Annotated in this window: 102 protein-coding genes and 1 pseudogene (1 of these 103 running past the window's edge); 51 read left to right on the forward strand and 52 right to left on the reverse strand. The window is 71.4% G+C overall.

All coding sequences use genetic code 11. The features are described from left to right. Together AB0J97_RS35255 and AB0J97_RS35260 are read left to right on the forward strand one after the other, a co-directional pair. A partial coding sequence (locus AB0J97_RS35255; RefSeq protein WP_364096971.1) for an acyl carrier protein occupies window positions 1–633 on the forward strand: 633 nt, incomplete at its 5' end. A gap of 92 nt (window positions 634–725) precedes the next feature. After that, window positions 726–2,222 (forward strand): AMP-binding protein, encoded by a 1,497-nt coding sequence (locus AB0J97_RS35260; RefSeq protein WP_364096974.1) that lies wholly within the window; start codon window positions 726–728, stop codon window positions 2,220–2,222. A 1-nt stretch (window position 2,223) separates the two neighbouring features. Here the strand turns inward: AB0J97_RS35260 and AB0J97_RS35265 are convergent, their stop codons facing one another. From AB0J97_RS35265 to AB0J97_RS35285, 5 genes are read right to left on the reverse strand one after another with little or no spacing between them, the layout of a single operon-like run. Beyond that, window positions 2,224–2,658: an HIT domain-containing protein gene (locus AB0J97_RS35265; protein ID WP_357709554.1), complete on the reverse strand. Its 435-nt coding sequence runs from the start codon at window positions 2,656–2,658 to the stop codon at window positions 2,224–2,226. After that, window positions 2,655–3,746 (reverse strand): glycosyltransferase family 4 protein, encoded by a 1,092-nt coding sequence (locus tag AB0J97_RS35270; RefSeq protein WP_364096978.1) that lies wholly within the window; start codon window positions 3,744–3,746, stop codon window positions 2,655–2,657. Before AB0J97_RS35270 ends, AB0J97_RS35265 begins: the two co-directional genes overlap by 4 nt. Beyond that, window positions 3,743–4,267 (reverse strand): hypothetical protein, encoded by a 525-nt coding sequence (locus AB0J97_RS35275; protein WP_357709561.1) that lies wholly within the window; start codon window positions 4,265–4,267, stop codon window positions 3,743–3,745. The genes AB0J97_RS35270 and AB0J97_RS35275 overlap by 4 nt, the downstream gene beginning before the upstream one ends. After that, window positions 4,264–4,791, reverse strand: a complete 528-nt coding sequence (dcd, locus tag AB0J97_RS35280; protein ID WP_364096982.1) for a dCTP deaminase — start codon at window positions 4,789–4,791, stop codon at window positions 4,264–4,266. Before dcd ends, AB0J97_RS35275 begins: the two co-directional genes overlap by 4 nt. After that, entirely contained in the window at window positions 4,788–5,750 is a 963-nt protein-coding gene (locus tag AB0J97_RS35285; RefSeq protein ID WP_364096985.1) for a diiron oxygenase, read from the reverse strand. Before AB0J97_RS35285 ends, dcd begins: the two co-directional genes overlap by 4 nt. A 379-nt stretch (window positions 5,751–6,129) precedes the next feature. On the opposite strand from AB0J97_RS35285, the gene AB0J97_RS35290 reads away from it, so the two are divergent. Further along, window positions 6,130–7,938: a glycosyltransferase gene (locus tag AB0J97_RS35290; protein WP_364096988.1), complete on the forward strand. Its 1,809-nt coding sequence runs from the start codon at window positions 6,130–6,132 to the stop codon at window positions 7,936–7,938. A gap of 25 nt (window positions 7,939–7,963) precedes the next feature. Here the strand turns inward: AB0J97_RS35290 and AB0J97_RS35295 are convergent, their stop codons facing one another. The 4 genes from AB0J97_RS35295 to AB0J97_RS35310 form a co-directional block, all read right to left on the reverse strand. Then, complete coding sequence (locus AB0J97_RS35295) at window positions 7,964–9,751, reverse strand: ABC transporter ATP-binding protein (protein WP_364096991.1); 1,788 nt, start codon at window positions 9,749–9,751, stop codon at window positions 7,964–7,966. Then, window positions 9,748–11,574 carry an ATP-binding cassette domain-containing protein gene (locus AB0J97_RS35300; RefSeq protein ID WP_364096994.1) on the reverse strand — a complete coding sequence of 609 codons (1,827 nt, stop codon included), beginning with the start codon at window positions 11,572–11,574 and terminating at the stop codon, window positions 9,748–9,750. The genes AB0J97_RS35295 and AB0J97_RS35300 overlap by 4 nt, the downstream gene beginning before the upstream one ends. Further along, the gene (locus AB0J97_RS35305) at window positions 11,571–13,172 is read right to left on the reverse strand and encodes a hypothetical protein (RefSeq protein ID WP_364096997.1); all 1,602 of its coding nucleotides are present in this window, start codon (window positions 13,170–13,172) and stop codon (window positions 11,571–11,573) included. The genes AB0J97_RS35300 and AB0J97_RS35305 overlap by 4 nt, the downstream gene beginning before the upstream one ends. 236 nt (window positions 13,173–13,408) lie before the next feature. Beyond that, window positions 13,409–14,614 (reverse strand): ROK family transcriptional regulator, encoded by a 1,206-nt coding sequence (locus AB0J97_RS35310; RefSeq protein WP_364097000.1) that lies wholly within the window; start codon window positions 14,612–14,614, stop codon window positions 13,409–13,411. A 527-nt stretch (window positions 14,615–15,141) separates the two neighbouring features. Between AB0J97_RS35310 and AB0J97_RS35315 the strand changes: the two genes are divergently transcribed. Together AB0J97_RS35315 and AB0J97_RS35320 are read left to right on the forward strand one after the other, a co-directional pair. Further along, a complete protein-coding gene (locus tag AB0J97_RS35315; RefSeq protein ID WP_357709585.1) occupies window positions 15,142–15,276 on the forward strand; it encodes a hypothetical protein in 135 nt (44 codons plus the stop codon). Window positions 15,277–15,489: 213 nt separating this feature from the next. Beyond that, window positions 15,490–16,359, forward strand: a complete 870-nt coding sequence (locus AB0J97_RS35320; protein ID WP_364097003.1) for a hypothetical protein — start codon at window positions 15,490–15,492, stop codon at window positions 16,357–16,359. On the opposite strand, the gene AB0J97_RS35325 is transcribed toward AB0J97_RS35320, so the two are convergent. Further along, window positions 16,341–16,982, reverse strand: a complete 642-nt coding sequence (locus AB0J97_RS35325) for a flavoprotein (protein WP_364097006.1) — start codon at window positions 16,980–16,982, stop codon at window positions 16,341–16,343. The two genes, AB0J97_RS35320 and AB0J97_RS35325, sit on opposite strands and share 19 nt — an antisense overlap. A 59-nt stretch (window positions 16,983–17,041) precedes the next feature. Between AB0J97_RS35325 and AB0J97_RS35330 the strand changes: the two genes are divergently transcribed. Genes AB0J97_RS35330 through AB0J97_RS35340 form a run of 3 tightly spaced genes read left to right on the forward strand, consistent with a single transcriptional unit; the run spans window position 17,042 to window position 19,748 of the window. Next, complete coding sequence (locus AB0J97_RS35330) at window positions 17,042–17,803, forward strand: SDR family NAD(P)-dependent oxidoreductase (RefSeq protein ID WP_357709594.1); 762 nt, start codon at window positions 17,042–17,044, stop codon at window positions 17,801–17,803. Between the two features lie 29 nt (window positions 17,804–17,832). Continuing rightward, the gene (locus tag AB0J97_RS35335) at window positions 17,833–18,885 is read left to right on the forward strand and encodes a hypothetical protein (protein WP_364097009.1); all 1,053 of its coding nucleotides are present in this window, start codon (window positions 17,833–17,835) and stop codon (window positions 18,883–18,885) included. A gap of 29 nt (window positions 18,886–18,914) precedes the next feature. Further along, window positions 18,915–19,748, forward strand: a complete 834-nt coding sequence (locus tag AB0J97_RS35340) for a PIG-L family deacetylase (protein ID WP_364097012.1) — start codon at window positions 18,915–18,917, stop codon at window positions 19,746–19,748. A gap of 15 nt (window positions 19,749–19,763) precedes the next feature. Here AB0J97_RS35340 and AB0J97_RS35345 read toward each other — a convergent pair whose 3' ends face one another. The 5 genes from AB0J97_RS35345 to AB0J97_RS35365 are packed head-to-tail and all read right to left on the reverse strand — an operon-like array spanning window position 19,764 to window position 25,038. After that, the gene (locus AB0J97_RS35345) at window positions 19,764–20,948 is read right to left on the reverse strand and encodes an MFS transporter (RefSeq protein ID WP_357709603.1); all 1,185 of its coding nucleotides are present in this window, start codon (window positions 20,946–20,948) and stop codon (window positions 19,764–19,766) included. After that, on the reverse strand, window positions 20,929–21,465 hold the full coding sequence (locus AB0J97_RS35350) for a GNAT family N-acetyltransferase (protein WP_357709606.1): 537 nt from the start codon (window positions 21,463–21,465) through the stop codon (window positions 20,929–20,931). The genes AB0J97_RS35345 and AB0J97_RS35350 overlap by 20 nt, the downstream gene beginning before the upstream one ends. Beyond that, on the reverse strand, window positions 21,462–22,661 hold the full coding sequence (locus AB0J97_RS35355; protein WP_364097016.1) for a type III PLP-dependent enzyme: 1,200 nt from the start codon (window positions 22,659–22,661) through the stop codon (window positions 21,462–21,464). The genes AB0J97_RS35350 and AB0J97_RS35355 overlap by 4 nt, the downstream gene beginning before the upstream one ends. Before the next feature lie 17 nt (window positions 22,662–22,678). Then, complete coding sequence (locus tag AB0J97_RS35360; protein ID WP_364097019.1) at window positions 22,679–23,992, reverse strand: DUF6271 family protein; 1,314 nt, start codon at window positions 23,990–23,992, stop codon at window positions 22,679–22,681. Beyond that, window positions 23,971–25,038, reverse strand: coding sequence for a phytanoyl-CoA dioxygenase family protein (locus AB0J97_RS35365; protein ID WP_364097022.1), 1,068 nt, complete (start codon window positions 25,036–25,038; stop codon window positions 23,971–23,973). The genes AB0J97_RS35360 and AB0J97_RS35365 overlap by 22 nt, the downstream gene beginning before the upstream one ends. A 798-nt stretch (window positions 25,039–25,836) precedes the next feature. On the opposite strand from AB0J97_RS35365, the gene AB0J97_RS35370 reads away from it, so the two are divergent. After that, window positions 25,837–28,536, forward strand: coding sequence for an AAA family ATPase (locus tag AB0J97_RS35370; RefSeq protein WP_364097025.1), 2,700 nt, complete (start codon window positions 25,837–25,839; stop codon window positions 28,534–28,536). A gap of 28 nt (window positions 28,537–28,564) precedes the next feature. Here AB0J97_RS35370 and AB0J97_RS35375 read toward each other — a convergent pair whose 3' ends face one another. From AB0J97_RS35375 to AB0J97_RS35395, 5 genes are all read right to left on the reverse strand, one after another. Then, complete coding sequence (locus AB0J97_RS35375) at window positions 28,565–29,557, reverse strand: cell cycle transcriptional regulator TrcR (RefSeq protein WP_357709621.1); 993 nt, start codon at window positions 29,555–29,557, stop codon at window positions 28,565–28,567. A gap of 502 nt (window positions 29,558–30,059) precedes the next feature. Then, window positions 30,060–31,592, reverse strand: coding sequence for an MFS transporter (locus AB0J97_RS35380; RefSeq protein WP_364097028.1), 1,533 nt, complete (start codon window positions 31,590–31,592; stop codon window positions 30,060–30,062). Between the two features lie 98 nt (window positions 31,593–31,690). After that, window positions 31,691–37,222: a type I polyketide synthase gene (locus AB0J97_RS35385; RefSeq protein ID WP_364097031.1), complete on the reverse strand. Its 5,532-nt coding sequence runs from the start codon at window positions 37,220–37,222 to the stop codon at window positions 31,691–31,693. An 18-nt stretch (window positions 37,223–37,240) separates the two neighbouring features. Then, window positions 37,241–38,527 carry an activator-dependent family glycosyltransferase gene (locus tag AB0J97_RS35390; RefSeq protein WP_364097033.1) on the reverse strand — a complete coding sequence of 429 codons (1,287 nt, stop codon included), beginning with the start codon at window positions 38,525–38,527 and terminating at the stop codon, window positions 37,241–37,243. Between the two features lie 229 nt (window positions 38,528–38,756). After that, complete coding sequence (locus tag AB0J97_RS35395) at window positions 38,757–39,575, reverse strand: alpha/beta hydrolase (RefSeq protein WP_364097036.1); 819 nt, start codon at window positions 39,573–39,575, stop codon at window positions 38,757–38,759. Window positions 39,576–39,634: 59 nt separating this feature from the next. On the opposite strand from AB0J97_RS35395, the gene AB0J97_RS35400 reads away from it, so the two are divergent. Further along, a complete protein-coding gene (locus AB0J97_RS35400; RefSeq protein ID WP_364097039.1) occupies window positions 39,635–40,492 on the forward strand; it encodes a LysR family transcriptional regulator in 858 nt (285 codons plus the stop codon). Window positions 40,493–40,520: 28 nt separating this feature from the next. Here AB0J97_RS35400 and AB0J97_RS35405 read toward each other — a convergent pair whose 3' ends face one another. After that, window positions 40,521–41,834, reverse strand: coding sequence for a hypothetical protein (locus AB0J97_RS35405; RefSeq protein WP_364097042.1), 1,314 nt, complete (start codon window positions 41,832–41,834; stop codon window positions 40,521–40,523). Window positions 41,835–41,994: 160 nt separating this feature from the next. Here AB0J97_RS35405 and AB0J97_RS35410 point away from each other — a divergent pair, with 160 nt between their 5' ends. Next, the gene (locus AB0J97_RS35410) at window positions 41,995–43,974 is read left to right on the forward strand and encodes a histidine kinase (protein ID WP_364097045.1); all 1,980 of its coding nucleotides are present in this window, start codon (window positions 41,995–41,997) and stop codon (window positions 43,972–43,974) included. 40 nt (window positions 43,975–44,014) lie between these two features. Here AB0J97_RS35410 and AB0J97_RS35415 read toward each other — a convergent pair whose 3' ends face one another. Continuing rightward, window positions 44,015–46,810: a LuxR C-terminal-related transcriptional regulator gene (locus AB0J97_RS35415; protein WP_364097048.1), complete on the reverse strand. Its 2,796-nt coding sequence runs from the start codon at window positions 46,808–46,810 to the stop codon at window positions 44,015–44,017. Between the two features lie 134 nt (window positions 46,811–46,944). Between AB0J97_RS35415 and AB0J97_RS35420 the strand changes: the two genes are divergently transcribed. From AB0J97_RS35420 to AB0J97_RS35430, 3 genes are all read left to right on the forward strand, one after another. Beyond that, entirely contained in the window at window positions 46,945–47,730 is a 786-nt protein-coding gene (locus AB0J97_RS35420) for an alpha/beta hydrolase (RefSeq protein ID WP_364097051.1), read from the forward strand. Next, window positions 47,727–48,269: a dihydrofolate reductase family protein gene (locus tag AB0J97_RS35425; protein ID WP_364097054.1), complete on the forward strand. Its 543-nt coding sequence runs from the start codon at window positions 47,727–47,729 to the stop codon at window positions 48,267–48,269. Before AB0J97_RS35420 ends, AB0J97_RS35425 begins: the two co-directional genes overlap by 4 nt. Window positions 48,270–48,605: 336 nt before the next feature. Further along, window positions 48,606–49,103, forward strand: a complete 498-nt coding sequence (locus tag AB0J97_RS35430; protein WP_364097057.1) for a hypothetical protein — start codon at window positions 48,606–48,608, stop codon at window positions 49,101–49,103. A gap of 192 nt (window positions 49,104–49,295) precedes the next feature. Here AB0J97_RS35430 and AB0J97_RS35435 read toward each other — a convergent pair whose 3' ends face one another. Beyond that, on the reverse strand, window positions 49,296–49,652 hold the full coding sequence (locus tag AB0J97_RS35435) for a DUF4440 domain-containing protein (RefSeq protein ID WP_364097060.1): 357 nt from the start codon (window positions 49,650–49,652) through the stop codon (window positions 49,296–49,298). Beyond that, window positions 49,649–50,494: an NmrA family NAD(P)-binding protein gene (locus tag AB0J97_RS35440; RefSeq protein ID WP_364097063.1), complete on the reverse strand. Its 846-nt coding sequence runs from the start codon at window positions 50,492–50,494 to the stop codon at window positions 49,649–49,651. Before AB0J97_RS35440 ends, AB0J97_RS35435 begins: the two co-directional genes overlap by 4 nt. Window positions 50,495–50,565: 71 nt before the next feature. Between AB0J97_RS35440 and AB0J97_RS35445 the strand changes: the two genes are divergently transcribed. Next, entirely contained in the window at window positions 50,566–51,534 is a 969-nt protein-coding gene (locus tag AB0J97_RS35445; protein WP_364097066.1) for an AraC family transcriptional regulator, read from the forward strand. A gap of 15 nt (window positions 51,535–51,549) precedes the next feature. On the opposite strand, the gene AB0J97_RS35450 is transcribed toward AB0J97_RS35445, so the two are convergent. The 5 genes from AB0J97_RS35450 to AB0J97_RS35470 all read right to left on the reverse strand — a co-directional run bounded on the left by AB0J97_RS35450 (window position 51,550) and on the right by AB0J97_RS35470 (window position 55,807). Beyond that, window positions 51,550–51,972, reverse strand: a complete 423-nt coding sequence (locus tag AB0J97_RS35450) for a DUF4097 family beta strand repeat-containing protein (RefSeq protein ID WP_364097069.1) — start codon at window positions 51,970–51,972, stop codon at window positions 51,550–51,552. Continuing rightward, window positions 51,969–52,238 (reverse strand): hypothetical protein, encoded by a 270-nt coding sequence (locus AB0J97_RS35455; RefSeq protein ID WP_364097072.1) that lies wholly within the window; start codon window positions 52,236–52,238, stop codon window positions 51,969–51,971. The genes AB0J97_RS35450 and AB0J97_RS35455 overlap by 4 nt, the downstream gene beginning before the upstream one ends. Before the next feature lie 120 nt (window positions 52,239–52,358). Then, window positions 52,359–53,471, reverse strand: a complete 1,113-nt coding sequence (locus AB0J97_RS35460; RefSeq protein WP_364097075.1) for a polysaccharide deacetylase family protein — start codon at window positions 53,469–53,471, stop codon at window positions 52,359–52,361. A gap of 49 nt (window positions 53,472–53,520) precedes the next feature. Beyond that, window positions 53,521–54,495 carry an AraC family transcriptional regulator ligand-binding domain-containing protein gene (locus AB0J97_RS35465; RefSeq protein WP_364097078.1) on the reverse strand — a complete coding sequence of 325 codons (975 nt, stop codon included), beginning with the start codon at window positions 54,493–54,495 and terminating at the stop codon, window positions 53,521–53,523. A gap of 61 nt (window positions 54,496–54,556) precedes the next feature. Beyond that, on the reverse strand, window positions 54,557–55,807 hold the full coding sequence (locus AB0J97_RS35470; RefSeq protein ID WP_364097081.1) for a deoxyribodipyrimidine photo-lyase: 1,251 nt from the start codon (window positions 55,805–55,807) through the stop codon (window positions 54,557–54,559). A 157-nt stretch (window positions 55,808–55,964) separates the two neighbouring features. Here AB0J97_RS35470 and AB0J97_RS35475 point away from each other — a divergent pair, with 157 nt between their 5' ends. After that, complete coding sequence (locus tag AB0J97_RS35475) at window positions 55,965–57,434, forward strand: SDR family oxidoreductase (RefSeq protein WP_364097084.1); 1,470 nt, start codon at window positions 55,965–55,967, stop codon at window positions 57,432–57,434. 30 nt (window positions 57,435–57,464) lie between these two features. Here AB0J97_RS35475 and AB0J97_RS35480 read toward each other — a convergent pair whose 3' ends face one another. Further along, window positions 57,465–58,142, reverse strand: coding sequence for a helix-turn-helix domain-containing protein (locus AB0J97_RS35480; RefSeq protein ID WP_364097275.1), 678 nt, complete (start codon window positions 58,140–58,142; stop codon window positions 57,465–57,467). Between AB0J97_RS35480 and AB0J97_RS35485 the strand changes: the two genes are divergently transcribed. From AB0J97_RS35485 to AB0J97_RS35505, 5 genes are all read left to right on the forward strand, one after another. After that, window positions 58,027–58,344, forward strand: a complete 318-nt coding sequence (locus AB0J97_RS35485) for an SDR family NAD(P)-dependent oxidoreductase (protein WP_364097278.1) — start codon at window positions 58,027–58,029, stop codon at window positions 58,342–58,344. The two genes, AB0J97_RS35480 and AB0J97_RS35485, sit on opposite strands and share 116 nt — an antisense overlap. A gap of 45 nt (window positions 58,345–58,389) precedes the next feature. Continuing rightward, complete coding sequence (locus AB0J97_RS35490; protein ID WP_364097087.1) at window positions 58,390–58,566, forward strand: hypothetical protein; 177 nt, start codon at window positions 58,390–58,392, stop codon at window positions 58,564–58,566. Between the two features lie 123 nt (window positions 58,567–58,689). Next, window positions 58,690–60,114: an amidase family protein gene (locus tag AB0J97_RS35495; protein WP_364097090.1), complete on the forward strand. Its 1,425-nt coding sequence runs from the start codon at window positions 58,690–58,692 to the stop codon at window positions 60,112–60,114. A 350-nt stretch (window positions 60,115–60,464) separates the two neighbouring features. Then, entirely contained in the window at window positions 60,465–61,304 is an 840-nt protein-coding gene (locus AB0J97_RS35500; protein WP_364097093.1) for a hypothetical protein, read from the forward strand. Beyond that, complete coding sequence (locus AB0J97_RS35505) at window positions 61,298–63,913, forward strand: PQQ-binding-like beta-propeller repeat protein (protein WP_364097096.1); 2,616 nt, start codon at window positions 61,298–61,300, stop codon at window positions 63,911–63,913. The genes AB0J97_RS35500 and AB0J97_RS35505 overlap by 7 nt, the downstream gene beginning before the upstream one ends. A 72-nt stretch (window positions 63,914–63,985) precedes the next feature. On the opposite strand, the gene AB0J97_RS35510 is transcribed toward AB0J97_RS35505, so the two are convergent. From AB0J97_RS35510 to AB0J97_RS35525, 4 genes are all read right to left on the reverse strand, one after another. Then, a complete protein-coding gene (locus AB0J97_RS35510; RefSeq protein ID WP_357707255.1) occupies window positions 63,986–65,287 on the reverse strand; it encodes an MFS transporter in 1,302 nt (433 codons plus the stop codon). Between the two features lie 120 nt (window positions 65,288–65,407). Beyond that, window positions 65,408–66,967 (reverse strand): multicopper oxidase family protein, encoded by a 1,560-nt coding sequence (locus AB0J97_RS35515; RefSeq protein WP_364097099.1) that lies wholly within the window; start codon window positions 66,965–66,967, stop codon window positions 65,408–65,410. Between the two features lie 90 nt (window positions 66,968–67,057). Next, window positions 67,058–67,453 (reverse strand): hypothetical protein, encoded by a 396-nt coding sequence (locus tag AB0J97_RS35520; protein ID WP_364097102.1) that lies wholly within the window; start codon window positions 67,451–67,453, stop codon window positions 67,058–67,060. Window positions 67,454–67,508: 55 nt separating this feature from the next. Next, window positions 67,509–68,012, reverse strand: coding sequence for a carbonic anhydrase (locus AB0J97_RS35525; RefSeq protein WP_364097105.1), 504 nt, complete (start codon window positions 68,010–68,012; stop codon window positions 67,509–67,511). Between the two features lie 105 nt (window positions 68,013–68,117). Here AB0J97_RS35525 and AB0J97_RS35530 point away from each other — a divergent pair, with 105 nt between their 5' ends. Then, a complete protein-coding gene (locus AB0J97_RS35530) occupies window positions 68,118–68,555 on the forward strand; it encodes an NUDIX hydrolase (RefSeq protein ID WP_364097108.1) in 438 nt (145 codons plus the stop codon). 663 nt (window positions 68,556–69,218) lie between these two features. Continuing rightward, window positions 69,219–69,836: a DUF6461 domain-containing protein gene (locus AB0J97_RS35535; RefSeq protein WP_364097111.1), complete on the forward strand. Its 618-nt coding sequence runs from the start codon at window positions 69,219–69,221 to the stop codon at window positions 69,834–69,836. Between the two features lie 24 nt (window positions 69,837–69,860). On the opposite strand, the gene AB0J97_RS35540 is transcribed toward AB0J97_RS35535, so the two are convergent. Together AB0J97_RS35540 and AB0J97_RS35545 are read right to left on the reverse strand one after the other, a co-directional pair. Beyond that, on the reverse strand, window positions 69,861–70,394 hold the full coding sequence (locus AB0J97_RS35540) for a DUF2165 domain-containing protein (protein ID WP_364097114.1): 534 nt from the start codon (window positions 70,392–70,394) through the stop codon (window positions 69,861–69,863). Window positions 70,395–70,621: 227 nt separating this feature from the next. Then, on the reverse strand, window positions 70,622–71,503 hold the full coding sequence (locus AB0J97_RS35545) for a LysR family transcriptional regulator (RefSeq protein WP_364097117.1): 882 nt from the start codon (window positions 71,501–71,503) through the stop codon (window positions 70,622–70,624). A gap of 113 nt (window positions 71,504–71,616) precedes the next feature. Between AB0J97_RS35545 and AB0J97_RS35550 the strand changes: the two genes are divergently transcribed. From AB0J97_RS35550 to AB0J97_RS35580, 7 genes are read left to right on the forward strand one after another with little or no spacing between them, the layout of a single operon-like run. Then, entirely contained in the window at window positions 71,617–72,285 is a 669-nt protein-coding gene (locus AB0J97_RS35550) for an isochorismatase family cysteine hydrolase (RefSeq protein WP_357707269.1), read from the forward strand. A gap of 6 nt (window positions 72,286–72,291) precedes the next feature. Continuing rightward, window positions 72,292–73,116, forward strand: coding sequence for a DUF2877 domain-containing protein (locus AB0J97_RS35555; protein WP_364097120.1), 825 nt, complete (start codon window positions 72,292–72,294; stop codon window positions 73,114–73,116). After that, window positions 73,113–74,636 (forward strand): acyl-CoA synthetase FdrA, encoded by a 1,524-nt coding sequence (fdrA, locus tag AB0J97_RS35560; RefSeq protein ID WP_364097123.1) that lies wholly within the window; start codon window positions 73,113–73,115, stop codon window positions 74,634–74,636. The genes AB0J97_RS35555 and fdrA overlap by 4 nt, the downstream gene beginning before the upstream one ends. Before the next feature lie 23 nt (window positions 74,637–74,659). Next, complete coding sequence (locus AB0J97_RS35565; protein ID WP_364097126.1) at window positions 74,660–76,087, forward strand: DUF1116 domain-containing protein; 1,428 nt, start codon at window positions 74,660–74,662, stop codon at window positions 76,085–76,087. Continuing rightward, window positions 76,084–77,043, forward strand: a complete 960-nt coding sequence (gene arcC / locus AB0J97_RS35570; protein WP_364097129.1) for a carbamate kinase — start codon at window positions 76,084–76,086, stop codon at window positions 77,041–77,043. Before AB0J97_RS35565 ends, arcC begins: the two co-directional genes overlap by 4 nt. Further along, window positions 77,040–77,444 (forward strand): gamma-glutamylcyclotransferase, encoded by a 405-nt coding sequence (locus tag AB0J97_RS35575; RefSeq protein ID WP_357707275.1) that lies wholly within the window; start codon window positions 77,040–77,042, stop codon window positions 77,442–77,444. Before arcC ends, AB0J97_RS35575 begins: the two co-directional genes overlap by 4 nt. A 2-nt stretch (window positions 77,445–77,446) precedes the next feature. After that, on the forward strand, window positions 77,447–78,706 hold the full coding sequence (locus AB0J97_RS35580; protein WP_364097132.1) for a cytosine permease: 1,260 nt from the start codon (window positions 77,447–77,449) through the stop codon (window positions 78,704–78,706). Here AB0J97_RS35580 and AB0J97_RS35585 read toward each other — a convergent pair. Beyond that, window positions 78,703–79,278 (reverse strand): SMI1/KNR4 family protein, encoded by a 576-nt coding sequence (locus AB0J97_RS35585; RefSeq protein ID WP_364097135.1) that lies wholly within the window; start codon window positions 79,276–79,278, stop codon window positions 78,703–78,705. The genes AB0J97_RS35580 and AB0J97_RS35585 overlap by 4 nt on opposite strands. A gap of 288 nt (window positions 79,279–79,566) precedes the next feature. Here AB0J97_RS35585 and AB0J97_RS35590 point away from each other — a divergent pair. Beyond that, window positions 79,567–80,031: pseudogene (locus AB0J97_RS35590) on the forward strand (hypothetical protein); the annotation flags it as partial. A gap of 127 nt (window positions 80,032–80,158) precedes the next feature. Here AB0J97_RS35590 and AB0J97_RS35595 read toward each other — a convergent pair. From AB0J97_RS35595 to AB0J97_RS35605, 3 genes are all read right to left on the reverse strand, one after another. Then, complete coding sequence (locus AB0J97_RS35595) at window positions 80,159–81,511, reverse strand: HAD-IIIA family hydrolase (protein ID WP_364097138.1); 1,353 nt, start codon at window positions 81,509–81,511, stop codon at window positions 80,159–80,161. A 153-nt stretch (window positions 81,512–81,664) separates the two neighbouring features. Then, the gene (locus AB0J97_RS35600; protein ID WP_364097141.1) at window positions 81,665–82,669 is read right to left on the reverse strand and encodes a LacI family DNA-binding transcriptional regulator; all 1,005 of its coding nucleotides are present in this window, start codon (window positions 82,667–82,669) and stop codon (window positions 81,665–81,667) included. Window positions 82,670–82,677: 8 nt separating this feature from the next. Then, window positions 82,678–83,718, reverse strand: coding sequence for a hypothetical protein (locus tag AB0J97_RS35605; protein ID WP_364097144.1), 1,041 nt, complete (start codon window positions 83,716–83,718; stop codon window positions 82,678–82,680). 131 nt (window positions 83,719–83,849) lie between these two features. On the opposite strand from AB0J97_RS35605, the gene AB0J97_RS35610 reads away from it, so the two are divergent. From AB0J97_RS35610 to AB0J97_RS35625, 4 genes are all read left to right on the forward strand, one after another. Then, the gene (locus AB0J97_RS35610; RefSeq protein WP_357707284.1) at window positions 83,850–84,839 is read left to right on the forward strand and encodes an ABC transporter permease subunit; all 990 of its coding nucleotides are present in this window, start codon (window positions 83,850–83,852) and stop codon (window positions 84,837–84,839) included. Beyond that, a complete protein-coding gene (locus AB0J97_RS35615; protein WP_364097147.1) occupies window positions 84,839–85,726 on the forward strand; it encodes a carbohydrate ABC transporter permease in 888 nt (295 codons plus the stop codon). Before AB0J97_RS35610 ends, AB0J97_RS35615 begins: the two co-directional genes overlap by 1 nt. A gap of 61 nt (window positions 85,727–85,787) precedes the next feature. Then, window positions 85,788–87,461, forward strand: a complete 1,674-nt coding sequence (locus AB0J97_RS35620; protein ID WP_364097150.1) for an extracellular solute-binding protein — start codon at window positions 85,788–85,790, stop codon at window positions 87,459–87,461. A 34-nt stretch (window positions 87,462–87,495) separates the two neighbouring features. After that, window positions 87,496–88,749, forward strand: a complete 1,254-nt coding sequence (locus tag AB0J97_RS35625; RefSeq protein ID WP_364097153.1) for a hypothetical protein — start codon at window positions 87,496–87,498, stop codon at window positions 88,747–88,749. Here AB0J97_RS35625 and AB0J97_RS35630 read toward each other — a convergent pair. Then, complete coding sequence (locus AB0J97_RS35630) at window positions 88,707–89,414, reverse strand: Gfo/Idh/MocA family oxidoreductase (protein WP_364097156.1); 708 nt, start codon at window positions 89,412–89,414, stop codon at window positions 88,707–88,709. The genes AB0J97_RS35625 and AB0J97_RS35630 overlap by 43 nt on opposite strands. Before the next feature lie 76 nt (window positions 89,415–89,490). Between AB0J97_RS35630 and AB0J97_RS35635 the strand changes: the two genes are divergently transcribed. The 4 genes from AB0J97_RS35635 (at window position 89,491) to AB0J97_RS35650 (ending at window position 92,900) form a co-directional block, all read left to right on the forward strand. Further along, window positions 89,491–89,931 (forward strand): hypothetical protein, encoded by a 441-nt coding sequence (locus tag AB0J97_RS35635; RefSeq protein WP_364097159.1) that lies wholly within the window; start codon window positions 89,491–89,493, stop codon window positions 89,929–89,931. Between the two features lie 19 nt (window positions 89,932–89,950). After that, window positions 89,951–90,880 (forward strand): inorganic phosphate transporter, encoded by a 930-nt coding sequence (locus AB0J97_RS35640; protein ID WP_364097162.1) that lies wholly within the window; start codon window positions 89,951–89,953, stop codon window positions 90,878–90,880. Further along, the gene (locus tag AB0J97_RS35645; RefSeq protein WP_364097165.1) at window positions 90,877–91,509 is read left to right on the forward strand and encodes a DUF47 family protein; all 633 of its coding nucleotides are present in this window, start codon (window positions 90,877–90,879) and stop codon (window positions 91,507–91,509) included. The genes AB0J97_RS35640 and AB0J97_RS35645 overlap by 4 nt, the downstream gene beginning before the upstream one ends. A gap of 137 nt (window positions 91,510–91,646) precedes the next feature. Further along, window positions 91,647–92,900: a valine--pyruvate transaminase gene (locus tag AB0J97_RS35650; protein ID WP_357707291.1), complete on the forward strand. Its 1,254-nt coding sequence runs from the start codon at window positions 91,647–91,649 to the stop codon at window positions 92,898–92,900. Window positions 92,901–92,937: 37 nt separating this feature from the next. Here the strand turns inward: AB0J97_RS35650 and AB0J97_RS35655 are convergent, their stop codons facing one another. Further along, the gene (locus tag AB0J97_RS35655) at window positions 92,938–94,017 is read right to left on the reverse strand and encodes a Gfo/Idh/MocA family oxidoreductase (RefSeq protein WP_364097169.1); all 1,080 of its coding nucleotides are present in this window, start codon (window positions 94,015–94,017) and stop codon (window positions 92,938–92,940) included. A gap of 90 nt (window positions 94,018–94,107) precedes the next feature. Between AB0J97_RS35655 and AB0J97_RS35660 the strand changes: the two genes are divergently transcribed. The 9 genes from AB0J97_RS35660 to AB0J97_RS35700 all read left to right on the forward strand — a co-directional run bounded on the left by AB0J97_RS35660 (window position 94,108) and on the right by AB0J97_RS35700 (window position 100,964). After that, complete coding sequence (locus AB0J97_RS35660; protein WP_364097172.1) at window positions 94,108–94,710, forward strand: TetR/AcrR family transcriptional regulator; 603 nt, start codon at window positions 94,108–94,110, stop codon at window positions 94,708–94,710. Between the two features lie 143 nt (window positions 94,711–94,853). Next, window positions 94,854–95,438: an RNA polymerase sigma factor gene (locus tag AB0J97_RS35665; RefSeq protein WP_364097175.1), complete on the forward strand. Its 585-nt coding sequence runs from the start codon at window positions 94,854–94,856 to the stop codon at window positions 95,436–95,438. A gap of 3 nt (window positions 95,439–95,441) precedes the next feature. Further along, window positions 95,442–96,353 carry a CU044_5270 family protein gene (locus tag AB0J97_RS35670; RefSeq protein ID WP_364097178.1) on the forward strand — a complete coding sequence of 304 codons (912 nt, stop codon included), beginning with the start codon at window positions 95,442–95,444 and terminating at the stop codon, window positions 96,351–96,353. Between the two features lie 553 nt (window positions 96,354–96,906). Continuing rightward, window positions 96,907–97,284 (forward strand): TetR family transcriptional regulator C-terminal domain-containing protein, encoded by a 378-nt coding sequence (locus AB0J97_RS35675; RefSeq protein ID WP_364097181.1) that lies wholly within the window; start codon window positions 96,907–96,909, stop codon window positions 97,282–97,284. Between the two features lie 99 nt (window positions 97,285–97,383). After that, on the forward strand, window positions 97,384–97,710 hold the full coding sequence (locus AB0J97_RS35680) for a PadR family transcriptional regulator (RefSeq protein ID WP_364097184.1): 327 nt from the start codon (window positions 97,384–97,386) through the stop codon (window positions 97,708–97,710). Continuing rightward, entirely contained in the window at window positions 97,707–98,063 is a 357-nt protein-coding gene (locus AB0J97_RS35685; RefSeq protein WP_364097187.1) for a DUF1048 domain-containing protein, read from the forward strand. The genes AB0J97_RS35680 and AB0J97_RS35685 overlap by 4 nt, the downstream gene beginning before the upstream one ends. A 1-nt stretch (window position 98,064) precedes the next feature. Next, window positions 98,065–98,391 carry a DUF1048 domain-containing protein gene (locus AB0J97_RS35690; protein ID WP_357707300.1) on the forward strand — a complete coding sequence of 109 codons (327 nt, stop codon included), beginning with the start codon at window positions 98,065–98,067 and terminating at the stop codon, window positions 98,389–98,391. 108 nt (window positions 98,392–98,499) lie between these two features. After that, complete coding sequence (locus AB0J97_RS35695; RefSeq protein WP_357707302.1) at window positions 98,500–98,931, forward strand: hypothetical protein; 432 nt, start codon at window positions 98,500–98,502, stop codon at window positions 98,929–98,931. After that, window positions 98,928–100,964 carry a M48 family metalloprotease gene (locus AB0J97_RS35700; protein WP_364097191.1) on the forward strand — a complete coding sequence of 679 codons (2,037 nt, stop codon included), beginning with the start codon at window positions 98,928–98,930 and terminating at the stop codon, window positions 100,962–100,964. Before AB0J97_RS35695 ends, AB0J97_RS35700 begins: the two co-directional genes overlap by 4 nt. Window positions 100,965–100,976: 12 nt before the next feature. Here AB0J97_RS35700 and AB0J97_RS35705 read toward each other — a convergent pair whose 3' ends face one another. The 4 genes from AB0J97_RS35705 to AB0J97_RS35720 form a co-directional block, all read right to left on the reverse strand. Next, window positions 100,977–101,564, reverse strand: coding sequence for an isochorismatase family protein (locus AB0J97_RS35705; protein WP_364097194.1), 588 nt, complete (start codon window positions 101,562–101,564; stop codon window positions 100,977–100,979). A gap of 125 nt (window positions 101,565–101,689) precedes the next feature. Next, on the reverse strand, window positions 101,690–102,967 hold the full coding sequence (locus tag AB0J97_RS35710; RefSeq protein ID WP_364097197.1) for a serine hydrolase domain-containing protein: 1,278 nt from the start codon (window positions 102,965–102,967) through the stop codon (window positions 101,690–101,692). Window positions 102,968–103,077: 110 nt separating this feature from the next. Then, the gene (locus tag AB0J97_RS35715; protein WP_364097200.1) at window positions 103,078–103,410 is read right to left on the reverse strand and encodes a nuclear transport factor 2 family protein; all 333 of its coding nucleotides are present in this window, start codon (window positions 103,408–103,410) and stop codon (window positions 103,078–103,080) included. Then, window positions 103,407–104,780, reverse strand: a complete 1,374-nt coding sequence (locus AB0J97_RS35720) for an MFS transporter (protein ID WP_364097203.1) — start codon at window positions 104,778–104,780, stop codon at window positions 103,407–103,409. Before AB0J97_RS35720 ends, AB0J97_RS35715 begins: the two co-directional genes overlap by 4 nt. A gap of 99 nt (window positions 104,781–104,879) precedes the next feature. Here AB0J97_RS35720 and AB0J97_RS35725 point away from each other — a divergent pair, with 99 nt between their 5' ends. The 3 genes from AB0J97_RS35725 to AB0J97_RS35735 all read left to right on the forward strand — a co-directional run bounded on the left by AB0J97_RS35725 (window position 104,880) and on the right by AB0J97_RS35735 (window position 107,762). Beyond that, entirely contained in the window at window positions 104,880–105,560 is a 681-nt protein-coding gene (locus AB0J97_RS35725; protein WP_364097206.1) for a TetR/AcrR family transcriptional regulator, read from the forward strand. 461 nt (window positions 105,561–106,021) lie between these two features. Further along, window positions 106,022–106,891, forward strand: coding sequence for a hypothetical protein (locus AB0J97_RS35730; RefSeq protein WP_364097209.1), 870 nt, complete (start codon window positions 106,022–106,024; stop codon window positions 106,889–106,891). A gap of 43 nt (window positions 106,892–106,934) precedes the next feature. Beyond that, window positions 106,935–107,762 (forward strand): methyltransferase domain-containing protein, encoded by an 828-nt coding sequence (locus AB0J97_RS35735; protein WP_364097212.1) that lies wholly within the window; start codon window positions 106,935–106,937, stop codon window positions 107,760–107,762. A gap of 19 nt (window positions 107,763–107,781) precedes the next feature. Here the strand turns inward: AB0J97_RS35735 and AB0J97_RS35740 are convergent, their stop codons facing one another. The 6 genes from AB0J97_RS35740 to AB0J97_RS35765 form a co-directional block, all read right to left on the reverse strand. Beyond that, window positions 107,782–108,159 carry a GntR family transcriptional regulator gene (locus AB0J97_RS35740; protein ID WP_364097215.1) on the reverse strand — a complete coding sequence of 126 codons (378 nt, stop codon included), beginning with the start codon at window positions 108,157–108,159 and terminating at the stop codon, window positions 107,782–107,784. After that, the gene (locus tag AB0J97_RS35745; RefSeq protein WP_364097218.1) at window positions 108,156–108,977 is read right to left on the reverse strand and encodes a hypothetical protein; all 822 of its coding nucleotides are present in this window, start codon (window positions 108,975–108,977) and stop codon (window positions 108,156–108,158) included. Before AB0J97_RS35745 ends, AB0J97_RS35740 begins: the two co-directional genes overlap by 4 nt. Window positions 108,978–109,233: 256 nt before the next feature. Then, window positions 109,234–110,643 carry an amidophosphoribosyltransferase gene (gene purF / locus AB0J97_RS35750; RefSeq protein ID WP_364097221.1) on the reverse strand — a complete coding sequence of 470 codons (1,410 nt, stop codon included), beginning with the start codon at window positions 110,641–110,643 and terminating at the stop codon, window positions 109,234–109,236. Window positions 110,644–110,659: 16 nt separating this feature from the next. Beyond that, window positions 110,660–111,727 carry a branched-chain amino acid aminotransferase gene (locus AB0J97_RS35755; RefSeq protein WP_357707316.1) on the reverse strand — a complete coding sequence of 356 codons (1,068 nt, stop codon included), beginning with the start codon at window positions 111,725–111,727 and terminating at the stop codon, window positions 110,660–110,662. A 25-nt stretch (window positions 111,728–111,752) separates the two neighbouring features. Then, entirely contained in the window at window positions 111,753–112,106 is a 354-nt protein-coding gene (locus AB0J97_RS35760) for a nuclear transport factor 2 family protein (protein WP_357707318.1), read from the reverse strand. A gap of 33 nt (window positions 112,107–112,139) precedes the next feature. Next, window positions 112,140–113,834, reverse strand: the final stretch of a protein-coding gene (locus AB0J97_RS35765; RefSeq protein ID WP_364097225.1) for an amino acid adenylation domain-containing protein. The gene runs 5,418 nt beyond the window's last position; the window shows 1,695 of its 7,113 coding nt (coding positions 5,419–7,113); the start codon falls outside the window, past its right edge — the gene reads right to left on this strand; its stop codon occupies window positions 112,140–112,142.

Genomic DNA, 113,834 nt, shown 5'->3' on the forward strand with positions numbered 1-113,834 from the left:
CTGATCCCCCTACCGATCGACCGACGAGCCCTCGCCACACGACCAGACGGCGTCCCCGCGATCCTGCGAGCCCTGACACCCGCCCCCAAGCGCCGTACCGCCGAGGCTGCGCCCGCCCCTGAGACCCGCACACCACTGGAACAGCGGCTGGCGGGGTTGCCGGTGGCCGAACAGGAACAGATCGTGCTCTCCGTGGTGCGCTCGGAGGTCGCCGCCGTGGTCGGGCACGCCTCCGGAGACCAGGTGGACCCGGACAAGTCCCTCAGCGAACTCGGCTTCGACTCGCTGACCTCGGTCGAGCTCCGCAACCGCCTCAGCCAGGTCACCGGACTACGACTGTCGGCGACGCTGGTCTTCGACCATCCCACCGCGGCCGCCATCGCCGAGCACGTCGGCGACCAGGTGCTTCCCAAGAAGGATTCGGTCGAGTCGCGGGCCATGCACAACCTGGACGAGCTGGGCCGGCTGCTGAAGGAGATCTCCGCCGACGGAGAGGCGGCGACCGCTCTCACGGTGCGCCTCCAGAAGCTCATGGACGACTGGCGCGGAGGCCGTCCCCAGGCGAACAAGGACGGCGATGTGCGTACGGCCGATGCGGACGAGCTCTTCACGATGATCGACGAGGGCCTGTGAGGTCTCACGAGTCCGTCGGCACTCAGAGGCCGCACCCCGGCACCATCCATCCGGCAGAAGCGGGAGTCGTAGTGAGCGGCTTGAATCCAACGGTGGCCCCTCCGGCGACGCGGCTCGTGCACCATCTGCTGGACGACGCCGAGGCCGCGAACCCCGACGGCATCGCGGTGCGCGACGCGAAGGGCGGCTGGAGCTACCGGCAGGTGGCCGAGTTCAGTCACGCCGTCGCCGCCTGGCTGGCGGACGCGGGTGTGGAACCGGGTGACCGGATCATCGTGCGACTGCCCAACGTGCGCGAGGTGGTCCCGCTGCTCTATGGCGCCTCCCGCCGTGGCGCCGTCTTCGTGCCGCTGAATCCCGGGATGAAGGCGTATCACCTGCGCTCGGTCCTGGAGGACTCCGCGCCCAAGCTGGTCATCGGGGACGGGGAGGCCATGCGCGCGATCACCGACCTGCCGGTGTACGAGATCGACGACCTCTGGCAGAAGGTGCGGACGCTCGCGGACCAGGGCAGGTCGGCCGAGTCCGCGCAGGTCCGGGCGCAGGACGTCGCCGTCCTGATGTACACCTCGGGCAGCACGGCCGCGCCCAAGGCGGTGGTGTGCCCGCACGCGCAGGTGACGTTCGCGGCCTCGGCCATCAACGCGATGCTCGGCTACGGGCCGGACGACGTGGTCTTCTGCCGGTCGCCGATGTCCTTCGACTACGGGCTCTACCAGATCTTCCTGTCCGCCCTCGGGAACGCCGAGCTGGTGCTGGCCGGCGACGGGCCCGACCTGACGGTGCTGAGGCGGATCCAGGAGTGCGGCGCGACCGTCGTGCCCGTCGTCCCTTCGCTGGGCTCCATGCTCGCCACCCTCGGCAGGCGCGCTCCCGGCGCCGCGTCGGCGGTGCGCATGGTCACCAGCACCGGCGCCGCGCTTCCCGCCGCCACGATCGACGGGCTGCGCGAGTGTTTCCCCGGCGCACGCGTGGTGCGGATGTACGGCGTCACCGAATGCAAACGGGTCACGATCATGGAGCCCGAGCTGGACCGGGAACGCCCCGACTCGGTCGGCCGCGCCCTGCCCGGAACGCGCGTGCTGATCCTCGGCGAGGACGGCACGCCGTGCCCTCCCGGCACGACGGGGGAGATCGTGGTGATCGGGCCCAACGTGATGGCGGGTTACTGGCGCGCCCCCACGCTGACCGCCCGCACCTACCGGCCGGACGGGTCCGGCGGGACGCGCCTGCACACCGGCGACTACGGGCACCTCGACGAGGACGGTTACCTCTACTTCGAGGGCCGGCGCGACGACACGTTCAAGCGCAGGGGAACGCGGATGAGCACCACCGAGATCGAGGCCGCCGCGCTGGACATCCCGGGCGTCCGGGCCGCCGCGGCACTGCCTCCACACGGCCGGCACGATCTGGCGCTCCTCGTCGAAGGCGATCTGGAGCCGCACATCGTCCTGCGCGAGCTGGCGGAGCGGCTGGAGTCCGCGAAGGTGCCCGCGCTCTGCCGCGTCCTGCCCGCCCTACCGCTGACGCTCAACGGCAAGAACGAGCGCACGAAGCTCGCCCGGCTCCTGGAGGAGGGGCGGGAGTAGATCAAGAAAGCGGCGGCAGGGCCAGGCGAGCGCGTACGGGTTCCAGCGAAGCCAGGCTGACGGGTGCGGCCGACCAGGGGCGGTGCAGATGGTCGGCGTCTTCGCGGGGGACGAGATGAAGATGGAAGTGGAAGACGTCCTGCCAGCCAGCGGCGCGATTGGCCTGGAAGAGGGTCATGCCGTCGGGAGCGAGCACCTGCTTGATGCGCGCGGCCATCCGGTGGGCGGTCCGCATCACCGCCGCCGCGTCCTCCGGTGAGATGTCCCAGATGTCGGCTGCGTGGGCTTTGGGGATGACGAGGGTGTGGCCCTCCGTCACCGCGGTGATGTCGAGGAAGGCCATGGTCGACTCGTCCTCGTACAACAGGGCTGCCGGGAGGCGGCGGCCGGCGATGTCACAGAAGACGCATCCGGCACCGGAAAGGGTACTCGTCACCGGCCGGCCTTCCGCAGCAGCTGATCGGACAGCTCCCGCAACTCCCGCGCGGTCCTCGACAACGGGAACCGCGCGGCGTTACGGAACCCGGCCGCACGCAGCTCGTCCAAGGCCGAGCCGTCCTTCGCCAGCCGCATGACGGCCTCCGGCAGCGCGGAGCGGTCCGAGAAGGTGAGAGCCGAGTCGCCCAGCACCTCCGCCAGCCCTGGGACCGGCTGATGGAGCACCGGAAGACCGCACGCCTGAGCCTCCACGGCGACCAGCCCGAACGCCTCCAGCCTCGTGGAGGGGACGACCAGCAGGTCCTGCTGCGCGAAGGCCCGCCACAGCTCCGGGCGGGTCAGCCAGCCGAGGTATCGCACGCCGGACATGTCCGTGACGCGCTCCAACGCCCGGTACTCCGCCACAGGTGCGGCGACACTCAACCGTACGCCCTCGACGCCCGCGACCGCTTCCAGGAGCGCCCCGCCCTTCTCGTCCGTGAGACGTCCCGCGTAGAGCACGCGGAACTCCTCTCCTCCGTACGGCGTGCGCTCGGGAGGGGCCGTGAGCAGGTGATCGGGAATGCCCCACGGGATGTGCACGACGCGGGAGCCGTCGCAGGGGAGCAGCCCGGCCATGGCCGCCGTGGGCACCACGATCGCGTGAGCGGCGGCGACGGCCTCGCGGAGAACGGCCTCCTGACTCGGATGGTCCATGGCGAACAGCAGATCCGTCCCGTGCACCAGCGCGACCGACGGCAGATCGGGAAACGCGCGCAGCAGTGCGGGCGTCGCCCCGAACGCCAGGTGTTGCAGGTGCAACAAGCCGTGCTCGCCCGCCGGGAACCGTTTCCGGATCGCGTCGGCCAGGTCGCCGACGTACGCCCAGAACCCCGGACCGTCCAGCTGCTTGCCGGGGACGTCGAGCAGGACGGGCGACCGCGCGCCTGGATCGTCGCCGAGCATGAACACGTCGGCCGCGATGAGCGGCTCCGGCCCCAGATAGAGGTCGTGCAGCAGTTCGACGCTCCCGCCCGGGCTGCCGTGCGGCAGGTCCAGCCCGGTCAGGATCGCACCGCCGCCACGGGCGGCCGTGCCCTGGGTCACTGGAACTCCTGGTACAGGTGCGAGATGTCGATCCCCCGGGTCTGCCGGTACTTCGTTCCCATGTGCTGGTAGCTGGCCATGGCCCCGTGCGCCACCAGAAAGATGATCTTACCGAACGTCATGTACGGGTAGACGCGCACCGGCCGGGCCACGCGGATCTCAAGGGTCCAGTTGATGGAGTGGCCGGCGTGCCCCAGCGGCGCGGAGACGTGCACCCAGACGCCCAGCCCGCCCACGGTGTGGTTCCCGTTGATCATCTGCGCGTAGCGTTCGGAGGAGGTCCGCTCGTAGGTGACCCCCAGGTAGAGCCGTTCCGGCCGCAGGACCATGCCCTCGGGCGGTATCGGCTCCTCCACGTACGTGGTGACGGCGGCGGCGTCGAACTCCCGGTCGCAGACCCGGATGCGGTCGCCCAGCCGCCAGTCGTAGGCGTTGGGGGACAGGCGCCCGGGGTCGAACGGCTCGATGACGATGTCACCGCAGCGCACGGCGGCGGCGATCGCCTGCCCGGTGAGGATCACAGCGGAGCCATCCGGTCGTGCCAGTAACGGGAGGCCTGGGGGCCCGAGGCCGCCTGGTACTTGCCCGCGTAGAGATCGATCTCACCGCAGGACACGAAGAACATGATCTGACCGATCTTCATGCCGGGGTACACGCGCAGCGGGCGGACCGGGGACAGCATGAGCGTCCACTGACCGTGGAACCCGATGTCCCCGATGGGGGCGGTGATCTCCACGAAGAGGCCGAGCCGCCCGACGGAGGAGCGCCCGAACAGCAGGGGGACGTAGACGTCGGAGCCGACCCGCTCCACGGTGTGCCCGAGGTAGAGCTCGTCGGGCTGGAGGACGAACCCCGTCTCGTCGATCGAGACGGCCTGGGTGCGATTGGCCTCATGGGCGTCGACGACCACGTCCGGGTAGGTCAGCAACGTGTCGCCGAGCCGTACGTTGTAGCTGTTCGGATTGACCTGGTCGAGGCTGAAGGGCGAGATGTCGATGCGCCCGTCCCCGGTCGCCTGGATGATCTCCGGGCCGGTGAGGATCACGTCGTGATCCGGTTCGTCGCGAAGTCGAACTCGACGCGATCCTCGATCTCCAGCTCGCGCACCAGCCGATGCACGCCGGAGAAGTCGGTGACGAGCAGGTCGTTGCCGGGAAGGGACCGGCAGTCCTCGATGATGTCCCTGGCCTTCGGGATGTCGGCGAACTCCAGCAGCTGCGGCCACATGTCGTAGTCCTCGGCGCCGAAGGCGATGATCCCCTGCGGGAGGTTCCTGATGAAGAGGTCCTGCTGCTTCCTGTCGAGCTTGCGGAAGACATCGCGCATGATCTCCAGCATCACCGGCCCGTGCGCGGCCTCGTCCCTCGAATGCAGCCGGGCGACGAGCGCGTGCATCGGCTGGATCGTCTTGTCCGAGGCCATGAGGTCGAGGAACGCGTTGACGCTGATCTCGCCGACGGCCGTCCACAGCAGGTAGAGCAGGTCGCGCTCCCATCGCTCGCCGGCCTGCGCCTCCAGGGCGTACAACGTCCGGTTGGTGATCGCGTGGGAGTACCGCTCGGGCTCGCCGGTGAGCTTTCTCGCCTGCCGGGTCCGGCGCATGGCGAGCATGTGCATGTAGGTGTGCCACACCTCGTCGACATGCGATTGCTGCACCGATTCCCTGGCCGCGTCGCTCTCCACTCCGGGAAAGACGCCATGGGCCAGCATCTCGAATGTCGGATTGGCCACGAACTCCTCGGCGGCGATGACGCGTTCGTTCCACATCAGCCATGCCAGCGTGTTCACCAGCCTTTGCCGGTGCTCGTCGGCCGCCAGGAAATCAGGATGCTCACCGAACGGCAACAGCGACACGGGATAGTCGAACAGTTCCGGATCATATGCCTCGGGGTGAGTCACGTTGTTCAGGTCCGTACGGATGGTCGCCCGCCTCGGCCAGGCGGCGGCCAGGCGGTGGAGCGTGGTGGGGTTTATCGCGCCGAGTTCATCGATTCGGGTCGTCACGTCGACCTCTCCCTGGGCTGCCCGCCCTCTTCGTGGACGATTAGCGCTGGTTCCGGGGTGCTGCTGGACATGGTGCCGGGCGCATTTATTCAGCCCCTGTTGCTATGTGAACAATCCGCGAGCCGAGCTCGCCGAAGGGCCGCACGGCGGAATATCGATGAATTGTCGCGGCGTTCGCGACGCGTGCTCCATGCTCTTCGCGCCCGCAATACCTGTCAAGTCGGGGTGTGCCTTCGAGAAGCGGCTGTGTATCGTTTCGCGAGTATTCGAGCGGGAGCGACATGCGGGAGTTGCGTTGACGCAATCAGGTGGCCAAAATGAAAACCGCGATTCGACGACCCGCTCGATTCCGGGTGCCCGCCGGCTCGTTCAGCGGGGGTTGTTCGCCGGCCCCTCGGACGTCGTCGCCGCCGACCTGTACGCCGCCGTCGTCCGCGGACCCGTCACCCGAACCCGCACGACGCTGAGTCTGGGACCGTCCGCGAAGGTCTCCGGCGACACCTACTTCGGCCGGTTCCCGGCGAGCTACTGGCAACGCTGGACGGACGTGACGGAGGTCCGCGTCGAAGCGCGGGTGTCCGGCGAGGGACGCCTGTCGATCGGCGCCTCCGACACGAAGGGGCCCGCCAGGGTCGTCGCCACCTGCACGGTGCGGCCGGGCATGCGGGACGTCGTGCTGGCCGCGCCGCTGGACAGGTTCGTCGACGGCGGCTCCCTCTGGGCCGACCTGGAGACCGACCCCGGCCAGCGGCTGACCGTGGAACACCTGCGCTGGACGGTCGGGACGCCGCCCGCGCGACGCCCGGCGGCGCTGGTCATCTGCACGACCGATCGCCCCCTCGACTGCCTGGCCACCCTGAACGCGCTGACCTCCGACGAGACCGCGCTGGAGGCGCTCGGCAGGGTGTACGTCGTCGACCACGGCGCCGACCGGCTGGGGGAGTGCGCGGGCTTCGAGGAGGTCGCCCGTCGGCTCGGCGAACGTCTGCACTATCTCGTCCAGGCCAACCTGGGCGGGGCGGGCGGCTTCACCCGCGGTCTCGTGGAGCTGGCGGGCGACCCCGCGACCGAGACGATGAGCGCCCTGTTCATGGACGACGACGTGCTGCTGGAGCCGGACGTGATCATCCGGCTCACCGCGTTCGGCGACCACACGGCGCACCCGATGATCGTCGGCGGGCAGATGCTCAACCTCTTCCATCCCGGGATCCTGCTCGCCGACTCCCAGCAGTGCGACATCGACGGGCTCCAGCCCGGCCTGCCGATGCCGTACGGCATGCAGGACGTGGACCTCCTCCACGACGCCCTGCAGGAACGCCGGCTCGACGCCGGCGCCAACGGCTGGTGGGCGTGCCTGATCCCGCGCGAGGTGGTCGACGGCATCGGGTATCCGCTGCCGTTCTTCTTCCAGGCGGACGATGCCGAGTACTCCTACCGCGCCCGCGCGTACGGCTTCCCCACGATCACCCTGCCGGGCGCCGGCCTGTGGCACGCCGACTTCGCGGCCAAGGACCTGGACGAGCTGAACCGCTACTTCCTGCTGCGCAACTACCTGATCATCTCGGCGCTGCACGGCAGGTTCGGCCGACGCCGGCTGCTGACCAAGCTCGGCGGCGAGCTGGTCCAGCACCTGCTGTCCATGCGGTACGGCCTGGCCGCCACGCTCCTGAAGGCCGTCGAGGACTTCCTGACCGGACCCGAGGTCCTGGCCGACGGCGGCGTCACCGCCCTGTCCGAGGTCCGCGAGCTGCGGGCGGCCTTCCCCGAGACGAGGCCGCATCCGGCCACCCGCCTGCCCGGCGTCGCCTCCGACGAGCTCCGCATCGTCAACGCCGGCCCGAGGCCGCGCCTGGTGACGATCAGGCGCATGGTGGCCGGGCTGTGCGGGCGTCATCGACACGCGCTCGGCGCGATCCCGCACGACGAGGCGTACTGGTGGCATGTGGCGCTCTTCAGGGTCGCGGTCGTGACCGACGCCTCCCAGCGAGGCATGCGGGTCAGGCGGTACGACCGGCGGCGCATGCTCTCCCTCGCCGCGCACGGCGGCAAGGTGCTGTTCAGGCTCCTGACGCACGGCGCGGCCGTCCGGGAGCGGTACCGGCGGGCGTTGCCGGAGCTGTCCAGCCGCGAGAGCTGGGCGCGCATCTACGGTCTGCCCAGGTCGGAGCCGGCCCCGGCGGCCCGTTGACCTGCCGGGAGCCGCGCGGCCCAGGTCAGCGGTAGAGCCTGGCCTGCAGCCCGAACAGCTCCGCGTACAGGCCGCCCGCTTCCATGAGACCCGCGTGGTCACCCGTCTCCGCCGCCCTGCCCTGGTGCAGGACGACGATCATGTCGGCCAGCCGGACGGTCGAGAACCGGTGCGACATGAAGATCGTGATGGTGCCCGACTTCCGCGCGGTCTCGCGGGAGGACGCGGCGTACTGCTCGAACAGCGCGTGCTCGGCCGCCGCGTCGAGCGCCGACGCGGGTTCGTCGAGCAGCAGGAGCAGCGGATCCTCGCGCAGATGGCACCGGCTCAGGCCCAGACGCTGCCACTGGCCCTCGGAGAGCCCGACGCCGTCGCCGTAGCCGTGGCCGAGGAGACCGTCGAGCCCGCCGGGCACCGTGTCGAGGATGCCCTCGATGCCCACTCGGCGCAGCGCTCCGGTGAGCGCCTGGTCGTCCTGGATCAGGTCCGGGCGGCCGAGGCCGACGTTCTCCCGCAGGCGCAGCTCGAACCTGGCGAAGTCCTGGAAATGCGTGGCCAGACGGGCTCGCCACAGTTCGGGGGAGAACTCCCGCAGGTCCACGCCGTCGATGAGGATTCTGCCCGCGGTGGGCTCGTAGAGGCCGCACAACAGCTTGATCAAGGTGCTCTTGCCCGACCCGTTCTCGCCCACGACCCCCACGGTGCCGCCGTGCGGGATGTCGAGCGTCACGTCCCGCAGGACGAGGCGATCGGTGCCCGGGTAGGCGAAGCTCACGTTCTCCAGCCGGATGCCGCGCGTCAGGCGGCGGGGGAGCGGGCGCCGGGCCGGCCGGGTCTCCGTCCGGCCGGCCAGCCTCGCGCGCAGCGTGGCCAGCCGGTCCTGGGTGAGCCCGCTGGTCTGGAGCAGGACCAGCAACGCGAGCGCGCTGGAGACCTGCACGCTGACCTGCACGGCGAGTGTGATCACGAGCACCACCTGCCCGAGGTCGGCCTGGCCGGCGAGCGCGCTGGAGATCACGGTGACGATCGCCCCGCCGTAGGCCAGGGCGAACAGCAACTGGGCCAGGGCGCGCACCAGCGCGCTCTTGAGCTGAGCCCGGGCCAGCAGGGCGGACACCCGCGACCAGCTGCTGCCCTGCCGGTCGAGAAGTTCCCGCTCCGAACCGAAGATCCGCACTTCCTTGACGCTGGCCGGCGAGGTGGCGACGGCCAGGAGATGCGCGGCCAGCCGCGTGCTCTGGCTGCTCTGCTCCTTGGCCGCGTCGACCAGGCGTTGCGCGTGGCCGCCGAGCAGGACCGGCGGCAGCGCGGCGGGCAGCAGCAGGATCAGCCAGGGGTTCAGCCACCCGAGCACGACGGCGGTGACGGCGACCTGGAGCGCCAGGCCGCAGAACTGGAGGAGCGCCTCGATGCCCGCGCGGGTCTGCGCGATCCCCTCACGGATCAGCGCGACGGACCCCGTCACCTGCGGATCGTCGAAGTGGTCGAGCCCCCGCACGCCATGGACGAGCTCGCCGAGCTGCGCGCTGAGCTCGATCTCGACGAGCTCTCCGACCTCGAAGTACGCCAGATGCGCGAAGTGCACGGCCATCAGCTCGACGACCAGCAGGACGCTCACGGCCAGCGCGAACCAGGTGGCCGTCGCGACATCCCCGCCGATCACGGCGTTGGTGAAGGCCATGAGCGTCAGAGCGATCAGTGGCGTGGACAGGTAGCCGAGGAGCACCAGCACCGCCGCCCGCGTCAGCCGCCCACGATCGGCTCGCGCGGACAGGGCGAACAGCGCCCCGGCCGTGCGCACCAGGGATCTCATCGGGTCGCCTCCAGCGAGGGGTCGTGGTCACCGAAGCGCTGAGCCTGCAGGCGGAAGAGGCCGGCATACCGGCCGTCCAGCCGCATGAGGCCGTCATGAGAGCCGCACTCCACGACCTGGCCGCCCTCCAGGACGACGATCTGGTCGGCACGCCGGACCGTCGAGAACCGGTGCGAGATGACGACCGTCGTCAGGCCCTGGGTCAAGGTCAGGAACCGGTCGTAGAACTCGGCCTCGGCCCGGACGTCGAGCTGCGCGGTCGGTTCGTCGAGAATGAGCACGGACGCGCCCCGGTCGACGGCCAGCAGCGCGCGGGCCAGCGAGATGCGCTGCCACTCCCCGCCGGACAGGTCACGGCCGCCGGAATAGGCCCTGGACAGAGGGGTGGACAGCCCGCCGGGAAGGGAGCGCAGCAGCTCGCCCGCGCCCGCGCGCTCGGCCGCCGCCAGCAACGCGGCCTCGTCGTGGATCAGGTCGGGGGCGCCGAGGCCGATGTTGTCGGCCGCGCCGAGCTCGTACCTGACGAAGTCCTGGAAGATCACCGAGAGCGATCGCTGCCATGCCCGAGGGTCGATGTCCCGCAGGTCGACGCCGTCGACGAGCACCCGGCCGGCATCCGGGTCGTAGAAGCGCGCCAGCAGTTTCACCAGCGTGGTCTTGCCCGCGCCGTTGAGGCCGACCACCGCCGTCGAGCGCCCCACGGGGATCTCCAGATCGAGCCCCCGCAGGACGGTCTTCTCGCCGTAGCCGAACACCACCTCGTCGAACCGGATGGCCCGCCGCGGCGGCTCCAGGACGGCCCGGGCCGTCGTCCGCACGCCGGCGGCCCGGGCGGCGGCCCGCTCGAACTCGACCATCGCGTGATACGCCTGCAGCCCGACCTGCGTCTTGACGTCGCTCTCCGGGAAGTAGACGCCGTACCGGATCGGCACGAGCGCGGCCTGGATCGCCAAAGAGAGCTCCAGCAGGCTCAACCCGCCGCCCGCCGCCTCCCGGGCCAGGATGACCATCGTGAGGGCGCCGCCGACCAGCGCGACCAGCGCATACCTGAGGAAGGGCGCGAAGCAGATCCGCCGGCGGCCCGACCACAGCAGCGCCAGGTAGCCGCCCGAGTCGCCGTCGTGCCGGTTCCGCAGCCAGGGCAGGATCCGCAGGACCCGGATGTCCTTGGCCCACTGCGGGGTGGTCAGCAGGCCCCGGAGGTAGACCGCCATGCGCCGCTCGCCGGCCAGGCCGTCCCACAGCTCGGAGAAACGCGCCAACGACCTGCGCTGGCCGGTCCTGATGACGATCGCGGTGGCCGTCGCGATGACGCCGGGGAGGATCCCGAGCACGACGCCGATGAGCACGGCGGCGGTCGCCAGATGCGTGTAGCGGGCGATCAGCGCGAGGGTTCCGGCGACGGCGTCCCCCGGGGTCGGCTGCACCCGGTCGAACCCGTCCCGCGCGTCCGCCAGCCTGTTGGCCGTCTTCTGCTCGTCGAGGGCGCTCATGGGCGCGTCCACCAGCGCGGACAGCATCACGCGCCGGATGCAGCGGCCGTCGACGCGCCGCGTCACCATCTCGGCCAGGGCCAGCTGGAAGGGGACGAGGAGCTGCTGGAGCACGAAGCTGCCGATCGCCAGCCCGATGGCCACGGCCAGGGCCTGGGTGTCGGCCTGCACCAGGCGCTGGAACATGACGCCGGTCCAGAGGATGAACGCGGCAGGCAGCGCCCCGATCAGCACGTTGAGCCCGATCGAGGCCCCGAGCAGGCCGGCACCCGCCTTGGGGGCGAGCTCCAGGATGGCGGCAGCGTCGGCGGTGGCTCTCCCGAACCTCACAGGAGGTCTCTCACCGCGGCCAGGCGCGCCCCCAGATACCGGCGGTTGAGCTGGTCGACGAGCGGTCCGGAGACGTGAGCGGTGAGGAAGTGCAGGCTCTCGGCGAGGCCGGGGAGCCTGCTGGAGACGGGCAGTACTCGATCCATGCTTTCGTCCTCGTCGAGTGCGGTGAGTGCGCGTCGGATCTCGTCGTCGCCGAGCGGGCCGGCCGCGTTCGCGGTGTACTCGGCCCAGAAGGCCGCGCGGGTGCGCAGCCGCGTCCCCGGGGGCCTGCCGCGCAGCGCCAGCAGGTGCCTGGCGGAGATCTCCTCACAGCTGAGGAGCGCCAGCACGGGCAGCGGGGAGGAGCCGTCGCGGTACGGCATCACCGACCGCGTCGGCATCCTCGTGCGCGGCTCCGCCCGGCACCACGGGCACGGAAGCACGTCGAACAGGATCTCCGCCTTGAGGACGTCCATCCTGATCTCGCAGGGCGGCACCGCCGTGACGACCGCCGCCTCGCGCCTGGCCATCCTGCCGATCAGCTCACCGCTGCCCGCGGCGGCGCTGCTCGCCCGGAACCCCGCCAGGCACGTGTCGATCAAGGCAGCTCTGCCCGGTTCGTCGACCTCGTCCTGAGGGGACACGCCGGACTCGACCCACGAGGCCACCGCCGCGCGCAACGCCGGACGGTCCCTTCCGTCCTTCGAGGGGAAGCGGGAGACGTCGGCTCCCAGGAGATATCCGGCGGCCCAGAACTCCAGGCTCACCCGATCCCGGTCGCCGGCGTGCGCGCGCCAGCTCTCGACGACGTGTTCGGCCTCGACGTCCAGCAGGCGGCACCAGTCGCGCCAGTACCAGCCGTAGAGATGGTCGACGGGCTCGCCGGTGCCGGGCCTCGTGAAGCGGATCAGGCAGCGGGAGTCGTAGACGTCCACGGTGAACGGCGGGACGCCCGCGTCGGGCGGCGGCTCGTCCGTCCCGTCGTCCCAGTAGGCCTCGGGCAGCTCCAGGGCGTCCGCGAACACGGTCGCGTGCCGGGAACCGTGGTTGTCGTTGCCGGCGATGCTCGGCAGGTCCGCGTGGTCCAGCAGGTTCGGGACGGCGGCGGTCACCGGTATGCCCTGCTTCCGGCAGAAGACGGTGACGGCCTCGTCGTCGGCCCGGAACTCGTCGGGAAGCGTCCGGAGATACGTCGCGAGGGCCCGCGCGTGGTGCGCCGGGAGCACGAACCCGAGGGTGGGGGTGTACTCGTGCCGCGACACGGGCGCCCAGCACGAGCCGAGGGCCGCCGCCCGCCGTACGCGGTAGGAGTTGCGCAGGCTGACGTGGTTGACGTACAGGGCGATCCCGTGGTCCGGGCGCTGTGCGACCACGGAGCGCAGCTGTGCGGCGAAGTCCTCGGCGATCACCGCGTCGTCCTGGAGGACCAGATGATGGGTCGCGTCGGGGGGAGCGGCGGCCCAGGCGAGCTTCGCGGTCCGCAGCGGGCTGGGGGCGGCGTCCGGGTCCGGATCGCGTACGAGGACCGGTGTGAGGGGCCCGCACCGCTCGGCCAGGGCTTCGGCCCGGCGCGTCCGGCTGGGGTGGTACATGACGGCGAGGCTGATCTTCAGCACATGGAGCTCCTCACGGGCTCAGCCGGAAGACCGAACGAACCCGGTCCCGGCGCCTGCCGGGCGAGCTCGAAGACGGGGTGGACGGCGCGGCGCTCGTTCCGGGCCGCTTCCGTCCTCACGGCCTGCGCCTGCTCCGGACGGGGGGCGACCGAGAAGGCGGTGCTCGGCGTGGGGTTCGGCGACCGGTCAGAGGGCAATCTGCCACAGCGGTCACCAGGACGTCTACATCGCCGGGCTCAACCGCCGAAGAACACCTGCTCGCGTGCCTGCTCGACCGCGACGAGCAAGGCGCCACGCACGACGGGATTGTGCGGGATCCTGCTGGCCTCCACCCGAGGACGGGCCAGGCACATCCCGGCCACGGCCGTCTGCACGCGGCCGGCCAGCTCGTCGCCTCCGGCGGTGCCGACGTCGCTGCCCAGCACCACCAGCTCGGGATCGAGCACGGTGCAGATCGAGGTGACGCCGAGCGCGATCCGCTGCGCCAGCTCGTCGAGGAAGGCGGCCCCCGCGGCCGTGGCGGCCGCCGTGCCGGCCGCCACGGCGACGGCCCCCGCGGCGCTCTCGGCCACGATCCCGTGCTCGGCGGCCAGCTTCTGGACCGCCCGCCAGCCCACCAGTGACTGGAAGGCGGCGCCCACCTCGTGGCGGTTGCGGTCGAACTCGCCGTCGCTCAGGGGCGCGCCGGGGACGGGCATCCAGCCGAGCTCCCCGGCCGCGCCCACCGTCCCGCGCAACAACTGGTCGCCCACCATGGCGGCCGATCCGGGACCGCGCCCGATCCAGACCAGGATGAAGCTGCGGACGTCGCTCGCGGTTCCCAGTGCCCGTTCGGCGATGGCGGCGAGATTGACGTCGTTGTCGATGGTGATGGGCATCCGCAGCTTCTGGCGCAGGAGCTCGTTCACGTCACCCCGCCAGGCGGGCATGTCATAGCAGAAGCGGATGTGGCTGGTCGTCGGGTCGATGACGGCCGGGAGGGAGATCACGCACACCTGGACCTGGGCGACGTCGATCCGGGCGGCCTTCGTGAGGTAGGTGACGATCGACTGGATCGTCCTGGTGGGATCGACGGTGGGGTCGGTCGCCACCGCCGTCTCCGCCAGCACGTCTCCCGAGATGTCGGCGAGAACGGCGGTCGTGGCGTCCAGGTAGACCACGATCCCGACGACGTAGCCGCAGGACGGGTTGAGCCCGTAGAGAGCCGCCGAGGGGCCTCGTCCGCCCTCCTGCACGCCGACCTTGATGAGGAAGCCCCGATCCTCCAGGCGCGACAGGACGTTGCTGGCCGTCACCTTCGACAGCCCGGTCATCTCGCTCACCTGCGCCCGGGTCATCGCTCCCGACGAGCCCAGCAGCTTCAGCGCGGCACGATCGTTGAGCTCACGTAATAGACGCGGACGTCCGGGCTGTGCCTTTATATGTTCCAACCTGCCCCGCAAAGCACTCCCTCGGTCGGCCGAAGCAAGGCGACCATCTCCAGGATGGAATCTTCCCCAAGGGGCCGGGGCGGGAAACGATCACCAGTCGTTCAGGAAAGCGATCTTCGAACTCTATCCCAATCACCTGGCCGTGCCCGGGGGATTCGTGCACGGCGCAGCGCCGGTTCCGGCGCCGGTTCTGTCGGGCCCCGGACGGCCGGCGGCTGGAAGCCGTCGAGTGGCCACTTTTGCCACTTGAACGCCGGTCGGGCCGGTCCGGCGGGCGTTCACGGCTGATCCGGGCCCCGGTGCATAACGGCGTGATCGGTAAGACCGGTAGGTGCCGCATTTCGCCGGCCGCCGTTATGCTGATCTCTGTCGGAGACCGCCGCGCACAAACGTCCATTCAACGGAATGTCCAAAGGCCGCGCGAGTTCTTGGCCGAATTTGCCGCCCAGGGGGCGTGGTAACGAATCCAGGGGTTGTTCGCGCGTGGCGGCGGTCGATATCCATGACGCAATGAGGTCGGTCAGATGTGGAGGTGGTTCATGACGCTCAACGTGAACGAGCAGCCGAACAGCACCTGGCTCGCGGCAATCGACGGCAAATGGGATGACCTGGTAGAGATCATGAAACAGGACGATCTGGAGGCGATGGAGGTCGCCGGCATCCACGCCTGCTGACGTCCGCCGACCGTGCGTCGTTCAGGCGGTGAACGCGGAACGCCCTCCTCGCGGCCCGGCGTGGTGTTCCTGACCCGAGGACACGGGTTCGGTCACGCGGCGCGGGATCTGCGCATCCTGGAATCCGTCCGCGGAATGCTGCCGGACGCCGACATCAGCCTGGCGTCGTCCGGTTCGGGCTGCGGGTATTACGGCTTGCACGGTGTCCCGTTCGTGGATCTCGGGATCCCGGACGACGCCGACATGACCCACGCGGCGGGCCGGCGGGTGTTCGAGTTCCTGACGAGCGCCGGCCGGCCCGACCTGGTGATCGCCGACGAGGTGGTCTGGGCGCTGCCGATCTGCAAGGACGCGCTCGACGTGCCCTGCGTGCTGATCACGGACTGGTTCTTCTCCCAGTGGGGACGCCCGCGGGCCAACGCCCTGCTGAACAAGGCCACGGCCATCGTCGTGCCGGACTTCCGGGACGCGCACGAGGAGCTTCCGCACATCACGGTGCCGGTGCACTTCACCGGGCCGCTGGTGAACAGGTTCGGGAACGACGGGAGCTCGGCACGCCACGACCTGGGGGTCCCGCCGGACGCGTTCATGGCCGTCGTCACCCTCGGCGGCATGACGGATCGGCCGGAGGCCCGTCAGATCGCGGCACTCGCGCTGGAGTCGTGGCGGACGCACGCCGGCCCGCGGGATCGCCTCTTCGTCCTGGCCGGACCCGACGCCGGTGATCCCTCCCCGCACGGCGGCGTCACCTGGGTGGGCGTCACACAGGATCCGGAACCGTACTTCTCCGCCGCGGACGTGGTGGTGGCGGACGCCGCCGGGTTCACCGTCTGCGAGCTGAGCCGGAGCGACATCGCGGTCGTGACGGTGGAGGCAGGCGTGTTGAACGACGCCACCCGCAGACGCCTGCGGCTGCTCGCCGACGCCGGTGCGACGACGGGCGTGACCGTCCGGGCGAGCCCGGACGACCTGTGGCGGCACATGAGGGCTGCCAGGGCGCCGCGTCCGGCCGGTGACGAACCGGTGTGGGCGACCGCCGACGACGTGGCGGCCCGCATCCTGGCCTACCTCGGCGGGACCTGAGGGTCGGCCTGTCGCCGGCCGAGTCGTTCCTCCAGGCAGCGGACGAGTGTGGGGAGCGGCACGGCGGCGCCGCCGTCCCGGCGGTCGGTGGTCAGGCTGATGCCGGGCCGGGGAGGCAGCACGACGACGTTCGGGCGTTCGGTGAGCGTTCGGACATGGGCGCGCAGCGCGGGACTCTCCCATCCACCAGGAGGCAGGGAGAGCGCGAGACCGACGGGAACGGTGGTGCATTGCAGAGCCAGCAGCGACGGGGTGTCCGCCAGGCCCAGCGCCAGGCGCGCGAGAAACTGAAAGGTGGCCGGCCACACGATGACGGCGTCCGGCCATTGCGCCCATTCGACGTGCCGGGCGCCCGTCTCCGCGTCGTCGGACCACTGGTCGGACAGCGCCTCGCGGCCGGAAAGGGCGGTGAGCGCGGCGCGCGTGACGAATTTCTCCGCACTTCTCGTCACCACGGTCCGGCAATCGAGACGCGGATAGGAGACGCGCAGCCAGCTGAGCCAGAATGGCAGGTTGGCCACGCCGATGGAGCCCGTGCCGATCAACAGCAGCCTGGCGCAGCTGAAAGCGGGAGGCCGGGCGGGCGCGGCCGTTTCCCGTGGATTCACGGCATCAGCCGTCACGGCTTCTCCCCGGATCGGCGGACTTTTCAGTGAGGGTACACGTCGTCGAAGGAGAATCGATGGGAGAGCGGTACGCGGGCCAGGCGGTACTCGTGACCGGAGGCGCGTCCGGCATCGGCCGCGCGGTCGCGGCGGCATTCGCCGACGAGGGCGCCGGCGTGATAATCGTGGATCGTGATGAATCGGCTCTCGCCACGACGCTGGCGCAGTTCCGGGAAAAGGGAAAACCGGTCGCCGGAGTGAGCGCCGACATCAGCGCCGAGGCGGATGTCGCCCGTGCCGTGAAAAGCGCGGCGGCCGAGTTCGGGCGTTTCCACGTCGCGGTGAACGCGGCGGGAATTCTGCACGGACGCGGCGAACTGGCGGACCTGCCGGAGAATGACTGGCAGACGGTGCTGAACAACAATCTGACCGGCACCTGGCTGTCGATGAAGCACGAGATCGCGCACCTGCGGTCGCACGACGGCGGGGTCGTCATCAACATCGGGTCGGTCGTGGGCACGCGCGTGACGATCCCCGGCCTGGGCGCCTACGCCGCGACGAAGGCGGGCATCGCCGCGCTGACCCGTACGGCGGCCCTCGAATGCATCGCCGACGGGATCCGCGTCGCGCTCATCGTGCCCGGCCCCATCGACACGGCCATGTCCCGGCTCCCGGGCGAGGGGGACGCGCAGCGGGATGCCCGGACGGCCAGGGAGCTGCCGATCGGCCGGATCGGCCGCACCGGCGAGGTGGCGGGCGCGGCCCTGTGGCTGGCGTCGCCGCAGGCCGAGCTCTTCGTCGGTCACGAACTCGTCCTGGACGGGGGCAGCACGGTCTGACGGCGGCGTGGATCGGGAAGGGGGCGGCCTTGGCCGCGGACGTGGTGCTGTCGGCAACCATCATGGCTCATCCGCGCAGAAGGGCGGACGCGCTGGCCCTGCGCGCCCGCCATCCGGAGATGGGCTTCACCCTCGCGCTCGATCCCGACCCCGGAGGGCCGTCGTCGGCGCTGCGGACCGCGCGGGTCGCGTGGGGCATGGCCCGCGCCGACGCGACCCACCACCTGGTGGTCCAGGACGACGCGCGGTTGTGCGCGGGATTCCTGCCGCTCGTGCGCCAGGCGATCGGGCTGCGCCCTCGGGACGCGATCTGCCTGTTCACCGAATGGGGGTCCGACAGCTCGTACAACGTCCGGCTGGCGGCCCTGGGCGGGAGCACCTTCGCGCAGGTCGTCGATCACTACATCCCCACCGTGGCGCTGGTGCTGCCCGCGGACGCGGCCCGCGAGTTCGCCGGCCGGAGCCTGCCGGACATCCCCGAGGACGACATCGCCCTCCGTCACTTCCTGGACGAGAAGGGCCTCTCGCAGGTGGTGCTCGTGCCCAACCTGGTGGACCACCTGGGCGGGGAGAGCCTGCGGGGCAACGCCGCGATGGGGGAGCGCCGGGCCGCCTGCTTCCTCCCGGCCCCCCGGGGCACGGGCTGGTCCCGGCACGTCGTCGCCCCGGCGGTGCTTCCCGTGCTGTCCACCATGGACGGGGGCATCCCCCGCTGCCTGGTGCGAGGTGACCACGGAGGCTGGGCGCGCCGGGACGCCTTCCACGTACTCAGGTCGCACGGAGTGGACGCGCAGGCGGTCATCTCCCAGGGCAAGGACGTCGTCGAAGGCCACGCCGGACTGGGGCAGAAGCAGCGGAACCTCTTCTTCGGGCTGTGGCTCACCGGCTACAGCCTGGGCCTGATCGCGCGAACCGCCGCGCACGCCCGGTCCGGTCCGCCCGCCGGGCCGGAGGTGACCCGATCCCTGGAGTCGGCCTCCTCCGGGATCCTTCGGACCGCCGGAGACCAGGCCGTTCCGCAGGCGCTGCGCACCGCCATGGCCGACGGTGTGCGCCGGGCCTGGGAGGCCGGCCATGCCTGACGCGGACGCGGTCGAAGGGAACGGCGGCCATGCCTGACGCGGACGCCACTCCACCGAGGGTTGCCGTCGTCTCGCCGCACCTCGACGACGCGGTCCTGTCCATCGGCGCCTCCATCGCGGACTGGACGAGCCGGGGAGCCGAGGTGCGGGTCATCACGGCATTCGCCGGGGACGCGCCGAGCCTCCTGTCACCGGTGGCCCGCGCGTACCACGACTCCAGCGGCCTGGGCGCGGACGCGATGGCGACGCGACGGGCGGAGGACGAGGCGGCGGCCGCGGCGGTGGGCGCGTCCACCTGTCACCTGCCCTTCCCGGACGCCGTCTACCGGAGACGCGAGGACGGGTCGTGGCTGTGTGACGGCATGCGCTCGATGTTCGACTCCCGGCTGCCCGAGGACGGACGGCTGGGTCCGGACCTGGCGAACGCGATCATCGAGCACTGCCGAGGGGACGCCGCTCCGCACGTGCTGGTCACCTGCGCGGGCTTCGGCGGACACGTGGATCACCGGCTGACGCGGCGAGCGGTCCTGGCGGCGGCCCGCGCGACGGGGCTGCCCGCGATGTTGTGGGAGGACCTGCCGTACATGCTGGGGTCGAGGAGGCGGGGGATCGCGGGATCGGCCTGGCCGTACGCCGCCGCCCCGGCCGCCTGGGAGCACAAGTGGCGGGCCGTGGAGGCGTACGGTTCCCAGCTCAGGCTCCACTGGCACGACGACCGATGGCGGACCCAGCTGCACGAGCACGCGGTCGATCGCGGGGACGGGGCCGCCGTGGAGCTCTTCTGGCCGGAGGCGGCCGGAGCGGCCGAGGGGACGGACCGTCCGCCCCCGTGGCTGCGACAGCGCGACGACCGGCCCCGCTGAGCGGGCGGGAGCGGATCAGGGCGCGGGCGCGCTCGTCCCCTCCACCGCCGGGGCGGGCCAGCGGATCCAGGTGGCGCAGACGCACACCAGCAGGGCCGCGACGACGACCGCTCCCATGCCCCACACCAGGCTGCTCGCGCCGGCGATGAACCCGATGATCGGCGGCCCCGCCAGCAGCCCCGTCGTCCCCATGGACGCCACCAGGGCCAGGGCGTCGGTGCCCTGCCGCGCGGCGGCCACGTAGATGCACGGCGTCACGGCCGCGATGCCGATCCCGACGCAGGCGAAGCCGAGCAGGGTGGGGATCAGCCCGCCGGTCAGGAGGGCGAGCCCGAGCCCGACGCCGGCCAGGACGCTTCCGGCGCGGACGACGAGGCCGTCGCCCCACCGGCTGCGCCAGCCGTCGGCGAACACGCGCGCCGTCACCATCGTGACCGAGGCCACGGCCACGCCCATGGGTACCAGCTGCGGCGGCGCGCTGACCACGTCCTTGAGGTACAGGGCCGACCAGTCGGTGATGGAGGCCTCGGTCACGGTGCCGAACACCATCGCGCAGCCCATCCAGACGGTGAGGCGGGTCGGCACGGGCAACCCGCGGCGGGCCTTGGCCGGTGCCGGCTCCTCGGGCGGGGGCGCGTCGGCCAGGAGACCCCTTCGGGCGTACGTCGTGAGCAGGAGGATGAGCGCGGCGGCCAGCACGAAGTGAACGAGGACGGCCGGCGTCAGCGAGGTGGCGCCCGAGGCGAGGACCGCGCCGAGCAGGGCCCCGCCGCTGAAGGTGGCGTGCAGCCTGCTCATGGTGGTGCGCCGGAAGCGGGATTCGAGCGCGGCTCCCTGGGCGTTCATGGCGACGTTCAACGCGCCGGCGCCGATCCCGTCACCGCACATGATGACCAGCGCGGTCGGGTAGTTCGGCGCCACGGCCAGGGCGATCAGGAGGACGCCCATGTACAGGGCCGAGAACAGCGCCAGACGTCGTGACCCGAGACGCTTGGTCAGCACCGGGACGAGAGAGAAGGACAGGACGCCCCCGACCCCGCAGGCCATCAGCAGCAGGCCCACCTCGGCCTCGCTCAGCCCGAGCCGCGCCTTGATGTCGGGCAGCCGGGCCGCCCAGGTGGCGTACTGGAACCCCAGCGTGCAGAACAGGGCGGCGACGGCCAGTTGTGCCCGTCGAAAGTCATGGGGCGCACGCGACATGCGTTTCAGTCCCTCCCGTTGCGGTGACCGGCGTGGACATGTACCTAGAACGCCGGCCGTAGCAGCTCGGGACGGCGATCTCTCGATGGGCGTCGTATCCCTGCGCGGACCAGAAGGGCTCCGTGCCCTCGACGGCGACCAGGGAGATGTGTTCGAACCCCGCCCGTTCCGCGTGCGCGCTCAGGTGGCGCAGGAGCAGCCGGGCCAGCCCCCTGCCGCGGAAGTCCTCGGCGATGACGAGGTCGTGCAGGTGCAGGTTGGCCGAACGGAAACGTTCCCGCTCCGGCCTGGTCAGGTCCGGGAAGCGGAACATCGGGTACGGCAGGGCGATCACGTAGCCGGCCGGCCTCCGCCCGCACTCCAGGAGGAAGCAGGTGTCCGGCGAGACCTCGGCCCGGGATCGGAGCGCGGCCCGGCCCTCCGAGAGGCCCGCGTCGCCGTACACGACGGACTCAAGAGCCGCGATGTCGTCCCAGTCGCCGTCGGAGATGCCCCTGATGCGCACGTCCTGGCTCATCTGCCCTCGCCTTCCGGCGGGAGGTCGCGCTCGCGATCGACGCAGACATAGGGGAGTGGGCTGAAGCCGTTGAAGCCCTGCGTCGTGTAGCTGGTGGCGTAGGCGCCGCAGGACAGCAGCCAGACCGGATCTCCCGACGCGACGGCCCTGGGCACGGGGACCGTGACGCGGCCCTCGTTGAACGTGTCGTGGTTGTCGCAGGTGGGGCCCGCGACGATCGCCTGGACGTGGTCCCTGCCGGGATGGGTGGGAAAGATCATCGGGTACTGCACCGCGTCCATCTCGTACAAGCCGTTGAACTTGCCGCAGCTGAGGTACAGCCAGTACTGGCGCTCGCCGTCGGCCCGGCGTCGTGTGGACAGCCGGCACACGTGCGCTCGCAGGGCGCCGTGGTCGGCGACCAGATGCCGTCCCGGCTCCATGACGAAGTCCAGCGCGTGGTGCGAGATCTCCCGCAGCCGCTGCATCCCTTCCCGGATCACCGCGAACATCTTGTCCAGCGGCGGATTCAGCGGCCCGCCCCCGTGGTCCAGGTAGCCGAGCGCGGGCAGTCCACCGCCGAGGTTGACCCGGGTGAGGGGGATCCCGCGCCGGTTCAGGGCGGCGAGGACGTCCGCCAGACCGGCCAGGGCGCTGATCCACGCCTCGGCCGTCATCTGCTGGGAGCCGACGTGGAGGGAGAGGCCCGCGGGGCTCAGGCCCGCCGTCAGCGCGGCCTCCATGACGATGGGCACGTCGGCGGCCGAGCAGCCGAACTTGTCGCTCAGGCTCCACATCGCGCCCCGGCCGTCGGTGGCCAGCCTGCAGAACACCCGGGCGCCGGGAGCGTGGGCCGCGATCGCCCGCACGTCCTCCACGCTGTCGGTGGCGAAGTCCCGGACGCCGAGCCGGTACGCCTCGGCGATGTTCCGGTCGGACTTGACGGTGTTGCCGTAATGGATCCGGTCGAGGGGTGCGCCTGCCGCGATCGCCTGCGCCACCTCGTTGGGGCTCGCCGCGTCGAAGCCGGAGCCCTTGCGCGCCAGGCAGGACAGCACCTCGGCGACCGGGCACGCCTTGATCGCGAATCGCACCGAGACGCCGGGCAGCTCGCGCAGCAGCGCCGCGTACCGTTCCTCGATGCCCGGGAGATCGAAGACGAACCTGTCCTCGGTGGCGGCCTCCAGTGCGGCCAGCAGGCGGGCCGTGACGTGCATGACGGTTCCTCTTCCGGCTACCGGCTCAGCTGGTGGAAGCCGGCGGTCGAGGCGGCCCGCATCAGCCCGTCCCAGGAGTCGATCAGCAGCGCGAAGTCCTCCATGTCCCGGCGGGCCTCCTCCAGCAACCGCGGGCGGAGGCCGGTCAGCCGGTCGGCGATCGAGGCGTAGCGGCCCCCGAGCCGCTGGAAGGACCGTTCTAGGACGTCAAGGCGTGCCACGTTCTCCGACACGTCCAGCGCGGTGGACTCCCGGACGAGCTCGGCGACGAGGGAGGCGCGGACGGCGCCGTCCTGGTCGAGCAGCGTCGTGCCGGCCGCACCCATCCTCGTGTAGATCCAGTTCAGGTACAGCATCGACAGGAGGAACTTCACGAACGCCATCTGGTAGGACGTGAAGCCGGAATCCGTCCGCCGTTCCCCGGTGTGGAAGTTCACGATGTTGCGGTTGTGCAGGACGCCCGGCAATCCCGCGGCGTGGACCAGGTGGATCAGGAAGTAGTCGCTGCCGATGGTGTCGGTCGCGGGCAGCAGCGGGACACGTTCGTGCACCTGGAAGAAGCTGATGTTGCACATGTCGACCCGCATGGGATCGACGCGGCCGAGGACGGACCGGTCGTGGGTGAACGCCTCCGTCCCGGCGCCCTTGAACGACTCGTCGACCAGCTCGCGCTTCTTCTCCTCGGGCCAGGTCAGGGGAGCCCAGAGGGCGACGATGTCGTGGTAGAGGCCCTGGTGGAGCCGGTGCATCTCACCGAGGTCCACGGACATCTCCCCGATGAAGGAGCCGCCGACCAGCACCACCCGCCTGTCCTCGTGGCAGGGCTCCAGCGCCGTCCGCGACACGTGACGCGCGGCGTCGGACGTGCGTTTCCCGAGGGACAGGAGCTCCTGGTGGACGGGGAAGACGGGCCGGCCGTTCCGGAGCTGGTAGCGGCTGTCGGAGTCCCGGCGGTGGACCGACTCGCACCCGAGCGCGCGGGCGATCAGGAAGGCCCTGTTGGTGCAGGAGCCGTACGAGACCCCTTCGGGCAGCATGAGCGCGAGGACACGTTCGGCCTGCGCCTGCTCGGAGCGGCGGATGATCTCCCGTAGGAAACCGCGCTGCTCCGCCTCGTCCAGGTGATGCACGGTCACGTCGGGCGCCTGGCGGGTGTCGCGTACGGTTCGTGCGTGCTCCGCGAAGGCCTCCCGGCCGGAGGAGTCCAGGATCAGCACGTGGACGTCCACGTCGAAGTGCTCCGCCGCGTGGGCGGCCTCCTGGCTCAGCGCCGACACCATGGCGGTGCAGGCCCTGTTGGTGGGCAGGGTCAGGCAGATCCTCCTGCGCATGCGCTTCCTCCAGTCGAGCGTAGAGCCGGTCCCGCGGTCCAAGAGGTGAGCCCCAGCAGCCGTTCGCCGAGCTCGTTGAGCTTCGCCGGGCCGTACCTGAGCGACTCGTGCAACGTCGCGTCGCCGACCAGCGTCCTGTTCCATTCCGGCGTGCTGAGGGTCCGCCAGGACTTCACCCTGGAAGTCCTCAGGGCGTGGTGCGACTCCAGGGCGGGCATCATGGCCAGGTACTGGACCGCCCGGACGCCGCACTGGGAGCGGTTGGGCGCGACACCGTGTGCCAGCATGCCGTCCCAGATCAGCAGGTCGCCGGCCATGAGCTCGGGCCTGGCCAGGGGGAACCTGTTCCGGTCGGCGTTGGGCCGGTAGGGGTCGCGGTCGTCCGGCTGGTCGAGCTTCCACGCGTCGAACTGGCGGAACAGGTCCGGCATGCAGTGGAAGCCGCCGAGCAACTGCTCGGTGTCGGTGAGCGCGATGAGCCCCTGGACCCTCTGGGGCGGCACGCTGCGGGTGGAGTCCACGTCCCAGTGGAGCTCTATGTCGAACCCCCTGGTCGTGGGGGCGACCAGCCTGCGGTCACGGTTCTTGACGTTGGGCGGGTTGAGGTTGAGCCGGTCGAGGGTGACCCAGAGCTCCGGGCAGTCCCACACGTCGACGAACGCGTCGTACACCCGCTGGGTCTGGCGGCTGTCCCACATGAGCTGGTGATGGTAGGCCTCGACGAAACCGTAGACGTACAGGTCCCGTTCCAGGTCCGAGCGGAACTCCCGGTAGGCGTACCAGCTCTCCGGCTTGTCGGGGTCGAGGCCCTGGAAGTCCCAGGCGAACCCCAGCAGGCGGAGGGCGGCCTCGGTGGTGATCGCCCGATTGACCACCACATAGCCGTTCGCCTGCCAGAAGGCGAAGTCCTCGGCCGAGAGCACACGAAGCGGCAGGGATTTCTTGAGGTCCTTCAGCGGCGTGGGCGCGACATATGTCTCACCGTCCGTGCTGAGGTACGCGATTTCCGAAACGGCTCGGTACGGCTGTTCTTCTGGCGCGGGCATGTGGCGACTCCAAGGTGTGCGTCGTCTTATGAACCGAATCGTGTTGAACGACGTGCCCTCGACGCTTGTTCGAGAAATTCGGCGCTTCCGCCACCGGAGGAGCGGCCGGCCGGCTTTCGTTTCCGGCTGTCCGGTGTCGCTGCTGCGCATTTCGTGCGTGCGCAAAGTTAACTACGCATCCAGGTCCTGGACACCCCTACGTGCCGTGCTCACCCCTACACGGGACGGGTGTATCCGGCCAGGGACGGCCCCTCGGACTTTCGGCGCCGTCGCCGGGCGGGGTGGGCCTGTCAATTCACCGGCTTCTTGGAAATCGGTGCACATAAGGAAAGAGCGGGAGAACGGAAGTTGCGCACACGGTACACGCCGGATCGCGGGGTGTGATCAGGCGTCGGGGGCTCGTCGGTGCTTCCCGGGCCGGCGTCCCTGATCTGTCCCGGTTGTCACCGCCCGCCGCGGCCCGCACGTCCACGCGACCGTCGCGTTCGCCCATATCAAGCACCCGGCCGTACCCGATGGGAGCGTCCACGATCGGCCGAAATCCGCAGGCGGAGCCGTTCAAGATCTTTAAAGATCGGTGTTGTGGATTGTGACCGGGTCCGTTGACAAGGCGAGCGATAGCTTGAAATATCAATCTGGTGTTTGAGTTGACGGGGTCGGCTTGGCTGCGGCTCGGCGGTGGAGCATGAAGGACTGCCATCAAGGGGGACAACCTTGCACGTGGGACGCTCAGCGCACTATGCACTCCGCTTGACGTACCTCATTCGCCCCCGTATTTCGCGGTGAGCGTGTGAAATCATGCATTTAATCGAACGCGAGTACGAGGTCGAACTGCTCAAATATGCCTTGGCCGAGAGCGACGAAAGACGGGGGCATTTCGCTCTCATCGTCGCTCCGACGGGCTTCGGGAAGACGCGCCTGTTGCACGCCCTGAACGACCTGGCGATGGAGTCGGACATCACCTGCATCAGCGCCACGTGCCTGCGGGACGAGCGCGCTGTGCCGTTCGGCCTGGTCAACCAGCTCTACCAGGAGCTGCGCCTGCTGGGCCTGACGGAGGGGTCGACCTCGCAGCGAGGCGGCGGCGAGGCCGAGGAGTCGGGCTCGCTGGACCTGGCCTACGAGTTGTGGAATGCGATGGCCGGTTATGCGCGGAACCGGACCCTGCTGATCGCGGTGGACGACGTGCAATACGCGGATTCGCCGTCGCTGCGAATCCTGCATCATTTCGTGGGGCGTATGCACAACGCCAGGATTTTCCTCGCGTTGACCGCGAACGAGGACGCGACCGGTGTGGCCAGCCGGGTGGAGACCAATTTCCTGTACCACCCGCTGTGTGTGCGCGTCCGGCTGAACCCGCTTTCTCCGGCCGGCGCTTCCCAGATGCTCGTCCAGGACGCCGAAGGGAAATCGGACGAACAATTCGTGGCCGACATGCATCAGCTCACCGGCGGAAATCCGCTGCTCATTCGCGCGCTGATCGAGCAACGGCAGCACGTCGACGGGGACATCTTCGCCGGATCGCTGAGGACGCTGCTGCACCGAAGCGGGCCCACGGCGTTGAGAACGGCTCAAGGAGTCGCCGTCCTGGGCAGCGCGTCCACGCCCCATCTGCTGGCCGAGATGCTGGAGATCGAGATCGCGACGGTCGAACGCATCCTGCAGTGGCTGGAGACCGTCGGCGTGCTGGAGTCGACCCGGTTCCGACATCCCGTCGCCAGGACGGCCGTCCTCGCCTCGCTCGAACGCGCGGCCTCCCAGGATCTGCACTGGCGGGCGGCGAAGGTGCTGTACTCGGCCGGCTGCCACGCCGGCCTGGTGGCCGAGTACCTGCTCGAAGGCGGCGGCCAGCGCGCCGGCTGGGCGCTGGACGTCCTGCGCGAGGCCGCCGACCAGGCCATGGCGAGCCACGAGTTCAACCTCGCGGTGAAGTACTTCCGGGTGGCCGCCGAGCTGTGCGGCGACGGCGACCAGCGCGTACCGATCACGATGTCGCTGGCCAAGGCCGAATGGCTGCTGAACCCCGCCAGGGCCATCAGCCACACTCCGCTGCTCCTCCAGGCCGCCGAGGACGAGCTGCTGCGGGAGAGCGAGATCCATTGGCTGCTCATGTGCATGCTCTGGCACGGCCGCACGGCCGAGGCGGCGCAGCTCTACGAGCGGCTGAGGGCGATGTTCCAGGAGTCGGAGGGGAGTCAGGCGCGCGTCGGCGTCTGGTACCGATCGGCGAGCGCATGGCTGGCCAGCACGTACCCGCCCCTGCTCCGGATGGTGCGAGGGGCTCACGACCCGGCGTACCCGACCGGCGTCCCCCAGGCGCAGCACGGCGAGGACCTGCACGAGCGCGCGGTCGTGGCGCTCAGGAGCAACCTGCGGCACGAAGAGGGCGAGACGGCGCTGAAGACGGCGGAACGCATCCTGCAATCCGTGCAGCTGGACGAATGCATGGTGGAGACCGTCGAGTCGGCCCTGTTCTCGCTCGTCTACACCAACCAGGCCGAGCAGGCCGACGCCTGGGCCGAGGCCCTGTACGGCCGCGCCGAGCGACATCGCGCGCCGACCTGGATCAGCGCGCTCGCCGCCTTCCGCGCCCACATCGCCATCACCATGGAGGACCTGCCGCTGGCGGTCGAGCACGCCCTGAACTCCCTCCAGATGTTGCCGGCCCACTGCCTGGGCGTCCGCGCGGCGCTGCCGCTGGCCAGCCTCATCGAGGCGAACCGGCAGATGGGCAGGCCCGACCAGGTCGAGCGCTACATCCACCGCCCCCTCGCCAAGTCCGTCTTCCAGACCAGGTACGGGCTGCACTACCTGACGGCGCGGGCGAGATACCTGGCCAGCATCGATCAGCCCGACGCGGCCCGCCGCGACATTCTGAAGTGCGGCAAGCTGATGTGCGACTGGGGGCTGGACAATCCGCTGCTGTCCCCGTGGCGTCTGGACGCGGCGGCGATCTCGGTCGAGCTGAAGGACAACGCCTACGCGCTCGCCCTGCTGGACGAGCACGGCTCCCGGTGGCATGCCGAGACGCCGTGGATCAAGGCGGCGTCGTTGACCGTCCTGGCCTCGACGGAGGAGGTCAGCAGGCGGCCGCGGCTGCTGCGCCAGGCCATCGACATCCTGCTGGACGCCGGCCGCGACGTGCAGCTGGTGAACGCGCTGATGCAGCTCGGCTACTCGCTCGCCGTGCTGGGCGAGGCGGACCAGGCCAGCCTGGTGATCCGGGAGGCCGACAGCCTCGCCAAGAAATGCAAGGCCGCGCCGGTCAGGAACGAGGTGTCAGTGATCGCCGAGAACAGCTTCAACGTCGTGAAGAACACCTTGACCCCGTCGGAACACCGGGTCGCCCTGATGGCGGCGCTGGGATACACCAATCGGGAGATCTCCAGCCGGATGCACATCACCGCCAGCACGGTCGAACAGCACCTCACGAGCACGTACCGGAAGCTCAACGTGAAGGGCCGCAAGGACCTGCCGCTCCTGCTCTCCAGCTCGTAGGGGCGTGCGCCCGGGGCCGGTCGAGAGGTCAGGCGGAGGTCCTGTGATCGGGGACAGGGTTCTCGCGCTTCTCGATCGCCTGGGCGAAGTGCAGCCAGGCTTCGGCGCTCGCCCGCGCGACCCGCGCCAGCCGGGTCGCGCAGTGCGGCGGCACGCTGTCGCTGAGCATGGTCCAGTCGCTCGTCCGTGAGGCCATCTGCGCGATGTCCAGCAGGCGGAGGATCGTGCGTCCCCTCTCGCTCATCCGCAGCGACGGGTCGCGTCTGAGCTGTTCGAGCACGGTGGCGATCTCCTCCGGCGGCGCGCTCTGGGGCGCCTTGCGCGGCTGGTCGGCCTGCTGGACGTCGTCGTCGCGCAGCTTGCCGGGGACCGGGTCCTCACCGCGGCGCACCCGTTCGCGGACGTCCCTCGCCGTGGCGAGCGCGATCCCCGCCGCCTCGGCGATCTCGCGGAGGGGGGCCGAGGGCCGCTCGGCCATCAGCCGTCCGGCCAGCTGACGCCCTTCCGACGTGCTCAGGGGACGGGTGCGCCCGTCGCGACCCGTGCGGGCGTTCAACTGCTGGGAATTGCCAGTTGAACGCCTGCGGATGGAGGCGACGGTCGTGTGCGACAGGCCGCTCAGCTTGGCCACCAGCCGATCCGACCAGTCCGAGTGGGAGACGAGGATGCGAGCGGCCGCGGCCGTGCGGTCGGCCCGCGACAGGGGCAGGCCGTGCGCCGAGTTCAGCTTCACCGCCAGCACGAAGGCGTCGTGGTCGCTGCCGTCGAAGAATCTGGCCCTGATCGTGGTGCCGCCACGCAGGCGCACCGCGTTCAGCCGATGCATGCCGTCGATGACCCGCATGGTGGGACGATGGACCACGATCGACGGCAACTCGATGTCGAGCTGGGCCAGCGCGCGCACGTGCAGCGGATCCTGGCCGGCGATCCTGGGCGAGTCTCCCGGCCGCAGGACGGTGACGGGGACGAGCTCGGACTCCTCCGACAGGCTGCCGAGGAACGGATCCGTCTGCTGCGTCACCTGAATTTCACGTTCCGTGTCCGCCGGCGAGCCTGGTTCCGCGCCTTCCTGCAACGTCGCGATGGTGTTCTCGCTCGACGCCGCCAGAGGGTCGAACGCTATCCGTTGCACACGTTCGGAGCAGAAATCGACCCTCTCGGCGAACGTATGCATTTGCCGAATCCTCCCCGTATGAAGACGCTGTGGAGTAGGCGCGTCACCGGCTGGAAGCCGGCCACAGGGGAGAGCGAGGCGGAGGTCGGCCGCTCCCCGGGCCGGTCCAACCATGTGAGGTGACTATTCGATCAGTATAGTTAAGACGCGCAATTTGCCCAGTCAATCGCCGAACTTTCTTCGGCGGCCTGCCGTGCCAAGGCGCGCGACATAACTGACACCCTACTTTGGGGTGTAAACAGTGGTCAGGACGATGTCCGCGGAATAAACACGCGACTTACACAATATGAAGGTCCGTGACCCGCCGGAGTTTTGGTTGAGCCGAAATGCGTCAGGCTTTTCCGCTGCTTCACCGGGCCCCGTAGTCGGCCTTCTTCCGGCGCAGCCCGATGATGACCAGAACGCCCGCCAGCACGGATATGGCCATGCTGGAGACGGCGGCAATGTGCATGCCGTCGACATACGCCGCACGCGCGGCGGCCCGTAAAATCTCGCCGGATTCTCCGGACAGCTTTTCCGCCGTCGCCAACGCGCCGCCGAGGGTTTCCCGCACCGCCGCCGGCGGCACTTCCGGCATTCCCGTCAGGTCGGACCCGAGCAGCGAGCTGCGATAGACCGCCAGCCCGATGCTGCCCAGCACGGCCGCGCCGAGCGCGGCTCCGAACTCGGTGCTGAACTGGAACGTCCCCGAGACGGCGCCGGCCTTGGAGCGCGGCGCCAGCGCGACGACCATGTCGGAGGTCACCGCCGAGGCCGAGCCGATGCCCCAGCCCAGCAGCGCCGTCGCCGCGACGAGCGTCACCGGGTCCGGTTGCGCGTCCAACCGCACGACCTGCAGGAACCCCACCGCCATCGAGAGCATGCCCTGGCCGATGATGAACCCCGGCCTGACCTGCCGGGCGATGCGGGCGGCGAGCGTGGCCCCCAGGATGGAGGTGACGGCCGCGGGCGAGGTCGCCAGGCCCGCCACGACCGGCCGCAGGTCCAGCACCAGCATCAGGTACTGGGTGAGGAACAGCGTCGTCCCGACGAGGGAGAACATCGCCACTGCCGCGGAGGTCAGGGAGAGGCTGAACCCGACGTTGCGGAACAGGCTCAGATCCACCATCGGCGCCGCCAGCCGCCGCTGCCGGCGCAGGAAGAGCGTCAGGAAGACCGACCCCACCGCGGCGCCGGCCACACAGGCGCGCAGGTCCCCGCCGGACGAGAGCTGCTTGATCGCGTACACCAGCGGCAGGGCCGCCAGCAGGAAGAGTGTGCCGCTCGCGATGTCGAAGGACTTGCTCGCATCGAGATCGGGGCTCTCGGGAATCAGGAACGGCCCGACGACCAGCACCAGCGCGACCAGGGGAACGTTGATGAGGAAGATGGATCCCCACCAGAACCTCTCCAGCATCCAGCCGCCGACGATCGGGCCCACCACACTGCCGACGGAGAGCGTGGCCGCCCACAGGGCGATGGCCATCTGGCGTTTGCGGGTGTCGGTGAACATGACCCGGATCAGGGCGAGCGTGCCCGGCATCAGGCTGGCCGCGGCAAGGCCCTGCAACCCGCGCGCGACGATGAGGAACTCCGCGCTGGGGGCGAAGGCGGCGCCGGCCGAGGTGATGCCCAGCACCGCCGATCCGGCCAGCAGCAGGCGCCGCTGCCCGATCCGGTCACCCAGGTTCCCCATGGGGAGCAGCAGCCCGGCCAGCGCGAACGTGTAGATGTCCACGATCCACAGCTGCTCGACCCCGCTCAGTCGCAGGTCGGCCGTGATGGCCGGGAGCGCGAAGAACAGGACGGTGACGGTGGTGGAGGTGATCAGCAAAGGCAGCATGAGGACGGCCAGCCCGGCCCACTGCTTTCCTGCCTTCTTGCCTTCGCCAACGACGTTCACGTTTTGTCTCCGAGCACGGTGATGTCAGGGAAGCGCTGTCGTGAGGGGCGCCTGTGGCGGCGTCGCATGAATCAGATCACAAAGCCGCCCGAAAGTCGCTACCCGCCCAGCGACCTGAGCCAGTCGTCGATCGCCGCAGCCGTGGTCGGGGCCTCGCTTTCGAGAACCGTGAAATGGTCACCTCTGACTTCGCACAAGGTGTGTTCGCCCGGCCAGGTGGCCCGCCACTGCCCTGTCCGGCGTCGTTGTCCGTCGGGGCCCGACGGCAGCGGAGTGTCGGGGGCGAGGCAGAGAACCGGCGTCTTGACCGGTGCCGGGCCGGTGTGCTCGAAGAGCTCCTTGGTCAGGCGGTAATAACGGCCCATCGCGGCCATCCTGGCGTCGGTGAACGGACCGAAACGATCCTCGCGCTCGAACATGCCCTCCGTCATCGCGTCGCCTATCTCGTCGACGACGGTGAGATCGGGGAACGTGTCCAGCAGCACGAGCCCCTCCGGATGGAGGCCGATGCCCTCCAGGTGGGCCGCCGCCGCATAGGCGAAGTTCCCGCCGGCGCAGTAGCCCAGCAGCGCGAACGGTCGCCCGCCGGCCGCCTCGGCCGCGCACTGCGCCCAGAAGCGGACCACGGCGTCCACGCTGTCGGGCAGCGGCTCCTCCGGCGCGAATCCCGGCACGGGCAGCGCGTAGAGATCGCGGACGCCCTGGAACCCGGCCGCCAGCCGCGCGAACTGCGCCGCCCCTCCCAGCGCCACCGGGGTGCTGAAGCAGAACAGCCGGGGCGACTCGGGCCCGGACGCCAGCAGCAGCGGCGCCGGGGCCTTGGCGGGCGTTTCCCCGGCCCGGAAGGAGGGACGCAGCTTCGCCACGGCCTCCAGCATCGCGATCGCCTCGTGCAGCTTGCCGCCGGCGGTCGCCTCGTGCAGCAGCGTGCTGAGTGAGCCGTTGCCGTTAAGGGCGGAACCGGCACCGTCCTGCCCGTAGAGCTCCGCCAGGAGATACCGCGCCAGGTTGGCGGGGGTGCGCTGGTCGAAGACCAGGGTGGCCGGCAGGCGCAGCCCGGTGATCCGGTTCAGGACGTTGCGCAGCTCCACCGCGCCCAGCGAGTCGAAGCCGACTTCGAGGAAGTTCTTGTCCGGCCCCACCGCTTCGACACCGGCCAGCCCGCGGATCTTCACGGCCTCCGCCCGGATGTGGGCGACCAGGGCGTCCTGCCGTGCGGCGGGGGACAGCGGGTCGAGTCTCCTGCGGAGGTCGGTGTCCTGGGCGCCGGCGGCGGCGGTGGTGTCGGTCGCCAGGGCCTGCGCGTACTCAGGGACGGCCGACACCAGAGGGCGGGGGCGCGACAGGGAGTAGGCGGGGGCGAAACGGTCCCACTCGATGTCGGTGACGACGTGCTGCCGATCGGGCGCGGCCAGGGCATGGGAGAGGGCCTCGGCGGCCAGGTCGGGCGGCATGATCCGGACGCCGATCCTGGCCAGCCGATCGCCGACGGCGGCGTCGACCATGCCGCCGCCGCCCCAGGCGCCCCAGGCGATGGACGTGGCGGGCAGCCCGGCGGCGCGCCGGTGCGCCGCGAAGGCGTCCAGGAAGGCGTTGGCGGCGGCGTAGGGGGCCTGGCCGTGCTGGCCCCAGACGGCGGCGCCGGAGGAGAACAGGACGACGACCTCCGGGGAGTGGTCGCGCAGTACCTCGTGCAGGGCGAGCGTGCCCGAGACCTTCGGGTCCGCGATGCGGGCGACGTCAGCCAGGGTCTGCTCGGTGATGAGGCGGTCGGGCGCGGCGACCCCGGCGGTGTGGATCACGGCCGTCAGCGGATGAGGCAGGCGGTCCAGGGCGGCGCGCAGAGCGTCGGGATCGGTGATGTCGCAGGCGACGACGCTCACCGTGCTGCCTGTCGCGGACAGTTCCGCCTGGAGGTCGCCGGCGCCTTCGGCGTCGGGGCCGCGCCGGCTGAGCAGGATCAGGTGGTCGGCGCCCTGAAGGGCCAGCCGGCGGGCCAGCTGCCGCCCGATGCCCCCGGTGCCGCCGGTGATCAGGACGGTGCCGTGCGGACGCCAGGGAGCGGAGTCCCGGTCGTCGGGCAGCGCGCGGATCATACGACGGGCGTGGGAGGCATGGGCGCGGACGGCGATCTGGTCCTCGCCGCCGGCGCCGGCGATCGCCGCCCGCAGGCACGCCAGGTCCTCGGGGTCGGGCAGGGCGGGCACGTCGACGAGGCCGCCCCACGTGGCAGGCTGTTCCAGGGCGGCGACCGTGCCCAGGCCCCACAACCACGCCTGGCCCGGGTCTCTCACCTCGTCGGAGGCGTGGACGGCCACCGCCCCGGAGGTCACCACCCACAGGGGCGCGGTCGTGCCGGCGTCGGACAGGGCCTGCATCAAGGTGACGGTCGCGGCCGCTCCGCGGGTCAGGGGCGGGAACTCCGGATGTGCGTCCTGGTCGAGGCCGAGCAGGGAGAGCACGCCGGTCACGGGGGCGTCGGAGCAGGCGTGCCGGATCTGCTCGGCGAGCCGCGTGCGATCGGCGTCGGCCAGCTCGACGGTGACGAGCTGGGCGCCATGGGCGGTCAGGTCGTCGGCGATCCGGCCGGGCAGCGGGTCGCCCGCGGTTCCGGCGGTGACGGCGACGAGCCATCGGCCCAGGCCGGACGGGTCGCCGACGGGAGAAGGGGGCACCGGGTGCCAGGCCATCTCGTAGCGCCAGCGTCGCAGCACGCTCTCGTCGCGCTGGCGCTGCCGCAGCCGGGTCAGCGCGGGAACGACCGCGTCCACGGCGGAGGCGTCCACGTCCAGGCGCCGGGCCAGGTCGCCGGGGGAGGCGTCCCGCAGCATGGACCAGAACCCGTCGTCGTCCGCGGCCCTGGCCGCGGCGGAAGGCCGCAGCCAGTAGCTCTGGTGGCGGAAGGCGTAGGTCGGCAGGTAGGCCACGCCGCCATCGGGCGGCAGGACGGCCGGCCAGTCGACGAACGTGCCATGGGCGTGCAGTTCACCCATCGACAGCAGGAACCGGCGCCCGCCGCCCTCGTGACGGCGCAGCGACGAGTGCGCGCGAGCGTCGGCGCCGCTCTGCTCGATGGTCTGCTGGACGCTCATGGTGAGCACGGGATGAGGGCTGACCTCCAGGAAGGTGTGGTGCCCGTCGGCCAGCAGACGCTGGATGACAGGGTGGAACCGCACCGGTTCACGCGCGTTGCGGTACCAGTACTCGGCGGTCAGCTCGGCGCCGTCGATCGGCGCGGCGGTGACGGTGGAGTAGAAGGGCACGCGGGCCGGGTGGGCGGCCAGGGGCCCGACGAGGTCCAGGAACTCCTGCCGCAGCGGCTCGACCTCGGCGGAGTGGGACGGGACCGTCGAGGTCAGCGAGCGGGCCTGGATGCGCGCGGCCCGGCAGCGGGAGACGAAGTCGGCCAGCGCCTGCGGGCTGCCGCACACGGCCGAGGCCGTGGGGCTGTTGGTCGCGCTGACGGTCACCGGGACGCCCCAGTCGGCGATGACCTGACGCACCCGGAGCTCGCCCAGCTCGACCGCCGCGATGGCGCCCCGGCCTGCCAGCCGGTCCGCGAACAGGCGGCTCCGCCCCACGATGAGGCGCACGGCGTCGGGCAGGGACAACGCCCCCGCCACGCACGCGGCGGCCAGCTCGCCCTGCGAGTGGCCGACCACCGCCACCGGGCGCACCCCCACCGACTCCCACAACGCCGCCAGCGACACCATCATGGCGAACGTCAGGGGCTGCAGAACCTCGATCCGCTCCAGATCCGGCGCGCCCGGGGCCTGGCGCAGCACGTCCAGCGGTTTCCAGTCGACCAGCTTCTCGATCTCGGCGAAGCAGTCGCGGAGGCGGGCGGCGAACACGGGGCTGTCCTCCAGCAGCTCCAGGCCCATTCCGGCCCACTGCGAACCCTGTCCGGGAAAGACGAACACCGCGTCGCGCCGCCCTCCGGCGGCGACCCCCTCGACGACCGACGCGTGCGAGCGGCCCTCGGCCAGCGCCGTCAGGCCCGCCAGCAGCTCCGTCCGGTCCCGGCCCACCACGACCGCCCGGTTCTCCCAGTGCGTACGCCGGGTCGCCAGGGCGTGCCCGATCGGCTCCGGCTCCAGCTCCGCGTGCTCGCGCACGTGGGCGGCCAGGCGTCCGGCCTGAGCCCGTAAGGCCCGTTCGCCCCGGCCCGACACCGTCCACGGCACTGTCCACGGCACCCGTCCTGGCGCCATGACACCGGAGGCGTGGGAGTCTGCGGGCGGATCGGGGTCGGGGGCCTGTTCGAGAACCAGGTGGGCGTTGGTGCCGCTGACCCCGAAGGACGACACTCCCGCCCGCCGCGGCCTGCCCCGGTCCGGCCAGGGCCGGCCCTGCTCCAGCAGCCGTACGGGCCCGTCGCCCCACTCCACGTGGTGGGTGGGAGCCGACACGTGCAGGGTCCGCGGCAGGTGGCCTTCCCGCAGGGCCATGACCATCTTGATCACACCGGCGACGCCGGCGGCCGCCTGGGTGTGCCCGATGTTCGACTTGACCGATCCCAGCCACACCGGCTCCGCCGCGTCGCCGTCGTGCCCGTAGGTGGCCAGCAGCGCCTGCGCCTCGATCGGGTCGCCCAGCGCGGTGCCCGTGCCGTGCGCCTCCACCACGTCCACCTCGGACGCCGACAGCCGGGCGTCGGCCAGGGCATGACGGATGACGCGTTCCTGCGACGGGCCGTTGGGCGCGGTCAGCCCGTTGCTGGCGCCGTCCTGGTTGACCGCCGATCCCCGCACCACCGCCAGCACCGGATGCCCGTTGGCGCGGGCGTCGGTCAGCCGTTCCAGCAGCACCATCCCGACGCCCTCGGAGAAGATCGTGCCGTCGGCGTCGTCGGAGAACGCCTTGCAGCGGCCGTCTCGGGCCAATCCTCCGAGCTGGCGTCCGATGTCCACGATCTGCGTGGTGGAGAGGATCGTCACGCCTCCGGCGAGCGCGAGCCTGCTCTCCCCGCGCCGCAGCGACGCGCACGCGAGGTGCATCGCCACCAGCGAGGACGAGCACGCGGTGTCCACCGTCAGAGCCGGCCCCTCCAGCCCCAGCGTGTACGCCACCCGCCCGGACATCACCGAGCTCGACGTCCCCGTGCCCAGGTAGCCTTCGGTGCCCTCGGGGAAGGGGCCGCCGCCGATCCCGTAGTCGTTGCCGAACGCGCCGACGAACACGCCGGTCGCCGTGCGTCGCAGGGTGTGCGGGTCGATCCCGGCCCGCTCCAGGGCCTCCCAGCACACCTCCAGCAGCAGCCGCTGCTGGGGATCCATGGCCAGCGCCTCCCTCGGGGAGATCCCGAAGAACGCCGCGTCGAACCCTCCCGCGTCCCGCAGGAAGCCGCCTTCCAGGACGTAGGGGAGGCCGTCGGGGGAGTCGTCCATCGTGGTCCTGAGGCTCCAGCCCCGGTCCTGCGGGAAAGGCCCGACCCCCTGCCTGCCCTCGCTCACCAGGCGCCACAGGTCCTCGGGAGAGCCGACGTCGCCGGGGAGCCGGCAGGCCATGCCCACGATCGCGATCGGTTCGTGCTCCTTCGCGTCGAGCTCACGCAGGCGCTGGTTGGCGTGCTGGAGTTCCTCGGCCACCTGGCGCAGATACTTGAGGAGTTTTTCTTCGTCAGCCATTTGCCGCCTCCTCCGCGCTCATCGCATGGGGGTCGCCTGCCGATGACGGCTCACGAGATCATCAAGGTCCTTGACGATGTCATGCGGAGTGGGCATGGAGAGCATGTCCTGACGGATCTCCGCCGCGCTCCGGGCGAACGTCTGCTCCTCCAGGACCCGCTGCAGTTCCCGGCGAAGGCTCGCCGCACTCACCTGGTCGGGCGGAAGATGCACGCCCGCGCCGCGGGTGGCGACCCCCTCGGCCAATTGGTGGGCGTCGTAGACGGAATGCGGAATGATGATCTGCGGTACGCCGTTCAGTATCGCCGTCGCCGTGGTTCCCCAGCCGCCATGATGAATGATCGCGGCGCAGCTCTTCAGCAGGAAATTGTTCGGGACGAATCCGGCGAATTTAATATTGTCCGGGATCGCCGTCACGGAATCCCCGAAGGGCGGTTCGCTCAGCACGATGACTTCGACGTTCAGGTCCACGATCGCCTCGTAGAGGTCCTTGAGCGCGAAGGTGGCGCCGGCGCGCCACACTTCCTCCAGCGAGACTCCCATGGTGAGACAGACGCGGGGGCGATCCGGAATCGACTCGGACAGCCAGGAGGGGAATGCCCCGGGATTGTTGTGCGCGACATAGCGCATGGGCAGGTGAGCCGACTCCGTCGGATATCTCAGCCAGGACGGGACGGAATCGAGCGTGGCGTGCCCGAGAATGACGCTCTCGTCGTAATCGCAGCCGTACTTCGCCAGCTTGGCGGCCACCCAGTCGCGGACCGGGTCCTCGTCCTCGGCGCCGGGGCGATCCCTGCGCAGACGCAGGAACAGTTCGCGCATGCGCGCCCAGTGGTCCAGGCCGCAGGTCGTCCGGACGTGCGCCGCGCCGCACACGGTCGCCGCCACCGGCCCGGAGAAGGTGACCGAGTCCCAGACGACCAGGTCGGGCCTCCAGTGCCGGCAGAAGGCCACAAGGTCGTCGTACATCGTGTCGTCGACCATGAGGTCCAGCGACAGCGGGGAGGCGAGCGCCGCGAGGGTGTCGCGCGTGTATTCATAGGTGAGGACGTGGGGCCGGGTCTCGGTGATGTCATATTCGGTGCCGTGAATGGTCTCCTCCGGCTGCAGGTTCGCCATACGCTCGGCGAGCCTCGCCTCCTTGCCGACCGCCACGCCGGTCAACCCCGTATTGTTCACCGCGTTGAGGAGATCCGGCTGTGTGGCCACCACCACGTCGTGCCCTGCCGCCTTGAGCGCCCATCCGATCGGTGCGGTCAGGCAAAGATGACTGGTCGCCGCGATTTGAGTGATCACCACACGCATATTCGGGGTCCTTTCGTGGAGCTGCCGGCGGAGTATCCAGACATGCTTCGCAAACCCTCACTGATTCACCCGACATGGTATGCACCAGACCTGGAGCGATATCCCCCTAAGGCCCCCCTACGGCTCCCCTAGGGGGTGCGGCATTCTGTAATGCGCCGCCGGCCATTTTAATTCGATGAAAGGCGCAGGAATTCCCTTCGATTTCAGCGGCGCGGCGAGCGGCGGACCGTCAAGCCAGGAAGAACGCGGCCAGCGTGCGGGCGACCATCGCGGGATCGTTCTCCATGGGGATGTGACCGGCCTTCGCGACCCGCACCAGCGTGGTGTTCGGCACCTCGTCGGCGAACCGCTGCGCGTAGCCGACCTTCTGGAAGGTGTCGTCCTCGCCCCACACCAGCAGCTTCGGCGCGTCGCAGGCGAGCAGGGCGGGCATGAGGTCGAGGGTGTGGCGGCTGTCGGCGGCGCCGGCCAGCGCCATCCAGGACCGCGCCACGCGTGGTTCGCGCCACGGGTCGAGATAGTCGGCCAGCTCCCCTTCGGCGACAGGCCGGGCCAGGGCGGTGGAAACGGCCACGCGCCGGGCGGCGAGCAACTCCTCCACGGTGGTGGCGGCGACCACGGCGGGGTCGCGGTAACGCGCCACGCCGGGCACCGGCCAGGAGTCGTAGCTCACCGAGTTCACCAGCGCCAGCCGGTGCACTGCCAGTTCGCCGCCCACCAGCAACCGCTGGGCGATCGCACCGCCGATGTCGTGGCCGGCCACGCCCGCCGGCGCGTCCATGCCGAGCGCCGCCGCGAACCGCGCCACCCAGGCGGCCAGTGCGGGCACGGTGGCCGTCTCCGGCGTCAGCTCCCCCTCCGAGCGGCCCAGGCCGGGGAGGTCGACGGCGACCGGCCGCAACCCGGCCGCGGCCAGGTCGTCGAGCACCGGCAGCCAGACCCGGCTCCAGTAGGTGCCGTGGAGCAACAGGACCTGCGGGCCGTGCTCGCCCGCCGTCAGACAACTGGCCATGCGGCCGTCGACCTCGATCGTCATGCGTGTGGACATGGCCATAACCATCAGGGAATGGAGCAGCGCCGGTCAAATACCGTTTAGGGTATGGCCCCATGACGTTGACGCAGCTCCGAGTGCTGATCGCGGTCGCCGAGCAAGGCGGCTTCACCGCGGCGGCGGATCTGATCGGCATGTCCCAGCCCGCTGTCAGCCGCGCCGTCGCCGCCCTCGAACGTGAGCTCGGCGCCCCCCTGTTCGTCCGGCACGCCGACGGCATCGCCCTCACCGAGGCCGGACGGCGGGCCCATCTCCGGGCTCGCGAGGCTCTGCGCCACTTCGACCTGATCCGCGCGGAGGTGGCGGCCGCCGCCGGTGAGGTCACCGGGCCGCTCCGGCTGGCCAGCCTGCCCAGCGCCACCGGCACCCTCATCGCCCCCCGGCTGCGGACCTTCACCGACCGCTACCCCCAGGTCCAGGTGCGCCTGTTCGAGGGGGCCGACGACGACGTCCGCGGCTGGCTGCGCGGGGGCGCGGCCGAGGTCGGCGTGGTCACGCTCCCCGCCCCCGGCCTGCACACGATCCCGCTCAGCACCCACGAGATGGTCGCCGTGGTGCCGGACGGCCATCGCCTGGCCGGGCAGGAGAGCGTCCACATCGCCGACCTGGCCGGGCAGCCGTTCATCCTCACCACGGCGGGCTGCCGCCCGCTCATCACCGAAGCGGCACGCCAGGCCGGCGTCCAGCTGGACGTCGCCTACGAGGCCGGCGGCCAGTCGGCCATCCTCGAAATGGTGGCCGCGGGCCTGGGCGTCAGCATCGTGCCCGAGCTCGGCCTGCCGGCCGAGCTCGGACCGGTCGTCACCAGGCCGCTCGAACCACGCCTCACCCGCACGCTCGCCCTGGCCGTCGTGTCGCCGAGCGACCGCGGGCCCGCCGTACGAGCCTTCCTCGACCTGGCCGAACCCGGCTGATCCGGCCTTCGTCGGGGCGCGGAGGTTGTCAGTCCGGCACGTCCAGACCCGCGCTGCGGGCCGCGTCCATCGCCGCGGTGACGAACTGCTCGTACGTTCCCATGCCGTTCTTCAGGCCGAAGAGGTCGGTCTGCCGGTACTCCACGACCACGTGCGAGGCCCGGTACGGCGTCGTCTTCTGCCCCATGGAGTACGTGAACCATTCCGCCGGCCGCCCGGGGAAGGGCTCGTGCGCGGGGTAGCCGCGAGGCGGGGACATCGCGTCGTAGGCGACGCCGCGCGGGCCGTCGCCGCTCATGTGGACGGCCAGCGTCTCGTCGCCCTGGCCGGGGTCGCCGACCTGGATCGACCGCAGCCACCAGAAGAGGGTGAGCTGGTTGTCGCACGTGTGCCGCCCGCCGAGACCGTACGGCCGAGGGCACACCCGGGAATTCTGCTCGTCCTCGGGCAGGGCGTTGACCATGGCGTCGAAAGCGGACCGTTCCACTTCGGTCAGCGCGTTCATGTAGACCGAGCGCAGGTTCGTACGCGGCAGCAGCGCGAAGCCCGCCTTCGGCCCGTCGTCGGAGGTGAGCTTCTGATGGGCGAAGACCCACAGCATGTACTGGATCAGCGTGACGAACCCGATGAGGCTGTCCGTCTGATGGCGTCCCGCCAGCCATGCGTGCACCCGCTCGCTCGGATCGAAGTCGAGCACCCTCAGCCGGTCGGGCAGCTGCACCAGCGGCACGTCGATGGTGGCCTGGACCGTTCCGTGGACGAGGTTCCCGCCGGCGGTCAAGGCCAGGACGTCGCCCGCGGCACAGGCGGTCGTCACCACCGGGTTGCCGGCGGAGTCGAATTCGCACCTCTTGATGGGCGCCGCCAGCGCGACGGTGACGATGTTGCCCACGTTGGTGCCCGGCACGAAGCGCAGGCCGTCGGTCTGCTGGACGTCGTCGTGGGTCCTCAGGTGCCCCTGGGCCACCCGCACGGCCTGCGTCTTGTTGCTCGTCCGGCTCCTGCTCGATCGCCTGGGGCCGGTCGCCGTGTCGGCCTCCTCCTCGTCGGCCTGGAGGAACGCGGCAGGAAGCGCGGCGGGGTCGGGTGAACGGCTCGTCAGCAGGCTCAGCAGCTCGCCGATGAAGACGAGCTGACGGCGCAGGGCCGCCCACGTCGTCACCGAGTCGGTGATGATCTCGACGTCGCCGCCGTCGGACTCGATGGCCACCCCGGGGTCCTGCCAGTAGCAGACCCGTCCCTTGGACGGCAGGGCTTCCTCGGCCTGCCAGCCGTCCCTGGAATTCCTCAGAAACCTCAGCTCAGTACGCTGGAACTGCCATTCGAACCCGATCCTGGGCATGGGCGCCTCCATGGGATGTGTGCGGCCGCCCCTCCGGAGAGTGCCCGGCGCGTCCCAGATACGTGCCCGATGCTCGTCAATCGTGGAAGTGGTCCAGTTTCCTGGCCGCCGGTGCTCCTCGCGGTGATGGCGGCGGCAACGGTGCTCGTAGGCTACGTGGGTGCAAACGTGGGCAAAGTGGACCGTCCTTCTGGTGCTGGCCGGGTTAGCAGGCGTCTACGCGATAGCCGGGTCACCCCTGGCCCTGGCGGTACTCGGCTTACAGGTGCTCTTCACCCGGCGCCGGTCCTGGTGGTTGATCGCGCTGCAGGCCGCCGCCGCCTACGGTTCCGTGTTCGTGTTCGACACTTCGGTCGGCATCCTCGGCTTCGTCGCCGGTTCCCTGCTGCTGACCAGGTCCTGGCCGCTCGCCCTCGTGGTGACGGGCAGCGCGCTGCTGCTGGGACCGGCCGACCCGGTGATCAGCATGGTCCTGATCGCCCTGATCGTCTACGGCCTGGCCACGATGCTGGACCGGATCCAGGAAGTGACCGCCGCTCGCCTGTCGCTGGCGATGACCGCGGCGGCCGAGGAACAGCTCCGCATCGCGGCGGAACTCAACCAGAGCCTGGGCGCCGCGCTCGACACGATCGCGGCCAGCGCCCGGAAGGGCACGCCTGACGTGGAATCGGCCCGGCACTCGCTGAGCGAGGCCAGAGCCGCCGCCGTCGGCTACCGCGCGATGTCGCTGGCCCCCGAACTCACCACCGCCAAGGGCATGCTGATCGCCGCGGGCATCGCCACCGAGGTGCGGATGCGGCACGCGGAACCGCTCGGCCCGGCCGGCGCGCTGCTGGCCACCGTCCTGCGCGAGGCTGTGACCGAGATCGTCCGGCGCCGCGCCGCCTCCCGCTGCGTGATCGAGTCCGCCACAGAAGACGGCACCGTCCGGCTGAGCATCGCCCACGACGGCACTCCCAGCGCCACGGACGAATTCCTGGCCGATCTCCCCGCCCAGGTCACGGCGGCCGGTGGCACGCTCACCACTGGCGTCGACGACAACGCCCAGGTCTTCGTGGAGGTGGCGCTGCCCGGCACCACGCTGCCGGACCCGCCCGCCCTGTCCAGCAAGCTGTCGACGGCGGTGCTCGCGGCGGTGCTGGTCGGGTTCTCGGCCAAGGCGTTGCTGCTGGCCGGCTCATGGTGGCCCCTTCCTCTGCTGGTCGTCATCATCGTCATCCACCTGCGCTCGATCGAGGGCAGGCATCCGATCGCGCTGATCGTCATGGGTGTGCTGACGCTCGCCCCGATCCCGGTGTTCGAGCAGGCCTGGCTGGTGACGACCGGGTTCCTGACCGGGCCGCTGCTGCTGGCCCTGCGGCTGCGAGCGGCGGTGCCGCTGGTGGCCGCCGTCATGGCGGTGGTGGGGGGCACCGGGCTGGTGATCGGCCTGCCGTACCCGCTGGTGGTGAACTACACGGTCAGCACGCTCGTGACGGGGCTGGTCATCTACGGGCTGTTCACGCTGGCGCGGCTGGACCGGGAGCTGAACGCGGCCAAGGACGGGCTGGCCAGGTCGGTGGTGGTGGAGGAGCGGCTGCGGGCCGCGCGTGACCTGCACGACCTGCTCGGGCACACGCTGGCGGCGATCCTGCTCAAGAGCGAGCTGGCCAGGCGGCTGGAACCCGAACGCGCCCGCGCCGAACTGGACGACGTGCTGGCCATGACCGAGCAGGCCATGGGCGACCTGCGGACCGTCTCCGGCGAGCGGGGGAGGCTGTCGCTGGCGGGCGAGGCGGAATCGGCACGTTCGGTGCTGGCGGCCGCGGGCATCGAGGTCACGCTGGAGCTCGGTCACGGCATGCTCGGCACCGAGGTGGAGACCACGCTCGGCGCCGTGCTGCGCGAGGCGGTCACCAACGTGCTGCGGCACAGCTCCGCCCGCCACTGCGCGATCAGCACGAACGCGCGCGACGGCGAAGTACGAATGACCGTACGCAACGACGGCGCGCAGGCCAAGCCGATCCGCCGCGGCTCGGCCGGGATGGGCAACCTGACCACGCGCCTGGCCGCGCTGGACGGGCGGCTGGACCTGGCCCGGGACGGCGAGTGGTTCGAGCTGACCGCGACGGTGCCGACGCGCTCCTGGGTCCCCGCCTAGATCCAGAGTACGAGCACCCACGTGGGTGGGAGCGGACGACTTACCGGTTTCTCCTGCCCGCACTCCTCATCAGTGCGTCGAGGGCGGCGCGGCCCTCTTCGACGCGATGTGGGATCAGCAGGAGGGTATGGGCTCGTTCCAGCCGAGCGTCGATACCCTCCCACTGGGCGACGGAGGCCGCCAGCGCGTCCGGATCCGCGTGGAGCCTGCCGCCGGCGCGAGCAAGGCATGCAGAGGCCCAGTGGTTCTCACCGGCGGTGAGGAGCGCGGCCGCGAGCCGGTCCGGGGCGTCGGGCAGCCCGGCGACGACGGCCAGCTCGGCTCCCGCCGCCTGCGCGTACGCCACGTAACGTCCCATCGAGAACGAGTCGAAAGCCCGCTTCACCAGGGCGGTGGCGTCGCTCAGGTCGCCGCAGTGCAGCGCGGCCCGGGCATCGACGAACGCGCCGAAGGAAGTCAGCCGGGCATGCCCGGCCTGCGCGTGGTCGACCACCACGCCGGCTCTGTGACGCCAGAGCCGGAAACGCGCCCGGTCGTCGAGGAGTCCGTGGGCGAGCGCGATGGCCGACACGGAAGGCAGCAGCCATCCGGCCGGGGGGCGGCCGGCTCGTTCCCAGCCCTCCCACATCCGTTCGCCGTAGCGCAGGGCCGCGCCGAGGTCTCCGGTGAGGACGAGCGCGGGGATCAGCCTGCTGGCCGAAATGTAGGGGTGGTCTCCGACGAGGTCGTCGGCCATCATGAGCCGACCGGCGCTGATCGCCGCGGGCAGATCTCCCGCGACGATCGCGTCGGTGCAGGCCACGTGCAGGGTGTCCACGATCTCGATGGCCGAACGCGGGTCGTCGCGGTCCATCTCCGACAGCAGTGCCAGCCGTTCCTCGGTGTACCCCCGGGCCTCGCGATGCCGGCCGGCCCGTACGGCGGCGGTCGTCACCGCGTCGAGCCCCGCGCTGATGAGCACGGCGTCGCGCGTCGTCCGTGCGATGTCGAGCGCGCGGGCGGCCAGGGTCGGGTCCGGGTCGAAGGCGCCCGGCCGCTCGGTCCAGGCTGCCGCCGTGGCGAGGGCCGCCGCCACGACCGGGTCGCCGGGGTCTCCGGCCTCGGCGGCTTCCGTGAGATCACGGCGTAGCCGTTCGCCGGGAATGCCCTCGGGGAAGGAGGCGAGAAACCTTGCGCCCGTCTCCACCGCACGGGCCAGGGCGACCGCGCGGCCGTTCTTGTCGCCCGCGGCATGGGCCTGTGCCGCTGAGGCGAGCAGCAGGTCGAACACGTTCTGCCCGGAGATGTTGTCCAGGGAGCAGTCGGCCGCGTTCCGCAGGTCCTTGGCCGCTTCGGCGGGGCCGGGCGCTCGTTCGGCTGCCTGTCGGTAGTGGCCTTGGGCCTCGGCCAGGAACCGGCGGGCGAAGGTGAGGTGACCCAGCGAGCGGGCCAGCCGGTGCGCCGCCCCGCCCGGTCCGGGCGGGGCGGCGGCCAGCGCCGCACGCAGATCGTCCGCGACCTCGTCGAACTCCCGCCGCCAGACCTCGGCGCCGTCCTTCTGGCTGTCTCCGATCGGCGCCGCCGTCCCGGCGCCGTGCTGTCTGGCGGCGATCAGCCGCTCCTGCATCGCCGTCGCGGTACCGGCGGCCCACAGCAGATGGAGTTCCCGGGCCGCGTCGTACTCGCCGGAGTCTCGTAACAGGTCCTCGGCGAAGGCTCTGACGGTCTGCAGGAGCCGCCATCGGCTCGCTGTCCCCGGGGCGCGTACGACGAGGCTCTTGTCGACGAGTCGCCCCAGCACATGGCTCACGGCGCCGGGTCGGCGGCCGGCGGTGAGCGCCGTCGCGGCGGCCAGGTCGAAGCCGCCGCAGAACAACGATAATCGCCGGAACAGCGCCTGTTCCTCCTGGTCGAGCAGGTCGTGACTCCATTCGAGCACCGCGCGCAGGGACCGATGCCGCCGGTCGGCGGCCCGTCCTCCGGTGAGCAGCCTCAGCGTGTCGTCGAGCGCGACGAGCAGCCCGGCAAGCCCCAGAGAGGCGCTGCGGGCCGCGGCGAGTTCGATGGCCAGGGGAATGCCGTCGAGCCGGGCGCAGATCTGCGTCAGCAGGGCCGGGTCGGCGTCGAACTCGGGATCGGCCGCGGTGGCCCGGTCGAGGAAGAGCGCCTCCGCGTCGGAGGCCAGGGGCAACGGGCCGATCGGCACGGTACGTTCGCCGGGCACGCCGAGGCGCTCGCGGCTCGTCACGAGGATCCGGGTGCCCGGACAGGCTGCCAGCATTCGCGCGGCGAAGCCGGCAGCGGTGTCCAGCATGTGCTCGCAGTTGTCGAGGACGAGCAGCGCCCGATCACGGCGAAGCCGTTCGATGACGGCGTCCTCCAACGGCTGCTGGGCGCGCTCACTGACCCCGAGCACCTTGGCCGCCGCCTGCGCGACGAACCCGTCCCGTACGGGAACCAGATCCACGAACGCCCCGCCGGCCGGGTACGTGGAGCAGATCTCCACCGCGAGGCGGCTCTTGCCCGCGCCGCCAGGACCCAGCAGGGTGACCAGCCGGGAGGCGCCGAACGCCGCCAGGACCGCCTCGTGTTCTCGTGCGCGCCCGACGAACGAGGTCATCGGGGTGGGAATCCCGGGTTGCGGCGTGTCCGGGATGTCGCGGTCCACGCCGGCCTGCACCGCCTGCTGAGCCAGCTCCTGCCGGTCGGCCACGCCGTACTTGCGCAGCAGCGAGGCGACGTGGCTCTCGACCGTGCGGACGGAGATGCGCAACCTGTTCGCGATCTGCGCGTTCGACAGCCGCGCCGCCACCGCCGCCAGCACCTCGGCCTCGCGCTGGGACACCTTTGCGATCATTCGGACATCATCACGTACGTGTGGACGTCATGGATCTCTCAGTGGCGAATCAGTGGAGTCCACGGATGTCGGACAGCTGCCACGTGAAGCATTCTGATCACGCAAGCGACGAACACGAACACGAGGGAATCGACATGGACAAGGTCATTTCGCAGGACGGCACCGCGATCGCCTACGACCGGATCGGGCAGGGCCCGGCGGTGATCCTGATCGGCGCCGGCCCCAACGACCGATCCGCGACCGCGCCCCTGGCCGAGCTGCTGGCCAAGGACCTGACCGTCTACAACTACGACCGGCGCGGCCGTGGCGACAGCGGTGACACCGCCCCCTACGCGGTCGACCGCGAGTACGAGGACATCGAGGCGCTCATCACCGCGGCGGGCGGGTCGGCGCACCTGTACGGCACCTCCGGCGGTGGCATCATCGCCCTGGAGGCCGCCGCCCGCGGGCTCGCCGTCGACAGGCTGGCGGTGTGGGAGGTTCCCTACATCCTGCCCGGCACCCGTACGCCGGTGCCGGCCGACTACCGCGAGCAGCTCGTGGCACTGCTGGCCGAGGGCCGCCGGGGCGACATGTGCGAGCTGTTCCTCACCGCCGCGGTCGGCATCCCGGCCGAGTTCGTGGCCCCGATGCGCGACTTCCCGGGCTGGCCGGCGATGGAGGCCGTGGCCCACACGCTCGTCTACGACGCCACCATCACCGGCGACTTCTCCCTGCCCACCGATCGGCTGACCGGCGTCACGGCCCCCACCCTGGTGATCGACGGCGAGACGATCCCGTGGATCAGCAGCACGGCGCAGGCCGTGGCCGATCTGCTGCCGGACGTCCGGCGGGCCACGCTCACCGGGCAGCCTCACAACGTGGCCCCCGAGGCCATCGCCCCCGCGCTCGCCGCGTTCTTCACCGAGGCCACAGCGTGAGCACCATCGTCTCGCAGCTGTTCGTGTCGCTGGACGGTGTCGTGGAAGCCCCCGAGCAGTGGCACTTTCCCTACTACGACGGGGAGATGGCCGCGGCCGTCTCCGGCCAGCTCGACGAAGCCGACATCCTCCTGCTCGGACGCAGGACCTACGAGGTGTTCGCCGCCTCGTGGCCTGCCAGAGGGGGCGAGGTGCCGTTCGCCGACCGGATCAACTCGATGCCCAAGCTGGTGGCCTCGACCACGCTGACCTCACCGGCCTGGCAGAACACCACCGTCATCCCCGGCCCGGTCTCCGGCGAACTCGCCGCCCTCAAGCAGGGGCCTGACCGGCACGTCACCATCAGTGGCAGCCTGACCCTGGTGCGATCGCTGCTACGCGACAACCTGCTCGACGAACTACATCTCCTCATCCACCCGGTCGTCCTCGGTCATGGAGAGCGGCTCTTCGCCGGCAGCGGTCCGACCCCGCTGCGACTGGTCCACTCGGCCACCTTCGCCACCGGCGTCCTGCACCTGATCTATCACCCCGGCCCCTGACAAGGCGAAGGCAGGGCGCCCGACAGCCTCAGCGTCTGTGACAGCCTGGACCGTGAGGCGCAATCACAGGCCGCGAGAACGAGGACCAGCAAGTGAAGGGCCAGGGCGGCGACGGCGCCTCAGACCGCCGCACGCTCCGGTCGCCGTTGTGGCGGTGGCGGCGTGAGTGTCGCGCGTGGCCGCGTTCTTGTACGGGGTTGCCGTCGTCTTACCCGTGCCGGACCCGCCCGACGTCAGGCCCGTCACATCTGCGGCTGACAGAGATGGTTACCGTCTCAGGTGCCTGGCGGTCGTGCGTCGTGGAACGCTCGGTGTGAGCCGGCCGTCTAATCGATCATGGACCTGCGGCACCTGAAACGCTCGCCCGCTCTGCTGTGCACTCTGGCCGCGCCGTTGCTGTACGCCGGAGTGACCCTGGTCGCCCTCCAGTCGGCCGCCCGGGCGGGGCTCGACCCCGGGCACGAGGGCTGGAACGACCTGCTGCCGGGCCGGCTGGGCGGGGCGATCGGATCGGCGAGGGGATGGGTGGGCGCGATCGCCCTCGTCCTCGCCGCCGAGGCGGCCGTGCTCGCGGAACTGGGCGGCCGGCTGGATCGCCGATCCACCGCCGGCGGCCTCATGCTGTGCACGGCCACCGGCGTGGTCTACCTGATGAGTCTCGCCCTGGCCGTACTGAGCACTTACGCGATCGTGCTCTATCCTTCCGGCGATGCCGATCTCGGGCCGCTTTTTCCGGGTTGGTACTTTCCTGCACTGATCGTCATCGCCCTCGTGACCCTCACCGGGCTGATCGTCTGGCTGTCCGCCGCGGTCAGGGAGGCCCCTGTCTCCTGATGGTCAACGCTGCGACCACCGCGCCCCCCGAACATGTCCGCAGCCTGCCAACCGGCTCGGTGGGCTGATGCGAGTGTCACGGCTCCACCCCCTCAAGCTGATCTTCTCGAACACGCTCCGAGGATCTTGTCTCGGGGGATGGTGAAGGAGGCGGCAGGGCCTTCGTGGAGGGGCGTGCCGTCACCGACGCCGTCACGGGAGCCAGGTCTCGTGCAGGTGCAACCACGTGGCGGCCTGGAGGACCGCCGTGGACTGCCGGCTCCGATCCGGCTGGACCTCCTGGTAGGTGGCCACCGCGAGGGCGCCGTCGGAGGCGACGATCCGTACGTGGCGGATCTCAATGGTCAGCCCGGGTGCCCTGCCGTGGAGTGCCTCGACCTCGGCGAGGACCTGGTCGCGGGGGAGCGTCCGGCCGTCGGGGGTGATGAGCGTGAAGCCGGGGGCGTGGGCGTCGGCGAAGCGGGCGAACTCCTCCCGCGCGGCGGCACCGGTGAGCCAGCGTTCGATGACCTCGTGGTGGCGGACGATCTCCGCCTCGACGCCGTTCACCGGGTCGCCCAGGGCTGGGCGGCGATCCAGGTGCGCAGCGGCGTCAGCCGGAGGCCCAGCAGGTCGGCCACCTCGGGGTCGGCCGCGAACAGGTCGCGGTCGGCGGCGGCCCAGCGGTAGGTGGCCGCCACCACGGCGGCCGTCGGCGCGCCCAGCGCCATCGTCAGGCCCGCCTCGAACTCGTCCGGATCCTGCGCGGCGTGACGGGCGCCGAAGGCGGCCGCCAGCTCGTCGCCGGTCACCACGTCGGGCCCGCCGAGCCTGAGCACGGCTCCCTCCAGATCGTCACGCACGAGCGCGGCGTGCGTGGCGGCCGCCAGGTCGTCGTGCGAAAGCCAGGGCACCGGCAGGTCGGCGGGCAGCGGGTAGCGCAGCACGCCCTCGGCCGCCAGCGGACCCGCCACCCACGGCGCGGCCAGGTTGTCCAGGTAGACCGGCGGGCACAACACCACGACCGGCAGCCCGGCCGACCGCAGCGCCCGCACCGCCCACCGGCGCGTCTCGAAGGCCGCCACCTGCGTGGTGGCCTCGGGCAACCGGTTGGCGGTGTTGAACACCAGCCGCCGCACCCCGGCCGCCAGCGCGGCGTCGCGCACATGATGGACGTGGGCGGCCACCGTGTCCGGCTCGTAGACCATGGGGAGCGTCACCGAGGCGTGCGTCACCCCGGCGAAGGCCGCCTTCACCGCCTCGGCGTCGCCGAGGTCGCCGGCGACCGGCTCCACCCCGTGCGGAACTCGGCCGCTCCTGGTCAGGCCGCGCACCGTGTGTCCCTCGGCGACGAGCCGCCGCGCGACCGCGCCGCCCTGGGCGCCTGCCGCGCCGATCACAAGAAAGGTCATGCCGGACAGCCTTCACCCAATCGGCGATACGCTCGATAAAGCGAAATATCGGGTTATTTAAGGATCGTCCGGTGGATGGTGACCTGCTGAGCGCTCTGCTGGCCCCGCTGCGGCTGGAGGGCGTCTTCCACAGCCGCTGGCAGGCTGGTTCGCCCTGGGGCGTCGCGGGCGAGAGCGAGGACTGCGCGCTGCTGCACTACGTCCACGAGGGTACCTGTGCCGTCGAGCTGCCCGGCGCCGAGCCCGTCCTGCTGCGCGCCGGGGACCTGGCCGTCTTCCCGCACGGCAGCGCCCACCGGCTGGGCGACCGGCCGGGGCGTCCCGCCGTGCCGCTCGCGGCTGTGCTGCCCGAGCGGCCGCAGGGCGGCGTGAGCACCGTCGAGCTGGGCGGGCCCGGCGAGCGGACCGTCCTGCTGTGCGGCGGGCTCCACTACGACCGGGCCGCCATCTCGCCGATCTACCGGGCGCTGCCACCCGTCCTGGTGCTCGACCGGGCCGCGCTGGAAGGTCACGGGCTGCTCGGCGGCACCCTCGGACGGCTGGCCGGCGAGTGGGACCTGGCCGAACCCGGCGCGACGCTGGTCGCCCTGCGCGCCTTCGAGCTGGTCTTCGTCCTGGCGTTGCGGGCCGCCGTGGGCGAGCTGGCCGAGGGCTCGCCGGTCCTGCGGGCGTTGCGCCACCCGGCGATCGGGACGGCGCTGCACGCCGTGCAGACGAGGTTCGCCGAGCCCTGGACGGTGGAGTCGCTGGCGGCCCAGGCCGGGATGTCGCGCTCGGCGTTCGCGGCGACCTTCCGCGAACTGGTCGGCGAGGCGCCGATCCGGCACCTGACCGCCCGCCGCATGCAGGAGGCCGCACGCCTGCTGAGCGAGACCACCCTCGCCCACAGCCGCATCGGCGAGCGCGTCGGCTACCACTCGACGGTCGGCTTCCACCTGGCCTTCCGCCAGCAGTACGGGACCACCCCCGGCGACTACCGCCGCCGCTCGGCTCGGCACACCGCACTCGGGACGGCGGGCGCGACGCGCGACCCGAGGTAGCGCCCGCCGGCCGGGTCAGCCGCGCAGGACCTCGATGTCGCCCGACCCGGACGTGGCCACGATCTTCCGGGACGCGCCCGGATCGTCGGTCACCGTGACGTTCGTCTCCCCGGATTTCGTGCTGGTCTCGACGTCGTACGGCTCCGCCGGAAGCGTCAGCTTGGCGTACCCCGAGCCGGACGTCACGCCGACCTTGTCCGGCGCGCTCGCGAACGTCAGTGCGATGTCCCCCGAGCCCGTCTGCCCCGTGAACTCCCTGCCGGTGAGCCCGGTCGCCGAGACGTCGCCCGAGCCGACCTTCACCTTCAGCGGACCGCCGAGCCCGCGCAGGTCGACACCCCCCGAGCCGGTCTCGACCTCCACCCGCAGCCCCTCCGGCACCTCGATCACGTAGTCGACCGAGCAGTTGTCCGTGGCCGCCGAACAGTCGTAGCTCATGGTGAGCGTGTCACCTTCACCTTGTGCTCGGCGACCGGACGTCCGGCCGACCAGCGGTGGGTCTCCACGACCCGGACCGCGGCGCCGGACGTCTCGCTGACCCTGACCTCGCCCGCCCCGCCGGCCAGGGAGAGCCCGGCCACCTTCTCCGTCACCTTGTAGGTGACCTGCTCCTGGTTGGCCGCCTTCGTGATGCCCTGCAGCCCGCATCCGGTCAGTACCAGCGCGGCCAGAACCAGGCCGCCCGCCGTTCCCGTCGCCCTCATACCGACGATCCTGCTGGACCGGGGAGCGCGGCACAGTGAGGTACACCCCCCAAAGGGCATGGAGGAGCGCCCGACCACCCGTCCCAGCACCGCCGCGCCCCCGCCGCCGCCTGCCTGCGCTCATGACGCCCCGCTCGCATAGTGGGCGGCGATCTCGTCACTGGTGGTCAGCCACACGCCGGGGTGCCCGGCGATGTAGGCCAGCGCCTGGTCGAGATACTTGGCGCGGAAGGCCTGGCCGATCACGAACGGGTGCAGGGCCAGCGCCATGACCCGCCCGCTCGTGGCCGAGTCCGCATAAAGCTGGTCGAACTGGTCCTTCACCAGTTGCAGGAAGTCCGGCCCTGTCATCCCGTGCGCAGTGAACAGGCCGAGGTCGTTGACCTCCACCGAGTACGGCACGCTCAGCATCCCGGGCACGTTCAACCGGAACGGCTGGTCGTCGCAGGTCCAGTCGAGCACGTAGCTCAGGCCGAGCTCGGCCAGCAGGGCGGGGGTCCGGAGGGTCTCGTTGAGCGCCGGGCCCATCCAGCCGCGCGGCCGGCGGCCGGTCGCCCTTTCGATCGTGGCGACCATCGCGGCCAGTTCGGCGCGTTCCTCGTCCTCGGACATGCCGGACGGCAGGACCGAGTTGGTCCGCCCGTGTGCCACCCACGCCCAGTCGCGGGCCGTACCGGCCTGGATGATCTGCGGGTAGTGGTCACACACGGACGAGTTGAGCAGGACGCTGGCCCGGACGCCGTGGCGGTCCAGGCATTCCGTCACCCGCCAGAAACCCACCCGGGGGCCGTAGTCGCGCCAGCCGTGGTTCAGCGGGTCGGGCACCAGGGCCGAGGTGGCCTCGTTCAGGCTCGTCGACGGCCGGCCGAACAGGAAGTGCTCGACGTTCAGGCCGACGTAGAAGGCCACCCTGGCGTCCCCGGGCCAGCGGATGGGCGGCCGGTCGACGATCGGGTCGTAGGCGTACAGTGCGTTCTCCATGGTTCTTCCTCGTTCTGGTGGGAATTGTGGGCCGGTCGCCGCCAGGGCCAGCAGGTAACCGGCGGTCATGAAGCCGTAGATGTCGATGATCCAGAGGAACTCGGCGCTCGACGGCCGCAGATCGGCGGTCACGAAGGGGGTGGCCGGCCACAGAACGCCCAGGTCCGCGGTGAGCAGCATGGTCGGCGGCAACAGGACGGCCAGCCCGAACCACTGCCGGCGTCCGGCCTTCTGCTCGGTGCGAACCTTCATGCCGGTGACCGTACGGATCACGCCAGGTCCAGCAGGAGGACCGAAGGCGTCAGGAAGGGGACATATCCCGCCTAAGTGCTGCGGGGCCGTGGCCGTACCAGCGATGGATCGCCCGGCGCAGCGCCCGCTGGTCGGCGTAGCCGGTGCGCGCGGCGATCGACTCCACCGTCATGCGGGTGTTCTGCAGCAGGTGCTCCACCCATTGGCGCCGTACCCGCTCGATCTCCTCGCGCCAGCTCGTGCCCTCCTCACGCAGACGGCGCTGCAAGGTGCGCGGCGCCATGCGCAGCCGGTGGGCGACGGCGGGGAGGTCTCCGTCGGGCAGGCTCAGCTCGACCTCCACGCGGAACCGGTCCAGCCAGCCCAGCACCGGCCGGGCGCCGGCCAGCGTGGTGCGCGCGTGGTCGCGCAGGATCGTGGCGAGGGCCGGGTCCGCCCGCGGCAGGGGAGCGCGCGCGTCGGTCGCGGAGAAGGTGACCGAAGGGAGCTCGGCGCCGAACTCCAGGTGCGCCGTGCCGTACGCCTCCATCAGGTAGTCGTGGCGGCGCGGCGCCGCGCCGGGCAGCGTCACGCGCACCGGGGTCAACGGTCGTCCGGCGGCGGAGCGCGCCGAGTTCAGGATCAGCCCGGTGGCGAACTCGGAAATGATCGGAAACACCGGGTGACCGGCGAAGACGCCGCGAAAGTCGACCGTCAGCCGCCCGACCCCGTCGACGGTGACGGTGAACGACTCCGCCGGATCGGTGATCGCGGCGGCGTGCCGGTCGCCCTCGCGGAAGGCGTCGACGAGGGTGTCGGCGGTGGAGAAGAGGTAGTCCCACACCCCCAGCGAACCGGGCTGCCACAACTTCCACGGCAGCGTGCCGCCGCCGCGCTCGCGCAACGCCGTCTTCCATTCCTGCCAGATCCGTACGAGCGAGGCGGACGGCAGGCGGATGCCGTCCTCACCCGCCACGGCCAGCCCGGGGACGCGCGTCAGCCTGCTCCGGTCGAGCCCGGCGGCCCCGCCCGCGAGCAGGATCAACCTCGTGATGTGCGGGGGGCAGGTGTCAGGGGCCATTTCGGGCGGAAAGGCCAGCGAACGGTCAGAGCATCGGACGGGGGTAGCCGCTCGGGGGAGCGTCCAGCCGCCACGGCTGATGGACGTGGGCGGCGGGCACGCCGGCCAGCTCGGGGACGTAACGGCGTACGTAGTCGCCCGCCGGGTCGAATCGCTGGGCCTGGCGCAGCGGGTTGAAGCCGCGGTTGGGGCGCGTGTCGTTGCCGGTGCCGGCGATCCACTGCCAGTTGCCCGAGTTGTTGGCCACGTCGCCGTCGAGGAGGAGCTCGAAGAAGTGCCGGGCGCCGGCCCGCCAGTCGATCCCGAGGATCTTGACCAGGTAGGAGGCCACGATGAGGCGGGCCCGGTTGTGCATCCAGCCCTCGGCGAGGAGCTGGCGCATGCCGGCGTCCACGATGGGGAGCCCGGTCATGCCCTCCCGCCAGGACTGCAGCGCGTCCTCGTCGTCGCGCCAGCGGTGGCCGCGGGGGCGGTAGTCGTCCCGGTTGATCCGCGGGAAGGCGTACGTGACCTGGTGGTAGAAGTCGCGCCAGCACAGCTGGCGGAGGAACGCCTCGCCGCCTGCGGCCAGGTGGGCCAGTTCCAGCGGGGACAGGCAGCCGAACCTCAGGTACGGGCTCAGCCGGGACGTACGGTCACCGGCCAGGTCGTCGTGGCCGTCGGCGTATCCCCCCAGGTCACGACGGATCCACCGCCGGGCACGGTCGCGGGCGGCGCTCTCGCCGCCGGGCACGGGTTCCGGCCGGGCCTGGACCGGCAGCCGCCCGGCGCCGAGGTCGTGGGGCGTCGGCACCTGGCGAGGCGCCGCGAGCAGGGGACGGTTCCGGTGCCGGCTCCAGGCGCGCCAGTACGGCGTGAAGACCCGGTAATGATCCCCGCCCCCGGACGGGGTGAGCGCGCCGGGCGGCACCACCGTGACCCCGGGGAAGAGCTGGTACGAGATCCGTTCGCGGGCCAACCGGTCCTGCCTGCGCCCGGCCAGCAGGCTGACGTCGGCACTGGCGAAGACCGCCTCGGCTCCGGTTTCCTGGACGAACTTCATGGTCTCGGTCACGACGTCGCCGTGCCGGACGATCAGGTCTCCACCGCGTGCCCGCAAGGACGCCCGTAGGTCGGCCAGGCACTCCAGCAGGAAGCCGCGGCGGCGCCCGGCGGGGACGGCGTCGTCCAGCACGAACAGGGGGAGCACGGCGCGGGCGCCCTCGCAGGCGGCCGTCAGGGCCGGATGGTCGTGCACCCGCAGGTCCCTGTTGAACAGGACGATCACCGTGTCCACCGATGGCTCCTTCGCGACGAGAGATGCCCGCGGGCCGCGCCCGCACGCCTGCGGAGCGTGACCGACGCCTCCGGGACGAGGCAAGCAGCCGCGCCGGGCACGGATCGCCCCCGCCGTCCCGAGCATGAGGCGTGGGGGACGGGGCAGGTGCGTGGGCATGGCATTGTGCCTGGTCACCGGGGCGACGGGTTACATCGGCGGACGGCTGGCGCCTGAGCTGCTGGCCGCCGGTCATGACGTGCGCTGCATGGTGCGCTCGGCCGGACGCCTGCGCGACCTGCCCTGGGCGGAACAGGTCGAGGTGGTCGAGGCCGACGCCACCGACGCCGGGCGCACGCGCCTGGCGCTGGACGGGGTGGAGGTCGCGTACTACCTGATCCACGCGATGGGGACGAGTGGCCGGTTCGCCGAGCGGGACCGGCTGGCGGCGAGCACGTTCGCGACGGCGGCGGCCGAGGCGGGCGTGCGGCGGATCGTCTATCTGGGCGGGTTGACGGCGGACGAGCGGCTTTCGCCGCACCTGTCGTCCCGGGCCGAGGTGGGGGAGATCTTCCTGCGGGGCGCGGTGCCGGCGGTGGTGCTGCGGGCCGCGGTGATCATCGGGTCGGGGTCGGCCTCGTTCGAGATGCTTCGCTACCTGACCGAGCGGCTGCCGGTGATGACGACGCCGCGCTGGGTGCGCAGCCGTACGCAGCCGATCGCGGTGCGGGACGTGCTGCGCTATCTGGTCGCGTGGGCGGATGCGCCGGGGATGGTCAATCGGGGGTTCGACATCGGCGGGCCGGACGTCCTCACATATGCCGACATGATGCACGGCTATGCCGCGGTCGCCGGGCTGCCGTCGAGGTTGATCATTCCGGTGCCGCTGCTCACCCCCCGGCTGTCGAGCCTGTGGGTGGGGCTGGTCACGCCGGTCCCCGTGAGCATCGCCCGTCCGCTGGTGGAGTCGCTGCGCAACGAGGCCGTGTGCGGTGAGCACGACATCGTCCACCACGTGCCCGATCCCGAGGGCGGGCTGATCGGCTTCCGTCAGGCGGTGTCGCTGGCGCTGAAGAAGATCAAGGAGGCCGACGTCGCCACGCGCTGGTCCTCGGCGTCCACGCCGGGCGCGCCGAGCGATCCGCTGCCCACCGATCCCGACTGGGCGGGCGGCAGCCTGTTCGTGGACGATCGCAGCCTGCCCGTGCAGGCGAGCCCGGAGGCGTTGTGGCGGGTGATCGAGGGCATCGGCGGCCACAACGGCTGGTACTCGCTGCCGGTGGCCTGGCAGTTGCGGGGCCTGGCCGACCGGCTGGTGGGCGGGGTGGGGCTGCGGCGCGGCCGGCGCGACCCGGCCCGGCTGCGGGTGGGCGACTCGATCGACTTCTGGCGGGTGGAGGAGGTGCTTCCCGGACGGCTGCTGCGGCTGCGCGCCGAGATGCGGCTGCCCGGACTGGCCTGGCTGGAGCTCGGCGTCACCCGCTCCGGCGACCGGACGATCTACACCCAACGTGCCGTCTTCCATCCGCACGGCCTGCTCGGCCATCTGTACTGGTGGGCGATCTCACCCTTCCACGGCCTGATCTTCGGCCGGATGCCGGTCAACGTGGCCGCCGCGGCCCGCCGCGGCGAGCGATCGCCGTCCTGACGCCGGCCCGGCCGTGGGAACGCGCGGGGCTCAGGAACGATGGTGCTCGCCGGGAAGGGGATGCGCGGCTTCGGCCCGCAGGCCGTCGAGGAAGAACGACAGCGGACGGCGCCACGCTCCCGGGTCGGTTCCCATGGACTTCCGGATGACCTGGGACATCGCCCAGATGAGGGTGACCAGATCCTGCGGCCCGAAATCGGCGCGCAGCCGCCCGGAGACCTTCGCCCGCTCGATGATGCGCTCGACGTCGCCGAAGCCCCGGTGGCACACCTGGCTCATGTCCGTGGCGGGCGAGAAGCTCTCGGCCAGGGCGTCGTTGAGACTGTGGTCCTCGGCGTGCAGGGTGAACAGCCCTTCGAGGAAACCGGTGAATCCCGCCCAGGGGTCGGGGTCGGCCAGCGCCACCGTGATGATCTCGTCGAGGGCGGCCAGCCGCTGGGGCAGGACGGCGCCGAGCAGCGCCTCGCGGGTGGGGAAGTGGTTGTAGAGGGTGCCGATGCTGACGCCGGCGCGGCGGGCGATGTGCTCCAGGGGGGCGTCGAGGCCGCCCTCGGCGAGCACCTGCGTGGCCGCGACCAGCAGCTTGTCGCGGTTGCGTGCGGCATCGGACCGCAGCGGTTTCGGTACGGCTGCCGGATACCTGGCCGCCCTGGCGCAGGCGGGGATCGAGGCCGCGTCCTTCGCCGCCGACGTGCGCGACCGCGACAGGTTGCTCGCCGCCCTGGACGCCGTCAACGAGCGGTTCGGCGGGATCGACGTGCTCTATTACGGGGCGGCGTCCACCGACGTGGACGCGCCGCTCCGGTCGATCACCGAGACCACCGCCACGGACGCCCGGGGGGCGATGGACATGTTGTACCCGGCGATCGACGCGGTCGGCCGGGTGCTGCCCGGGATGGTCGAGAGGTGAGGGGGCGGCCTGCTGTTCGCCGGCGGGCTGAGCGCCGTCCTGCCGATGCCCGCACTCGGCGCTCTGGCGTTGTCGTCGGCGGCGCTGCGCAACTACGCCCTGACGCTCAACGCGGCGCTGGCGGAGAAGGGCGTCTACGCAGGCCCGCGTCTGGTCCGGCGGAAACCCGGTGGACCTCCGGGCCGGCGACTGCGAGCATGGCCGGTGATGTACCGAGCCTAGGAACACGTCGATCACCGGCAGGGGGCGGCCCAGGAGCCGTCACCCCCTTGTCGGCATCCCCCTGACTCTTCCCTCAGACGATCGACGTGCGGGCGCCCGAGCGCGCCCGGAGAAGGACTTTCCATGGACATCCATGAGTACGCCAGGTACGACGCCACCGCCCTCCGCGACCTGATCAGGACGGGCGAGGCCGGCGCGGCCGAGGTCGAGACGGCCGCCCGCCAGGCGCTGGCGCAGGTTGACGAGCACGTCAACGGGCTGGCGCTGCCGGTGTTCACGCCGGCGCTCGACCACGCCGCCGACGGGCCCTTCACGGGGGTGCCGTTCCTCATCAAGGATCACGGGCCGGTGGCCGAAGGAGTGCCGTTCACGCTGGGAAGCCGGGCCTATCCCGGCGTCCTGGCCAGGCGCGACACCGACCTGATGACGCGGTTCCGCGCCGCCGGCCTGGTCACGCTGGGCCTGACCACGGTGCCCGAGCTGTGCGTCAGCTTCACCACCGAGCCCGTGCGCTACGGGCCCGTACGCAACCCCTGGGACCTCGGCCGCACCGCGGGCGGGTCGAGCGGCGGCGCGGCGGCGCTGGTGGCGGCCGGGGCCGTGCCGGTCGCGCACGCCAGCGACGGCGCCGGCTCCACCCGGATCCCGGCCGCCTGCTGCGGGCTGGTCGGGCTCAAGCTGAGCCGTGGACGCGGCCCGTGCGGCCCGGAGGCCGGTGAGCTGGTCCTGGGCATGGCCGACGAGTTCGTGCTCACGCGCACGGTCCGCGACGCCGCCGGCCTGCTGGACGCGGTCCACGGGCCGGGGATCGGCGACAAGTACACCGCGCCCCCTCCACGCGGCCCGTACGCGCGGGAGCTCGTGACGGACCCGGGCCGGTTGCGGATCGCCCTGACCACCACGTCCTGGATGGGCACGGACGTGGACCCGGAGGTCGCCGCGGCGGCGACCGCGACGGCCCACGCGCTGGAGCGGGCCGGGCACGTCGTCGAGGAGGCGAGCCCGGCGGTCGACCGGGAGGACGCCATGAGGGCGTGGCTGATCGAGGCCGCCGGGGTCGCCTCCGCCTGCCTGCTCGCGCCACGGCAGCCCGACGAGGCCAGGATGGAAGCCGGCTCGCGCGTGTTCCTGGAGGCGGCCAGACGGGCCACCGCGCTGGACATGCTGGCCGCCTTCGACGCCCAGAACCGGATCACCCGGTCGGCGGCGGCCTTCTTCACTGGATACGACCTGCTCGTCACGCCCACCCTGGGCCGCCTCCCGCTGCCGCACGGCACGCTGCGGTACGACGATCCCGGTCAGACGTTGCGGGGATGGCTGGAGACGTTGTCCGGGTTCGGGCCGTTCACGCAGTTGTTCAACACCACCGGGCAGCCGGCGATCAGCCTGCCGCTGGGGCAGAGCGCGGGCGGCCTGCCCATCGGCGTGCAGCTCGCCGCCGCGTACGGGCGCGAGGACCTGCTCTTCCAGGTCGCCGCGCACCTGGAACGGGCGATGCCCTGGCGGGACAGGGTTCCGCCGGTCTTCGCGGGCCGCCTGCCGGGGTGACCCGGACGCTCTGAGGCCGTGGGCGAGGGCGGCTCGGCGTGGCCGCCCCCGTCCGGAGGCCCTGCCCTGGTTGTACGGCTTCGCGACGAACTTCATCCGCCGGCACCAGCGCGCCGAGATACAGCGCTACAAGGCGGACGCGAAGGTGGGCGCGCTTCCCGACGTGGACGACGCCGCGGAGCAGGCCCTCGGGCGGGCGAGCGCGCCTGCCGTACGCCGCCCGCGTCAGGGCCGGTCGGCGCGAGGGCTCGGCCGGTGGACCGCGCGGGTAATAGTCGGAAGTCGCTCCGTCGTGCCCGTGCGGGTGCCTACGCTGGTCCTGACGACCGGTCTTGGAGGAACGCGTCCCGATGGGCAGAACGCGCCGCAACAAGAGCACGTCCGCCGGCCGCGGCGCCGCGGCCGGACGGCAGGAGGAAGCCGAGGCATCCGCTCCCGCTCAGCCCAAGGGGCCTCTGGCCTGGGTGGCGGGCATCGCCGGCGCCGTGATCCTGGCCGCGTTCGGCGTCGTCTTCACCGACTGGTACAACAGCCACGGCTCCGACACCGTCCAGCGGGTACGCGGCGCCGCCTCGGTCACCGTCGGCCACGTGGCCGTCGACTACGACGAGCGCGACATCGTGCTGCGTGACACGGTGACCACCCCCGAGGACCGGGCGGTCATGGTGGCCACCTACGCCGACGAGCAGCGTGAGGCGATGCTCGCACGCCATCGGATGGCCCTGATCGACAGCATGAACGTCACCGTCGCGCTGACCGGCAACCGCAGCAGCCTGCGCATCGTGAACATCGAGCCGCGCGTCCTCGCCCGCATGCCGGTGTCGAAGGGCGCCCGCCTGATCGCCACCAAGGCCGGCGAGGCGGGCACCGTGGAGCTGGCCGCCGACCTCGACCGTCCCGTGCCCCGCTTCACGACCGGCGCGGGCACCTCGTACTTCCGGAAGAAGCAGATCGACCTGAAACGGGACGAGCCGGTCACGCTCAGCCTGAGCTTCACCGGCAAGAAGGCGTACTACGAGTTCGACCTCCGGGCCACGGTCCTCGCCGACGGCCGTACGGAGGAGATCGTGATCAAGGGGCCGGACGGCGGGCCGTTCCGGCTGACCGGCAAGGCCACCCGCTACCGGGCCTACTACCGGCAGGCGTCGCACGGGGGCTGGCAGCCCTGCGAGGAACGCCGGGCGTGCTGATCGCCCGTTTCCTCCGGGTCCTGGTGGCGCTCACGTCGGCCGCCGCGCTCGCGGTGGCCGACGACGGGCGGCCCCCGATGGAGCTCGTGGGATGGAAGACGGTGTGGTCGGCCCCCGCCGACGAGAAGAGCTCGTTCTCCTTCCTGTCCGGCGAGAACGTGATCATCGCGACGCCGGAGGGGACCGTGACCGTGCGCGACCCCCGCACCGGCGCGATCCGGCTCACCATCCGCGCTCCGGTCTCCGTCCTGAGCGACGCCTGGGCCGTGGACGCCACCCTCGTCGTGGCCGGAAGCCCGAAGGCATCGTCGGACCGGACCCTGTACGCCTACGACCTGGCCTCCGGCCGCCCGCTGTGGCGGTACGAACTGCCCCCGTCGGGGCCGCACATGCGCAACCTGCCCCGGATCCTGGTGTCCGGGCACGGCGTCGTCGTCTTCCACCGGGACTCCGGGCTGCTCTCGCTCGACGTGCGGACCGGCGGCGTCCGGGCACGGGCCGTGGAGGCCGTCGGCTGCCAGGGGGAGCCCGGCTCCACCCCCACGGCCCTGCTGCTGCTGAGCCGGTGCGGGCGAGGCCGCGTGCGGCTCGACTCCTACGATCCGCGCACGCTGCGGCGGAGCTGGACGCGCCCGGTGACCACGTGGCGCGTCGCGCCGGGCGTCGGCGTCCGGCTCTGGTTCAAGGACGCGTCGGAGGGCTTCGTCATCGCGGCGGTGGACGGCGAGGACTTCCCCTTCACACGGGACGGCACCCCGCTGCCCCGATCCCGCCTGGACGAGGCGGTCGCCGAGCGCCCGTCCCCGGCGGTCGGCCGGCATCCCGACGCCGAGGACCGCGCCGGGTTCGACTGGAACAACGCCTGGCCGCTGCCCGCCTACCTCCTCTCGCGGGACACCGGCACTCCCGTCGCGCTTCCCCTCGACAGGCCGCTCACCCACACCACCGGCTATCTGGGAACGACCGCCCGAATGGCCTTCATCCACGGCGACGCCCAGGTCACCGCCCTGCGTCCCGTCTACGGGCATCCCACCGGTCCCGTGGCGCTCGGCGGCGTCCCGCCGGGGGAGTGGCCGGACGCCTGCTCCCTGCTCACCGCGCGCGACCTCGGCCGGGACGTCCGCCGCGTCCCGGGGAGGAAGTCCCTGGGCCGTCTCACCTTACCCAGGCCCGTGACCTGCGACTGGGTGCCGCCCGAGGGCGACGGCGCGGTCGTCTCGCTCGCCGTGAGCTGGGTGTCCCCGGACGCCCCCGCCCTCTTCACCGCCGCCACCGAGCAGACCAGGCGTCACGAGAGCTTCGACCACGACCCCACGGTCCAGGGCGAGGGCATCTTCTCCTACACCGCCCACGGCCCCGGGGGGACCTTCGCCGGGACGCTCGTCAACGTGGGACCGGTCATCGTGCATCTGGCGTCGCCGTCCCGGCTGGCGCAGCGCCTGGCCGCGGCCCGGGTGCGCGACAACCTGACGGCCCGCTACCTGCCGGGGCGGCGCATCCCGCCGCCGGCGCGGACGGGCGGGTGGACCCACCTCGCCGACGGAAGCGTCAACACCGACCCGGTGGTGGACGGCGGGGTCGTCTACGCCGGAGCCGACGACGGCCTGTACGCCCTCGACGCCGCCACGGGCCGGGTCCGGTGGAGATCGCAGCCGGCCACGCCCCTGCTCGTGGACGGCGCCCTCTACGCCGCGAGCGGCGACGGGGTGGCCGCCGTCGACCCCGCCACCGGCCGGACGAGGTGGAGCCGCCGCTTCGACACCCGGTACATGGGCATCAAGGACCTCGCCATCCAGGACGGCGGCGTGTACGCGGGCGTCGGCCTGACCCACGTCGTCGCGCTGGAGGCCGCCACCGGCAGGCAGCGGTGGCGCTTCCGCGTCCCCGGCGACCTGGGCCGCGTGGCCGTGGCCGCCGGCGCCGTCCACGTGACCAGCCGGAAAGGCGTGCTGTACTCGCTCGACGCACGGTCGGGCGCGCTTCGCCGGCGTTCCCGCGTAGGCATCGGCGGCATCACCCCGGGCGGTTACCTGGCCGCGACCGGGAAGGCCGTCTTCGTGATCACCGGCGCGAAGGCGTCCGCGCTCGACCCCGTCACCGGGAGGACGCGGTGGCAGGCCCGCCTCGGCGCCGCCGTCCGGTACGACCCCGTCGTGATCGGCGACACCGTCTACCTCGGCGACCTCGCCGGACGCACGTACGCGCTGGACATCGCCTCCGGCCGGGAACGATGGAGGCTCACCGGCGAGGGCGACAGCGGCCTCTGGAACGTCACCGCGTCACGAGGGAACGTCTATGTCGCCGGCGGGAGCCTGCACGCCCTCGACCCCGAAACCGGGGAGGAACGGTGGAGCGGGCCGTTCACCGCCCAGGTGTCGGTCCACGCCGACATCGTCTTCGCCCGGGACGAGAACGGCGTACTGCACGCGCTGGACGCGGCCACCGGCGTTCCTCGCTGGCGCTTCCAGAGCGGCGGACGCTTCCAGACCCGGCCGGTCGTGGCCGGCGGCCTCGTCTATGTCGGCAGTTCCAACGGCGACCTGTACGCACTGCGCGCCACGGACGGACGTCCCGGGCCGAGCCCGGCCGAGCTCGCCGTGCGCCCGTGAAGCGCCTGGCCGCGAGGTCCGTCCCGAAAGCAGGAAGACCTCCCCGTGCGGGGAGGTCTTCGGATCGTCGCGTCAGTGGTGGTGGGCGGCGGGCGGCGCGTGGTGATGGTGGTCCGCCGGCACGGCGGGCCGCTGGTCCGCCCTCCTCCAGGTGGCCAGGGCGGTCAGCAGTCCGGCCGTGGTGAGGAGGCCGCCGACCCAGTTGACCGAGCTGAGGCCGAGCCCGCCGTCGATGGCCGCCCCGCCCAGGTAGATGCCGATGGCGCTGCCCAGGGTGAAGGCGGAGATGTTGGCGGCGGACGCCACGTCCGGTGCCTGGCCCGCGGCCGTCATGACCCGCAGTTGCAGCGGGGCGACCACGGCGAAGGCCGCGGTCCCGAAGACCAGCATCATCACGACCGTCGCCGGCCTGCTCTCGACGGCGAAGGTCATCGCGAACAACGCGACGGCCAGCGCGCCGAGGGTCGCGATCACGGTGGGCATGAGCGCCCTGTCCGCGAGCTTGCCCCCGAGGTGGTTGCCGAGGAAGAGCCCGATCCCGAACAGCAGGAGCAGCGGCGTGACCCAGCCGGCCTCGAACCCGGTCACCTCGGTGATCTGCGGCGCGAGGTAGACGTAGCTGGTGAAGACGCCTCCGTAGCCGAGCATCGTGGTGACCAGCGCGCCCCACACGGCCGGACGGCGCAGGGCCGCGAGTTGCTCGCGCATGGTCGGCCCCTGGCCGGCGCCGCCCAGGTGAGCCAGCGCGTGCGCGTCGAGCCCTTCGAACTCGGCGCCGGGCCGGGGGTCGTGGTGGTGTTCGTGCTGGACGTCCGCCGTGCCGCGGCGGCCCAGCGAGCCGATCAGGCCGAGCAGCGCGATGCCGCCGAAGACCACCAAAGTCCAGAACGTGAATCGCCAGCCGAGCGCCTGTCCGATCGCCGCCCCGATCGGCGCGCCGAGCACCGTGGAGGCCGTCAGCCCGGAGAAGACGATGGCCACCGCGCGTCCCTTCCGCGACGGGTCGACCAGTTCGGCGGCGTACACGGCGGCGATGCCCAGGAAGGCGCCGTGGGCCATGGCGGAGATGATCCGTCCGGCCATGATGGTGGCGTAGGCGGGGCCGAGGGCGGAGACCAGGTTGCCCAGGAGGAACACGCCCGTGGTGGTCAGGAGCATCGACCGCCGGCCGAACCTGGTGCCCAGAGCCGTGAACACCGGCGCGCCGATCGCGACCCCGAGCGCGTAGACGCTCTCCAGCGCGCCGACGGCCCCGATCGTGACGTTCAACGACTGGGCGATCTCACGGACGACACCGGCGACGATGAACTCGTCGGCGCCCATCGCGAACGCTCCGACGACCATCGCCCAGATCGCCAATGGCAGCTTTCTCATAGCGCGCTCCCTGCGTGGAGGGCCGCCCGCCGGGGGTTCGTGCCCCCGGCGGGCCTTGCGCCGCTGTAAGCGCCATACCCACTGGGGGTATTCCCGATTCCGCCGAAGGGCGGTCGGCGATCAGGTCTGCTGGTAGCCGAGAAGGGTCATCATGCCTGATTCGGCGTGGTAGATGTTGTGGCAGTGGATCATCCAGAGCCCCGGGTTGTCGGCGTCGAACTCGACGTCGAGCGTGCTGCCGGGCAGGACGATCACGGTGTCCTTGCGAACGCCGCCGTCCGCCAGGGCGAAGGTGTGGCCGTGCAGGTGCATGGGGTGCCACATGGTGGTCCGGTTCACGAACGACAGCCGCACGCGTTCGCCCGGCCGTACCGGGGAGATGATCTCCGGGTCGTACTTCTTGCCGTTGATCGCCCAGTCGTAGGCCATCATGCTGCCGGTCAGCTCCAGCTTGACGACGCGGTCGGGCTCCTTGGCCGCCAGCCGCACGCCTTCGGCCGGCCTGAGCTCGGCATAGCGGACGACGTCGCCGTCCAGTTCCCGGGGGCGCAGGTCGGCCTTGGGAGCGGAAGCGCCGTCGCCGGTCCGGATCAGGCCGCGGGCCACGGCGTTCTTGCCTTCGGCCAGGGCGACCAGCGGGAAGACGCCGTCCTTGAGGGTGACCAGCACGTCGTAGCGCTCGCCCATGCCGATCAGCAGCGCGTCGGTCTCGGCGTGCCGGACGGGGAAGCCGTCGGTGTGGGTGACGGTCAGCCGGTGTCCGGCCAGGGCCATCCGGAAGGCGGTGTCGCCTCCGGCGTTGATGACGCGGATGCGCAACCGCGTTCCCGGCTTGGCGCGGAAGGTCTCGGCGGCGGCGGGGACGCGGCCGTTGAGCAGGAAGTGCGGGTAGCGCACGTCGCCGGCGTCCCCGCCGAGCAGCGGGCTCGTCGCGCCCATGAGCATGTGCTTGGCCGGGCCCGAGGAGGGAGCGGAGGTGGCGCCGTGGTTCATTCCCGGCATGTCGCCCATGCCGCCGGTGGGGGTGGCGGCGCCGTGGTTCATGCCCACGCTCATGCCTCGGGACAGCTCGGCCAGGACCTCCTCGGGCGTCCCGGTGACGCCGTCCAGCCAGTCGTCGAGGACCACGACCCACTCGGCGTCGTACCCGAGCGGCTCGTGGGGGTCCTCCACGATCAGCGGGGAGTACAGGCCCCGGTCCAGCTGGGTTCCGGAGTGCGGGTGGAACCAGTAGGTGCCGGGGTCGGGGGCGGCGAACTCGTAGACGTGCTCGGCTCCGGCGGCGACGGGCTGCTGGGTGACGCCGGGCACGCCGTCGGCCTGGTTGGTCAGCGCCAGGCCGTGCCAGTGGATGCTGGTGTCCTGGGGGAGCCGGTTGGTCAGGCGGGCGCGGACCACCTCGCCGGCCTGGACCCGGATGGGCGCGCCCGGGATCTTGCCGTCGTACGCCCAGGTGCGCACGGTGACGCCGCCGAGGTCCACCTGGCTCTCGGCGGCGGTCAGGCGGAAGTCGCGGACCGCGCCCGTGCGGCGCGCCCGCTCCGCTTGCCGGACCTGCTCGCTGGTCGGCGTGACGAACGCCGGCCCGGTGGCGGCGGGCTCACCGGCGCACGCGGTGAGAGCGCTGCCCAGAATGCCGAGCCCGGTGGCCCGCAGCATGGTACGTCGATCGATCTGCATGGTTGATGCCTCGCTGAGAAGTCGTGCTCACGGATGGACGCGGCCGGATCCGGCCGGGGCGCGAACGCCACGGCGATCCGGGTCCGCGACTCAGGTCCGCAGGACGACGGTTCGTCTCAGTACGAGAGCGTCAGGCGGCCCGCGCAGCCGGCGGGCGACGCGCCACCCCAGGCGGGCGAGACCGCCGGACGGCGAGGTGAGCAGGCCCGCCACATGGAGCAACGGCAAGGCGAGCGCGATGAGCCCGGCCGCGATGGCCAGGCAGATGGGGGCGGTGTCGTGACCGCCACCCGGGGCTCCGCCGTGGTCGGGCATCGAAGACGGGCCGTCGTGGGCTTGGACGGCACCGGCGGAGACGGGCAGGGGCTGGTTCTGGCCCCCGACGTGGCCGAGGGTGTGCATCGCGGCCAGGCCCAGGGCGATGAGCACGGCCAGCAGCACCGGTGGGAGCAATCCCGCCGGCCGACCCTTCCGCCCCGAAGTCACACCCTCACGATACCCCTACCTGGTATATGGTGGCGGTAAGCGCCCGTTGGGCCATTTACGCGGCGTCCAGCTTGACCTCGCTCAGCCGGCCCGTGGTGACGTCGTAGACGAACCCGCGGACGGAGTCCTTGTGCGGGATGAACGGGTCGGCCTGGATGCGCCTGGCCGACTGGCGCACGTCCGCCTCCAGGTCCTGGAACGCCTCGGCGGACCAGTCGGGCTTGACGCCGACCTCCTGGTAGATGTCGTGCTTGAAGCCGTCGTCGGTGAACGTCAGCATGCCGCAGTCGGTGTGGTGGATGAGGATGATCTCGCGGGTGCCCAGGAGGCGCTGGCTGATGGCCAGGCTGCGACGTTCGCCGGCGGTGACGACGCCGCCCGCGTTGCGGATCACGTGCGCGTCGCCCTCGCGCAGCCCGAGCAGGCCGTAGACGTTGAGCCGGGCGTCCATGCAGGCCACCACGGCCACGCCTCGGGCGGGCGGCAGCGGCAGGTCCCCGGCGTCGAAGGCGGCGGCGTAGCGTTCGGAGTTGGCGATCAGCTGGTCGGTGACGCTCATGGGGGAGTCCTCCTGTGACGTGCCGACATAGTCCACATTCCCTACTGACTGTACATGTTATTGGCGCGACGTGTAGCCCCCGACTGTTGAGGTACCGTCCGGGTGATGCAGGTACGAGTCACCGGCGTGCTCGTCGAGGACGGCCGGATCCTCCTCCTTGACCAGGACGCCGACTCCGGTCGCTCGTGGTCCCTGCCCGGCGGGAAGGTCGAACCGGGCGAAACCATCGGCCATGCGCTCGTGCGGGAGATGCGCGAGGAGACCGGCGTCGAGGTCGGTGTGGGCCGGCTGCTGTACGTGTGCGACCACCTGCCCGGCGGCGACATCCACGTCGTGCACATGACGTTCGAGGTCACCCGCATCGGCGGCACCGTCGGCGCCATGGTGGCGGGCGCCGACACCGTCCCGATCCGCGGCGTGGAGTTCGTGCCCCTGGCCGAGCTGCCCGCGCTCGGGTTCGCCGACCGGTTCGTCGAGCTGGCCCGGGCCGGCTGGCCGGGAGCCGGAGCCTACATGGGCGCCAAGGCCGCCATCGGCCTGTAAATAATCTACGTTGTAAAGGCGGCGGGCTTCCGCCGCTCCCGGCTTCGGCCCCGGCAGCGGCCTGTCGAACCGCGCCGCGGGCACCGTCCTGGTCTTCCCGGACTCGAACTGCCGGATCAAGGTCTTCGACCCCGTGGAGCCCGGGGACGTCGAGCAGGGCAACATCGGAAGCTTCTTCGCCGTGAACTGATCCGGCAAAAGCCCCCTACCGTGTGGACTCCAGGTTCAAGCTTGAAGTGTTTGAGCGTGTGGGAGACGCGCAGGACGCCGCACCGTAGCATGTGGCCGAGGTGCGCCGCCTGGTCCTCGACCCGATGACCAAGGCCCAGCAGCGGCAGCTCGGCATGATCGCCTCCCGCATCCTGCGGGCCGTGGACCCCGCCCGCGAACTCCCAGAACGCTCCTGACCCGCGGGTTTCACGCGCGCGTTCTGCCCTTCACCCGTTCCACGAGAGGACTTCCGCCAGGCCCACGATCGCGATCGTCGGCGCCGACCCCGCCGCGCTGACCGCCGCGCTGGAGGCCGCGACCGTCCGGCCGTGCTGCCCGCCTGAGCCGTCCGGCGGGGTGGGGCTTGTCCTTGGTGCGGCGAGCCCAGATGATCAGGATCCGGACACGCGGTTCGGGGCGTCCTGCGGGATGCCCTTCCTTCGAGAGGCGGCCATGCGGTCACCGACCTACCTGCACGACCTTCTGGTCGCGACCCTCTTCACCGAGGGGCTCGACGCCGAGATGGACCTGTGGGCGCTGGGATTCAGCGCCATGTGGGTCCAGGGCGCGGACCTCGGGTCGCTCGCCCGGACCTTCCACCTGGACCTCGCCACCCGGACCCCGTGCCACCTGAGCGAGATCCTCGACCACAACATCGACGACGGATCCACCTGGGTGGCCGAGGTCAACGGCTGGATCGGCGTCGTGCCGGCGCACGGCCACGGCGAGTTCCTGTGCTCGGTCACCGAAGGCGGCCGTCAGGCCCTCGGCCTCCGTATGGACATCACCGGCAACGCCTATTTCGAATACGCCCGCGACGGTCGCATGGTCGTCTCCTTCGACCCGCTCTCGCCCGACGACTGGAGGCGGTCCGGCGACGACCCGCACGCGCTCGATCGTCTGATGGACGGGCTGCGCTTCGAGATCAGCGATGACGACGTCCGCGACAACCCCGTGGAGGATCCGGAGAGCATCAGCTCGGCCTTGGCGCTGATCGGGCGCGTCACGGAGACCGACATCGCCACCGACTGGTTCCTGGCGCGGCACTCGCGCATCAGGCCCGCCTCCTGACGGCCCCGGATCCCGCCGGGCTGCTCAGGCGTTCTCGCGGGTGTCGTTGCGGAGGCTGAGGAAGACCAGGACGACCCCGATGTACGTGCACAGCCGCACCGCGTCGGGGATGCCGTTCCAGGTGCCGTTCATCCACATGCCGAACCATTCGCCGCCGATGGCCTGGAAGCCGAAGAACCACAGGAGCAGGGCCACCGTGCAGCCGACGACGCCCCAGCGCTTGGCCTGGTGGAAGGCGGCGTCGTCGCGGCCGACGGCCCTGGCCTGCTGCCAGGCGGACACGAGACAGGTCACCATGATGACCGCCTCGGTGAGGATGACGCCGACGTAGGCGACGTGGTGCGCCCACGTCCACGTGATGGCGCGGTAGTTGATCTGGCTGACCGCGGCGAGCTCGGGCTTCTGGGCGTCCATGGCCAGGACGTGCCGGACGAACTCGAAGTTCGTGCCGTAGTCGGTGAGGTTGCCGAACACGACGAGCAGCGCGAAGCCGCCGACGGTGAAGGTGAGCAGCGCCTTCGCCAGGCGAATGGCGACGATGGTGTCGAAGCGGGCCAAGGTTCTTTCCTTTGACATCTCTGATCGAATGAGCACACGAGCCCAGAGGAGGTGTCCTGCGATGGGGAAAGATCCACGGGGCCCGCTCGCCCGGCGTGGAGGAACTCGCCGGGCCGCTCCACTGGCTCCGTCACTGGTGGTGACGTCGCGGGCCCCTCAGCCTGAGGTGGAACAACGCGACCGATTGTAGCCGCGCTCGCCCCCTGCCCGATCCGCGACCGGCGCGGCTACCCGGCGGGGCCGGGTCGCAGGAGGTCGAGCAGGGCCCGTACGGCCGGGTTGCTGTCGTGGCCGGCCCGGGTGACCAGCGCGACGGTCCGGTCCGCGGTGTTCCCGATGATCGGGACGGCCGTCAGGCCGGCCTGGTGGGCCACGCCCACGGGCAGGACGGCGAGGCCGAGCCCGTGCCTGACCAGCGAGGCCAGCAGTTCGAGCTGGGTGGTCCTGAGCACGATCCGCCGTTTGAGCCCCGCGTCGTGGCACAGCCGGTCGACGACGGTCTGCAGCCCGGTCCCGGCCTGGAACTCGACGAACGGCTCCGCCTCCAGGTCGGCCAGCCGGACGCCGGGCTGCCCGGCCAGCGGGTGGCCGGGCCCCGCGGCCACCGCCAGCGGCTCGGTGTCGCTGTCGATCACCGTGAGCGCCGCGGGCAGCTCGTCGACGCCGCACGCGAGGTAGGCGAGGTCCAGTTCGCCGCTGCGCAACGCCTCGATCATCTCGTCGACCGGCGCCTCCAGGAGGCTGATCTCGACCCCCGGGTACGCCTTCGTGAAGCGGGCCAGCACCTCGGGAAGGTCGATCCAGGTGAGCATCTGGATCGTGCCGAGCGCCACCTGCCCGCGCAGCAGCCCCTGGACGGCGGAGATCTCCGCCCTGGCCGCGCGGGCGTCGGCGAGGATGTGGCGGGCGATCGGGAGGAGGGCGCGGCCGGCGGGGCTGAGCTCGACGCGGCGGGTGGTGCGGTCGAAGAGGGTGGCGCCGAGCTCGCGTTCGAGCTGGCGGATGGATGCGCTCAGTGACGACTGGACGACGTTGACGTCGTGGGCCGCCAGGGTGAAGCTGCGCCGCCGGGCCACGGCGAGGAAGTGCGACAGCTGTCTGAGCTCCATTTATCGACCGTTTCGATGAGGGCTACCAAGTCTATCTGTTGGACAGAATAGCCTGGTGGAAGGCAGTCTGGGTACTGAGCGTGAACACCGCTGGACAACAAGGGAGTTGGCCTGTGACTGCCAGGAGCATTGCAGCCGAGCCGTTCGATCTGGAGCTGGACCCGGCGACGACGGCGCTGGTCGTGATCGACATGCAGCGGGACTTCCTGCAGCCGGGCGGTTTCGGGGAACTGCTCGGCAACGACGTCTCGCTGCTGCGCGGCGCGATCGAGCCGACGCGGGCGGTCCTGGAGGCGGCGCGGGCCGCCGGGATGCTCGTGATCCACACCCGCGAGGGCCACCGTACCGACCTCACGGACTGCCCGCCCGCCAAGCGGACGCGGGGCGGCAAGACGTTCATCGGCACCGACGGGCCCATGGGCCGCATCCTGGTCCGCGGCGAGGAGGGGCACGACATCGTCCCCGAGCTCTACCCGATCGAGGGCGAGCCGGTGATCGACAAGCCGGGCAAGGGCGCGTTCTACGCGACCGACCTGGAGGCGATCCTGAGCAGCCGGGGGATCCGCACGCTGCTGGTCTGCGGCGTGACCCTGGAGGTGTGCGTGCACACCACGGTGCGCGAGGCCAACGACCGCGGGTACGAGTGCGTGGTCCTGGAGGACTGCGTGGGCTCCTACTTCCCCGAGTTCCTCCGGGTCGGGCTCGACATGATCAAGGCGCAGGGCGCGATCTTCGGCTGGGTGTCGGACTCCAAGCGCGCCGTGGACCTGCTGAACGGCTAGCTCGACATGGTCGCCGTCTCCGCCGGCTATCTGGTGCCGGGGCCGGACTTCGCCGGAACGGTCCACAGCGTCTTCGCGACCGCGTGCAACCTGGCCGTGGACGGCCTCCTGCTGACCGTGCACGACGCCGTCGCGCCGCACACGCCGACGTCCGTCCGCGTGACGGGGTGGCGGCCTGCGGCGCGGGTGGGCGATCCGGTCCGGTGCAGGTCGGGGCTGCTGTCGTTCGGCGCGCACGTGCTCGATCTGCGGGACGTGCCGGTCTGGACGCCACCGCCGCCGGCACGGGCGTCGTCCACGGTCACCGGCTGGCGGCAGGTCGCGGAGCTGCGCGAGCGGTACGTCGAGGCCGAGGGCCTCACCGTGCCCGGCCTCGACGGACGAGCGGAAAGCCTGCTGGAGGCGCTGACCGGACGGCCGCACGACGTGCCAGGGGCCGTGGCGCGGCTGGTCGGGTTCGGGCCCGGCCTGACCCCCAGCGGCGACGACCTGCTGGTCGGCGCGCTGGCCGTCCTGTCACGGACCGCCCGGTCAGCGGGCGGCCCGGCGCCCGCGCGGGCGTTCCGCACCCTCGCGGACGGCGTGCGCCGGCACGCCCACCGCACCACCGACGTCGCCGCCCACTACCTGCGGCTCGCTGCCGAGGGCCACTACAGCGAGCCGATCCTCGACCTGGTGGACGCGCTCGTCACCGGAGCCGACCGCACGGCGGTGCCGGCCCGTACCCAGGCCGCGTTGCGCGTGGGAGCCAGCTCGGGAGCCGACGGCGTCGCCGGCGTCCTGCTCGGCCTGCGCGTACTCGGTTTCTCCCCAGATCGGAAGGCGGCATGAGCAGCATTCGCGAACATCGCATCTACCCCAACCGCTATCAGGACTCGGTCGCCCTGATGGCGCTCTCCGCGGCGCTGGCCGAGCTCCCCGGCATCCGGACGGCCTCCGTCGTGATGGGGACCGGCACCAACCTGGACAACCTCCGGCAGGCCGGGCTGGGCGAGGTGCAGGCCGGCCCCGGCGACCTGGTCGTCGCGGTGCTGGGCGAGGAGCAGGCCACCGCACAGGCACTGGAGCTGGCTGACGAGCGGCTGTCCGAGCAGCCGTCCCGCGAGACCGCCGGCGACGTTGTGGCGCCGCCGCTCCGGAGCCTGCGGCAGGCCGTGGAGCAGAACCCGGCGCACAACCTGGCGCTGATCTCGGTGCCCGGACCGTACGCCGCCGCCGAGGCGCTGAAGGCGCTGCGGCTCGGGCTGAACGTCATGGTGTTCAGCGACAACGTCCCGATCGACCAGGAGATCGAGATCAAGCGCTTCGCCGAGGAGCGGGACCTGCTCGTGATGGGCCCCGACTGCGGCACCGCGATCGTGGACGGCCTTCCGCTCGGCTTCGCCAACGTCGTGCGGCGTGGCCGCGTCGGCGTGGTGGGCGCGTCGGGAACCGGCATGCAGGAGATCACCTCACGGGTGCACCAGCTCGGAGAGGGCATCTCGCAGGCGTTCGGCACCGGCGGCCACGACCTGTCGGCGGAGGTCGGGGCGATCTCCATGCTCCGCGGGCTGCGCGCCCTGGCCGCCGACGAGAAGACGGACGTCATCGTGCTGGTCTCCAAGCCTCCGGCCGAGACGGTCGCCAAGACCGTGGTCGAGGAGGCGCGCACGCGCGACGTGCCCGTCGTGATCTGCTTCCTCGGCGCCGACCCGGCCGCGTTCGGCGGCGACACCCCGGGGGTGCGGTTCGCCGGCACGCTGGCCGGGGCCGCCGACGTCGCGGTGGCGCTCGTCCGGGGGGAGGCCCGGCCCGAGGATCGGCCGGTGGAGCCGTACGAGCAGGTGAGTCTCGCGCCGGAGCAGCGTGACCTGCGCGGCGTGTTCACCGGTGGCACGTTCTGCTACGAGGCGCAGCTCCTGGCCCTGGCCGAGGGCGTGCGGGCCGCGTCGAACACGCCCGTGGCGGGCAACACCGCGCCGGCCGACGTCGCCGTCAGCGCCGGGCACACGATCCTCGACCTGGGCGACGACGTGTTCACGCGGGGGCGGCCGCATCCCATGATCGACCCGGCGCCGCGCGACGAGCGGCTGCTCGCCGAGGCCGCCGACCCGGCCACCGCCGTCGTCCTGTTCGACGTCGTGCTCGGGTACGGCGCGGCCGACGACCCGATCTCCGGCCTGCTCGACGCCATCGGCCGGGCGCGGGCCGGACGCGAGGGCCCCGCCCCGGCGTTCGTCGCGCACGTCTGCGGCACCGACGACGACCCGCAGGACCGGTCGGCCGTCGTGGCGCGGCTGCGCGAGGCCGGCGTCCTGGTGGCGGAGAACAACGCCCAGGCGGCCGTGATCGCCGCCCGGATGACCCCGTGACCGGGGTAGGAAGGCAGAGACATATGTGGAGCGAGCACCTCGACGTGGTCAACGTCGGTCTCGCCGGGTTCGGGGACGACATCCGCGCCGCCGGAGGGTCCGTGACCGCCCTGGACTGGCGTCCTCCCGCGGGAGGCGACCCGGCGGCCGCGCTGGCGCTGGCCAGGCTCGTCCGCCACCCGGAGGTCGAGCGGGCCAACCAGGTCGCCTTCGAGCGGTACCTGTCCGCGCGGCCGGTGCTGACGGACGTCGTACCGGCGAAGGAGGCCATCCCCGAGCTGGCCGCGGAGCGGCTGATCCTGCACTCGGGCCCGCCCATCGCCTGGGAGCGGATGGCCGGCCCGGTCAGGGGCGCGATCGCCGGGGCCGTCGTGTTCGAAGGCTGGGCGCGGACCCCCGAGCAGGCGGCCGAGCTCGCCGCGTCGGGCGCGATCTCCTTCTCCCCGGCGCACCACTACGGCGCGGTCGGCCCGATGGCCGGCGTCATCAGCCCGTCGATGCCCGTCTGGGTGGTGCGCGACGCCACCTCGGGCAACCTCGCCTACAGCAACTTCAACGAGGGCCTCGGCAAGGTGCTGCGCTTCGGCGCGAACGGTCCGGAGGTGCTCGACCGGCTGAGGTGGATGGGCACCGAGCTGGCCGCGGCGCTGCGGCCCGCCGTCCGGCGGCTGGACGGCCTCGATCTCAAGCCGCTCATCGGCCAGGCGCTGCACATGGGCGACGAGGTGCACAACCGCAACGCGGCGGCCACCGGCCTGCTGCTCAAGCGGCTGCTGCCCGCGCTCATCGCGACCGGGCCGGACAACGCCGTGCTGCGCAGGGCCGCCGAGTTCATCACCGGCAACGACCACTTCTTCCTGAACGTGTCGATGGCGGCCTGCAAGGCCATGCTCGACGCCGCCGCCGGGGTGCCGCACAGCTCGATGGTCACCGCGATGGCGCGCAACGGCGTCAACTTCGGCATCCGCGTCTCCGGCACCGGCGACCGCTGGTTCCAGGCGCCGGCCAACCCCGTCGACGGCCTCTTCTTCCCCGGTTACGGCCTGGACGACGCCGCCCCCGACCTGGGCGACAGCGCGATCACCGAGACCGCGGGGCTCGGCGGCTTCGCGATGGCCGCCTCGCCGGCGATCGTCAAGTTCGTCGGCGGCACGCCGGCCGACGCCACCGCGCACAGCCGGCGGATGCGGGAGATCACGATCGGCACGAACCCGGTGTTCACCCTGCCCGCGCTCGACTTCGGCGCGAGCGCGGCCGGCATCGACGTGCGCGCCGTCGCCGACACGGGCATCCAGCCGGTCATCAACACCGGCATCGCGCACAAGGAGGCCGGTGTCGGGCAGATCGGCGCGGGCGTCACCACGGCGCCGCTGCCCTGCTTCACCCAGGCGGTCGTCGCCCTCGCCGACGGGCTCGGGCTCGCCGCCGGAGCGGCGGGGGCGGCGGCATGAAGGCCGGGCTCGCCGTCGTCGCCTTCGGCGGGAACGCGCTCGTCCGCGACGCCGCCCACGAGGCGATTCCGTACCAGTACGACACGGTCGTGCGGACCGTGCCGGCCATCGTCGACATGATCGCCAAGGGCTGGGACGTCGTGGTCACCCACGGGAACGGCCCGCAGGTCGGCTTCATCCTGCGCCGCTCCGAGCTGGCCGCCGCCGAGGTCGCGCCGGTGCCGCTGGACTACGCGGTCGCCGACACCCAGGGCGCGATCGGGTACATGTTCACCAAGGCGCTCTCCAACGAGCTGGCCGTACGCGGCCTGAGCCGCCCGGTGGTCAGCCTGGTGACGCAGACCGTGGTCGACCCCGCCGATCCGGCCTTCGACCGGCCCACCAAGCCGATCGGGTCGTTCTTCGACGAGGAGACCGCCCGCCGCTACGCCGCCGAACTCGGCTGGACGGTGGCCGAGGACTCCGGACGCGGCTGGCGCCGTACGGTGGCCTCGCCCGAGCCCGTCGAGATCGTCGAGCTCGGCACCATCCGCGACCTCGTCGGCGGCGGAACCGTGGTGGTGGCCGGCGGCGGCGGAGGCGTGGCCGTCGCCCGCGACGCCACAGGCCTGCTCACCGGCGTCGAGGCGGTGATCGACAAGGACCGCGCCGCAGCGCTGCTCGCCGCCGAGCTCGGCGCGGACCTGCTGGCCATCCCGACCGGCGTGGACCGGGTGGCGATCCACTTCGGCACGCCGCGGGAGCAGTGGCTCGACCACCTCACCCCGGACACCGCCGCCGAGTACGCCGCCGAGGGGCACTTCGGAGAGGGCAGCATGCGCCCCAAGGTGGAGGCGATCATCGACTTCCTGCGGGCCAGGCCCACGTCGTACGGCCTGATCACCGCCCCCGACCGGCTCGCCGACGCCCTGTCCGGCACGACCGGCACCTGGATCAGCAAGGGAGAAACAGCATGACCGGCACCACCACCGGCGTGGCGCTCGCCGTCAACGGCACGCTGATGCGCGGCCTCGAACTCAACGGCAACCTCACCGGCGCCGGCGCCACGTTCCTGCGCGAGGACGCCACGGCCCCCTGCTACCGGCTGTGGAGCATCGACGACCGGCACCCCGCGATGATCCGCACCACCGACGGCAGCGGCGTGTCGGTCGAGGTGGAGGTCTGGGAGGTGCCCGCCGAAGGGCTGGCCGGGGTGCTGCTGTCCGAGCCCGCCGGACTGTCCGTCGGCAAGGTCAGCCTCGCCGACGGCACGGAGGTGCTGGGCGTGATCGGCGAGCCGTTCCTGGTGGCGGGCAAGCGGGAGATCACCGAGTTCACGGGCTGGCGGCGGTACGTCGCGACGCTCGGAGAGGGTTGACCATGACGACCGAGACCCCGGCCGAGAGGGCCCAGGCCGCGACCGGAGCGCCCGGCTACCGGATCGCGCTGATCCTGCTGGGCATCATCATCACGCCGGTCGTGCTGTCCTCGCCGACGCTCGGCAGCGGCCTGCCCTTCCCGAGCGTGGTCACCTCTGTGGTGGCCGGCTCGCTCGTCCTGATGGTCGTCGCGGTGCTCACCCTGGCGATCGGCGAGCACGCCCGGCAGCCCACCTACGACGTCGTGCGCTTCCCCTTCGGCCGCGGCGGCGCCAAGGCGATCACCGCGCTGCTCGGGGTCAGCGTGTTCGGCTGGGCCACGGTGACCGCCAACGGCTTCGGCACCGCGGCGCAGCGCCTGGTCGCCGAACTGACCGGCGCGCAGGTGCCGCTGCCCGTGCTCGTGGCCTCCGGCTGCGTGTTGTTCGTGGCGGCGACGGCGTTCGGCTTCGAGATCCTCGGCAAGGTGGCGCAGTTCGCCGTGCCGGTGATCGCGCTGCTGCTCGGCTACCTCGTCCACGTCTCCCTCAGCTCGGCGCGCGACTTCGTCACGCCGGGGTCGCCGATGGACTGGGGCGTCGCCGTCTCCTCGGTGGTCGGCACCGGCACCGTGCTCGCCGTGACCTCCGCCGACTTCGGCAGCTTCGCCAGGGGCCGCAGGCAGGCCCTGACCGGCGGCGTGCTCGCCTTCGGGATCGCCTACCCGCTGCTGTTCGTGGCGGGCGCCGTGCCGGCGGCGCTGACCGGGCGGACCGCGCTCATCGACGCCATGGCGTTGATCGCCTCGGCGCTGCCGGCGATCGCGCTGCTGGTGTTCGCCTCGATCACCGCGAACGCGGGCAACATCTTCCAGGGCACGCTCGCCGTGTCGTCGCTGGTCCCCAAGGCCCGGAAGTGGCAGGTCTCGATCGCGCTCGGCGCGGGCGCGGCCGTGCTCGGCAGCTTCGACGTCTCGGCCTGGCTGCCGAACTTCCTGCTCTTCCTCGGCATCGCGGCGCCGCCGGTGGCGGGCATCATCATCGCCGACTTCCTCCTCTACCGGCGCAACGGCTACGACACCGGCGCGCTGTCGTACGGCGCCGCGGTCAGGCTGCCGACGTTCGTGGCGTGGGCGGGCGGGTCGGTTGTCGGCTACCTCACCGCGTACGGCACGTTCTCCCTCACGCACATCCCGTCGATCGACTCCCTCCTGTGCGGCGGCCTCCTCTACGCCCTGATCACCGCTCTGGCCACGTCCGGCCGCCGGGAACGTGTCGCCTAGGCGCGCCGGAAGGAGGTCTCCATCAGGTGCCAGAACGAACGGAAGCGTGTGGCGCCGAGCAGGCCCGAGGTGTCCAACTCCCAGGCCTCCCATTCGCCGCCCGCAGTGACAACGTACGGATTGAGCAGGTAGACGAGGCCCTCGATGTCCTCGGAGACGCGCAACGTGTGCGGCAGGAAGTCGCCGACCTCGAAATACTGCGGGTCCTGAGGTGCGTCGTAGTCGAAGGAATAGTCGTCGGGCAACTCCGGAACGGGGGAGTCCGACGGCGGGCCCCACGTGTGTGCGAGGTGCGGGTCCACGTCGCGTAGCCACCCGGCCTCGGCGATGGGGAGTATGTGCAGGCTGGTGAAGGACTCCACGTCCCAGCCGTTGGTCACCAAGAGGAACTCCCGGTAGCTGGGCGGCAGGCTGAGGCCGAGGCGCTCCTCGTGCAGCAGGATCTCGGCCTCGGACGCGGGGGCCGTGCCCAGCCACTCGGGCGGGTAGGACGAGGAGTCCTCGCCGGGATCGTCGTCCGTGCCGCTCATCGTGTGGAGACGCGCGGCCCAGGGGTAGCGGGGGGCGTTCATGGACGTACCGTATCCAGAGGGAAGGGCCCCCGGTGATCATGCCTGGAGCAGATCCGGGACGTCCTCACCGTCTCCGGCCAGGCCGAGCGCCAGGCCCTCCTCCAGCGGCACCACGCGGAACCGGAACACCGGCTCCAGGAGATATCGGCGTCCAAGGCGCTGATCGAGCACCTCATGCGGTGCACCGCGGACGACTTCACCCGATGCCCCGACTACCGGCGGAGGGCCGAGAGCACCACCGGGCCGCATGACCTCGGCAAGGGCGGCTGCGTGATCTGAGACGCCGCCGTGGCCTCATCTGCCGGCGGCGCCGGATCCGCGCGCGGGCAGGGCGGCGCTCGTCAGGCGCAGCCCGCGGGCGTTCACGGTGAGCGCGACGCTCACACACCGAACGGACGCGTCCGCCGCCAAGCCGTCCGGCACGTCGAGGATCGTGGCACGGACGAGCCCCTCGACGCGACCCCGCAGGGGCTCGGCGCGAAGCGCCCACACCTCGACGGCGATCCCGGTCGACGCACCCTTGACAAGCAGAGGCGCCAGATCGGCGCCCTGCTCTTCGAACGGACCCCGCGATCCGTCCGGGATCGCGGCCGCGTCGGCCGCCGCCTCCAGAGCAGGCATCCGGCGGTCCGCGTCCTGCATCGCGACATCGACTCGGTCGACCCGCCGGCCCTGCTGCGCTCGGGCGAGATCGACGTGGGTCACGTCTGGCTGCCGCTGCACGAACCCGGCCTCACCGTCGGCGCGGTCACCCACGTCTCCTCGCAGGTGCTCATGGTCGCGGCCGCCCACCCGCTCGCCGGACGCCGAACCTTCGCGTCCGGCACGAGAATGCGAGGGAACCCTTGGAGAAACAGGGGAAACGCAGGTGAGAGCGCGCCTACAGGCCCGCTGGCGAGGCCGACACCACCTCGACCGCCGCGGCCACGAGATCGTCGACGACCAGGCAGGCGGGAGCGTCGCCCCAGGCTCGCTCCGTGGCCCGCCCGTCACCTGTGCGAACCAGGATCGGGCGTACGCCGGCGGCCTGTGCGGCCGCGATGTCCGACGACCGGTCGCCGATCAGGCAGCTCTCCGACAGGTCGAGGTTCAGCTCGGCGGCCGCGCGTCGGATCATGGCCGGGCTGGGCTTCGGCGCGTCACCCACGTTGTAGCGGGCGGAGATCGCCTGTTCCCCGGCCACCGGACTGCTGTAGATCGCATCGACGGCGACCCCTTCGCCGGCCAGCAGCTCGGACATCCGATCATGGACCTCGTCCAGGGTTCCCGGTTCCACGTAGCCGAGGCCGACGCAGGACTGGTTCGTCACGACGACCAGGGCGTACCCGTGATCACGCAGCAGCCGGAGCGCGGGTGCCGCGCCCGGCAGCAGGTGCATCGCCCCAGGGCCGTGTCTGTAGGTCGGGAGCGTGTTGACGCAGCCGTCGCGGTCGAGGAACACCGCCTTCCGGGCGGGTGCCTCACCCGCGAGACGAACCTGCTCATGCCGGACGGCGCCGACCCGGCCGCCGTCGAGCTCGATGTCGAAGATCCGGTACGGGTGCGGATGCTCGACCAGCGCCGGCGTGACGCTGAAGGTGGTCGATCCGATCGTGGTCGGCTCGGCCCCCGGATGGTAGTGCCCGGACAGGGACAGGACGACCCGGCCGGAGTCGCTGGTCCGCCGCCGGAGCTCCTCACCTTCGGCGTAGGTGTGCGGGTAGCCCTCGTCCAGCCGTGGCGTGATGACGAAGTGCTGGAGATGGACCTGCGGACGCGTGCCGGGGTCGAGCAACGACGAGTCGAACCGCTCCCGTTCGGTCAGCGTGCGACGCGGCACGTTGCCGGTCGACTCGCGATCCCAGAAGCTGACGACGCGTAGCCCGCCGACGTCCCGGACGAACGGTCCAGACCCCAGTTCCTCGGCATGCACGCGATAGCTGTCGTGATTGCCGGGAACGGCGATCCACTCGATGCCGCACTCGTCGAGCATCCGCCGTACGAGGCGATAGTCCGCGCGCACCCGCTGCCAGGCCAGGCCGTCGCGGGCGGCGTCACGCTCGGGGGCGAACAGGTATCCCGGGACGTCCACCAGGTCGCCGGTGATCACGATCAGCTGGGCGCCACGACGGCGGGCGTCGTCGAGCGCGGCCGCCAGCAGCTCGGGAGCCGTACGACTGCGCCGCACCGGCACCGTGGAATGTCCAGGGATGCGGCTTCGGAGATGTATGTCGGTTATGTGGGCGATGCGCATCGGGGATGCTTCTCCTGTCGTGCCAGCGCGTGACTCGAACAGCCTGCGTCCGTCGCGTGACCGTGGCCGGCACTGGCTGAGGCTGTGAGGAATGGTCTGTCCGGTGAGAGCGGCCGCTCTGCTACCGGAAGGCACCGGATCGAGCCGGTGAGATCACCCGGCCGGCGGGGCCGTCGACTGCCGGACCTTGAGCTCGACGGGAAGCTCCCGATGAGGTCTGTCGATCTCGTCGCCGTTCAGGGCGCCGATCAGCATCGTCGCCGCCTGCCGTCCGATCTCGAACCGGTCGAGCGCGATCGTGGTCAGTGCCGGGCCGAGCAGGCGCGAGGTCGGGAGGTCGTCGTGACCGACGACGCTGAGGTCGTGGGGGATCCGGAGCCCGGTCTCGATCGCGGCCTCGTAGACGTAGTGCGCCAGCAGGTCGCTGTCGGTCATGACGGCGGTCGGACGATCGTCTCCGGACAGCGCGCGGACCACCCGCTCGACCGTCTCGTCGGCGGTGCCGCCGGAGATGACGCGGGACGTGAGCCCCTGGGCCTTCATCATCCGCCGGAACAGGGACACCCGTTCCGACGCCGACGACAGCCCGGGGTTGGTGAGCAGGGCGATCCGGCTGTGCCCGAGTTCGAGAAGATGGTCGACGGCCGACCGCACCGCCTGGGAGGCGTTGCCGCGGATGCTCATCGCACCCGACGACCTCGCGCTGCGCGCCGAGTTGACCAGCACCAACGGGCGATCGGACTCGTCCTGCCAGGTCGCCAGCACGGCCTTGCCGTCGATCGGCGCGATCGCCAGCCCGTCGAGCTGCCGGTTGGTCATGGCCCTGATCATGTTGGTCTCGCGTGCCTGGTCGAGGTCGGAGGTGCCGACCAGCACCTGGTAGCCCCGCTCCTCGGCGGCGCCGCTGAAGCCGTCGATCAGGCGCAGGTAGCCGGGGTTGCTCAGGTTCCGGCTGATCAAGCCGAGCATGTTGGAACGCTCGACCCGGAGTGCGCGCGCGGCGAAGTTCGGGCGGTAGCCCTGCTCCGCGGCGATCGCCCGCACGCGCGCCCGAAGCTCGTCGCTCACACCGGGGCGGCCGTTGAGGGCCATGCTGACCGCGGTCGGACTGATGCCGATGATCGCCGCCAGCCCCTTGAGGGTCGGACCGCTGGACATTCTCGGCATCAGACGCCCCGGCTCGCCATCGGCTCGCCGTCCGCGGCGTAGGAGTATCCGGCGTTGGGCCCTACCACGGCGTCTATTGTGCCACTTCGCTCGATGATCGGCAGCGTCGGCGAGGTGAGCGAATTGCCGCTGACGACGGTCGCCGCGATCTCCCCGCCGACCGCGGCGTCCAGGTGGACAGCGGGCCCGCCGGTGCAGCTCACCACGTTGCCGGTGATCGCGACGCCGGTCACCCGGCGGTCGCCGCCGGTCCTGATCCGGATCCCGGCGGCGGTGCCGGTGAAGGTGTTCGCAGTGATCGAGACGGCGCTGGTGTTCGTCAGGTTGACCGCCCAGCAGGACAGGTCGGTGGCGGTGTTGTTGGCGATCACGACCGAACCGTGCTGGAGACTCGGATGTCCCGTGTGACAGCCGACGAACGTCGGATAGCCGGAGCAGAAGTTGTCGATCACCCGGACGTGGCTGCTGTGGGTGTCGTCCTCGGCGCCCCAGGCTGTCAGCCCCGGTGCGGCCAGGTCGAGGCTGACCGCCTCCGTCTGGTACGCGTGCGGTTCGCGAGCGATCCCGGTGACGAAGCGGCATCCGGAGATGGTCACGTTGCAGGTCGAGTTCGTCTCGATGGCGTGCCACTCGGGCATGTTCCGGATCTCCAGGTCGCGAACCTGGACGTCCCTCGCGTGGTTGAACACCATGCCGAAGGACGGCCGGGGATTCTCGAAGCCGTTCACGTCCCAGACGCCGCCCTCGACCACGATGTTCCCGGGCCCGTCGTGCGCGCCGACGGTCCGGTCGCCGCCGTACGGCCCGTTGACCAACATCGTCTCGATCGGCCCGGTCCGCACGATGCGCGTCGCGGGTGTGAGCGTCAGACGGGTGCCGGCGTGCACCCGCAACGGCGCCTCGCGGAGCCGCCACTCGCCGGGCCCGACGATCACCCGCCCGCCGGCGGACCCGGCCACTTCGTCCAGCGCCTGCTGCAACTCGCGCTCGTCCCGCGCCCCGCTCTGACCAACGACCTCGACCACGGCTCGACCTGTCACGTACGCCTCCGCCTTGCCGAAACTGTTATTTACGGCTCGTCCCGCCGGTGTTACCGTGCCAACTGTAACGTTGAAGTTGAGCGTGGTCGAGACAGAGGATTGATGCCGTGACGTCCATTCAGGGGAGGGGCATGACGGACCGTGAGGCCGTCGCCGCCCGTCCCGGCGCGACGACCCTGATCCCTCCGGACCCGCGGTCGTCACCGCCCGCCGGACGGATGCGACGTCTCGCGCACGCACTGCGACAGCACAAGGTGATCTATCTTCTGCTGTTACCGGGAATGCTCTACTTCCTGGTGTTCCACTACCTTCCGCTGGGCGGCGTGTCGATCGCCTTCATGGACTACTCGCCGTTCCTGGGGCTGAGCGGCTCCACGTGGTCCGGGCTGGACAACTTCGCCAAGCTGTTCGACGATCCGGAGTTCGTCGGCACGGTACGCAACACTCTGATCATCTCGTTCCTGCAGATCGCGTTCGCGTTCCCCGCTCCGATCCTGCTGGCGCTGCTGCTCAACTCGCTGCTCAGCGAGCGGACGAAGCGCGTGGTGCAGGCCGTCGTGTACCTGCCGCACTTCCTGTCCTGGGTGATCGTGATCGCCGTCTGGCAGCAGGTGCTGGGCGGTGCGGGCGCCTTGGCCGACCTGTTCCAGCGGCTCGGCCTCGACGGCGTCAACGTGATGGCGAACGCCGAGACGTTCAAGATCCTGCTGACCTCGCAGGTGATCTGGAAGGACGTCGGATGGGGGACGATCATCTTCTTCGCCGCCATCGCCTCGATCCCTCCCCAGCTGTACGAGTCGGCCGCGGTGGACGGGGCCGGATCGCTGCGACGCACCTGGCACATCACCCTTCCGGGAATCCTGCCGGTGATGGTCCTGCTGCTCATCCTCAGGCTGGGCAACGTCCTGTCCGTCGGTTTCGAGCAGATCCTCCTGCAACAACCGTCCGTCGGGGCCGAGGCGGCGCAGGTGCTGGACACGTTCGTCTACTTCCGCGGCGTGCTCGGTGGCGACTGGGGCATCGGCGCCGCCGCCGGCCTGCTCAAGGGCGCCATCGGCACCCTGATGATCGTCGCCGCGAACCGCATCGCGCACCGCGCCGGCAGCGAAGGACTGTTCTGATGACGTCATCCCACCAGCCCGTCTGGGTCGAACGACCGAACCGGGTCGTGACGACGATCAAGGGGATCCTGATCGGCGCGATCCTGCTGGTCATGATCTACCCCTTGGCGTACGTGATCCTGAACTCGTTCGCCGGCCCGGAGGCCACGACGACCGCCGGGCTGATCCCGAGCGAGTGGAGCCTCTCGTCGTACAGCACGATCTTCAAGGGCGGGATCGTGCAGCGGTCGTTGATCGTCTCGATCCTGATCACGCTCGTCGGCACGGCGCTGTCGCTGGTCGTCACCTCGACCCTGGCCTACGCGCTCACCAAGACCCGGCAGGTCCCGGGGATCCGGCCGGCCCTCTACCTGGTCCTGCTGACGATGATCTTCAGCGCCGGCATCATCCCGAACTACCTGGTGGTGAAGGCGTTCGGGCTGCTCGACTCCTACTGGTCGCTGATCGTCCCCGTGCTGGCGTCCGCCTTCAACGTGGTGGTGATGCGGAACTTCTTCATGCAGTTGCCGCGGGAGCTGTTCGAGGCCGCGCGGATCGACGGCGCCGGGGAGCTGAGCATCTTCATCAAGATCGTGCTGCCGCTGTCCAAGGCGGTGCTGGCGGTGATCGGGCTGTTCTACGCGGTGTCGTACTGGAACTCGTTCTTCAACGCGCTGCTCTACCTCAACGACTCGTCGAAGTGGCCGATCCAGCTGGTGCTGAACTCGTACGTCCTCCAGGGGGCGTCGATGAGCTCGATGAACGGCGCCGAGATGTACAACCTGCCCTCCAGCCAGTCCGTGCAGATGGCGGTTCTGGTGACGGCCACGGTCCCGATCCTGATCGTCTACCCGTTCCTGCAGAAGTACTTCACCAAGGGCGTGCTGACCGGCGCCATCAAGGGCTGACCGCCCGCGCCGCCGCCACCCGTCACCACTTCGCGCCTCAGACCAACTTGGGAGTTTCCGCATGTCCTCACAGTCGAATTCGCCGCGTGCCGGCGGCGTCCCCATGAGCCGGCGGGCCGCGCTCGGCCTGGGGTTCGGCGCCGTCGCCGGGGTGGCCCTGACCGGCTGCGCGTCCGGTGGCGCGGGTCCGTCCGGCACGAGGAAGGCCGCGGTGCCGCCGCCGACGTACGTCGCGCCGCCGGTCTATCCGGGGGCCATCGTCCCGGAGGTGCCCGGTGTCCCGACGGCCTATGCCTCGATGCCGAAGAAGCTGACCAGGACCGTCGCCGCGGTGCCGGGCCGCGGCGGCGCCGTCCGGCATTTCCACCTGACCTGGGGGCCGCCGGCGACCCCGCTCGCCGAGAACCGGTGGTGGCAGGGGCTCAACGAACGTCTCGGCGTGGACTTCAAGGTGACGGAGGTGTCGGCGGGCAGTTACGACGCGAAGTTCGCCACCATGCTGGCCGGCGGCGACCTTCCCGAGGTCGTCCAGCTGACCTTCACCGCGGGCTGCATGAAGGCCGTCAAGCAGGGCGCGTTCGCCGATCTGAGCGAGACCCTGTCCGGCGACAAGGTGCTGGAGTACGCCAACCTGGCCAACGTCCGCACCGAGCAGTGGCAGGCGTGCACCATCAACGGCGGGTTGTGGGGCGTCCCGATCGACGTGCCCGTCGAGCTGCTGGAATTCCGGTACCGGAAGGACTGGGCGGAGAAGGTCGGCTTCTCCAAGCCGCCGGCAGACGCCGCCGAGACGGCCGAGCTCCTGGTCGCGATGACGAAGGGGAACCCGGAGAGCGGCAAGAAGACCTGGGGGCTGACGGCCTTCCCAGGGATGGCCCTCGACCTGGCCTACGGCATGTTCGGCGTACCCAACAACTGGCGGTACGAAGGCGGCGCGCTCACCCACGCCATCGAGACCCCGCAGTTCGAGGCGGCCATCGCCTGGCTGACCGCGCTGTGGAAGAAGGGCGGGATGCATCCCGACGCGCTGGCGCTGGGCGGCCAGACCGACCGCTACCGGGCCTTCGTCGTCCAGGGCCAGGTCGGCATGGCGGTGGACTCGGCGGCGAACTTCCACCGCCCGAACTCCCAGTACGGCGCGGTGGTCGCCAAGCTGGACGGCGCCTTCGCCGCGTTCGTCCCGCCGGGTCATGACGGGTCGAGCAAGGCCGTCTTCCGGAAGACCGCAGGGGTCTACGGCATCAACGCGATCTCGGCCGAGGTCGCCAAGGACAAGGAGCGGCTGGCCGAGATCCTCCGGCTGCTCAACTGGCGGCGCGGGCCCGTGGGCAGCGAGGAGTGGTACTACCAGGGCTGGGGGGCCGAGGGCGAGTACTTCACCCGCGGGGACGACGGGGATCCGGTCGCGGTCGAGGGCACCAACCTCGACGCGGACAAGGGGGCCATCGCCTACGGACTGACACCGCAGAGCTGGATCTTCCCGACCGCCAAGGAATGTGTGGAGACCAACTCCCAGATGGTCCGCCAGTCCGTCGCCAGCGCGGTCGAAGGGCTCCAGTCGGACACCCAGGACGCCCGCGGCGCCCAGCTCGACCAGCTCTTCGCCACCTACATCAACCAGATCGTGGTCGGCTCCCGGCCGCTGAGCGACATCAAGACCTACCGCCAGGCATGGCGCAGCCAGGGAGGCGACCAGATCCGCCGCGAGTTCCAGGAGCAGTTGAAGCGGCGTTGACAGCCACGTTCCCGACCCCGGAAAGGGAGACGACATGACAGTGAGTCGACGGGCCGCGCTCGCGGCCGGTGTACTGGGCGGCGCCGCGGTGATGGCGACGGGCGGCGCCTCGGCGGCCCAGGCCGCACCGAGCGGTCCCGGCCCGAATCCGCCGGTCGCGGGGGAGTCCGACAGCGTGCGCAGGTTACGGCAGCAGCTCAACCTCGCCGCCGTCGGAGACCGGAGCCTGGAACGTGACGCCGGCGGGCGTTGTGTGGTGGTCGCCCCGGCGGGCGTCCACGTGCTCAAGCGACCCCTGATGATCGGCGGCAACACCACGTTGCGGGCGGCGGGTGCCACCTTCACCTCCGACATCGCGGTCCAGCCGCAGACGTACCACAAGGACAAGAACCAGCACTCCCCGGAGCCGACCTACCCGGATTCGTTCGTCAGTGTCGGAGCGGTGAACTCCCGCGAGGCGACGTTGTTGCTCAACGCCGTCCCCGATGACTGCACCGGCTACCGGGCAGCCGGCAACATCCGGCTGGAGGGCGGCACATGGGACCCGACGGCGCACTTCGTGCGGAACGCGACCGGTGACGATCGTGCCCGGGCGACGGCCGCGCCGCCGATGAACGCGATCACCTTCGAGCACACGTACGACGTCGAGCTGTCCGGCGTCACCGTACGCAACGTCAAGTGGTGGCACGGAGTGGAGCTGAACGCCGTCCACACGGTGACCGTCAGCGAGTGCCGGTTCGAAGGCTGGGTCGAGGCGCCGACGGCCGGGCTGTGGCACGGTGAGGCGGTGCAACTCGACCTGCCGACCGACGGGACCACCTGGGGCGGGGTCGCCGACAACACCCCGACCACCAACGTCCGGATCATCGACAACTACTGCGGCGCGTCGCAGGAGTATCCGGGCTGGGGCAAACTCACCGGCTCCCACACCGGCGCTCCTGGTGCGGTGCACAGCGACGTGTGGATCGAGCGCAACCTGATCGAGAACGCGAAGTGGGACGCGATCGGACCGATGAACACCTCCCGGGTCGTCATCCGGGAGAACACGATCAGGTCGAGCTGGGGCGGCGTCTACGTGAAGTCGATCAGCCCGAATCCGAACGGAACGATCGACATCATGGGCAACGACATCACGCTGACCGAGGGGTCGACCCGTCCCGCCGTCGGCGTGAACGCCACCAACGCCGCCCTGCCGGTCGGCGATGTGGCGGTCTACGCGAACACGGTCCGGGGCGGCGGGTTCAGTTACAGCGCCAACGTCACCTTCAGGCGGGAGCCCCAACGGTGACGGCACATCCGGGTCGCCCGTCGTGCCCTTCGAAGGCCGCAGCGACGGCTTGACGATCCCCGCCCCAGGGGCCGGGCGGTGCGCGGCGTCCGCGTCCCGCCCGGCTTCCGTCGCCGTTCCTTCAGGGTGACGACGGTCCCGGTGAGACGGGCTTCCTCGGCCGCCCACGCGATCTCGTGGCTGTGCAGGCTCTCGCGGGGGTCGGAGAGGATGGGGGAGAAGGCGGTCATGGTGAACGAGGTGGTCGCGCCGCCGTCGAACTCCAGGCCGACCACCTGATGGTCGACCACGTCGTGACAGACGGCGAACAACACGCCCGCCCGTTCGGCGGCCGCGACGATCCTGCGGCAGTCCTCCAGCCGGATCGCCATCGGCTTCTCCAGCAGGATGTGGCAGCCGAGCTCGGCGAAGCGCACCGCCGGTTCCACATGGCCGGCGTCCAGCGTCGCGATCACCACCGCGTCCGCGAGCCGTGGCTGCTCGGCGAGCTCCCGCCAGTCGCCGAAGCCCACGGCGTCCGGGTGCTCGGCGAGCAGTCCTTCCCGGCGCCGTGGATCGGGCTCGGCCACGGCGGTGAGCCTGGCACGGCCGTCCGCCATCGCGTATCGCGTGTATCTCGTCCCTCGGTCGCCCGCACCGACCAAGGCCGGCCCAACCTGTCGCATGTCCCCCACTAACTCCAATTATGAGAAGACGCGACGTAAAGCTAGGGTTACCGCATCCCGACCGTCAAGGGGCCTTATGACAACTCTCGGTGTTACCGACGACACCGCCCTGCTGCGTCGTCTCAACACGCGCGCCACCCTGCCCGTCCTGCGCCAGGGCGGGCCGCAGACGCTGACCCAGCTCGCCCGCGCCGCCGGCCTGTCGCGGCAGACGGCTGAGGTGGCGTTGTCCGACCTGACCGAACGAAGGCTGGCGGAGGAGTGCTCGCCGACCGAGGGCTGGGAGGACTTGTCCGCCGTGCTCGCCGAGGCGGGACGGGATGCCGAGCTGGTCGTCGTGGGCGGCGGGTTCTCGCGCGCGGGGGAGTCGCTGCTCATGCGGGTACGGGCCCACCTGGCCGAGACGTGCCTGAACCCTCCCGAGGTCACGCTGTCCACGTTCGGCGAGGAGAGCATCGCGCTCGGCGCGGTACGCATGGCACTCGACCACGTCGAGCGGGAACGGCTCGGGCTGTGACCGGAGAAGGCGGCCTCCCGTGCCCTTAGAGGTTGTGCTCGCGGCCGTCTTCGCCCTGGTCACAGGCGTCAACGACGGCGGCGCCCTGCTGGCCCCCGGCCACAAGCTGCCCACGGTACGGCCCCGTACCGGCATCGCCGTGCTCGTCGCGATGAACGCGCTGGTCCCCCTGCTGACCCAGGAGGTGGCGCAGACCTTCACGCGACGCCTGGCCACGCCACAGGGCCCGCACGCCCGGCAGGCGGTGGCGGTAGCGGTGATCGCGGCGCTGGTCGTCGTCCTCACCCTCAGCCATTTCGGCAAGCCCACCAGCCTCACCCTGGCCATCGTCGGAGGGCTCACCGGGGCCGGGATCGGCTGGGGGATGCCCGTGGCGGCCGGGCCGGTGGTGCTCGTGCTGGCGGTGGGGCTGGCCGCGCCGTTCGCCGGGGCGCTGGCGGCGCCGCTGGTGGCGCGGCTGCTGGGCGCCGTGACCGCGAGCCGGGGGCTGGCACGCTGGCACTGGGCCGGGTTCGCCGTGCAGAGCCTCGCCTACGCCGCCAACGACGGCCAGAAGATGACGGCCGTGTTCGTCCTCGCACTGGGCGTCCCGGACGCGCCGCTCCCCGTCACGCTGACGACCGCGGCCCTGTTCGGCGTCGGAGCGCTGTACGGCCTGCCCAAGGCGGGCCGCACGCTGAGCATCGAGATCGTCCCGGTCCGCCCCCTGTACGGCGTGGCCGCGCAGGCCGGCTCCGGCCTCACCGTGATCGGCTGCGCCGCGGCCGGCCTGCCGGTGAGCATGACCCAGGCGGTGGCGGGCGGGTTGATCGGGTCGGCGATGGCGGAGGGCGGCGGCAGGGTGCGCTGGCACGCGGCCGTCAGGATCGTGCTGGCCTGGCTGCTGACGTTGCCGACGAGCGCCCTGCTGGCGGGGCTGGGGGCACTCGGGTGGGGGATGGTCGTGTGAGCCGGCTGAGCCGGGTGCGTGACCTGCTGGCCGGGCGCATGGACACCGCGCTGACGGAGGCCCTGGCCGGACAGCTGCGGGCGACCAAGGAGGGCGCCCGGCTCGCGCTGGCCATGGTGGCGGGCGAGATCGACAACACGGGCGCGCACGAACGCATGCGGACGATCGAGCACCTCGGCGACACCCAGCGGGCCCGGCTGGTGGTGGCGCTGGAGTCCGTCCTGATCACCCCGATCGACCGGGAGGACCTGTTCCGGCTCTCGCGCGCCATCGACGACGTGCTCGACGCGTTGCGCGATTTCGTCAGGGGAGCCCACCTGTACCGGCTCCCCGGGCAGGCCGGCTTCACCCCGCTGCTCGACCAGGTGATCGCGGGCATCGAGGCGCTGGACGAAGCGGTCCGCGCGCTGGCGTCGAAACCGTCGGCGGCCGTCGGGGACGCCCTGGCGGCCAAGAAGGCGGGCGGCGCGGTGCGCAGGATGTACCAGTACGAGATCGCCCGGATCTTCACCGGCGAGCTGACCGCGGACAAGATGAAGGAAGGAGAGCTCGCCCGCCGCCTTGAGATCGCGGGCACCGCCATCGCGGCCGCCGCCGACGCCGCGGCCGAGGGCGCGATGAAGCGCTGATGCGACCGTGAAGGTGCCGGAACCCGGTTCGGGTGCCGCCTTGTGCGGCGACGGCGAATGCGGTGGACTCAGTTGATCACGAGAAACCGCGGGGATGTGCCGGTGTCTCGGCCAGATCCGAGAAGGGGCAGGCAAGAATGAGGTTATCGCGGAGCGGTCAGAAGATGTCTGACATGTCGGGCCTGCGGAGCATCATGGAGGACGTCGCCACCTCCACCGCCTCGGGCGCGTCCGACTGGCTGAACCTGAGCATCGGCAACCCCGCCCAGATCAAAGAGGTCCTCGACGCCTGGAAGGACCTGACCGCGACGGTCGTGGCAGAGGACTACGCCTCGACGACCAGCCGGTACGGCCCCTCGCGCGGCATGCCCGCCATGGTCGACGAGATCGTCGCCCACTTCAACGCCCGCTACGGCTGGGGCATCACGGCGGACAACGTCGTGGTGGGACCGGGCAGCCAGATGCTCTTCTTCATCGCCACCGCCCTGTTCGCCGGCCAGGCCGCGGACGGCTCGCTCCAGCGTGTGGTCCTGCCCATGACCCCGGACTACGCGGGCTACCTCGGACTGTCCATGGACCCCGACGGCGTGACCGGCATCGCCCCCGAGGTCGAGCTGACCGGCGACAGGTCCTTCCGCTACGCCTTCGACTTCGACGCGGTGGAGCGGTGCCCCGAGGTCGGCATGCTCCTCCTGTCCAGCCCGAGCAACCCGACCGGCCGCAGCATCGACGGCGACGAGCTGGCCCGGCTGGTCGACGTGGCGCGGCGCCGTGATGTGCCGCTCATCGTCGACCACGCCTACGGCGCCCCCTTCCCCCGCGTCGCCGCCTCCCGGGTGGCGCCCCAGTGGGACGAACACCTGATCAACTGCTTCACCCTGTCCAAGGCGGGCCTGCCGGCCGAACGCATCGGGTTCGCGATCGGGCCGTCCCGGTACATCCGTGCGATGGTGTCGTTCATGGCCAACTCCGTCCTGCACGCTCCGCAGCTCGTGCAGCTGGTGGCGGCCAGGGCGATGTCCTCGGGGCTGCTGGACCGGCTCGCCACCTCGGCGATCAGCCCGTTCTACCGGGCCCGTCGCCTCTACGCCGAGCGCCTGCTGGCCGATCTCCTGCCGGACTCCGTCGCCTGGCGGCTGCACGAGGGAGAGGGCGGGATGTTCTGCTGGTTGTGGATCGATCACGACTGGTTCGACGACATGGCCCTGTACCAGCTCATGAAGACCAAGAAGGTCTTCGTCGTGCCCGGCCGCCACTTCTTCGGGAAGCCGATGCCGGCGTCGCACGCGACGCGGTGTTTCCGGATCAGTCTCACCCCGGAGGAACCCGTGATCGCCGAGGGCGTGGCGAGGATCGCGGAAGGACTGCTGGAACTTCGCCGGTCCTCCTGAGGCTCACGCCGTCCCGCCCTCGGCGGCGCCGGACGGGTCACGCGACCTTCTGGGAGATCCCGTCGGCCGCGGACCGTTCGACGGCGGCGAGGAGGCGGTGGTGGCGCAGGGCCGTCTCGAAACTGGGCTGCGGCTGCCGGCCTTCGGCGATGGCCCGGGCGACCTCCTGATAGAGGGCCGCGATGTTGGCCGGCGGGCCGGACCGGACGCCGGCCGGGACGGTGCGATAGCTGTCGGGCATGGTCAGGACGTCGTCGCCGATCCTGACGTCCCAGTCGCCCCAGTGGATGAACGTCCCGCGCTGGACCGGGGTGGCGGTCAGCGTCCCGTCGCTGCCGACGAGCTTGAGCAGGAACGCGTCCTGGATGGGACCGTGGCCGCCGTGCACGGCGACGGAGGCGGTGGCGCCGCTCGCCAGCAGCCCGTGCAGCAGCACGTGGCTGGGGGTGGCGTTGGGCACGGTCCGTTCCGTCCCGGTGACCAGGACGCGGTCGTGCGTGCGGGGCAGCCGGGCCGAGACCTCGACCATCGGGCCCACGACCCGTTCGAGGGTGGCCAGGAAGTGGCCGGCCATGATGGTCAGGATGTCGGTCCCCTCCGCGGGGTCGAGGCCGAAGACCAGTTCAGGCCGGATGCGGCTGCCGCCCCAGGGCGCGCCCTCCGCGACCAGCGCGACCGATTCGAGCGTGCCGATCCGGCCGTCGGCCAGGAGGTCGGCGGCGAAGCGGGCGCTCGGCGCGTGGTGCCCCTGGAGGACGACCGCGTGGACGACGCCCGCGGCGGTGGCCGCCTCGGTCAGCTCGCCCGCCTCGTCGGCGTCGACACCCAGCGGCCATTCGGACACGACGTGCTTGCCGGCGTCGAGCGCGGCCCTGATCACGGCGGCGTGCCCGGAGGCCTTCACCGAGACGACGACGAGGTCGACCTCGGGGTGCCTGGCGAGTTCGCCCGCGTCGGCGAAGGCGTGCCGCACGCCATGGGCGGCGGCGGCCCGGTCCGCGCTCGCCTGCTTGGTGGTCGCGACCGCGGTCACCTCGAACGCCTCAAGCGCGGCGAGCGCGGGCAGGTGCGAGCCGTCCGCCCAGCCACCGGCCCCGACAACTCCGACTCGGATCATGCGTCACTCCTTAGTTGTGTACCTAGCGGTATGAAACTAGGGCAGTGCGGAGCCGTCACGCAAGAGATAACGTACCGATAGGTATAAAACTTGGCAGAGAGCACGGAGGACCGCATGCCCGGGGGACGCCCACGCTCGTTCGACGCGGACGCCGCACTCGACCGCGCGCTGGAGGTGTTCTGGCGGCAGGGCTACGAGGGCACCTCGCTGACCGACCTGACCACCGCGATGGGCATCAACAAGCCCAGCCTCTATGCCGCCTTCGGCAACAAGGAGGAACTGTTCGGCAAGGTCCTCGCCCGCTACCTCGACGGCCCCGGTGCCTACACCGCCGCCGCGCTGGACGCGCCCACCGGCCGCGAGGTCGTCGAGCGGCTGATCCACGGAGCTGTGGCCCTGACCGCGGGCGAGGACACGCCCGAGGGCTGCCTCTGCGTCAAGAGTGTGCACGCCGGCGGCCCCGACTCGCACGCCGTACGCCAGGACGCCGTCGCGGTGCGCAAAGCCGGTGAGGCGGCGCTGCGCAGGCGGCTGGAGCAGGCCGACGACCTGCCCTCCCACTACGAGCCGGCCGCCCTGGCGGCACTCGTCCACACGATCTCCGACGGCATCGCCGTCCAGGCGGCGGCCGGTCGCGGTCGCGACGAGCTGCGGCAGGTCGCCGACCTGGCGTTGCGCGCCCTGCTGGACTGAGCCTGCTGGACCGAGGCCGCACTCCTGCCGCCTGATCGGCCCGCAGCGGGCGCTGACCGCGAGACGTGTCGAGAAATATGGAACTTCGCCCGCGTTCATGGCAATTACTCGTGTCATGTTCGAGGACATCCGAGAGGCGACAGATGCGACACGAGAGCCAGGCGGCTCCCCCCTCCTGGCCCCAAACCGCCGAGGGCCCGTCGCCCTGGCGCGAATCCGAGCGGTTCGCCGTCCTGTTCACCCGTCACGCCCCCGAGCTGAAGCGCTACGTCATGCGGCGGCTGGGCCCCGAGCCGGCCGACGACATCGTGGCCGAGACCTTCGCCGTGGCCCTGCAACACCTGGCGTCCTACGACGGCGGCAAGGGCAGCGAACGCGCCTGGCTCTACGGGATCGCCACCAACCTCGTCAGCCGGCACCGGCGCCGTGAGATCGGCCTGTACAAGGCGCTGAGCCGCACCGGCGTCGACGCCGTGATCGAGCCGTTCACGGACGAGGTGGACCGGCGGGTGAGCGCGGGCGGGGCGAGCGGGCGGCTGGCGAAGGCGCTGGCCGGGCTCTCCCGGGCGCACCGGGACACGTTGCTGCTGGTGATCTGGGGCGAGCTGACGTACGACGAGACCGCGGCGGCGCTCGACGTGCCCGTGGGGACCGTCCGGTCGCGGGTGAACAGGGCGAGGGCCAAACTGCGCCGGGTGCTGTCCGACATCGATCCGGAAGAGGGGTAGACCGTGGTGAACGAGATCGAGATGCTGCGCCGGATGCGCGACGAGGTTCCCGAGCGGCCCGACGTGTCGCAGGTCCGGCTCAGGATGGCCGCGCACCTGGAACGCGCCCCCGCACGACCGAAGCGACCGGCGTACCGGCTGAAGTTCGGGCTCGCGCTGGCCGCGGCGGGGGTGCTGGCGGCCGCGACCGCGGCGGTCCTCGTCCCGGCCGGCGGGGACGAGCCGCGGACGCGGCGGCCGGCCGTGCCGAGCGCGGCGATGGTGCTGGAACGGGCCGCGCTCATGGCGACCCGGAGCGCACCCGCCGAGATCAGCCCCGACCAGTGGTTCTATCTCAAGGAGTCGCAGCACATGGGGGCCGACCTGCCGACGTTCGAGACCTGGGACCGCATGGACGGGACCAGGTCGGCGCTGCGCCAGGAGGGCGGGGAGCTGAAGATCGGCCCGGCCGAGAAGGGATCGACGACCGTGCGGCGCACCCAACGGGAGGTGGCGGCCATGCCCGCGGATCCCGACGCGCTGCTGCGGTACGTCCGCGACGACGTCTCGGCGCGCATGCCGTTGTCGATCTGCGGGCCGGAGTGTCCGCCGGAGATCGCGCAGGACGTCAAGGCGTTCGGGACGATCGGGTGGTACATGAAGTTCGGGCCCGTGATCCCGCCGGACACGGCCGCGGCCATGTTCCGGGCGCTGGCGAAGATCCCGCACGTGTCCGTCGAGGAGAACGCCACGGACATGGACGGCCGTCCCGGCGTCGGCGTGGTCTTCGACGCGGGTCAGTTCGGCAAGCTCTCCTACGTGCTCAGTCCGGGCGACTACCGCTATCTGGGGGTGAAGGCCGTGAGCGACGGCCAGAGCGTGGGCATGTCGGTGCTCGGCTCGGGGATCGTGGACCGGCCGGGTGACACGCCCTGATGAGCGCCGGCGGCGGGCTTCACAACATCCCCAGCACGCGCTCCCATCGGGTCTGCAGCCAGCGCCGGTAGAAGACCCCTCTTCGAGCAGGCTGTTGACGACGAACACCACGACGATGGTGACCAAAAGCGTGACGGGGTCGACGCTCGCCGCGTAGTCGCTGGGCGGCTCGGCCGGCGGGCCCGCGTAGGTGAGCGCCAGCCAGAGGGCCACCGGCGCGACGGGGCCGTAGTGACGCCAGGCCGCGGGCCTCTCGTGGAGGAGGCCCCGAGCCGCGGAATCGCGCCGCGACAACCAGAACAGCAGCACGGGTACGGCGAGCAGAAGACCGGCCTTCAGCAGCGTGTGGGCCGGTTCGCCGCCGTCCGCCACCCGTGGCGCCACGGCGAAGGCCACGGCTGACACCAGGAGAACGACGGCTTGGACGCGAAGCCCACAGCCTGGCGGTGCGCCGAGGTCAGGGGTCGTCCTGGGCGGCAGCAGCCGGGCCGAGGCGGTCGGCAGAAGCGTCGCCAGGCGCGTCATCGGCCACCTCCGGGCGGATCTGCCGGGCATGCGGCGCGCCCAGCTCCTCCTCGAAGAGATGCTTCCGCTCGACGACGACCGCCGCGTCGAGGTGGACGTATGGCTGGCGTGCCTGATGCGCTCGCGTATGGACGAGTCGCCGGCGGAGCAACGCCGCGAGGGCTGGTCGGGCGAACGCCACCTCTGCCGCCTGGCGGTCGCCTCCCGTCACGGCCTGCCGCATCCCGAACGTATAGGGCAGGAGTTCGCCGACGCCGGCCCGGAAGGGCAGGCCATGCGACTTCACGTGTTCATGGACGGCCTGACGCTCCAGACGGCGGCCTGTCCGCACCACTTCACCCTCCAGGCCGTGCGCCGGATGGTCCACGACGAGCTGTGCCGCCTCGCCGAGGCGCCGTCGCGGTGACCGCGGGACGTCCGCCGATGGCTGGGCCGATCTCGCTACTCTGTGGTACTTTATACTGGTACTCGGTGCCACCGGGTACCGGGAAGAAGAGGATCCGCGATGGACGGCCTGACGGAGATGCTGAAGGGCACGCTTGAGGGCTGCGTGCTGGAGATCATCGGCAGCGAGGAGACCTATGGGTACGCGATCACGCGCCGCCTGAACGAACTCGGCTTCACCGACGTCGTCGAGGGGACCGTTTACACCATCCTGCTGCGCCTGGAGAAGAACAGGCTCGTGCAGGTGACGAAACGACCGTCCGGGGTGGGCCCGCCGCGCAAGTTCTACGCGCTCAACGAGGCGGGGCGCGAAGAACTCGCGACGTTCTGGGCGAAGTGGGAGTACATCACAACACGGATCGACAGCCTCAAGGAGGTCGGAAGATGAACTTCTGGGAGACCATCACGGGCAGCGATCTCACCAGGGAATGGAAGGCGTTCGAAGCCCGGGCCGGGGCGTTGCCGGCCGACCACCGGGCGGCGTGGGAGCAGATCAAGCAGCACCTCTACCCCCACGCGGACTTCACCGGCCGGAACCTGATGCCGATCCTCGACAGCGCTCTGGGGCTGCTCGAAGAGGCGGCGGCCGACGGGCGCGGCGCTCACGAGGTGCTGGGTGACGACATCGCGGGCTTCTGTGCGGCGCTGGCCGGCGGAGAAGGGGCCCGGAGCTATCGCGACCGCTGGCGCGAGCAGTTGAACAGGAACGTCGCAAGGAAACTGGGCCGGCTGGGAGGCTGACGTGGGCATCCAGGACATCATCGAAGGCAAGAAGCAGTGGCGGGCGCACCTGGCGCGGGTCAAGGCGCTCCCGCCGGACTACGAGATCGTCTACAAGGAGATTCAGAAGTACTTCTTCAAGGTCGGACCGGTCGACCTGCATGACGGGCCCCTGCTTCCGGGGATCGTCGACTTCTTCGAGGAGGGCGTCGCGGCCGGGAAGGGAGTGCTGGAACTCATCGGCACCGACGTCGCCGCCTTCTGCGACGACCTGATCAAGGACTCGCGCACCTACGCGGACGTCTATCAGGAGTCCATCACCGGGAAGCTCGGCAAGGCCCAGCAGTAGGGAAAAGGGCGGGAGGTGCGACCTCGTCCGGCCTGTCATGATTCAACGGACAGTGACCGTCAAGGCTGCCTATATTCAGGGAACAGCATCCCCCTGTTGGAGGCCTAGGTGTCCGATGTGCTCGCCAAGGATCTCAGCCGCCGAGTCGTGACGAGAATCGCCCCTTCCGAACTGCCGCTGTTCGACCAGACCTGGGCCGCGCTCGGAGGCAGGAACAGGCCGAGGTCTCGCCGGGATCCGCTCGGGTTCGGGTTGCCAGGGGTGGACGAGCTGCTGGTGACGGCCATCGTCTCCGGCGTCGTGACCACCGTGCTCGCGGACGTGGGCAAGGACGTCGGCTCGTGGACGGGCCGGCTGATCGGCCGGTTGCGCCGTCGTCCGCGGGAGCTGCCCGAGGGCCCGCCGCCGTTGCCGCCGGCCCGGCTGGCGGAGATCCGGACGGTCGCCTACCGCAAGGCCCGCCGGATGGGCATGTCGCAGGCGCAGGCCGACGCGCTGGCCGACGCGGTGGTGAGCGAGCTCGCCCGCAATCCGTCATGAGAGGCCGTCTCCCGTCGGCCACCACGTCCGCGTTCGTCCTGCTGATCAGCCTGACCTTCGCGACGACCGCGATCTACCGGCCAGGGGTGTTCGACCTGCTGTCGGTGCAGGGGGCGGAGGTCGCGGCGAAGGTCAGGGAGGCGTGTCAGCTGGCGGCGCTGAAGGGCCTGGACGACCCCGCGTGCGAGGTGGTGAGGCGTGGGGCCCGCCAGGATCTCCGGCTCGGCGTGCTGCTGTGTTTCGCGACGCTCGTCCTGCTCACCGGGCTTCAGTACTGGTTCGGCCCGGCCTGGCGGATCCGCCGCAGGCGGCTGCGTCCGGTCGTCGGCGAGGTCCACGACGAGCTGCGGCGGATGGCCGGGGAGGTGCTCGGCGGCCGCCGGGTCGTCTTCCTGCTCGACGTGCTCAACCCCGGGGTGGCCGGGCTGGCGTTCGGTCGCATCGGACGCAGGTATGTCGTGATCAGCCGGGGCACCTGGATGTTGTTCGAGCGCGACCGGCCGCTGTTCCGGGCGGTGGTGCTGCACGAGCTGGCGCACGTGCGCAACCGGGATCTGACGATCACGGCGGTGACGCTGGCGATGTGGCGGTCGTACGCCGCGGTGATCCTTGTGCCTGGCCTGCTGGCCGCCGTGAACGGGATGTTGTCGGGGCGGGCGCCGTTCCTGCGGTCCGAGCAGATGCCGTTCGGCTCGAACGTGATGTTGTCGTGGTTGTTCGCCGTCCAGATCACCGGTCTGGCGGTGCTGTCGTGGCTGACCCGTTCGGTGGTGCTGCAGTCGCGTGAGCTGCTGGCCGACGCCCGCGTGTTGTCCTGGCAGGAGGACGCCACGCCGCTGCGCCGCCTGTTCGAGCAGGCGCCGGCCGCGCGCCGCCGGCCGGTGTCGCTGCGGGTGCGCACCCACCCGCATCTCGCCGTACGCCGGGCCGCGCTGGACGGGCAGGCGCCGCTGGTCCGCCAGGGCTTCGTCTTCCCGATGGCCCTGGGCGGCTGTTTCTCCCTGACCATGGATCCCGCCACGTCGCTGACCGCGCAGGGACGCACCAATACGTTGCCGTGGCCGGCGGAGGCGTTCGCCCTGCTGCTGGCCGTCGCCCTGGGGCTGCGAGCGTTGCGGGCCGTGGGGGCGCCCGGCGACGCCGTGCACGTGCCGCTGGGCCTGGCCGCGGGGCTGGCGGGCGGCTGGGTGCTGGCGCCGAGCAGGCTGACGGACCACGCGCTGGCTCCGTTCCCCGTGTCGGTGCAGCTCGGCGGGCTGGTGGTGCTCGCGGTGGCGGGCCTGCTGCTGGGGTTGTGGGTGCGGTGGGTGGCGAGGGTGTGGGCGCCGCGGGTGCGCGGCCTGTGGTCGGCGCTGGCGCCGTTGTCGCTGATCGCGGCGGTCGTGACGCTGAGCGCTCGGATGTTCTACGACGTCCAGACGCAGATCATCGTCGCCCACGTCCAGAAATATCCCGCCGTATCGGAACCGCTGGCCCAGGTTCTGATCACGGCGCAGATCATGCTGGACTCCCGGCTGTCGGGGGGCGTCCTGCTGCTGGTCGCCATCGTCCTGCTCATGCTGGCCCCGATGGCGGTGCGGCTGGCCGCCCTCGGCGAACGCCGGCCGCCGGCGCCGCGCCGCAAGGGCCGCCTCGCCTTGGCCCTGGCCTGCGGAGCAGCCGCGGCGGTGATCACGGCGGTCGTGTCGAGCACGGTGAACGGCTACATCTTCCAGCGCTCCGGCGCCACCGTGTCGGGCCTCATCGCCGCCGGCGCCGCTTCCGGCGCCGCCCTGGCGGCCGCCGTGGCCGGTTGGTCCAGGACGTCGCCGGTCGCGAAGGGCATGGTGACCGGACTGGCCGCCGCGGTGCTCTACGCCCTCGTGCTGGAGCTGGTGGTGCTCCCCCTACGGGCGGCGCTGCCATGGATGCTGCACATGATCATCCTGGAACGCGTGCTGGAGGCGGCGCTGATCGCCGGTCTGACCACGGCCCTGCTGTCCCGGCTGCTGCCCGTCCAGGTGGCTCCCGTCGCCGAACCCGTACGAGGCTGAGGTCGGGGCTGTTCAGGCGACGACGGGTTCGCCGCTCAGCGCGACCCCGGCCCGGCGCAGCTCGTCCAGTGCGGTGCGCGTGGTGTCGGCGGCGACGCCGGCGGTGTAGTCGAGCAGGACCTGCACGGTGAAGCCCGCGCGAGCCCCGTCCAGCGCGGTGGCCTTCACGCAGTGGTCGGTCGCGATGCCGACGACGTCGAGGTCGACGACGTCACGGGCCTTCAGCCAGGCCGACAGCGTCGTGCCGTCCTGGGTCGAGCCCTCGAAACCGCTCTTGGAGGCGGAGTGGGCGCCCTTGAAGAAGACCTCGTCGACGTACCCGGACTCGACGGCGGGCGCGAACTCCGGGTGGAACTCGCCTCCCTCGCTGCCGACGACGCAGTGCACGGGGAAGGAGTCCTGGAAGTCGGGGTCGTCGGAGAAGTGGGCGCCCGGATCGATGTGGTGGTCACGGGTCGCGATGACGAAGGCGTACTGCCCGTCGGCGCTCCGGAGCAGCTCGGCGATGGCGGCGGCTCGATCGGCGCCGCCCTTCACCGGAACGCTGCCGCCCTCGCAGAAGTCCTTCTGCACGTCGACGATGATCAGTGCACGACTCATGGAAATCCCCTCTCCCCGACTGTCGCAATGAGTGTATGGGATGTCACATTGAGTGCTCTCGGGCGAGGCGGCATGGCGTGCGCCAGCCCGGCCCTGGCCAGGGCCGGGCTGGACGACTCGTCGATCTAGCGCTTGACGGAGAGCAGCCGGTCCACGGCGAACGGGACGATCTCCGGCTGCGCCGCCTTCGTGCGCGCCGGGCTCTGGCCGCAGAGCCCCAGCAGCAGGTAGTCGACGGTGGCGTAGTCGATGGGGCTGATCACGATGTTGCCGTTCTCGTCCAGGCTCTGGTACTTCGTGCGGTTGACGCCCATGGAGAGCTGGCGGGCGCCGTCCGGGCTGGTGTAGGAGTCGGTGGCCATGCCGAAGACGCCGCCGCTGTGCCCCCAGAACCGTCCGCACGGCAGGTCGGTGGCGTAGATGCCGAGGCCGTAGGCTCCCGACACCCCGGCCACGGGCACCGTCTTCTGCATCTCGGCCAGCTCGGCGGGGCGGAGCAGCTCGCCGCGCAGCAGCTTCCGGTAGAACTGGTTGAGGTCGTCCATCGTGGACACGACCGCGCCCGCCGTGGTGATCCACGACATGTTGTAGACGCTGTAGTCCTTGGGCGGGTCGATGAAGCCGAACATCGACTCGTACGCCTTCGAGTGCGGGCCGGGGATGACCGGCGTGCGCGGGAAGGAGGTGTGCCGCAGGCCCGCCTTGCGGATGACGTTGCGGGTGATGTACCGCTCGGCGTTCTCGCCCGTCACCTTCTCCAGGAGCAGGCCAGCGATCAGGTAGTTGGTGTTGGAGTAGATCCCCGGCGTGGCGCCCGGCTCGCCGGTCGGCGTGGCGGCCAGGCCCAGGTCGACCAGCTCGCGCCGGGAGAAGGTGCGGAAACGGTTGTCGTCGAGGCTCTCGAACGTGCCCTGGAGCAACGAGGGGAAGGCCGGGCCCACGTGGTCGGCGATGTGGCTCGTGTGGTTGAGCAACATCCGTACGGTGATCTTCTGGCCGCGCTCGCCGGGCACCACGTCGGGCAGGTAACGGGCGATGGGGGCGTCCAGTTCGACGGTGCCGCGGGCCACCTGCTGGAGCAGGGCCACCGCGGTGAACGTCTTGGTGATGCTGCCGACCCGGTGCACCATGTCGGGGCGCACCGGACGGTTCGTGGCGACGTCCGCCACGCCGGCGGCGCCCCGCCAGTCGCGTTCCCCGTCGCGGACGGCGGAGTAGATGCCGTACATGCCGGCCTGATGCACGGCGTCCAGCGACCGGCGCAGCGCCTGCCGGTCGGGCCCGGTCTCCCGCGCCGGGGTGGGGGCGGCCTGGGCCGGGGTGGCCGCCGCCAACATTCCGGCGGTCAGGGCGGCGGTCAGGGCGGCGGCCGAGGCGTTCTTTCCAAGCGTCCGGATGGTCATGGCGTAAGCATGATCCGAACGCGGCTCGCCGGTCAGTCCCGGCTGTCATCGGCTCCACATGACAGGAGTCATGATCGGTGGCGCGGGGGTCCGGCCCGCTCCCCGGTCGTCTAGACGAAGAAGCCGATGATGCCGCTGATGCGGTCTCCCCTGAACTCGACCACGTCGTAGCCGGTGGCCACCGTGCCGAGCCGCCAGGTGAACAGGGCGCGGTCGTGGTGGGTGCTGATCACGGTGCCGAGGGTGAAGCGGAGGTCGCCGAACTTCCCATGGGCCCTGCCGATCGCCTCCGACAGCTCCGCGTGCCCGCGCAGGCCCGCGTAGTCGGGGTCGGAGTAGAGCGAGTCGTCGGTGAGGACGGCCTTCATGAGCGCGTCACGGGCGGCGCGGTCGCGCTCGTTCCAGATGTCGATGTACTTGAGGATGAGGTCGTCGGTGTTCATGCGCTTGCTCCTTCGAGAGTGCGGGACCGGGAGGGTTCGAGGGCGAGGGCGGTCAGGCCCCCGGCGACGGTGAGCGCCGCGGCCGCCCATCCGGCGGCGTGCAGGCCGCCGAGCAGGTCGGGCGAGGCGGTGGTGATGGCGACGATGACGGCCAGGCCCATGGCGCCGCCGATCTCCTTGGCGGTGCTGGCGATGCCGGAGGCGACGCCCTGCTCGTGCGGCGCGATGCCGGACCCGGCGGAGGCGAACAGGGTGACGAAGGCGACGCCGCCGAACAGGCCCCAGACGACGCTGCCGGGCAGCAGGGTCCAGAAGCCGCCCGCGGGTGTGGTGCCCATGACCATGAGGGCGATGCCGACGCCGGTGCCGACCGTCGAGACCGAGAGCGTCGTGCGGATGCCCCACCGGCCGAGCGCCGCCGGGGCGATCTTCACGGCGGCGAACATGCAGACCAGCGTGAGCGGCAGGAAGCTCAGCCCCGCTTGCAGGGAGCTGTAGCCGAGGACGGGTTGCAGGTAGGAGGTCAGGACGTAGTAGCCGCCGCCGAGGGTGCCCTGGAAGACGGCGATCACGATCATGGTGGTGGCCAGGGAACGGCCGCGCGCCAGCCGTAGGGGGATCAGCGGGTCGCGGGTGCGCGACTCCACCAGCAGGAACGCCGCCAGCAGGAGGGCGCCGGCGATCAGCGAGCCGTAGACGCGGGGCGAGTCCCATCCCGAGTCGGGGCCGCCGGCCAGCCCGAACACCAGCAGGGCGGCGCTCCCCGTGGCCAGGAGCGCGCCGGGCAGGTCGAAGGAGCCCGGGGTGCGGGCGGGGTCGGCGGGCAGCAGACGGGGTGCGGCCAGGGCGCACATCAGCGCCAGCGGCACGTTGACGTAGAACACCCATTCCCAGCCGAGATAGTTGGTCAGCACGCCGCCCAGCAGTGACCCGGCGGCCAGTCCCGCGCTGCCCGCCATGCCCCAGGCGCCCAGGGCCCGGTTGCGGGCCGGCCCCTCGGCGAACCCCCGGTAGATGAGCGTGAGGGTGGCGGGCGTCAGCAGCGCGCCGCCGACGCCCTGGACCGCGCGGGCGGCCACCAGCGTCTCCGAACCGTTCGCAAGCCCGCCGGCCAGCGAGGCGACGCCGTACAACGCCAGTCCGGCCATGAACATCCGGCGCGGGCCGAGGCGGTCGACGGCCCGTCCGCCGAGAAGCAGGAGGCCGCCGAGGCCGATCGCGTAGGCGCTGACCACCCATTGGACCGACGACGGGCTGAAGCCGAGCGCGTGCCCGATGTCGGGCAGCGCCACGTACACGATGTTGTAGTCGAGAGCCACGATGAGCTGCGTCAATGCCAGCAGCCCAAGGCGCAGTCGAGGCGAATCCATAGGTGCCTTCCTGCATGCCGAAGAATTACTACACGGCGTTCACCATAAAGCACGGCGTTCAATAGTCAAACCCTGTAGGGTGTCGGCATGGAAGCGACCATGAGCAGACGCGAACGGCTGCGCGCCCAGACCAGCGCCGAGATCAAGGCGATCGCGCTCAAGCTCATGGCCGAAGGCGGCCCCGACGCGATCTCGCTGCGTGCCATCGCGCGCGAGATGGGCATGACGGCGGGCGCCATCTACAGCTACTTCGCCACGCGCGACGACCTGGTCACGACGCTGATCGGCGACGTCTACACCTCGCTCGTCGAGGCCGCCGAGGCGGCGCGCGACGCGGTGCCCGAATCCGACGTCGGCGGGCGGATCATGGCCTGGGCGCAGGCCGTACGGGACTGGTCCCTGGCCAACCCCGAGGGCTTCCGGCTCATCTACGGCGACCCGGTGCCCGGCTACCGGGCGCCGGACGACAGCCCCGGCATCGCGGCCGAGGTGCGCGCCTGCACCGGCATCACCGGTCTCGTCGCCGCCGCGTGGCCGGTCGCCGGGCGCGCGAGCCAGGGCTATGACTGGGCCGACTTCGACCCCGGGCTGGTCGCGCACACCCGGGAGATGTTCCCCGACCTGCCGCCCGCGGGGCTGGCCCTGACCATGCGCGTGTGGGGGCGCATGCACGGCCTGATGGCGCTGGAGATCTACGGGCACCTGCGCGGGCTCGTCCACGACCCGGCGACCGTCTTCCGCGACGAGATGCGCGACCTCATCGCCTCACTCGGGCTGTAACGCCCCGAAGGGAAGGTTCACCCGCGCCGCCCGGCCCTCACGCGTGGCTCGGGGCGCGGCCCGGCGATGACGAAGACCGCGGCCGCGACGAGGCACAGGAACCGCGGCCGCGCTCAGACCGGCCACGTTGAAGCCGTGGATCGCGGCCCCGGCTCCGCCGTAGCGGCTTCCGGCCGCGTCGCGGAGCCGGTCGCGGCTAGAACATACCGTTGGCGTTGGCGGCGGTGTCCGGGATGGGCTGCATGACGTCCCAATGCTCGATGATCTTCGCGCGGACCATCGCCTGCGGTGCAGCGCTGCATGGACGAGGGGCACGCGCCCGTGGGCGACGCCGCCACGGTCGCGCTCGATCTCCGGCACCGTCGGGCCCGTCGCATGCCGATGCCGATGGGCGACGAGTCTGGAAGGATCACGTCCACCCTTGCCGACGGCTTGCGACACGACATGAAGGAGTGCATATCGTGACACCCGAGACGGAACCGGCGACCGACCTCAACGGGTGGGAGGCCGCGCTCGCCGGCGCCTTCGCGACACTGCTCGGCGGAGAGCCGGCCGCCGACCCTGCCGCCAGGTACGGCGTGTACTACGCCTCGGACTCCCTCGACGAGTTCCTGTTCCCGAGTCCCTGGGCCACCCCTGACGCGCTGTCGGCCGGGGAGCCGAGACATCTTCCGGATTCGGACGGCGAATACCCCTTCTCCCCGTGGACGTGGCGGTTCGACCTGAGCGAGTCGCTGTTCAGCTTCGACGCCGAACTCCTGGCAGGCACGGGACCGTGGGGCGACGACGGCCACAAGGGCCCCCGGCCGTTCGACGACGCCTTCGTCGCCGACCTGCGGACCGTCTCCTCGATCGGCGAAGCCGGTGAGGCGCTGGCCCACGGCGCGGAGCTGGGGCCGCTCCTGGGCCTCCATGGCGTCGACCTGACCGGCCCGGAGTCCGGGAAACTGAACGGCTGGCTGACCGTGCTGCTGCGCGTCGCCACCGACGGCACTCTCACCGATGCGATGCGGGCCGCCACGTTCACCGAGCGCGGGCCCGGACACCTGGTGTCGGTTCAGGACATGGCCCGCGTCCGCTCCGCCGAGGAGCCCTGGGAGGAAAGGCTGAGCGCGGTCACGCATCCCGCGCTCCGCGACCATCTCCGCATGCTCTGCCTCTCCGAGGGCGACGCGCGCAGCGAGGGCGGCTTCTACCACGGCACCGACCACTGGCCGTGGGCCGACGTCCTGGAGGCGGCCGGCTGCTCCCTCGTCGCAGGCTGGGGCTTCGGCGAGTCCCAGGCGGGCACCGCCGTCGTACGACTGCCGGACAAACCGGAGCCACGCTGACCACTCGCTGGCACAGTGCGTGGAAGATCGTGAGGATGTAGGCATGAGTTCATCGCAGCCCCTCGCCGACCCCGGGTCCGAGCCGGACCACCGTTACCTGCTCGACAACGCCCGGACGGAGGCGGGCGAGCGGTTCACCTGGCTGGCCGAGCTGTTCGACGGTGTCACACGGGGGCACTTCGACCGGCTCGGCGTGCAGGAGGGCTGGCGCTGCTGGGAGGTCGGTGCCGGAGGCCCCGGCATTCCCGAGGCACTCGCCACGGCCGTCGGGCCGACCGGTTACGTGCTGGCCACGGACATCGATCCGTCCTGGCTGGACCCGCACGGCGGGTACGAGGTGCGCCGGCACGACGTCGCCGGGGACCCGCCGCCGCAGCTGGGCACGTTCGACCTGGTGCACGCCCGGCTCGTGCTCGTCCACGTGCCCGACCGTGCCCGGGCGCTGGCGACGATGGTGGCGGCCCTGCGCCCCGGCGGCCGGCTGCTGATCGAGGACGCCGACACCGAGCTGCAGCCGCTGGCCTGCCTCGACGAGGTCGGCCCGGCACAGCGGCGCGCCAACCGGCTGCGGCGCGCCGTCCGGGAGTTGATGACCCGCCGCGGGGCCGACCTGCGCTACGGCCGTACGCTGCCGCGGGCGTTGCGGGCGGCCGGCCTGGTCGAGGTCTCGGCGGCCGGCTGCTTCCCGGTCGGCGGGGTGGCCTGCGACCGGCTGGAGGCCGCGACGGTGCGCATGGTCCGCGCCGAGTTGCTCGCCGCCGGGTTGGCCGACGACGCCGAGATCGACGCGCACCTGGCCGCCGTCGACGCCGGCGAGCTCGACCTCACCCTCGCGCCGCTGATCTCGGCATGGGGGCGCCGCCCGGGATGAGCCCGCGGCCGGGTGGCGGTCATGGCGAGGCCGGTGCTGCCGCGCCGGACGTCAGGGCCGCCTGGACGATGCGGATCGCCTCGGCCGCGTCGATGCCGACGCTGGCGATCACGGCGGCGTAGTCCGCGGCGGCCCGGCGGGCCCGTTCCCGGCCTTCCTCGCCGGCGGCCGCCACGAACGAGCCCGCCCGGCCGCGCGTTTCGATCAGCCCCGCCTCCTCCAGCTCCCGGTAGGCCCGGCCGACCGTGTTGACGGCCAGGCCGAGGTCGGCCGCGAGGTGGCGGATGGTCGGCAGCCGGGCGCCCACGGCGAGCGTGCGGTCCTGGATCTGCCGCGCGAGCTGGGCCCGCAGCTGCTCGAACGGCGGCACCGGCGAGCCCGCATCGATGACGATCATCGCAGGCCCACCGCGCGCCGCGCCGTGGCCGCGTACGACGGCGCCCTGACGTGGACGGCGACCAAGGCGAGCACCCCCGCCACCAGGAAGCCCGCCGAGGCGGCGCTCCACCACCCGGGCGCGAACCCGGACAGCAGCACCACCGGCAGCGCCCACAGCACAGCCGGCGCGGAGCTCTCGCGCGCGTCCTCGATCCGCATGACGACGTCGGCCGTCAGCGAGACCTCGTCCTCGGCCACGACGGGCCGGGCCAGCATCTCGCGCAGTTGCAGGACGGCGCCGAGGGCGACTCCGATCACGGCGACGAGCAGCACGACGGCGGCGTGCCGTGCGGTGCCCTCGGTGACGAGCAGCGCGCTCACCCCCAGCGCGAACGCGCAGGCGAAGGTGGCGCCCGCCATGACGGCATGGGGCCGTCCGAGCAGGGCGGCCCAGCCGAGCTGCACCGGGTGGGTCACCCGCCGCGGCAGTGCCGCCCCGGCGCGCCGGTCGACGCGCCGCACCCAGGCGTCCAGCAGCACCTGGGTCAGCAACAGCGCGACGATCGACGCGCTCAGCGCCATCACCGGCACGATGCGGCTCGACCCGGACCCGCCGGAGGCGCCCGGCAGGGCGGCGACCTGTGCCAGGGAGGCCGCGACGAACAGCACGGCCAACAGGACGCTGCCCAGCAGTCGCACCCGCCGCCGCACCGCCAGGCGCGTGGCCAGCAAGGGCGTCGGCGGGCCGTCGCTCAGACCGTGCCGCCGCAGCCAGGTCTCGGCGCACCGGATGTCCGCCGGCGGAGGTCCGGCGTCGGACATGGGAGTGTTCGTCATGCCCTCTCCTTTTGTCGCAAGCTTTGTAGCAACATGATGCGTCATTGCTTGAGACAAAGTCAACGTTCCGCGGGCTGTCGGCGACCCGGTCCGGCCGATGGTGGAGACACCCCGGCTGCTGCTGAGCCCGCCGGTACACGATCCAGTACAACATCGCCAAGCCCTGACCCCCTTCGCAGAGGCGCCGCGGTCCGGTGGGCCGCGTCGCCCCTGCGGGTCGGCCGACCACGCCCAGAAGCTCCTCCGGGTCCCGGGGTCAGCGGCCTGCGGTCGCGGTGGTGGTCAGGGGGAGGGGGAGCGGTAGGGGGTAGGTGCCGGTGAAGCAGCCGTCGCAGGTGCGGCCGCCGCCGATCGCCCGCTTCATCGCCTCCAGTGACAGGTAGCCGATCGAATCGGCCCCGATCAACTGGCCCACCTCCGGTACGGACCGGGCGCGCGCGGCCAGGTCGTGCTTCGTGCTGATGTCGACGCCGAAGAAGCAGGGCCAGCGCAGCGGGCTGGACGCGACCCGCAGGTGGACCTCCGCCGCACCCGCGCGGCGCAGTTTCGTCACGACGGCGCGGGCGGTGTTGGCGCGCACCACCGAGTCGTCGATCAGCACGACGCGGCGGCCTTCGACGGTTTCCGGGATGGCGTTCAGCTTCAGGTCGACCGCGTGCCGGCGTTCGCCGTCTGCCGGCATGATGAACGAGCGTCCCACGTAGGTGTTGCGGATCAGCGCCTCGGCGTACGGGATGCCGCTGGCCGCGGCGTAACCGAGGGCCGCGGGCCGGGCGGTGTCGGGCGTGGGGACGACGACGTCCGCGGCGGCCGGGGCGTCGTGTGCCAGGGCCGCGCCCATCGCCTGCCGCACCTGCTGCACGCGCCGGCCGTTGAGCATCGAGTCGGGGCGGGCGAAGTAGACGTACTCGAAGATGCAGGTGGACGGCGCCGGCGAGGCGAAGCGATGGCTGAGGACGCCGTGCGGGCCGATGGAGAGCAGCTCGCCGGGCTCGACCTCGCGCAGGAAGGCTGCGCCCACCGCGTCCAGGGCGGTGGTCTCGGAGGCGGTGATCCAGCCGCCACCGGGCAGGCGGCCCAGGCACAGGGGCCGGAAACCGTTCGGGTCGCGTGCCGCCAGCAGGCCGTCGGGCGTGGCCACCGCCAGGCTGAACGCCCCGGACACCCGGGGCAGCACGGCCAGCATCGCCGCGAGCGTGTCGCCGTCCTGGTCCGACAGCGCCCGCACGAGCACCGGGGTGTCCGCGTCCGCCTCGCCGGTGCGGTCGACGTGCCGGCGTCCGGCCAGGTCGTCAGCGTCGTCGACGGCGAGCAGGTTGCCGTTGTGCGCCAGCGCGAAGCGGTGGCCGGCGCGGGTCGATCCGAGCAGCGGCTGGATGTTGCTCTCGCCGGTGCCGCCGGCCGTCGCGTAACGCACGTGGCCCACGGCGGCGGTCGCGTGCGCGGCGTTGAGCGCCGACTCGTCGAAGACGTCCTGGACGAGGCCGGTGCCCCGGTGCCGGAACAGGCGGCCGTCGAGGGCCACCACGATGCCGGCGGAGTCCTGGCCGCGGTGCTGAAGTGCGAGTAACCCGTAGTAGGCGAGGCGGTCGAGACGATCGCCGGACGATTCCGGCTGGTAGAGGGCTACGACGCCGCAGCGCTCGCGAACTTCGTCAAAACCCACAGGAGGCCCTTCTCTGTCAGTGGATGTGGTGCATCCATCCATCGGGATCCGGTGCGATGCCGTGGTGCAGGTCGACGAGCGCGGTACGCAGCGCGCGGGTCACCGGTCCCGGCGTGCCGTCGCCGATCGTCCAGTCGCCGTCGCGGTCGCGGACCCGCCCGACCGGGGTGACGACCGCCGCGGTGCCGCAGGCGAACACCTCGGTGATGTCGCCGTCGAGGCACTGCCGGCGCCATTGCCGCAGGCCGATGCGCTCCTCGCGGGGGGTCAGGCCGAGCCGGGCGGCGAGGGTGAGCAGCGTGTCGCGGGTGACGCCGGGCAGCAGCGTGCCGGACAGCCGCGGGGTCACCACCTCGGCGCGGGAGCCGTGGCCGCGTACGAAGAACAGGTTCATGCCGCCCATCTCCTCGACCCACTCGCGTTCCGTGGCGTCGAGCCAGATGACCTGCTGGCAGCCGGCCGCCTGCGCCTGCTGCTGGGCGTTGAACGTGGGCGCGTAGTTGCCGGCGATCTTCACGTCGCCGGTGCCGCCGGGGAAGGCCCGCGGATGCTCGTGCGCGACCCAGACCGACACCGAGTCCACGTCGTCGCCGAAGAAGCCGCCGGTGACGAACGCCATCAGCAGGAACCGGTAGGTCCGCGAGGGGCGCAGCATCAGGGTCCGCTCGTCGCCGTACATGAGCGGGCGCAGGTAGAGGCTGTGCGAGGGGTCGTCGGACAGCCAGCCCTCGTCGTGGCGTACGAGGTCGTCGATGGCGGTGACGAACAGCTCGTCGGGCAGCTCCGGCATGGCCAGCCGGGCCACCGAACGGCGGAACCGGCGGGCGTTGTCCCAGGGACGGAAGACGGCCATCGACCCGTCCGGCTGCCGGTGGGCCTTGAGCCCTTCGAAGGCGACCTGCCCGTAGTGCAGTCCGACCGTGCCGGGGTGCATGGCGAGGTCGGCCAGCGGGAGCAGGACGGGCCGGGTCCACTGCTGTTCGGGCGTCCACTCGATGCCGACCATGTGGTCGGTGAACGCGTCGCCGTGCCCGGGATCGATCACCGGCTTGGTGCGGGTGGCGGTGTGCAGGATGCCTGCCATGGCGGTTCCTTCCCGTGGATCGGGGTCAGACCAGGGGGACGAAGAAGAACGTGTCGCGCCGGGTGATCAGGCCGGCGTCGTCGTAGCTGAAGAAGTCCGCGAAGCGGTGACCGGCCGGCCGGTCGTCGCGCAGGGTGCCGGTGAAGGAACCGTGGACGGCGGCGGTGGCGCCGTCGACGACGATGCCGGTCAGGGTGTGCCGCCCCGAGCGGATCGGCCGGTCGTGCTCGTAGAAGTGGCGCAGCTGGTCGCGGCCGATCAGCGGGGGGAACCCCGGCCGGTGGTAGCACAGGTCCGCGGCGAACAGGCCGACCAGTTCGGTGACCTGGTCGTGGTCGATGAGCTGGTAGAAGTGGCGGATGTCGGTGGTCGTGGACACGTGGCCTCCTCGGCGTGGGGTGGCGGACGACGGTCAGACGCGCGACCGCGCCGGGGCCTGCAGGATCGGCCCGACGATCGCGGCCATGGCCGGGCTGACCAGGTCGCTGTGGCCGCAGTCGAGCCGGTGGACGTCGACGCGTCCGGTGGCGTAGGGCGTCCACGCGTGCCCGCCCGGCCAGTCGGCGGGCCGCCCGGCGGTGGCCTCGACGAACGTGATGTCGCCGTCGAAGGCGGCGCTTCGGTGCACCCGGGCGGCGTTGAGGTTGCTGGCGAACACGTCGAGCAGCGCGGCGATCTCCGCCTCCTCGATGCGGGCCAGCGGGCTGTCGGAGCCGCGCACGATGCGGACGAACGCCGCCCGGTCCAGCGACGCGGGCGAGCGGTCGGCGGTGAGCAGGCCCAGCTCGGCCAGCAGTTCGGCGAGCACGGCCGGATCCTCGGCGTGGACCGGCCCGCGCGCCGCGGCGACCTCGGCCGGGTAGCCGTCCAGCAGGGCCAGCAGCTCGACCCGCTCGCCGTGGCGTTGCAGGTCCACCGCCACGGCGTGGGCCACGACCGCACCGAACGACCAGCCCATCAGCCGGTACGGGCCGTGCTCCTGGACCGACCGGATCAGCGCGGTGTACTCGTCCACCATGGCCGGGACCGACCTGGTGGCGCCCGGCTGCCCGAGGCCCCTGGCCTGCAGGCCGTAGAACGGCCGGCCGGGGTCGAGGTGGGGGACCAGCGCCGAGTAGCCCCAGCTGGTCCCGGTCGCCGGGTGGACGCCGAACAGCGGGACGCGGTCACCGGCGGTGCGCAGCGGCAGCAACATCGGGAACGTCTGCCTGCCGCCCTCCTGCCCGGTGGGGTGGTCGATGTGGTGGGCGATGCCGGTGACGGTGGGGTCGGCGAAGATCTGGCGCAGGGGGAGTTCGGTGTCGAAGAGCGTCCGGATGCGGCTGACGAGCCGCATGATCAGGAGGGAGTGTCCGCCGAGGTCGAGGAAGTTGTCGGTGGGGCCGACGTCGGTGACGCCGAGGATGTCGGTGAAGAGCCCGGCGACGATCTCCTGGGTGGGGGTGGTGGTGGCTGCCCCGGTGCCGGTGATGGTGGGGCGGGGGAGTTGATCGCGGTCCACTTTGCCGGCGGTGGTGAGGGGGAGCCGGGGGATGGCGATGACGACGCTGGGGATCAGGTGTTCGGGAAGGGTCTGGGAGAGGTTGTTGCGGATGGTCGCGGTGTCGAGCTGTTGGTGGGGGATGTCGGCCGGGGGGACGACGTAGCCGACGAGGCGGCGGGTGCCGGTGCTGTCGTCGGCGATGACGACGGCCTGGCTGACGGCCGGGTCCCTGACGAGGGCGGCTTCGATCTCGCCGGGTTCGACCCGGAACCCGCGGATCTTGACCTGGTCGTCACCCCGGCCGAGGAACTCCAGCTCGCCGTCGCGGCGGAACCGGGCGATGTCGCCGGTCCGGTACATCCTGGTGCCCGGCTCGCCGAACAGCTCACCGAACGGGTCGGCGACGAAACGCTCGGCGGTCAGCCCCGGCCGGTTCAGGTACCCCCGGGCGACCCCGGCGCCGGCGATGTAGAGCTCCCCGGCCACGCCGGGCGCCACCGGTTCGAGCCGGGCGTCGAGGACGTACATGCGGATGTTGGCGATCGGCCGGCCGATCGGCACCGGTGAGGCCGCCGCCGGCGGGCCGTCAATGACGTGGACCGAGCAGCCGACCACGGTCTCCGT

The organism is Nonomuraea sp. NPDC049607 (assembly GCF_040675375.1).
Classification (GTDB): Bacteria; Actinomycetota; Actinomycetes; order Streptosporangiales; family Streptosporangiaceae; genus Nonomuraea.

What these genes read in the sequence shown, in the direction of transcription:
- AB0J97_RS35620 (WP_364097150.1), top strand. Translation starts at nt 85,788, where the DNA reads ATGTCCTCACAGTCGAATTCGCCGCGTGCCGGCGGCGTCCCCATGAGC.
- AB0J97_RS35600 (WP_364097141.1), bottom strand. Translation starts at nt 82,669, where the DNA reads ATGTCCAGCGGTCCGACCCTCAAGGGGCTGGCGGCGATCATCGGCATC.
- AB0J97_RS35565 (WP_364097126.1), top strand. Translation starts at nt 74,660, where the DNA reads ATGTGGAGCGAGCACCTCGACGTGGTCAACGTCGGTCTCGCCGGGTTC.
- AB0J97_RS35650 (WP_357707291.1), top strand. Translation starts at nt 91,647, where the DNA reads ATGAGGTTATCGCGGAGCGGTCAGAAGATGTCTGACATGTCGGGCCTG.
- AB0J97_RS35665 (WP_364097175.1), top strand. Translation starts at nt 94,854, where the DNA reads ATGCGACACGAGAGCCAGGCGGCTCCCCCCTCCTGGCCCCAAACCGCC.
- AB0J97_RS35685 (WP_364097187.1), top strand. Translation starts at nt 97,707, where the DNA reads ATGAACTTCTGGGAGACCATCACGGGCAGCGATCTCACCAGGGAATGG.
- AB0J97_RS35680 (WP_364097184.1), top strand. Translation starts at nt 97,384, where the DNA reads ATGGACGGCCTGACGGAGATGCTGAAGGGCACGCTTGAGGGCTGCGTG.
- AB0J97_RS35580 (WP_364097132.1), top strand. Translation starts at nt 77,447, where the DNA reads ATGACGACCGAGACCCCGGCCGAGAGGGCCCAGGCCGCGACCGGAGCG.
- AB0J97_RS35460 (WP_364097075.1), bottom strand. Translation starts at nt 53,471, where the DNA reads ATGAAGGTTCGCACCGAGCAGAAGGCCGGACGCCGGCAGTGGTTCGGG.
- AB0J97_RS35555 (WP_364097120.1), top strand. Translation starts at nt 72,292, where the DNA reads ATGGTCGCCGTCTCCGCCGGCTATCTGGTGCCGGGGCCGGACTTCGCC.
- AB0J97_RS35755 (WP_357707316.1), bottom strand. Translation starts at nt 111,727, where the DNA reads ATGGCAGGCATCCTGCACACCGCCACCCGCACCAAGCCGGTGATCGAT.
- AB0J97_RS35490 (WP_364097087.1), top strand. Translation starts at nt 58,390, where the DNA reads ATGCCCGCACTCGGCGCTCTGGCGTTGTCGTCGGCGGCGCTGCGCAAC.
- arcC (WP_364097129.1), top strand. Translation starts at nt 76,084, where the DNA reads ATGAAGGCCGGGCTCGCCGTCGTCGCCTTCGGCGGGAACGCGCTCGTC.
- fdrA (WP_364097123.1), top strand. Translation starts at nt 73,113, where the DNA reads ATGAGCAGCATTCGCGAACATCGCATCTACCCCAACCGCTATCAGGAC.
- AB0J97_RS35415 (WP_364097048.1), bottom strand. Translation starts at nt 46,810, where the DNA reads ATGATCGCAAAGGTGTCCCAGCGCGAGGCCGAGGTGCTGGCGGCGGTG.
- AB0J97_RS35510 (WP_357707255.1), bottom strand. Translation starts at nt 65,287, where the DNA reads ATGAGAAAGCTGCCATTGGCGATCTGGGCGATGGTCGTCGGAGCGTTC.
- AB0J97_RS35745 (WP_364097218.1), bottom strand. Translation starts at nt 108,977, where the DNA reads ATGACGAACACTCCCATGTCCGACGCCGGACCTCCGCCGGCGGACATC.
- AB0J97_RS35610 (WP_357707284.1), top strand. Translation starts at nt 83,850, where the DNA reads ATGACGGACCGTGAGGCCGTCGCCGCCCGTCCCGGCGCGACGACCCTG.
- AB0J97_RS35515 (WP_364097099.1), bottom strand. Translation starts at nt 66,967, where the DNA reads ATGCAGATCGATCGACGTACCATGCTGCGGGCCACCGGGCTCGGCATT.
- AB0J97_RS35315 (WP_357709585.1), top strand. Translation starts at nt 15,142, where the DNA reads ATGACGCTCAACGTGAACGAGCAGCCGAACAGCACCTGGCTCGCGGCA.
- AB0J97_RS35635 (WP_364097159.1), top strand. Translation starts at nt 89,491, where the DNA reads ATGACAACTCTCGGTGTTACCGACGACACCGCCCTGCTGCGTCGTCTC.
- AB0J97_RS35365 (WP_364097022.1), bottom strand. Translation starts at nt 25,038, where the DNA reads ATGCCCGCGCCAGAAGAACAGCCGTACCGAGCCGTTTCGGAAATCGCG.
- AB0J97_RS35295 (WP_364096991.1), bottom strand. Translation starts at nt 9,751, where the DNA reads ATGAGATCCCTGGTGCGCACGGCCGGGGCGCTGTTCGCCCTGTCCGCG.
- AB0J97_RS35735 (WP_364097212.1), top strand. Translation starts at nt 106,935, where the DNA reads ATGAGTTCATCGCAGCCCCTCGCCGACCCCGGGTCCGAGCCGGACCAC.
- AB0J97_RS35455 (WP_364097072.1), bottom strand. Translation starts at nt 52,238, where the DNA reads ATGAGGGCGACGGGAACGGCGGGCGGCCTGGTTCTGGCCGCGCTGGTA.
- AB0J97_RS35615 (WP_364097147.1), top strand. Translation starts at nt 84,839, where the DNA reads ATGACGTCATCCCACCAGCCCGTCTGGGTCGAACGACCGAACCGGGTC.
- AB0J97_RS35385 (WP_364097031.1), bottom strand. Translation starts at nt 37,222, where the DNA reads ATGGCTGACGAAGAAAAACTCCTCAAGTATCTGCGCCAGGTGGCCGAG.
- AB0J97_RS35535 (WP_364097111.1), top strand. Translation starts at nt 69,219, where the DNA reads ATGCGGTCACCGACCTACCTGCACGACCTTCTGGTCGCGACCCTCTTC.
- AB0J97_RS35330 (WP_357709594.1), top strand. Translation starts at nt 17,042, where the DNA reads ATGGGAGAGCGGTACGCGGGCCAGGCGGTACTCGTGACCGGAGGCGCG.
- AB0J97_RS35355 (WP_364097016.1), bottom strand. Translation starts at nt 22,661, where the DNA reads ATGCACGTCACGGCCCGCCTGCTGGCCGCACTGGAGGCCGCCACCGAG.
- AB0J97_RS35390 (WP_364097033.1), bottom strand. Translation starts at nt 38,527, where the DNA reads ATGCGTGTGGTGATCACTCAAATCGCGGCGACCAGTCATCTTTGCCTG.
- AB0J97_RS35655 (WP_364097169.1), bottom strand. Translation starts at nt 94,017, where the DNA reads ATGATCCGAGTCGGAGTTGTCGGGGCCGGTGGCTGGGCGGACGGCTCG.
- AB0J97_RS35740 (WP_364097215.1), bottom strand. Translation starts at nt 108,159, where the DNA reads ATGATCGTCATCGATGCGGGCTCGCCGGTGCCGCCGTTCGAGCAGCTG.
- AB0J97_RS35715 (WP_364097200.1), bottom strand. Translation starts at nt 103,410, where the DNA reads ATGAACACCGACGACCTCATCCTCAAGTACATCGACATCTGGAACGAG.
- AB0J97_RS35705 (WP_364097194.1), bottom strand. Translation starts at nt 101,564, where the DNA reads ATGAGTCGTGCACTGATCATCGTCGACGTGCAGAAGGACTTCTGCGAG.
- AB0J97_RS35350 (WP_357709606.1), bottom strand. Translation starts at nt 21,465, where the DNA reads ATGAGCCAGGACGTGCGCATCAGGGGCATCTCCGACGGCGACTGGGAC.
- AB0J97_RS35450 (WP_364097069.1), bottom strand. Translation starts at nt 51,972, where the DNA reads ATGAGCTACGACTGTTCGGCGGCCACGGACAACTGCTCGGTCGACTAC.
- AB0J97_RS35400 (WP_364097039.1), top strand. Translation starts at nt 39,635, where the DNA reads ATGACGTTGACGCAGCTCCGAGTGCTGATCGCGGTCGCCGAGCAAGGC.
- AB0J97_RS35405 (WP_364097042.1), bottom strand. Translation starts at nt 41,834, where the DNA reads ATGCCCAGGATCGGGTTCGAATGGCAGTTCCAGCGTACTGAGCTGAGG.
- AB0J97_RS35595 (WP_364097138.1), bottom strand. Translation starts at nt 81,511, where the DNA reads ATGCGCATCGCCCACATAACCGACATACATCTCCGAAGCCGCATCCCT.
- AB0J97_RS35500 (WP_364097093.1), top strand. Translation starts at nt 60,465, where the DNA reads ATGGGCAGAACGCGCCGCAACAAGAGCACGTCCGCCGGCCGCGGCGCC.
- AB0J97_RS35630 (WP_364097156.1), bottom strand. Translation starts at nt 89,414, where the DNA reads ATGCGACAGGTTGGGCCGGCCTTGGTCGGTGCGGGCGACCGAGGGACG.
- AB0J97_RS35340 (WP_364097012.1), top strand. Translation starts at nt 18,915, where the DNA reads ATGCCTGACGCGGACGCCACTCCACCGAGGGTTGCCGTCGTCTCGCCG.
- AB0J97_RS35700 (WP_364097191.1), top strand. Translation starts at nt 98,928, where the DNA reads ATGAGAGGCCGTCTCCCGTCGGCCACCACGTCCGCGTTCGTCCTGCTG.
- AB0J97_RS35625 (WP_364097153.1), top strand. Translation starts at nt 87,496, where the DNA reads ATGACAGTGAGTCGACGGGCCGCGCTCGCGGCCGGTGTACTGGGCGGC.
- AB0J97_RS35710 (WP_364097197.1), bottom strand. Translation starts at nt 102,967, where the DNA reads ATGACCATCCGGACGCTTGGAAAGAACGCCTCGGCCGCCGCCCTGACC.
- AB0J97_RS35720 (WP_364097203.1), bottom strand. Translation starts at nt 104,780, where the DNA reads ATGGATTCGCCTCGACTGCGCCTTGGGCTGCTGGCATTGACGCAGCTC.
- AB0J97_RS35495 (WP_364097090.1), top strand. Translation starts at nt 58,690, where the DNA reads ATGGACATCCATGAGTACGCCAGGTACGACGCCACCGCCCTCCGCGAC.
- AB0J97_RS35675 (WP_364097181.1), top strand. Translation starts at nt 96,907, where the DNA reads ATGCGGCGCGCCCAGCTCCTCCTCGAAGAGATGCTTCCGCTCGACGAC.
- AB0J97_RS35420 (WP_364097051.1), top strand. Translation starts at nt 46,945, where the DNA reads ATGGACAAGGTCATTTCGCAGGACGGCACCGCGATCGCCTACGACCGG.
- AB0J97_RS35475 (WP_364097084.1), top strand. Translation starts at nt 55,965, where the DNA reads ATGGCATTGTGCCTGGTCACCGGGGCGACGGGTTACATCGGCGGACGG.
- AB0J97_RS35545 (WP_364097117.1), bottom strand. Translation starts at nt 71,503, where the DNA reads ATGGAGCTCAGACAGCTGTCGCACTTCCTCGCCGTGGCCCGGCGGCGC.
- AB0J97_RS35585 (WP_364097135.1), bottom strand. Translation starts at nt 79,278, where the DNA reads ATGAACGCCCCCCGCTACCCCTGGGCCGCGCGTCTCCACACGATGAGC.
- AB0J97_RS35395 (WP_364097036.1), bottom strand. Translation starts at nt 39,575, where the DNA reads ATGTCCACACGCATGACGATCGAGGTCGACGGCCGCATGGCCAGTTGT.
- AB0J97_RS35360 (WP_364097019.1), bottom strand. Translation starts at nt 23,992, where the DNA reads ATGCGCAGGAGGATCTGCCTGACCCTGCCCACCAACAGGGCCTGCACC.
- AB0J97_RS35430 (WP_364097057.1), top strand. Translation starts at nt 48,606, where the DNA reads ATGGACCTGCGGCACCTGAAACGCTCGCCCGCTCTGCTGTGCACTCTG.
- AB0J97_RS35525 (WP_364097105.1), bottom strand. Translation starts at nt 68,012, where the DNA reads ATGAGCGTCACCGACCAGCTGATCGCCAACTCCGAACGCTACGCCGCC.
- AB0J97_RS35725 (WP_364097206.1), top strand. Translation starts at nt 104,880, where the DNA reads ATGAGCAGACGCGAACGGCTGCGCGCCCAGACCAGCGCCGAGATCAAG.
- AB0J97_RS35370 (WP_364097025.1), top strand. Translation starts at nt 25,837, where the DNA reads ATGCATTTAATCGAACGCGAGTACGAGGTCGAACTGCTCAAATATGCC.
- AB0J97_RS35345 (WP_357709603.1), bottom strand. Translation starts at nt 20,948, where the DNA reads ATGTCGCGTGCGCCCCATGACTTTCGACGGGCACAACTGGCCGTCGCC.
- AB0J97_RS35440 (WP_364097063.1), bottom strand. Translation starts at nt 50,494, where the DNA reads ATGACCTTTCTTGTGATCGGCGCGGCAGGCGCCCAGGGCGGCGCGGTC.
- AB0J97_RS35575 (WP_357707275.1), top strand. Translation starts at nt 77,040, where the DNA reads ATGACCGGCACCACCACCGGCGTGGCGCTCGCCGTCAACGGCACGCTG.
- AB0J97_RS35530 (WP_364097108.1), top strand. Translation starts at nt 68,118, where the DNA reads ATGCAGGTACGAGTCACCGGCGTGCTCGTCGAGGACGGCCGGATCCTC.